We start from the raw sequence: 115,343 nt of genomic DNA on the forward strand, positions 1-115,343 counted from the left end.
GGCGAGGCTCTACAACGCCTCGACAGTCATGACCGTGGGTCTCGGGGTGCTCGTCTGCTACGGCGGTTTGATCGTTATCAACTTGGTGTGGGCTCTGTTCATCATCAACGGCCAAGTGTTCGCTTCCGTGACGCGAACTCCGCTTCATGCCGCGGAATACTGGACGTTGTCCTGGTTCGTCGCTTCGGTCGCCACCGTGGGCGGCGCGCTGGGATCAGGCTTGGAGAGTGACGAGGCGATCCGGGCAGCCGCCTACTCCAAGCGCGAACAGGAACGTCGCCACATGCTCCAGGACGACCATGGTGACTAGCCAGCTGATAACCTGAGTTGGAGATGCGTCGTTTGTTGGTGGTCGTCCGGGTCTGAACGTCGTGTCCGACGAGGACTCGGACGATACGCCGCCGGGGCTCCGCCTGGCGGCCCAGCTGTGGCACCACCGTTCCATCCGAACCGTGTGAACCGCCCACAGAGGCATGCCGGAGCCACGGATCCGTCGCACCAACTCCGGGGAGTCAGGCCCTTTGCGCCGTCTCCGTCCCCACCGTGCTGCGGCTGTGCCGCGGCACCAAAGGAAGCCATCATGAAAGCAGCGGTATATGAAGGCCCGCGAACGGTCACAGTGAAGGACGTGCCGGACGCGAAGATCGAGCACCCCTGCGACATCATCGTCAAGATCACCACTACCAACATCTGCGGTTCGGACTTGCACATGTACGAGGGCCGCACCTCGTTCGAATCTGGCCGCACCCTGGGACACGAGAACATGGGCCAGGTTGTGGAGGTCGGCTCGGCCGTCCGCAAGGTCCAGGTCGGCCAGTATGTGGTCCTGCCCTTCAACATCGCCTGCGGTTTCTGCAAGCAGTGCGAGCGGGGTCTGACCAACTACTGCCTGACCATGCAGCCGGAACCGGCCCTCGCCGGAGCCGCCTACGGATTCGCCGACATGGGCCCCTACCAGGGCGGCCAGGCGGAACTGCTGCGCGTGCCCTACGGCGACTTCAACGCGCTGCGTCTGGGCGAGGACGCCGCCGACCGGCAGACCGACTACGTGATGCTCGCCGACATCTTCCCCACCGGCTATCACGCCACCGAGATGGCCCACGTCAAACCGGGCGACCAGACAATCGTCTTCGGGGCGGGTCCCGTCGGGTTGATGGCGGCCTATTCCGCCCTTCTCAAGGGTGCCGGCCGCGTCTGGGTAGCCGACTACCAGCCCGACCGGCTGCGCAAGGCGGAGGAGATCGGGGCCATCCCGATCAACACCGCCGAGCAGAAACCGGCGGAGGTCGTCAAGGATGCCACCCTCGGTCTGGGCGCCGACAACGGCTGTGAGTGCGTCGGCTACCAGGCACACGACTCCAAGGGACACGAGGACGCCAGCCTCACACTCAACGGACTGATCGACTCGGTCAGGTTCACGGGCGATATCGGCGTGGTCGGCGTGTTCCTGCCCCAGGACCCCGGCGGCGCCGAGGCTCAGGGGGAGCTGGAGGCGCAGGGCAAGGTCCCGATCGACTTCGGCATGATGTGGTTCAAGGGCCAGCACATGGGCACCGGGCAGGCGCCGGTGAAGAGGTACAACCGGGCGCTGCGGGATCTGATCGCCGGCGGGAAGGCAAAGCCGAGCTTCGTCGTCTCCCACGAACTCAGCCTGGATGAGGCCCCCACCGCCTACGAGCACTTCGACGCCCGTGACGAGGGCTGGACCAAGGTGGTGCTGCATCCGAACGGACGCGGCAACGGCCACAAGCGGTAAGAGACCCGAGGGCCGCCGTCCGGCCTGTCCCCTGGATGGGCCCGGCCGACGAGTGGCGATCGCCCCAGGCTCCGGCCGCCTGCGCTCCAGTCGGACGTGAACCAGCGGCGATCGCCCGCGCTCCGGCCCGCTAGGACGGCCGTGGACGCCCAGCAGCGTCCGCAGTGGCAGCGCCCCCTCCCAGCGGCTGCGGCCGCACGCCTGCCCCTGGGCCGTGGGGAGGCTTCCTTGCCTGACGGCTGCCACACCTCAATCAGGCCGACGCGAGCCGGCAGGGCGTTCCGGCTAGGCTCACACCCGTGACGTGGCTGCGGGCGTTCGGGGAGGTCGTGCGCTCCGGGCTCACGATCGAGGAGACGCGGCTGGAGCCCCTGCTCGCGCTGCGCACGGCAGCTGGGGTGGCGATCGTCCTCGGGCTGGCGCTGTGGCTGGTCTCCCCTGCGTACGCCGCGTCCGCCGCCCTCGGTGCCTACTCCGCGGGTGGGGCCACATTCCAGCGCACCTGGCGTCCACGCAAGGTGATCGCGCTCGCCGCGGGCGGGGGTCTGGCGCTCAGCACCTTCGTGGGCTACCTGGCGGCGGGGCGACTCGTGACGTTCCTCCCCCTGCTGGCCGTATGGGCCTTTCTCGCGGGGATGACCTGGGCTGTCGGATCGACCGCTGGGATCGTCGCAGCGACGACCGTCGGCAGCATGCTGGTGACCATCACCCTGCCCACGAGCGTCATGCGAGCCTTGGAGCACGTCGGGATCATCGCGCTCGGAGGCGTGGCGCAGGCCGTGCTGATCTTGTTGTTCCCGATCCGCCGTTGGGGGGCGCATCGTGATGCGCTCGCCGACGCGCTGGCCGCCGTGGCGGACTACGCCCGCCGGCTGCGGCACGACCCGACCGCCCCTTTCGACCCGGAGCCGTTGATGACGGCCCGGGACGCGGCCGCCGTGACGCCATCACAGGCCCGCACCCGTCCCTCCGTCCTCCACGGCCCTCGGGGTCTGGCCGAGCGCATTCGGCCGGTCGTCGCCGCGCTCGCCGACCCGGACGTCGGCGCCCCGGCGGAGGGACCCGGGCGGGACCGTGCGCGGGAGTTGCTCGACGCGGCCGCCGACGTCCTGGACGCCGCCGCCCGTACGATCCGCCGCGGCACTCCCGCTGAGGTGCCGCCCAAGAGCGCGGAGGTCCTGCACGTCGACGAGGAGCACGAGGTGCTGGAGGGGCCCGCCCGGCAGGCCGCCGAGCGGCTCGTGGAACTACTCGGTGAGGCGATGGAGATCGCCAGGAGCGGCGGCGCGCGCGGGAAGACGCCCACGCCGCCCGGCCCCGCGGGCGCCCAACTCCTGGTGCGCCCGACAATGTTCCGGCTGCTCCCGGTCGTCGTCCGGGCTGTCCGCCGTGAACTCCGCCGGGACTCGCCGGTGTTCCGGCACGCCATCCGCCTGGCGACGGTGGCCACGCTCGGCTATCTGATCGCTACCCTGCTACCCCTGGCCCACGGCTACTGGGCGCCCATCGCCTCGGTGATGGTGATGCGGCCGGACTTCCACCGAACGTACGCGCGTGCGGTGGCCCGTCTCGCCGGGACCCTGGCGGGGGTCGCGCTCGCCACCGCGCTGGTGCAGACCCTGGGCCCGGACGCCCACGTGTCCGGCGCGCTGGCCGTGGTCTCGGCGGGCCTGTCGTACACGCTGATCCGTACCGGCTACGCCTACTCCCAGTGCTTCACTGCCGCGTACGTCGTCTTCCTGCTCGGCATGGGCGGCCAGGCATGGGAGCAGACGGTCCCGGAGCGGGTGGTGCTCACCCTGCTCGGCGGGGCCCTGGCCATGCTGGCGTACGTGGTGTTCCCCGCGTGGGAGACGCCCCGGCTGTCGGGCCGGCTTGCGGACTGGCTCGCCGCCACCGGCCGCTACGCGGCCGCGGTGCTCCGCAGCTACGCTGAACCGACCCGGGAGCATCGCGCCGACATGCGCAGGGCACTGCTGGCGAGCAGGGAGGCACGTGCCGCCTGGCAGGAGGCCTACGACAGGGCAAAGCAGGAACCGGTCCGGCCCAGAGGTCTGACGTCGCGCGAGGCGGAAGAGGCGCAGGACGCACTCAAAGGGTTCGGCCGGGCAGCGATGCTCATGGAGAGCCACGTCCCGCGGGCCGACAGCCGTTTCATCCCCGACGCGGAGCGGTTCGCCGAGGCCTTGGAAGCGGACACCGCACAGGCGGCAGACGACGTGCGCGAGCACAGGAATCCGGACTGGGGCCGCGTGGAGAAGGCGCTCCAGGCGTGGGAAAGCGCCGCCGCCGGGGACCGGAGCCCGGTAGTGCGGCGCGGGGCGGAACTGCAGAAGCGGGCCCTGGAGGACCTCACGACGGCCGTCAGCCGCACACCCCTGGAACGGGACGTCGACTCTGCTCGCGAGGACCAGCGGGTGCGGGCGGCCGTGGCGGCGGAAGATGACGGATCAGGACCCGCGCACCGGTGTGGGTGACGGCGTCGGCGATGGGTAGCGCCGCGCCTCCTGAAGCGGGAAGTAGTCTCCCGGCCGCGTCGAGCGCCGCCACACGTACGCCGCAGTCGCCATCACGGCGATCAGCCCCGCCAGGATGAGGATTTCGATCCCCTCGACGTTCCACCGGAAGGACTTCTCCGCCTCGGCCGTCACGATGAGCACCTTGCGGATGCCGGCAATCAGGCCGACGACGAGGAACGGCTCCGCGTCGAGGTTCTGGTTCCTGATGGTGAGGCGCACGGTGTGGAGCAGCTCGGCCACGATGAACAGCACAAGGCCGTTGTCCAGGGCGGAGAGAACGACCGTTTCCTCGCGGTACGGCCCCTGGATCGACCTGATGACGTCATGGACGACCCCGACAGTCAAGAGCCCCGCGAGCAGCACGAGGAGCGCCGCGACGACGAGGTGGATGCCGTCCTCGATGAGCTGCAGGAGGCCCTGTACCCGGCCGCCGCCCTCGATCTTCGGGAGAATGAGTCGCACAGTCAGCATGCTAGGGGTGCCCCGGCCCGCGGGCGCGGAGTGCTGCCGAACGAGTGGACGGGCGGGTGGTCGAGCGGGTCTCTCCCTGTGGTGACAGCCTGGGGGAAGCGGCCAGACGCGACAGCACCGAAACCTACCCGGCGGCGGAATGAGAGTGCATGAGGCAGCCCGACGCGGACACGAACGGCAGGAACCTGCGGTTCGTCATGGTCGCCGAACCGGGCCTGCCTTCCGAGATTGCCGGGGACATCGGCGTCTTCCTCACCCCTTGCCGAGCCGGATGGAGCGCAAGCCGGTCAGCAGCGAGGTCGAACCCGAGCACAGGGTCGCACTGATCGCACTGCCCGTCCTCGGCTCCAGGCATCTGCGGCGCCGAGGGCGGCAGGCAACAGGCTGCGCAGGACCAAGAGTCCTCATCCCGTCGTCAGCCGTCCGGCACCGGATCCCCGCCGACTCCGCGGCCGGCCCGGTCTACTTCGTGCTGTACGAAGTGGAGAGCGGTTCAGTCGTGGACGGGAGCTCAGTGAAGCCGAACGAGAGCAACGCGGTCGCCGTGCATATGGCGATTGTTGGACCGTGGCCAAGAGCGGTCGGTGTGTCGGCGTCTCGCATGTCGAACCCCAAGGCAGCGTCCGGGTGGTAGAGCCTGCACCCCGGCATGCGTCCGGCGTCTGCGGAGCAGGGGAGGGTGGCTTTCGCGGCATCCTCTTCAGGAGGTGGATCAGCCTGCGGTTACAGCTTGAAGCGCCCGGCCCGGGTTGCCGGGGGGCCGCCACGCGCTTGAACTGGTGGAGGAGTGCATTGCGCATGCCGGGGAGTGGATGAACCCGGGGATGAGAGCGGGAGGTGTTTTCGATGCCCGACCGCGACGTGCTCATGATGATCGCTGAGGACGGGCGGGTGATCGAATGGCAGCGTCTTGCGGAGGAGTTGTTCGGATGGTCCGCCGAGGAAGCCGTAGGCCAGTCCGTCGTCGCGCTGATGCGTGAGATCGGCGCTGGGAACCGAGGGCGTCGACGCAGCCTCTCTGATGGGGCCCCGGTGCTGGTCAGACCGGTGCTGCACGGCACTTCCGTTGTTTGGCAGGTACGCGCTGCAGCGGACGCCGTTTCACAGCAGGACGTGGCGGTCTTGAAGGCCATGTTCACCCAGTCCCCGGTGGGAATCTACGTCCTGGACAACCAACTGCGCGTGGTCCGCATGAACACCGGCACCCGTTGGCTGCGCGACACGCCAGTGGCAGACCTGCTCGGCAAGCGGTTCACCGAAGCGTTCGAACTCGAAGACCCTGAGGAAGAGCTCGCGGTGGCTCACAGGGTCATGGAGAGCGGAGTGCCGGTACTGAACCGGCTCGTCCGGGCCGGCGAAGCACCTGGCCTGCACAGACGCCGCATCTACTCCGTCTCCTTCGCCCGCTTGGAGGGCGACCGTGGGGACGTGCTCGGTCTGGTGGCGTCAGCGGTTGACGTTACCGAGCGTGAGAATGCGCTGAAACGCCTGGCCCTCCTGGACACGGTCCGCGCACAGGTGGGGCGGCGGCTGGACGTGCTGGCTGTGTGTCGAGAACTGGTGGACGCAGTAGTGCCTGCCTTCACTGGCATCGCCGTCGTCGAAGTCATCGAAGACGTCGTCCGTGGTGAGGACCCTCCCCTGGTCCCCGTCGACCAGGACGTTCCCCTACACCGAACAGCCTTCCGGGGACCGATCTCGGCATACCAGGTGGGAGACGTGCGCCCGCTGCCATCCGGCACCCCCTACTCGCACGTACTTTCCGACCTCCGCCCACGGCTCGTCCCGATCGACGCTGACAGCGCGTGGCTCGTCGCCGACCCAGCCCGAGCGGACTCCATCAGGCGGTCCGATGTCCATTCTCTGATCGTGGCACCGCTGGCGTTGCGCGGTCATGCTCTGGGGATAGTCAGCTTCTACCGCTACCAGCACGAAGATCCCTTCGAGGAAGAGGACCTCCAGCTTGCGTCCGACGTGTGCGCGCACGCCGCTCTCTGCATCGACAACGCCCGTCGGTACACCCGTGAGCGGACCATCGCAGCGACTCTCCAGCGCAGGCTTCTGCCCCAGCGCCCAGCTACGCCAAGCTCCGTGGAGGTCTGCCAACTGCACTTTCCAGGGCCGGAGGGCGGCGGCGTATGGTTCGACACGATCGCGTTGCCCGGCGCACGGACCGCGCTGGTCGTCGGCGACGTCGCTGGGCGAGGCGTCGCCGCGGCGGTCACGATGGGGCTGCTTCGGACAGCGCTCCACTCAATTGCCGCGCTGGACCTGGGGCCCGACGAGCTACTGGCCCGGTTGAGCGACACCGCGATCCGTCTCGCAGCTGAACGTGCCGCGTTGCCGCCCCGAGATCCCCTGCACCGTGAGTCGCTTACTGCCGGCTGCGCCATCGCGATCTACGACCCGGTCACTCTCACGTGCGCCCTCGCCCGTGCCGGTCTCCCGGAGCCAGTGGCCGTCTTCCCCGACGGCACTTCGTCCACCTTGGCCGTGCCTCCAGGCCCCCTGCTCGCCGGAACGGGCAACGCCCCGTTTCCCGCGACCACCGTCAGCCTCCCCGAAGGCACCACCCTGGCCGTGGCCACCGCGCCACTCGCAGACGAGGTGCTGGCAGGGCCACTGCGCCCGCTCCTGGACCGCGGCGGCAAGCGGAGTCTGCCCGAACTGCGCGACGACATCACGCATGCGCTCACCCACGGCCACCGGACCGACGAGAGACTGATGCTGCTCGCGCGTACGAAAGCGCTGCCCCCAGATCAGGTGCTGGCCGTCTCCCTGCCGCCGGGTCCCGAGGCCGCCCCGATCGCCCGTGCGGCAGCCCGGTGTCAACTTGATGCCTGGGGCGTGGACGAGGAGATTGCGTTCACCAATGAGCTCATCGTCAGCGAACTCGTCGGCAACGCGGTCCGCTACGGCGCTCCGCCCGTGCAGCTACGCCTGATCCTTGACGAGATGCTGACCAGCGAGGTCAGCGACGCCTCGACCTGCGCTCCACACGTGAAACACGCCCGCGCCATCGACGAGACTGGCCGAGGGCTGTTCATCGTCGCCACCCTTGCGGACCAGTGGGGTACCCGCTATTGGGATCAGGGAAAGACCGTCTGGGCAGAGCAGCCAAAGGGGAGGATGCGTCGGTTGGCCATGGCCTGATCTGGACGGAAGTCGTGTTCGGTGCGAGCATCCCTACGGCTGAGCGTGTAGGGCTGGTGCAGCTACTGGACGGGCCGCGACTGAAGTGACCGCGCGGCGCGTCAACTCGGCATCAGCGAGAGGATCAGCCGTCACCCCGACCACCTGAGCACAGACCAAGCCCGGCGGCTCGAGGAGATCGTCACGCGTTGCGCGTTCGCAGCGACGACCCGCCCGCCCTCCTCACCTTCGCCAACGGCCTGAGCCAGGACCGTGACGCCGGCCATGTGATTCTGTCGTCCTGCGGGAGACAAGACGGCGGCAGTGGAGGTTGATGTGCAGGATGACCGGTTCGGACTGGCCGAGGTACTGGCCGCGGCCGAGCACGTCGCACCGGTGGACTCCCTCGACGTCGTGGCGCGTAGTCTGCGTGACCGCTTCGCTGCCCGGTACGTGTCGTTCCTGTTCGTCGATGTCGTCGGCCGACGACTGCTAAGGGTCCACGACACGGCTGCCGCGCAGCAGGAGGACCGTGCCGAACAGGTCCCTCTCGCGGACAGCAGCGTCTACGAGGAGGTGCTGCGCGATCAGCGCCCGGTGGTGGCACCGGCCTGCGCGCAGGGACAGCGGGTACTCGCTCCGGTCACCAACCGCGGCGACGCCATCGGTGTTCTGGAACTTTTCCTCTCCGAAGCCCCGGCGGAGGTAGTGACGCAGGTGGAGGAGGCGGCGCACGCGCTGGCGTACATCATCGTCACCGACCGGCGTTTCACCGACCTCTGCCATTGAGGCAATCGCACCACCACCGTCAGCCTGGCCGCGGAGATCCAGCGCCAGCTCCTGCCCGCGGCCTCAGCGTGCGAAGCCCCGCAGTTCACGCTCGCCGGCGCCTTGGTCCCGGCCTCGGACATCCCCGGCGACACCTACGACTTCAGCCTCGACACCGACACCCTGCACCTGTCGATTACCGACGCCATGGGCCACGACGTCAGCGCCTCCCTTATGGTTACGCTGCTGGTCAACGCCTCCCGCGGTGCCCGGCGTGCTGGGTGCGACCTTGCGGAACAGGCCCGCCTGACCCACCAGGCCATCCTCGCCCACGGCCACCGCACCTTCGCCACCGGCCAGCTCCTGCGCATCGCCTTGGACGGAAGTCGCGCTGAACTCGTCAACGCTGGACATCCCTGGCCGTTCCGGCTGCGCGACGGGGCGGTCACCGAGCTCCGCCTGGCCGTGAACATGGCCTTCGGCGTCCCCCACCAAGGTGCCTACCAGGTCCAAAAATTCGATTTGCAGCGTGGCGACCGCCTGCTGCTGTACACGGACGGCATGCAGGAACGCGATGCCCATGTCGTCGACCTGCCAGGCCTGATGCGCAGGACCGCCGACGAACACCCGCGGGAAGTCGTGCGCGCCCTGGTCGGAGCCGTTGCAGCCGCCTACGGCGGCCGACGGCCCAGGGACGACGCCACTGTCCTATGCCTGGACTGGCACGGCCCCCGCGACGGCATCCGCGCAGCCGTCTGACCTGAGTGCGGGGCGGAGCCGGATCCCGCGCCGCGCTTCCCGGAGGTCTGAGGGCGTACCTGGAATACGGATGGCTGATCGCTCCAGGGCGCGTATTCGAGGCTCGAAGGTGGAGGCCGGCGAGGTAGCTCGCCGGCGTCTTGTCGTAGCGAGTGGCCGATGCCTCGCCATGCCTTCAGCTTGTTGATCAGGCGCTCGACGGTGTTCCGCTCCTTGTAGAGGTCGGTGTCGTGGCTGACGGGCCGACCGCCCTTGTTGCCCTTCTTCTTGCGGTTGGCGGCCTGGTCCCTCTTCTCCGGGATGACGGCCTTGATGTGGGAGCACGCGCTCACAGGCCCACCGGCGACCCGATACGCACGGGCCGGGAAAGCGGACCTCGCAGCGAAACGTCCCGCTGCTGAGCACGCCACACGCCGGCACTATCCCCAAAGCGGCTTGATCGGGACTTACCGTGTCAGAGCGGGTCGGCTCGCTTCCGCGGAGCTGTCTTCGAAGATCCTCGGATCGAAATAGCTAGGCTGCATCTGCAACTGGAGGAGGGTGCGATCTGTATGGGTGACGGGCACGGGCCCGGAGCGTCTGAGCAGCAGGACCCGCTCGGAGGTGAATGGGAGAGGCACCAGCCCGCGGTCTTCGGCGTGGCCTACCGGCTGCTGGGGACGGTGGCCGATGCCGAGGATGTCACCCAGGACGTGTGGCTGCGGGCGGCCGGAGCGGATCTGCAGGACATCGGTGATCTGCGGGCCTGGCTGGTGACGGTGGCCGCGCGACGGTCGTACGACATCCTCAAGAGCGCCCGCTTCCGCCGGGAGACCTATGTCGGGCCGTGGCTGCCGGAGCCGCTGCTGACAGGACCGGACGCGTCGCAGCCGGTACTCGTCGACGAGTCCGTCAGCTCGGCGATGCTCCTGATCATGGAAGAGCTTAGCCCGCCTGAGCGGGTGGCATTCGTCCTGCACGATGTCTTCGGCGTTGAGTTCGGCCGGATTGCCGAAGTGCTGGAGGTCTCCGTGCCAGGTGCCCGGCAGCTCGCCTCGCGGGCACGACGGCGGGTGGCCAAGGCAAAGCAGTCCAAGCCGCAGGCATCGAAGGCGGAGCGCGAACGCGTCCTCACGGTCTTCCGCGCCGCCTACGAGGCCGGGGACCTGGAGGGTCTGGTCAGGCTCCTGCACCCGGACGCCGTCTATGTCACCGACGGCGGCGGCAAGGTCTCCGCGGCACGCAAGCTCATCCACGGCGGCGAGCGCGTCGCCGAAGTCATGGTGCGTACGGGACGCCAGTGGCACCCGGACCGCATCGACTTCGCCGAGGTCGGCGGCGAGCTAGCCCTCATCTTGCACCGGGAAGGCCGGGTCTACTCCGTCGACACCGTACAGATCACAGACGGTCTGATCACCGCGTACCGCAGGGTCCTCAATCCCGACAAACTCGTGCGCGTCTGAGTTGTCACACCCGGAGAGGCTGCCTCGTCTCCCTGGTGAGAACGAACAGCGGGCGACGAAGGAATACGCCCGAGCAGGTGAGATCGATCATGCGGCACGGCATACATCCACCTGCAGCCGCTACGAGCCCTGCGCGCGAGCGTTGTGCGCGCGGGTCGCCCCTCCGCAGTAAAGGACCTATATGCAAGCCATCACTGTCCGAGACCGTGACGCCGGCCTTGCCGGGATGTCCCTGACGGACATCCCCTACCCCCATGCGGCCGAGAACGACGTCATCGTGCGAGTGCACGCCGCCGGCTTCACCTCTGGCGAGCTGGACTGGCCCGCCACGTGGACCGATCGCGCCGGCCGCGACCGGACGCCGAGCGTGCCCGGGCACGAGCTGTCCGGTGTCGTCGTAGAGCTGGGGTACGGCACCACCGGCCTGAGCGTCGGACAGCGGGTGTTCGGTCTGGCCGACTGGACCCGTAACGGCACGCTCGCCGAGTACACCGCGGTGGAGGCCCGCAACCTCGCCCCGCTGCCGGCGGACATCGACCACACCGTGGCCGCCGCGCTGCCGATCTCCGGGCTGACCGCCTGGCAGGGCCTGTTCGACCACGGCCGCCTCACCACAGGCCAGACCGTCCTGATCCATGGTGCCGCAGGCGGCGTCGGCTCGATCGCGGCACAGCTCGCCCGTGAGGCCGGCGCCCGTGTCATCGGCACCGGCCGGGCCTCCGGCCGGGACAGGGCACTGGCACTCGGCGTTGACATCTTCATCGACCTGCAGACCGACAAGCTGGAGGACGCCGGCGACGTCGACGTCGTGTTCGATGTCATCGGCGGCGACATCCTCGACCGCTCGGCCGCCCTGGTCCGCCCCGGTGGCACGCTGGTCAGCATCATCCTGCCGCCCAAGGTCCGGCCCAAGGACGGGCAGGCGGTCTTCTTCGTCGTCGAACCCGACCGCGCCCGGCTCGCCGATCTCGCCACGCGGGTGAGGGACGGCCGCCTCAAGCCGGTCGTCGGTGCTGTACGGCCGCTCGCCGAGGCACCCGCCGCGTTCGCCCCCGGCAAGCGCATCCCAGGCAAGACGATCATCCGCGTTACTGAAGATGAATCAGGAGACCCATCGTGATCGGAATGCGAATCGCCGCCGGCCTCATGGGTGTCGCCACGCTGACTGCGGCCACGGCCTGCTCGACCTCGGACCAGCCCACCCACGCCAAGGGCACGACCGCGGCCGTGGTATCGCCTGCGGCCATGGCATCGACACGCCCCACCGAAACCCTCAAGCCGCTGCTCCAGCAGGCCCTTCCGAATGTGAAGGGCAAGACGTTCACCTCGGTAATCGTCGACTTCCCGCCCAACGCACGTGCGATGCCGCACCGGCACGGCCAGGCGTTCGTCTACGCCTACGTCCTGGAAGGCACCGTGCGCAGCCAGCTCGCCGGCAAGCCCGTGAGTACCTACCACCAGGGCGACAACTGGGTCGAGCCACCGGGTGCCCACCACGTCCTCACCGAGAACACCAGCCCGACCGAACGGGCCAGGCTCCTGGTCGTCTTCGTCTCCAACACCGGAGACAAGCTCAAGGTCGACGACCCGGCGTCGTAGCCCGGGGCACGCAGCGGGCGGCACCGCCCCGCCCACCACTCGGCCCCTGCCAAACACATCCGATCGGCCGCCCCCATGCACGCCAAGTGCGCGGCGCAGGCCACCCGAACGAATCGAAGGAATCATGACCGACCCCCAGCGCGTCGACATCGGCAAGCAGCACCCGGCCGCCTACAAGACGCTCATCGCCCTGTCGTCACAGGTGGAAGAGGCCGCCGCCGCAGCAGGCCTCGACCCGCTCCTGGTCGAACTGCTGAGGATCCGCACCTCCCAGATCAACGGCTGCTCGTTCTGCCTGCGCATGCACACCCGTGACGCCCTTAAGAAGGGCGAAAACCCTGACCGGATCGCCGTGCTGCCCGCGTGGGCAGAGACCGGCTACTTCTCCGAGACGGACCGCGCCGCCCTCCGCCTGACCGAGGCGATCGCAAGCGTGTCGGACGGACATGTCAGCGATGAGGACTACAACGCCGCCGCGGCCGTACTCACCGCAGACCAGGCCTCGGCAATCGCCTGGCTGGCAACCGTGATGAACGCTTTCAACCGCGTCGCGATCACCAGCCGGTACCCCGTCGGCAGCTGACCTCGACGGTGACACTGGCGGTGATACGGGCTGCCGCAGCCTCCACCGTCGTGAAGATGATGGTGGAATCACTCGGGCAGCTTGTGGGAGCTGCCCCGGCCCGCACAAGCGCGGAGGCCTCCGACGGCGTACCTGCGCGGGGAACGGCCAGGGGAGCCGGGTCGAGCCGCTTGTCCATGTCGAGGCGGAAGGTGCCGTACGGGTTTGAGGTGATCCCCGTGGTGTGGACGCACCTGACAATGGATCTTGTCGATCCTGGAAGGTGTAGATCCACGTGGCACGGCCCTCGAAGTACAGTGCGGAGTTCCGGTCCGACGCGATCGCGTTGTGGCGGGCTTCGGCCGGTAGGCGGACGTTCAAGGACGTCGCGGCCGATCTGAACGTCACCCCCGAGACGCTGCGGACCTGGGTGCGTGACGCCGACGGCCGTCCAGCCGCTGCCGGAGCGTCGCAGGACACCGAGGCCGAGCTGACCCGGCTGCGGGCGGAGAACGCGCGACTGGCCAGGGCGGAGAAGGAATGGCAGCTCGAGCGGGAGATCCTGGGCCGGGCAGCGGCGTATTTCGCCCGGGAGATGAAGTGAAGACCGCCGCTTGGGACTTCGTCTCCACCCACGCCGAGATGTTCGGCATCAAGCGGATATGCCGGGTACTGGAGATCTCCCGCTCGGGCTACTACCGGTGGATCGCCGGCGCCAAGGCGCGAGCGGAGCGGCAGGCCGCCGATGTCGTGCCGGTCGCCGAGATCCGTGAGATCCACGCCGAACACCGTGGGAACTGCGGCGCGCTGCGGGTCCATGCCGAACTGCGTGGCTTCGGTCACACGGTCAACCGCAAGCGGGTGGCCAGGCTGATGCGCAAGCACGGCATCGTCGGCCGTCACCTGCGCAAGAAGAAGCGAACCACGGTCCCGGACCGCCTCGCGCCGCCGGTGGCAGACCTGGTCCAGCGGGACTTTACCGCCAGTACGCTGGACGAGAAGTGGTGCGGCGACATCACATACGTGCAGGTCGGAGCCGTCTGGCTCTACCGCGCCTGTGTCATCGACATCCGCTCGCGCCGGGTGCTCGGCTACTCGATGGCCCCGCACATGCGCGCCGAGTGCTCCGTTGAGTTCCCCACCTCCGTCGGCGCGTGTCGAGACGGCGGAAGCGGGGTGGCGACGAGAGCAGCGCAGCAGCCCAGGGCACCGAAGGCATCAAGACCCGTGTCGGCGGACGGTAGCGGCGCCAGCCACCGATCTGACGGGCTCGACGAGAGCCGGGAGGAGCGCCGGCCGGCAGGGGGGAAGATCATTCAGCCAGGTCCGTGGACCCGGATGGTGGCGTTAGCCGGTTGCGTGTGCCGGGAACGAATCCGGGCTGAAACTTGGGGACAACCTGAAACCGGGAGACGGTGAGCTGCATGGGACACGGCGGAAACGTCATCGAGGAACTGGTCGCCGATCATCGCGAGGTAGACAGTCTCCTCGGCAAGATCGCGGCGCTGCCCAAAGGCGACAAGGAGCGCAGGCGTCTGGCCGACGAGGTGACCAGGGAACTCGTCCGTCACTCGGTGGCGGAGGAGATGTACCTCTACCCTGCGGTGCGGGAACACGTGCCCGGCGGCGATGCGCTGGCGGACCAGGAGCTCCAGGACCACGCGGGGATCGAACAGACCCTCAAGGATCTCGAAGGACGAGACAGCGACGACCCGCAGTTCGGCGAGCTGATCCAGCACCTGATCTCCGAAGTCAGCGAGCACGTCAGGGACGAGGAACAGCGCCTGTTCCCGCTGCTTGCCGACGCGTGCTCCGTGGAGCAGCTTGACGACCTCGGCGACAAGATCCGCGCTGCCAAGAAGATGGCGCCCACTCGTCCGCACCCCAGCGCCCCCGACACCCCGCCGGGCAACAAGCTGCTCGCACCCGGTGCGGGCCTGGTGGACCGGGTCCGCGACTTCGTCAGCGGCCGCGGCCGCTCCTGACCCCCCGACTTGGGTACTGGTCAGCCCTGTCGTGACGACTGGGGGTGTGAACGAGTCAAGGAAGGGCCTTGGCATTGGCTGGCACTCCAGGCGGGCGAGTCCCTCCGCCGGGTCAGGAGATATCGATGAAAGCCTCGAAGGTTGCTTACAAGCCGGTTGGCTTGGCCTTGGGCGCCGTGAGTGGCATGGTGGCCGGAGCGATGTTCAAACAGCTCTGGAAGACCCTGGGCCATGACGCGAACGCCCCGGACGCCACTGACGAGGACCGCAGCTGGCCGGAAGTTCTGCTCTCTGCCACCTTGCAAGGCGCGATCTTCGCCGTGGTGAAGGCTGCAGTGGACCGGGGTGGCGCCACCGCCACCCGCCGGCTGACGGGCACCTGGCCCGGCTGACCGCGCTCGCCGCCTTCACGGGCGAGACGCCGGAACCAGTCCGGCCCGATGCCGTCGCAGGCGGCAGGATCCACTGATAAAGCGATCGGCGCGATCCGGGCGGTCCGGGTGAAGGGCTGGGAGCGGCTCCTTCCGACAGGACCTGCGGCTCTCAAAGCTGCCGCACCACAAGACGCTGGACGAGTACTTCCTGGAACACGTGGAGGGGCCCTGGCGCCATACCGGCACCAGGGCCCCGAAGGAACTGCAACACCATCTGCCGGCCCTAATCCTGCGCCGGCCTCATGTTTCCGCAGGCCCGACGGAGGTGCTGTCGGGGATGCGGGGATCGCGGATGCGTGACCGGAGACCACCTCACTATCGATGTCCTGCGGTACCCGGGCTCAGACTTCCGCCCGGGCGATCCTGACGGCGCTCAACTCCTCCGTTCTTCCCTCTGGAATCAATCACTCACTAACAGGGGACTGTGTGATGCCGGTGATGCAACTGCTCGGTGGCCTGCGAGAGCGCCACCCTTCGACAGCCAGCCCCGTCGCCCGTCCTGCGTCCGCTCTGGCTTGGAACCCCACTGCCGAACTTCCCGGTGCGCGCGCCTGCAGCCGACGCCTTCACCGAGGTCCTGCTCACTGATTTCACTGCTTGGTACTGCGAACTGCACTTACGAGCATTGCCACTTCGTCAACTGCGGCACTGCCCACGGCGGCCCCTGATCACTGCGGGCCACCCGGTCCGGCCGTCAGCCCCGTCGCCGTCCTGCAACAACCTGGCTTCGGAACTCCACCACCGCACCGTCCTGCGTACTGCACGTGCGTGTACTGCTGCCCGCCAGTTCGTCTCTGCCGGGCCTACTGTCTCTCTGGGCTACGAGAGAAACCATAACCACGCCACCGCCCAATGTCTACTTCGGCGAACATAGATTTCCGCCCGTTCATGGGTGAGGAACCGACCTCGACCGGCGGCAGGGAGCAAAGCCGCTACCTTCTCCCAGATCAATCTGCTGGCTGCGCGAGCAGCTGCTCGCCCACCGGCCGTCGCCCGCCGGGGTTCGCCTCAGCCGCAGCGGCCTCTTCATGCCCGGTGTGCGCCTGGCTTCGCCGTGGTGCAGAACATCCCGGGCGTGACTGCTCCTACTTCCGGCAGAGCCCCCGTCGCCGGGCAATGGCAGGGGCTCTGTCACTTGCATCCCGTCGCTTGCCGCCGGAGGGGGCCGCACTCTGGTGTGCGGTCCGTCCAGCGAAACTGGAGCCCCCAAGGGCGGCGCCGCCCTCCTCACATCGGCGGCGCCCTGGGCGCGGGCATCCACGAGCGGGGCGGGTACTGTTGGTTTCAGAGGGCTCTGCTCACCCCCCCCGGGCGGAGCCCTCCACCATGAGTCGACCCGCCGCATCGCCGCGCCGGGGCCGAGTTTTTTGCTCAGATCCGAAGCGCCCAATCCGGGCACATGTCACGGCCGCCACCGAGCGGCTGGTGCGGGGGACCAGGCGGCTTCCTCCACGGCCACCGACCCGACCGCACTGAGGCAGGCCGTAACCCCCACGACAAGGACCCGCACGACCTCGTCGGCGAACTCTCCACCCGCAGCGACGCCTTCCGCACTCGCTGGGGCGCCCACAACGTCCGTCACCACGACACCGGCACCAAGCGCTACCACCACCACGCAGTCGGCGACCTCACCCTCGCCTACGAAGGACTGGAGATGGCGGCCGAGCCTCGTCTCACTCTCACCAGCTGCACCGCCGAAGAGAGCCTTCGCCTCCTCGCGTCCTGGGCAGCCACCCAAGAAGAGGACGCCTTTACCCACCGGGCCAACGGCTGACCGCACCGCCACAGAGCCAGCGTCGACTGCCGCCGAAATGCGGGAGCACGGACGGGCCGCACGCTGGTCCGGCACGAGAATCGGACAAGGCGGGGCACGCAGCGGCTTGCGGATGCGGAGTGAAGGGACCGGTGTCACAGTCGGACGACGGTAATCACCGGCCGGTCATGCCTTCCGGAGCCACTGGGAACGTTCGCATCCGTCCTGCGCTGTAGGCGGTTGTCCAACAGGGAGCCGCCATTGCTCCGGCGGGGCGCGGCCGGCTGGCTCCTCGATCGAGAGGCTGACGTGCAGAGCTCAGAAACGGGATCGGACACCGACGTGGTGGTCCAGGTCGAGGCCGAGCTCCGTGCCTGTACGGCCGAGCGGCGTATGGACGTCCTCGATGTCGCGCCGTGCTCCGTTCCTCTGGCTGACGCACTGATGGCGTTCGTGCTGCGGGGAGGTGCCCGGATGCGTGCGCGATGCGTGTGGTGGGGCTGGCTCGCCGGTGGCGGCCCGGACGCGGGGGAAGCAGCCCGGTTTCCGATCGGGCTGGCTGTGGCGCTGGAGCTACTGCAGGCGTCGGCGCTGGTGCACGATGACGTGATGGACGGCTCGCGGACGCGGCGCGGCGGTCCGGCGCTGCACGTTCACTTCCGCACGGCGCATCGCCATGCCGGGTGGGTCGGGGACGCCACTGCCTATGGTGCGGCCCAGGCGGTGCTCGCCGGGGACCTCGCCCTTGTGTGGGCGGAAGACGTGTTCCGATCCGTTCCGCTGGACCCTTCAGCGCGACGGCGTGCCGAGCACGTATGGCGGGTCATGCGCTCCGAGATGGTGGCGGGCCAGCACCTTGACCTGCAGTTGCAGGCGGAAGGCTCGGACTGCCCGGAGGCGGCGCTGCACGCCGCCGAACTGAAGTCCGCCCTGTACAGCGTCGCCCGCCCATTGGAATTGGGCGCTGTCGCGGCCGGCGCCACGGACGAGGCCGCGGGTGTCCTCCACGAATTCGGCCGCCGGATCGGGCTGGCGTTCCAGCTCCGCGACGACCTGCTGGGTGTCTACGGGGATCCTGCGCAGACGGGCAAACCGTCGGGCGACGACATCCGTTCGGGGAAGCGGACCTACCTGACGGCCATGGCGACGCAGTTGGCGCGGGTGTCCGGGTCGTTGCACGCCGAGGAACGGATCCGCGCCACGCTGGGCGACCCTCTGGCGAGCGGCGCGGCACTCGACGCCTTCCGTGAACTGCTGCGTCGACTCGGAGCTGTGCGGGCGGTGGAGGACCGCATCGCCGATCTGGTCGAGGATGCCGTTGCCATGCTCGCGCGCGCCGCCCTCCCCGCGGACAGTGTCCTCGCGTTGCAACGCCTGGCCCGGCGGATCACCGCCGTCGCCATCGTGTGACCCGATACCGCTGCTGCGGCAGCAGCCCACTGCGTGACCGAAGAAGGGTGCATCGCCGATGAGGACCATTCAGGGCCCCACCGACCACGTTGTGGTCGTGGGATCCGGGCTGTCAGGTCTCGCGGCCGCACTGCACCTACTGGGCGCGGGGCGCCGGGTGACCGTGGTCGAACGTGCACCCGGACCCGGCGGGCGGGCCGGTCTGCTCGAGCTCGACGGCTACCGCATCGACACCGGTCCCACGGTGCTGACCATGCCGGATCTGCTCGAGGAGGCGTTTGCGGCCACCGGCGGATCCCTTGCCGCCCGCGTGGAACTGCTGCCTCTGCACCCCGCCTACCGGGCGCAGTTCGCCGGCGGGACCACCCTTGACGTGCATACCGACCCTGCCGTGATGGAGCCCGAGGTCGCTCGGTTCGCCGGCGGGCGAGAGGCCCTGGGGTACCGGCGCCTGCGTTCCTGGCTGAGCGAGCTGTACCGGGTGCAGATGCGCAGTTTCATCGATGTCAACCTGGACTCGCCGCTGTCGCTGCTCACCCCCGACCTGGCCAGGCTCGCCGCACTCGGCGGTTTCGGCCGGCTCCAGCCGCGCATCGCCCGGTTCATCAAGGACGAGCGCCTCCAGCGAGTCTTCTCCTTCCAATCCCTGTACGCCGGAGTACCGCCCGCCCGCGCGCTGGCCGCCTACGCCGTGATCGCCTACATGGACACCGTCGCCGGCGTGTACTTCCCGCGCGGCGGCATGCACGCCGTCGCCCGAGCCCTTGCCGCCGAAGCCATCGACGCCGGGGCCGACGTCCGCTACAACAGCGAGGTCGCAACCCTGGAGCGCGCCTACGGGGGCCGGGTCACGGCGGTTCGGACCGCCGAGGGCGAGCGGATCCGCTGTGATGCAGTCGTCCTCACCCCCGACCTGCCGGTGGCGTACCGGCTGCTGGGCCGCATTCCTCGGCGGCCGGTTCGGATGCGCTGGTCCCCCTCCGCGTTTGTGCTGCACGCCGGGACCCGCCGGACCTGGTCGCACCTCGCCCATCACACCATTTCCTTCGGTGGCGCCTGGAGCCGCACCTTCGACGAACTGACCCGGCACGGATGCCTGATGAGCGATCCCTCCCTGCTCATCACCCGTCCCACCACCACCGACCCCTCGCTCGCCCCGGAAGGGCGCAACCTGCACTACGTCCTCGCGCCCTGCCCGAACCTGGAGACCGGCCCCATCGACTGGCATCAGGTCGCACCCGTGTACCAGGAGCGGCTCATGGTGGAACTGGAGAAGCGCGGCCTGGAGGGCTTTCGGGCATCCGTCGAGACCCGGGTCGCCGTCTCGCCCGCCGACTGGGCGGCTGTGGGGCATGCCGCGGGCACACCCTTCTCCGCCGCGCACACTTTCGCGCAGACCGGTCCCTTCCGAGCGCGCAATCTCGTCCGCGGGGCCGAGAACGTGGTCCTGGCCGGCTGCGGCACCGTACCGGGCATCGGAATCCCCACGGTGCTGATCTCCGGGAAGCTCGCGGCCGCGCGTATCGCCGGGCACCGTGTCGCGGCCCGCCGCGACCTGCGAAGGCGCGTCCTGTGACCGTCCGGGAACTCGACGCCGCCGGCATCACCGAACCCCGGGTGCGCGCCGCCTACACACGTTGCCGCGCCCTCAACGCCCAGCACGGCAGGACCTACTTCCTGGCCACCCGCCTGCTCACGCCGGACCGGCGGCCCTTCGTGCACGCCTTGTACGGCTTCGCCCGGTGGGCCGACGACATCGTCGACGGCGATGGCGTGACCACTGCTGTGCGGCAACGGGCACTGATCGACCTGCAAGAGGTGCTTCTGGCGGGCCTGCGTGACGGCTGCGTCGACCATCCGGTCGTCACCGCGCTCGCCGACACCGTCCGCCGGCATCATCTGGACCACGCCTTGTTCACGGACTTCATGGTGTCCATGCGGATGGACCTGACCGTCACCGCCTATCCCACCTACGACGACCTGGCCCGCTACATGCACGGATCGGCCGCTGTGATCGGTCTTCAGGTCCTGCCCGTGCTCGGTACCGTCGTGCCCCGCGAGGAGGCCGAGCCCGCGGCCGCCGCGCTCGGCGTCGCCTTCCAGCTCACCAACTTTCTGCGCGACGTCGGAGAGGACCTGGACCTGGGTCGTGTGTACATCCCCGGCGACATCCTGACCGCCCACAAAGCCGACCGTGCGCTGCTGACCTGGTGCCGCGAACGCCGCACCACCGACCCCAGGGTCCGCGCGGCCCTGCGCGAGACCGCGGCGCTCACCCGCGGCGTGTACCGGCGGGCTGCCGCCGGCATCCCGCTGCTCGCGCCCGTCTCGCGTCCCTGCGTTCGTACGGCACTCGTGCTCTACCAGGGCATCCTCGATGAGATCGAGGATGCCGACTACCCGGTGCTGCACCGGCGCGTGGCCGTACCGCGCCTGCGCCGTGCCCGTGAGGCCGCGCGCGGCCTGCTCACCGTCGCATCGAGCCGCGTCGTCCACCGGGTGTGTCCGCACGCCGATGCGTACGGCGCCGCATCCGACACACGCGAGGAGTCGACCGTATGAGGCGTTCGAGCCGTCCGCTCACTCCGCTGGCCCGGCTCGACCGGGGCCGTTGGATAGACCAGCGACCCACATGGCGCGAGGCCAAACCGGCGATCATCGCGTCCGCGCTGAAGCGGGCCCAGGGCCGCCCGTCCGGCAACTGGTACGTGGCGGCGGCCGGCTCCGAGGTCAGCAGCCGCCGGATCACCGGTCGTACCGTGGCGGGTCTCGAAGTCGTGCTGTGGCGAGACCCCGGGGGGATGGTGCACGCCGCGCCCGGGATCTGCCCCCATATGGGCGCGCCGCTGTGCGAGAGCTCCCTGCGAAGCGGCACGATCGTGTGCCACTGGCACGGCCTTGCCCTGAAGGCCGCCGGTGTCCCTGGCTGGGAGCCCTACCCGGCCCACGACGACGGGCTGCTGGTGTGGGTCCGCCTGGACGCTGCCGGCGGTGAGACGCCCTCGCCGGCGCCGTTCGTTGCCCAGCGCCCGGCCGCCGACATGTCGCTCGCGACCGTCATGACGGTCGTCGGTCGCTGCGAGCCCGAGGACGTCGTCGCGAACCGGCTGGACCCCTGGCACGGCGCCTGGTTCCATCCGCACTCCTTCGCCGACCTGACGGTACGCCAGGCACCCGCGGCCCACGCCGAGGACATCAGGGACGCCGCTGCGGACTGTTTCCTCGTCGACGTCGCCTTTCGGGTGCGCGGACGCCTCGGCGTCCCCGTGCGAGCGGAGTTCACCGCACCCGGCCCGCGCACCGTGGTGATGCGCATCGTCTCCGGAGAGGGGGTTACCAGCGTCGTCGAGACGCATGCCACCCCCATGGGCGTCGGCTCCGACGGCCTGCCGCGCACCGCCGTGATCGAGGCCGTCGTCGCCCACTCGCAGCGGCAGGGCTTCGCTGTCGCGCGGCGTGCAGCGCCCCTGCTGCGCCCCCTGGTACGGCGCACCGCCACCCGCCTGTGGCGCGACGATCTCGCCTATGCAGAGCGCCGCTACGACCTGCGCAGCAAGGGCCGTTTCCCGGGGTGAGGACGGCCGGAGCGCCCCCCACCACGCCGACTCGGTCGTGATGAGGGCGCCCGGCGGCACATGGCTTCAGCTCAAGCGGGCCAGTGCGCGCAGTAAGCCGTTGCGCCCGCCTGAGGGAACCGACCACAGAGGGTGGCCCCGCACTCCCCAGGTGGACAGCAGAGCGTTGGCCGCCTGGACGCCCGTGGTCGCGGCGCGTTCCATCAAGGCCACCGGCAGCTCGGTGCGCACCAGGTCGCCGGCGAGCACCAGCCGGGAGTGGGCGGTGCGTACTGGGGGCCGGTCCTGGTAGCCGCCGACGTGGAAGAGGGGGCAGTCCTGGCGCCATTCGTGACGTACGTCGACCACGTTCGCGCCGGTGCACTCGGGGTAGATCCGCGACAGTTCGCGGATCATCGCGGCCTCGGTGCCCGTCCGGTCGGCGGCGGGGTCGACGGCGTATGCGTGGAGTTCCACGACGGACCCGGACGCCGCTTGCGCCCAGCGTGCCGCCTCGCCCTCCCACTGGCTCAGGACGCTGACGTTGTCGACAGGGCCGAAGCCGCTGGTGCCGAGGAAGCCCGGGCGGTCGCGGCGCACCGGGCGGTCAAGCCAGTAGCGCGAGACCAGGAACGGCGGCGCCTGCCGCAGGCTTGCGATCCCGGCGCGCCAGCGTTCGTCCCGCAGCCCCGGGGATGCCGTGACCACCGACTGCAGGCCGGCGCTGTCGAGGGCCAGGACCACCGCGTCGTAGCGGTCCTCGACGAGCCCCTGGGAGGAACCGGTGGTGGCGCGGGTCAGCCGGAAGCCGTCCGCGTCCGGCGTCAGGGCCAGGACCGTGGTCCCGGTGCGGACCGTTGCGCCCAGTGCGGTCAGGTGACCGCCGAGCGGGTTCCACAGCGCTTGCGGATAGGGCTCCGTGGGGACGTCGAAAAGCAGCCCTTCGGCGGACCCCAGGAAGTAGATGTGGAACATCAGCACCAGTTCGGCGGCCGACAGTTCGCCCGGATCGGCGAAGAAACTGCGGGAGAACACCTCGAACGCCAGGTCTCGGGCCTCCTTCGGGAAGCGGATGTCGTCCAGGAAGGCCTCCGCGCTGACGGCGTCCAGCCGCTCGTACACGTCCGGGACCCGCACATCCAGCAGCGGGAGGGCCGCCCGCGGGTTCATTCGGGCCAGACTCGACCAGCCGAAGCTGGGGCTGAGCGCGACGAAGCCCAGAACGCTCCATGGCGGTGTCCTGGGTACGTGGCGAAAGCTGTCGCGGGCGCCGGTGGCACGCCGCAACGGGTAGTCGGCCAGCGGCCGCAGCGAGCCGAGGGCGGGGTCGACCCGGCGCAGCAGCCCGCGCAGGTTGTAGTACTGGCGGAAGAAGGCGTGAAAGCCGCGGCTCATGGTTGCCGTCGAACCGTCGGCCAGAGTGGTCCGCCATCCGGCGGCCCGGCCGCCGAGCATCTCCGCCCGCTCGAGCAGGTCGACCCGGACGCCGCGCTCGGCGAGCGCGGTGGCCGCGGCGAGCCCGGCGATGCCCCCGCCCACCACGGCCGTGCGTGGCCCGGGAGGCGCGGCTCGCTCGGCACCACCCCTGGCCGGCCACAGGGCCGCCCGGCGGTCACGGCCGAGACGGACCGGCCGGTACGGGGGAGTCACGGGCATACGCCGGCCTTTCGCCGCGGGATCAAGGGGAGTTCGATCAGGGCGCGCAGCATGGCCGGGACCGGGGTGCTCAGGCCGATCGCCCACTCCTCGCGCAGGCTGGACGTGCCGTCGAGGAAGCGCAGCACCCGGTCCGGGGGATTGCGACGGAACAGCCCTTCGAAGAAGGCCGCCCCCCCGGCTTGACCGGTCGCCAAGGCGCGCAGCATGACGGCGTCCATGAGCCGGTGCCGCGCCGCGTGCGGCTGCGGGGGCTGCGGGACGCGGCCGGCGTGCCAGGCGGCGGCGACGACGGCCGACTGCCGCTGGATCGCGGCGAAGGTGTATCCGGTCGACGGGCGGGTGGCCCCGCCCGCCACACCGATCCGGAACACGCTGTCACCGGCTTGGCGTGGGAAGACGCCGTCCGTCATGGGGATCACTCCCTGCTCGACAGCGGTGACGGAGAGGGCACCCATCGGGCGTGTCGTACGTACGTATTCGGTCAACGCCGCGTCGTACGCGGCATCCGGCAGGGGCGCGGCGGAGAACACTGTGTACTCGACCAATGCCTCGCGGGGAGTGAACGGCAGCACGTAGGCGAAGGACAGTCCGCGTTCGGGCTGCCGGGTGCGGAAGTCCATCAGATCCGCGACGCCGGGCTCGAACCGGTCGTCGCGCGTGGTGACGAACCATCCCCGGAAGTGCTGCAGGAGGGTGGTGCGGGCGGCCGGAAGGTCACGTGGCGGCCGGGAGTCGAAGACCCAGCGTGCCTTCAGTCGTACGGGGTGCCCTGCCGCGTCCCGCCCGATCACCTCGGCGCCACCGGGCACGTCGCGCACCAGGGTCACCGTCGCCTCAACCGTCCGCACGTTGGACCGGTGCGCCAGCACGGCACCGATCTCGCGCAGGAAGTCGGTCGAGCGGATCATTTTGTACGCGCGCGGGGACGCGACCGACGTCGTGCGGCCGTCCCGGGCCGTGATCCGCATCCTGTGCCAACGAACGGAGACCAGGGAGTCGTACTCGCCTGGCTCGTCCTCCCAGAAACACCAGGTCCGGGCGGGGGAGCGCAGCGACGAACCGGCCGGGGGCTCCACGACGACGACCGAGGCGGGCCCGCGGTCGGGGGCCGGAAACGCCGTCAGCCGGTGGGCCAGGGACAGTCCGGCGGCGCCCGCCCCGACGATGACGACGTCGGCGGCACCTTCGAGGTGGGCCTTGGGCACGGATTCTCCCGAAATGGGGGGTGGGTGGACTCCGGTTGTGGCGATCCGATCATCGCCGCTTCCGCCGCCAAGAGTGGGAAGATCGGGTCGGACACGCGGTTCGAGGTCCGCGCCCCCGCAACTGGGTCGCGTGCATCCGGCAGTGACGATGGAATGAGCAGGCGACCGCGGCGCTACCGCCCGGCCGCACCCGTCGCCCGCGGAGGTGTACGCCGATGCCACTGATGCACGACGCAGAACTCGCGTCGGCCTTCGACCACGCCTCCAGCCTGTACGACCGGATGGTCGCCGCCAATCCGGGCTACCACGCCGATCTGCGAAGATCGGCGCGGCGCCTGCGCCTGCCGGCCGGCGGCGCGGGGATGCGGCTGCTCGATCTCGGCTGCGGTACCGGCGCGTCGACTGCCGCACTGCTCGGCGCCGCCCCACGCGCGCAGGTCACCGCGGTCGATGCCTCAGCCGGAATGCTCGAGGTGGCGGGCGTCAAGCGCTGGCCCTTTGGCGTCACGTTCGTCCACGCGCCGGCGGAGCGGCTTGCCGAGGTGGCTGCGAATAAGCGGTTCGATGCGGTCTTCGCCGCCTATCTCCTCCGCAACGTGGTCGACCCCGACATGGTCCTGGCGCGCGTGCGCGAGACCATGGCCCCCGGCGGCCGCATCGCGATCCACGAGTACGCCCTGAGCGGACGCCCTGCGCATCGCGCGGTGTGGACAGCGGTGTGCCGAGGGCTGCTGCTGCCCGTCGCGCGCCGTACCGGGGACGGACCCCTCTACGAGCACCTGTGGCGCAGCGTCCTGGACTTCGACACCGCCGGCCGATTCGCCGAGCGGATGAGCCGCGCAGGCTTCACCCAGGTGCGCGTTCTGCCGCTCCCGGGCTGGCAGACCGGGATCGCCCATACATTTGTCGCGCGGGCGCCCGTCGGTAGGATCGAACCTTCCTCCTGATGGTCCCGCAGGACGGGCTCGTGTCCACGCAGCGCTACGCGCTGGGCAGGGGATCCGGCGGTGGGCAATGCGGGGTCAAGGCGGTGATCGCCGCGAAGCCACGGCTGTACGGAGAGCGGTGCTCGGGCGTTCGATGGCCGAGGCCTCGGCGCCCTCCGCGCCGGCCAGGGGCGCTGTTACCAGGGCTAGCCAGTGTGCCGGGCGGCCGAGGGACCGGAATCCCGCGGCGTCTGGTCGCGGCCCCGCCGCCCGGCGGCTTCCACGGCTCTCCACCGACTTCGCCGAAGGCCGAGCCGCGCGGTGATCCGCCGCTCGGACCGCCGGATCACCGCCGTCACCGAGCACCCTTGGTGACTCAGGCGAGTACGGGACTCAGGAACGTGAGTACGCCCGCATCCGCGTCGAGCCTGGCCCGGGTGCCGATCGGGAACGTCTGCTGCGGTACGCCGTGTCCGATGTCCGCGCGGGCCAGAAGCGGGATACCGAGGTCGCCGAGCCGGTCGTGCAGCAGCTCCTCGACGCGCTCGCGGGAGCCGCAGTCCGTGAAGGTGCCGCAGACGATGCCGGCGGCGCCGTCGAAGTAGCCACTGCGCCGCAGCTGGGTGAGAAACCGGTCGAGCCGGAACGTCTCCTCGTCCACGTCCTCCAGCAGGACGATGCCGCCGCGCGCGGGTAGCGACGTGTCGGTGCCCAGGGAGCAGGCGAGCAGGGTGACCGTGCCGCCGAGCGTGACGCCCTCCGCGGTGCCGCCGACCAAGGGGCGGGAGTCGGGGAAGCTCAGCTGCTTGACGGACGCCGGGTCGGTGAGCAGCGCGGCGAGCCCGTCGAAATCGGCCCGGCCCGGACGGAAACCGCGGATGGCGGGCATCGGCCCGAACAACCCCGTCCAGCCCAGTTTCACCGCCACCGCCTCCAGGAGCGCGGTCACGTCGGAGAAACCGATGACGGTACGCGGCGTGGGTGTGGCGATGGCGTCCCAGTCGACCAGCTCCAGGGTGCGCTGGGCGCCGTAGCCGCCTGCCGCGCAGAAGACGGCCGTGAACGCCGGGTCGGTGAGCGCGTCGGTCAGGTCACGGGCGCGCAGCGCGTCGTCACCGGCGAGGTATTCGCCGCCCGCCCGCGCGGAGGCGAACACCTCGGGCTGAAGGCCGAGCCCGCGCAGCGACTCCAGGCCGACCTCCAGATTCTCCTGGTCGGGGGGCCCGCTGGCGGCGATGACGGCGACACGGTCGCCCGGCTTCGGCGCGGCGGGGCGGACGAGCCCTTCGGGGGGCAGGGTGTGCATGTGGCTCCTTGGACAGAGGGGTGGGGTTCGCGGTTCCGGCCTGGCGACCGGTGCTGGACGTGGCGGGCCGCAGCGGTCTGACGGAGCGGCGGTCAGTGGGTGTCCAGGAACGCGGCGACGAGGGCCGCCCTCTCCAACAGGGAGGCCAGCGAGGCGTATTCGTCCTCGCCGTGGGCGCCGGCGCCCGCAGGGCCCAGGCCGTCGACCGTAGGGATGCCGAGGGCGCCGGTGAGGTTGGTGTCGCCCGCGCCGCCGGAGGATCCGAGGGGCAGGTCCATGCCCAGCGTGGTGGCGAGCGCGACCAGCTCGGCCGCCAGGGGATTGGCGGGGTCCATGGCCCAGGCCGGGCGGTGGGAGAGCTTCTCGGCGGACAGGGAGGCCCGCTCCCGCACTGCGGTCGGTTCCAACAGCGCTCGAAGCAAAGTGTCCTCCGATTCGGGCGTCGCATAGCGCAGGCCGATCTCCGCCTCCGCGTGATCGGCGACCACGTTGGCGCGAGTGCCGCCGCGGATCGTCCCGACGTTCAGCGCGGCGTCGGGCAGGGCAGCGGCCGTCGCCCGCAACCCGGCGAGCTGGTCCACGAGTTCGTCGATCGCCGATACGCCGAGAGCGGCGTCGAGGCCGGCGTGGGCGCTGACCCCGCGCACGGTCAGCCGTACCCGGGCGACCCCGCGTCGACCGATCTTCAACGCGCCGCCGGGCAGCGGAGGTTCGAGGCCGAGGACCGCGTGGGCGCCCTCGGCGTGCCGGGCCACGAGGCGGCTGCCGTCGGGGCTGCCGATCTCCTCGTCGTTGACCACCACGAGGCGTACCGGACGCCGGGGCGTGGCGCCCGTACGGGACAGCAGCTCCATGGCCAGTTCGACGGCCACCAGGGAGCCCTTCATGTCGAAGACCCCCGGGCCGGTCACCGTGTCGCCGTCCTCGGCGAGGGTGAACGGCCGTCGGGTGATCGTCCCGGCCGGGAAGACGGTGTCGCTGTGCGCCACGAGCAGCGTGTGCCCCGCCAACGGGCCGTCTCCCGTGTCGTCCTGCGTCTCGCGACCTTTCCAGTACGCCACCAGGTGGGCGCCGTCCGGTCCCGGTGGCTGCTCGATGCGGTCGGCGCCGGCGGCCAGTCCCGCGGCGAGTTGCTCGCCGAACACGGCCGCACGGCCGGTGTCGCCGGACGGGGTCTCCAAGGTGACCAGGCGCTCCCAGCGTTCCAGGACCTGGTCGGCGGACGTGCGGGCCAGGGCGAGGAGTTCGGCGGGCTCAGCCATAGCAGTTCTCCACGGCCGAGGTGACCACCCGGGTCAGGGCACGGAAGCAGCGGATCGCCTCGTACATCGTCGGCAGCGTGAACCGCACGGTCAGCGGGTCGGTCTGGACGACGCCGGGGATGTAGCTCGCGGCGGGCGCCAGGTGGGCGGCGTCGAAGGAGACCTCGTAGGTGTAGCCCTCGGCGGGCGGGTCCGCCGGGCGGGTGGCGGCGGGCAGCGACGTGAGGCCTTCGCGAGCGGCCTGGTGGATCCGGGCGCCGCTCACCTCGGGCGGCAGGCAGATCGCGGAGTAGCGGTCCACGCAGGTCTTCACGACCGCGTGGGCGGCGTGCGGTGCCCACCCCCGGGCGTCCTCGCAGCACAGGTCGTCACCGGTGACCAGGACCACCGGAACGCCGTACTCGTCGGCGAGCAGCGCGTTCATCCGGCCCTCGGAGGCCGGCTCGCCGTTGATCCGCACCGCGGTGATGGTGTTGGGCAGATAGGTGTGCGCGAGGACGCCCGGCTGCCCGGCACCGGTGTGGTAGCCGACGAAGGCCACCGCGTCGGGGGAGCGGTCGATGCCCTCCATCATGCCGAGCGGCTTGTGTGTGCCGATCAGCAGCGTGGCCCGCTTGTCGAGCCGGTCGAGGAGCAGGTTGCGCTGGTCGGCGTGGGCCTCGTTGACGAGGATCTCGGTGGCGCCGGCGGCGGCGAACCCGGCGATCGCGGCGTTGACGTCGGCGGTGAGGAACTGCCGGTTGTACTCCCAGCGGGCGTGACCGGGCTCGCAGTCGTCAGGGAAGGTGACGCCGGTGACGCCCTCCATGTCGGCGGAGATCAGGACTCTCATGCTGCCTTCTCCTCAGAGGTGGTGAGACCGGGCGCGGGGACGGATGGTCCAGGTGCGCATGGTGTGCCGGCTCAGCTGGTCGAGATCGACGTCGAGGCCGATGCCGGGCCGGGAGCGGGGCACGGCGACCATGCCGTCCACGGCGCGGATCGGCGGCGTGACGATGTCCTGCCGGTAGTACTTGTCGGAGCCGGAGACGTCCGAGGGCAGGGTGAAGCCGGGCAGTCCGGCGAGCGCCAGGTTGGCGGCCCTTCCGATGCCGAACTCGTGCATCCCGCCGCACCACACCGGCACCCCGGCGTCCAGGCACAGGTCGTGCACGGCCTTCGACGGGCCGAGCCCGCCGAGCCGCGACACCTTGATGTTGACGACGTCGGCCGCGCCCAGGTGCAGCGCGGTGCGCAGCACGTCCGGGGTGGTGACCGACTCGTCCAGGCAGACCGGCGTGTCCAGACGGGCGGCGAGCCGGGCGTGGGAGAGCAGGTCGGTGGCGGCGTACGGCTGCTCGATCATCAGCAGCCCGCGCCCGTCCAACCCCGCCAGCACCGCCTCCTGTTCGGGCCGGTAGGCGGTGTTGGCGTCGACCTGGAGGGCGACGCCGGGGAAGGCGTCCTGGACGGCGCGGACCGGTTGGAGGTCCCAGCCGGGGCGGATCTTCAACTTGATGCGGCGGTATCCGTCGGCGACGTGCCGGGAGACCTGCGCGAGCAGCGCGTCGATCGTCGGCTCGATGCCGAGGCTGACCCCGGCGGGCACCGCGTCGGCGCCGGCGCCGAGCAGGTCCGCCAGGGGCTCGCCCCGCCGCTGCCCGTACAGGTCCCAGCAGGCCATGTCGAGGCCGGCGCGGGCGAAGTGGTTGCCGCTCACCTTGGCGGTGAGCCGGGCGGCGTCATCGGGGTGGTCCCAGGGGCGGCCGAGCAGCATGGGGGCGAAGTACTCGCCCAGCACCTGCCAGCAGCTCCAGGTCGACTCGTCGCAGTAGTACGGGTCGGTAGGCGAGGCGCACTCGCCCCAGCCGACACTGCCGTCCTCGGCGGTCGCGCGGACGACGATGTGCTCCAGGTACGACTTGCGGTGGGAACTGGTCTCGAAGGAGTGGACGAGATCGAGCCGGACCAGCGCCAGCTCGATCTCGGCAAGGGTGACGGTCATGTGCGGGGTCGTCCTACCGTGCAGGGCCCAGGTCAGGGGCGAGGGGCTGTGCCGGGTGCGGCGGCACGGGTGTGAAGCGGTATGCGGCGAGTCCGCCCGGCAGCCGTACGCAGGAGACGGCCGTTCGGTCGGCGAGCAGCCGGGCGAACGTGTGGGTGAGGCGGCCGCGCAGCCGGGTGGCGTGCTCCGGGCCGGCCTCGGCCCGCAGCCGGTGCCAGTCGTCCGGCAGGACCACGATCCGGTCGTCACCTTCGTCGTACATCCGGCCGACGCTCCAGCCGCCCGGGGGCGGACCGGGAACGGGCCCGGCGGGCCGTGCCGGGGCGTCCAGGTGCCAGGAGACGATGAAGCGGTCGGTGGACTCGCCGGTGGCTGCGCCGAAGCCCGAGGTGCCGTACATCGCGGGCTTGAACGCGTCCACCACCGCGCCGAGCACGTCGAGGTTGAAGTGGGCGTTGCGGGTCTGCATCGGGTCGTACGCCCAGCGGATCAGCGTCGTCCCCTGTGCGAGGCAGCGGTCGCGCTGGCCGAGCTTGAGCAGCCTTCCGATGCCGAGGCCCTGGCGTTCGTGCGCCACCACGGCCAGCTGCGAGTACTGGTACAGACGCGGGCTCCGCCCGTCGGCGCCCCGGTCCCGGGCGAGGAAGCTGTAGGTGAACCCCACCAGCGCCTCGCCGAGATAGGCGCCGACGACCAGACCGCTGTTGTCCTGGAGGGCGGTCAGCAGGCGCGGGTTGAGGCTGCCGTCGTCGCGGCGCAGCCCCAGGACCCGCTCGTACAGCGCGACGCAGTCGGCCATCTCCAGCGGGCCGTCCACGTCGCGTACCACCAGCGGCGAACCCTGCCGGGCACCGGCCGCGGACCTCGGTGTCGCCGTCGAGTTCACGACAGGCCCGCCAGGTGACACGCTGTCTGGCCGCCATCCGGCACCTCGGCCGGGAGGACCGGCAGCGTCCGCCGGTCGCAGCCGGCCTCCGCGCGACCCGCCGTGTCGAGGCCGGCCCACACCGGGCAGCGCGGGTGGAACCGGCAGCCCTCGGGTACGGCTGTCGGGTCCGGCGGCTCGCCTTGGAGCAGTTGGGGGCGCTCACCGCGCCCGGCCTCCGCGGACACCACCGACAGCAGCGCCTTGGTGTACGGGTGCTTCGGCGCGAGCAGGACCTCCTCGACGGTGCCGACCTCGACGACACGGCCCAGGTACATCACCGCCACCCGGTCGGCGATGTTCCAGGCCAGGCCCAGATCGTGACTGACCACCAGGGAGGACAGGCCGAGATCGCGGCGCAGGTCGAGGACGAGCTTGAGGATTTCGCCGCGTACGGAGGCGTCCAGCGAGGCCACCGGTTCGTCGGCGACGATCACCGACGGCTCCAGCGCCAGCGCGCCCGCGATCACCACGCGCTGCTGCTGACCGCCGGACATCTCGTGCGGGAAGCGCGACAGGAACTGCTCCGGAGGCCGCAGCCCGGCCTTGGACAGGGCGGAGTGCACGCGCTGTTCGAGGCCGTCCTTCATCCGGTGCAGCCGCGGACCCTCGGCGACCGCGTCGAAAACGTTCTGGCGCGGGTTCAGGGCGCCGCCGGGGTCCTGGAGGACGAACTGGACCTTGCGGCGGTGCGCCTTCAGCGCGGCACTCGTGTAGCGCAGCGGCACGCCGTCGCACCGCACCTCGCCGGACGTGGGCCTGACCAGCCCGGTCAGGGCCCGCGCCAGGGTGGACTTGCCGCAGCCGGACTCGCCGATCAGGGCGAGGATCTCGCCGCGGCCCAGCTGCAGGTCGACTCCGTCCACCGCCCGGGCGGGGCCGCGGCCGGCTCGGGGCGGGTAGGCGATGTGCAGGTCGCGGACCTCCAGCGCGGGCACCGCCGGCGCGGCAGGTCCGGTGACCGTGCCGGTGGAGGTGGCGGTCATGAGCGGGCTCCTTCCGCGGACGGTCCGGGTACGTCCGGGGCCGTGGATAGGTCGGGGAATGCGGGCAGCACCCGCAGGCACGCCGACCGCCGTTCGGGACCGGCCGGCCACAGCTCGACGGGCGTGCTGTCGCAGACCTCGTGCACCTCGGGGCAGCGGGCCGCGAAGGGGCAGCCCGAGCCGAGCGCGGCCGGGTCGGGCGGGTCGCCGGGCAGCCCGGCCGGCGCCATACGGGAGGCGGGGTCGCCGATGGTGGGGAAGGCGCGGGACAGCGCCCGGGTGTAGGGGTGCCTCGGGTCGTCCAGGAGCCGGCGGGAGGGTCCGGACTCGACCAGCTCACCGGCGTACATCACCGCCAGCCGGTCGCACATCTGGCCGAGGACGGACAGGTCGTGGCTGATCACGATGACGCCGATGCCCTCGTCGCGCACCAGGTCCGACAGCAGCTCGAGGATCTGGGCCTGCACCATCACGTCCAGAGCCGTGGTCGGCTCGTCCGCGATGATCAGGTTCGGGCGGCAGGCCAGCGCCATGGCGATCATGATGCGCTGGCGCTGCCCGCCGGAGAACTCGTGCGGATAGCTGCGCATCCGCCGCGCGGGGACGCCCACCGACTCCAGCAGCTCGGCCCCGCGGGCGCGAGCCTGCTTCTCGGTGACCCGGCTGCCCTTCTCGCCGGCTCTGCGGCCGTGCAGCAGGATCGGCTCGATCAACTGGTCGCCGATGGTGTGCACCGGGTTGAGGGCGGTCATCGCGCCCTGGAAGACCATGGAGGCCTCCGCCCAGCGCACCGCGCGCATCCGGCTCCACTTGGCGGTGAGCAGGTCCTCGCCCTGGTACAGCACTTGGCCGGTGACCTCGGCGGCGGACGGCAGCAGCCGCAGCAGGCTCATCGCCAGGGTGGACTTGCCCGAGCCGGACTCGCCGGCCAGGCCGAGCGTCTGCCCGGCGTCCAGCGTCAGGTCCACCCCGCGTACGGCGGGCACCGTGCGCCCGCCGCCGCGGTACGTGACCTTGAGGTCCCTGACCTCCAGCATCGCGTTCAACGTGATTTCACCGACCTCGGGTTGAGGATGGTCTCCACGGCGCGGCCGGTCAGGGTGAAGCCGAGGACGACGATCAGGATGGCGACACCCGGCGGGTACATGTACCACCAGGCGCCGGAGGTGACGGCACCGCCGCTCAGCGCCGAGTTCAGCATCGCGCCCCAGGAGATGCCGGTCGGGTCGCCGAGGCCGAGGAAGGTCAGGGTCGCCTCGGACAGGATCGCCGAGGCGACGGTCAGCGTGGAGGAGACCAGGATGAGCGGGGTGACGTTCGGCAGGACGTGTCGCAGCATGACCTGCGGCCCGCCCGCGCCCAGCGCCCTGGCCCGCTCGATGAACGGCTTCGCCTCCACGGCCAGGGTCTGCGCCCGCACCAGCCGAGCCGTGGACGACCAGCTGGTGACCGCGATGGCGATGGTGATGGAGGCGGTTCCCTGCCCGATCACCGCCGACAACGAGATGGCGAGCGGCAGGCTGGGCAGCGCGATGAACCAGTCGGTGAGGTGCATCAGCGCCTTGCCGATCCAGCCGCCGTAGTGCCCGGCGACCAGGCCGACGGCGCTGCCGAGCGCCACCGTCAGCACGGTCGCCATCAGACCGATGGACAGGGAGGAGCGGGCTCCCCAGATGACCAGCAGCAGGATGGAGCGCCCCTCCTGGTCGGTGCCGAGCGGGTAGCCGTCGGTGGGGGAGTGCAGGGAGGGACCGTCCACCTTGATGACGTCGAGGTCGTTGCCGGAGATGAACAGCGGCGCGCACACGGCCAGCAGGCCGAACACGACCAGGATGCCGAGGCCGGCCACGCCGGACCGGATCCGCAGGAAGGACCGTACGAAACCGGCGAATCCGTTGCGGCGCGGCCTCGCCGCGACCGGTGCGACCGGCGGGGCGGGGTCGGCTCCTGCCGGCGGCGGCACGACGACCGGCGCGTCCGCCTCGGTGAGGGGTTCGTGGTTGGTCACTGGGCACGCACCCGGGGGTCGAGGAAGCGGTAGATCACGTCGGCGAGGAGGTTCATGAGGATCACCGATGCGCTGAAGACGATGAACGTGCCCTGCAGCAGCGGCAGGTCGGGCACCTTGAGGGCCTGATAGCTGAGCTGACCCAGGCCCGGCCAGGAGTACACGGTCTCCACGGTGATGGCACCGCCGAGCACCGTGCCCAGATGCATGAAGATCATGGTGACCGAGGGCAGTAGGGCGTTGGGCACGGCGTGCCTGCGCCGTACGTCGTCGTCCCGCAGTCCCTTGGCCCGCGCGGTGAGCAGGTAGGGGCTGCCCAGCTCGTCGATGATCGACGAACGCATGACGGCCACGTACTGGGCGAAGACGACCAGGACCATGGTCAGGCAGGGCAGGACCAGGTGCTGGGCCACGTCGACGACGTGGTCCAGGCCACCGGTGATCGCCGGGTCGCTCATGCCGCCCGCCGGCAGGAAGCCGGGCAACGGGCCGATGCCCACGCTGAAGGTGATCAGCAGGATCATGCCGAGCCAGAAGGTGGGGACCGACCACAGCGTCAGCGAGGCTCCGGTGACGATCCGGTCCAGCCAGCTGCCGTGTCTCCAGCCCGACCTGACGCCCAGCCAGAGGCCGAGAAGTACCGAGATCACGGTGGCGGTGCCCATGAGCAGCAGCGTCGGCCACAGCCGGTCGCCGATGAGCGAGCTGACCGGCTGCTGGAACTCCCAGGAGGTGCCGAGGTGCCCGGTCAGGGTGTCGGCCACGAAATGGAAGAAGCGTTCCGGCACCGACTGGTCGAGGTGCAGTTGGTGGCGCAGCTGGGCCATCTGTGCGTCGCTGGTGGGACGGCCGCGGGTGATGGACTGGACAGGGTCGGCCGGCATCAGGCTGAACAGGACGAAGCCGATGACGAGCGTGGCCAGGAAGCTGACCGCCGCGGCCACCAGCTTCGTGGCCAGGTACCGCGCGAACCCGGAGCCCGTCCGGCGCCCCGCCTCCGGGGCGCCGGCGGGCTTCGCCGCGACATCACTGCCGACGTCGATGGTGTCTGCCACGGTCTACTCGCGGTCGTCGGAGGAGGAGCGGCGACGGGCCAGGAACACGCCGCCGGCGGCCAGCACGACGACCACGGCCGCGGAAACGCCGATCAGCGTGCCGGAGTTGCCGCCGGAGGAGGAGGACGAGGCCTTCGCCGGGGCAGCGCTCAGGTACTGGTCGAAGGCCACCTGAGCGGGAAAGGCCCCGGTGGAGTCCGCCTTGCCGGTCACGATGCCGCTCACCCGGTCGGTGCGGTAGGCGGAGAGGCCGTTGGCGTTGTAGATCATGATGTTCTCATTGGCCTTGTACAGAATCGCCTGCATCTGCCTGAGCAGATCGGCGCGCTCCTTGTCGTCGAAGGCACTCTGCTGGCGCAGGAAGAGGTCGTCGTAGTCCTTGTCGCAGAAGAACGAGTCCGTGCTGCCGCCTTCGCCCTTGCTGTCGGGTAGCGCCGAACAGGTCTGGATGCCCAGCAGGTAGGTCGGGTCCGGCCCGGTGGACCAGGAGTCCATCAGGATGTCCCAGTCGCCCTTGGCCAGGTCGGCGTTGAGCTTGGAGGAGCTCATCGACTGGATGTCGACCTTGACCCCGATCTCCTTGAACCAGCCGGCGAGATAGGTGGACACCTTGGCGTCCGCGTCGTCGTCGGAGTGGATGCCGAGGCGGAACTCCAGCTTGCGCCCGGACTTCGGGTCGACCCGGATCCCGTCGGAGCCCTTCTTGTAGCCCGCCGCGTCGAGCACAGAACCGGCCTTGGCCGGGTCGTAGTCGAACCTCTCCGCGTCGGAGGGCTGCCACGCGTACTGCGGGAGGGACGGCGGCAGGTAGCTGGCGCCGACCTGCGCCAGGCCGTTGCGCACCTTCTTCACGATCGTCGCCCGGTCGATGGCGAGGGCCAGCGCCTCACGGACCTTGACGTCGCCGAGCGCCGGGTGGCCGGTACCGATCTTCTTGCCGTCTCTGGTGCGGGCGCCGCCGTTGAGCTCGATGCCGTTCCAGCGGTTGCCGACCAGCTCGAACGCCTTGATGCCGGACTGGCCCTTGAGTGCCTGGTACTGGGTCGGGTTGAGACCGCTGACGTAGTCGAGCTGACCGGATCGCAGTGCGGCCACGGCGGCGTCCGTGTTCTTGAACGCCTGCTGGATCATGTGGTCGTACTTGGGTGCGCCCAGCAGAAAGTCCTTGTTCGCGTCGAACTTCACGTACTGCTCGGGCTTGTAGTCCGTCAGCGTCCACGGGCCGTAGCCGACGATCGGGAAGCTGTCGTTCTTGTATGTCTTCAGATCCGTGACGTGGGATTCCCATATGTGCTTGGGCACGATCGGGATGCCCGACACCGGGATGCTGACCGACAGCATCGTGGACTGCGGCTTCTTGGTCGTGACGACCAGCGTGGTGTCGTCCGGTGCGGTGACCGAGGCGAAGTTGCCGACCAGCGAGCCGTTGGCGGTGGCCGCGGTGGAGTTCGTCATGATCAGGTTGAACGTCCAGGCGGCGTCCTGGGCCGTGATCGGCTTGCCGTCGCTCCACTTCAGACCCTTGTGGATCTTGAAGGTCCAGGTGAGTTTGTCGCTCGAGGTCGTCCAGGAGTCGGCGAGGTACGGCTTGACGGTGCCGTCCTGCTCCACCGTGTCCAGGGCGGGGTAGATGCCGGAGAACACGTCCAGGCTGCCCGCGAAGTAGGCGAGGAACGGATTCAGGGAGTCGATGCCGATGCCCGTGATCGGCATCCGCAGCGTCTTGCCGCCATCGTCGGCCGAGGCGGCCGGCGCGGCGACGAGCCCCGCGGCGGTACCGAGGAGCAGGGAGGCGGCCAGCGCGGCGGCGGCCCCGCGGCCGCTTCTGCGTGAGGGAGTGGACGTGGTCATCGTGAACTTCTCCAAGAGGTGCCGGCGGCCAGGGCCGGGTGGGGACGGGAGGGGGAGGGAGGGTACGGACCTTGCGAGGCGGGGTGAAGCTTTCCCAAGGGGGAGGACGGTCGTACGGACGTGCCGAGGCCGTCCGGGGGAGGGCGGCGGTCCAGGCGGTACGTGACGCGGTCACAGGTCCGCGGGGACGGCGAGCGGGTCGCTGCGCAGGAAGTCCTCGAGAACCCGCACCCCGAACTCCAGGCTGCTCACCAGGACCTGTTCGTCGACGCCGTGCACGTACCGCCAGGCGTCGAAGCCGGGCGGGGTCAGGCCGGGGCCGAAGCCGTAGCACTGTATGCCGAGCCGGGCGAACGCTTTGGCGTCGGTGCCGCCGGACATGATGAACGGCAGGACCAGCGCCTCGGGATCGGCCCGGCGCAGCGCCGCCGCCATCGCCGCGAACTCGCGGGACTCGTGGTCGGCGAAGACCGGGGCGGCGAAGCTGTGGAAGGAACGGGAGACCTTCTCGCCGAGCAGCGCGTCGACCGTGGCGAAGAAGTCCTCCTCCGCGCCGGGCAGGATCCGGCCGTCCGCACCCGCCGCCGCCTCGCTCGGGATGACGTTGTGTTTGTAACCCGCCTTCAGCATGGTCGGGTTGAGCGTGTTGGCGACCGTGGCCTCCACCAGCTTCGCCGCCTCGCCCAACTGCGCCAGCGACGTGGGATCGGCCGGGTCGACCGTGACGCCCAGGTGGGCGGAGAGCCCCTCCAGCAGGGCGGCGACCGCCGGCACGATCCTGACCGGCCAGCGGTGCGCGACGAGCGCGGCCAGCGTGGTCGCCAGGGTCGCGACAGCGTTGTCCGGACCGGGACGGGAGCCGTGGCCGGCCGCGCCGCGCGCGGTCAGGTCCATCCAGGCGCTGCCGCGCTCGCCGACGGCGACCGGGTAGAGCCGGGAGGCGTCCGGCAGGTGGACCGAGTAGCCGCCGGACTCGCCGATCGCGGTGGCCACCCCCTCGAAGAGGGCCGGATGCCGGTCGACGAGGAAGCCCGCGCCCAGCTCGCCGGTGTCCTCCTCGTCGGCGACGAAGGCCATCACGACGTCACGCGGCGGACGCACGCCCCGGCGTGCCCACGAGCGGGCGACCGCCAGCATCATCGCGTCCATGTCCTTCATGTCCAACGCGCCCCGGCCCAGGATCGCTCCGTCGCGTATCTCCGCGCAGAACGGGTCGAAGCTCCAGTCGGCGGGCTCGGCCGGGACCACGTCCAGATGGCCGTGGACCAGCAGCGCGGGGGCGTCGCGGTCGGCGCCGGGGATACGGACCACCGTGCTCGCCCGGCGCGGGGCCGACTCCAGCACGACAGGCTCGTAACCGGAGTCGGAGAGCAGCTCAGCGGTCCACTCGGCCGCCTCCCGCTCACCACGGGAGTCGCCTGCGCCGTAGTTGCTGGTGTCGAAGCGGATCAAGCGGGCGCACAGCTCGGTGACTTCGGCGGTCAGGGCGGCGTCCTCGGCTGCGGAGAGGGCGGCTCCGTCCGGACAGTTGGAGGGATCGTTCATGCGGAGGGGACCAGGGCCTTCCCGGCGGCAGGAGCCGAGGGCGAACCCTCTGCCGCCGATGGCTCCGCGAGAAGCACTCGCGGAGGCGGGTAAACGGGTGGGACGGGAGACGAGGACGGGGTGGGAGGACGGTCACCGTGCGGGTGGGTGCCCGTGGCCGAAGAGGAAAACGTGGCAGGAATCAGGGGGTACGCGTGCCGGGGGTGTCGGCGGCGAGTTCAGGGCGGCCGGGGGCACCGGAGACGGCCCCTAAGTTTTCCGGAGCCGCGTCGGATGCCGGACGGCCGAGGCCGTAGCTGTCCAAGGAGCGGAAGACCTCCGACCGGCGCCGGCTGCGACGGGCGGCGCCCTTGGCTCCGGCGGCGGCCAGGGCCGCCAGTACATGGGCTGCCGCCACCACCGCCGTCGGCGAGTGGTGCGGCGACTCGCTGCGCGTGTCCACCGCCAGGACGTGCGAGGCGAAGGAGCACACCGGACTGGTGTAGCTGTCGGTCAGCGCGATCACCGAGGCGCCCAGCGCGTGGAACTCCCTGGCCACATCCACCGTCAGCCGGCTGTAGTTGCGGAAGCTGAACACGACCAGGGCGTCGTCCGCGTGCGCGTCGCTGATGGCGTTGACCGCCGCGCCCGTCGCCGGCTGTACCAGGAACACGTCCCGCATACTGCTGGTGAGGTCGCTGGTCAGCAGCGATGCGTACCCGGCCGACTTGAGGTCGCCCAGCACCCACCGCCGCCGTGCCCGCAACAGGCCCGCGGCTGCCACCTCCAGGGCTCCGTTGGCCTGGAGACCCGCCAGCGTACGGCGGAGGTTGTCCTCCTCCGCGGTGATCATCCGGCGAAGCGCCGACCGCTCGCGGGGCTCTGACTGAGGCTCACGGCTGGTGAACCGCAGATCCGGCTCGGACAGCCGCAGACCGACCTCCCGGGCCGCCAGCAGACGGAGATCGTCGGTGGAGGCGACCCCGGCCGCCGCCAGCAGTCCGTCCAGGTCCGCCGCGGTCGCGTGGGCCGCACGCAACAGCTGACCCGGACGGCGCTCCAGTGAGGCCGGGTAGTCCTCCGCCAGCACCGCGAACAAGCGCTGCGCCGTGGGCCCGCAGAGCTCGGCCGCCGCACGCAGCAGCTCGAGGGTCGACGTCGGCGCCAGCGGACCGGTCACTGCTCACCTCTCCCACTCAGGGCAGCCCACACCCGGATGTCCGGGTGCTGAACTGTCCCTCTGCTGACAGTTAAACGGCGGTGTCAGATTGCTTGATCTAAGTGATGCGTGAGTCTTACTGTCGCCGCATGACCTCGTCAAGAGTCACCGGGGCGGAAAACTTTCCGGCCGGTTCCCCCACCCCGGACCCGACTGCGCCTCGCACGCCGGACGATCCCGGACATCAGGACGTCGAACGGGGCAGGGTGACCACCGGATCCGGCCGCACCACGGCTCCCGACGGCGGCGACACCGGAGACGTCCTCGCGGCCTCCGTCGCCCGTGTGCGCCGGGCCGCCGGCCTCACCCTCAGCGCGGTGGCCGCCCGGGCCGGCGTCTCACCGGCGTACGTCTCGCAGATGGAGTCGGGCGCCGCCAATCCCACAGTCCGCACCCTCTGCCAGATAGCCGACGCCCTCGGCGCCACAGCCGCTGAACTCCTCGGCGGCACCCGGCCGGGCACCGTCGCCGCCGCTCCGGGATTCCCGCCGCGGTTCGCCCCCGCCCCGCTGCTCGCCCGCGCCGACGGCCACCACGGCATCTGGGACCTGTCGGCCCCGGGCGCGCGTCGCATCGGCGCCCGGCTGCTCCACGCCGACCTGGGCGACCACGACCACCCGACCACCCACCCCGGCGAGGAGTTCGTGCTCGTCCTCGCCGGCTCCTGCCGGGTGACGGTGGCGGGCACCGTACGGCTGCTGCGCCCCACCGACAGCTGCCACCTCGCCGCCACCGACGAACACCATTTCACCGACGCCAGCGACGACCTGCTGATGCTCGTCGTCCTCACCGAGGAGTAGCCCCGTGTCCACCGCTCCCTCACCGCCCGCGACACACGCGGGGACCCCGCTGCCCGACGGACTGGCCGCGGCCGCCTCACCCGAGACGGCCCCCGAGGTGTGGCCGTTGACCGCCCGCACCGTCGAGGGCCGGCTGCACATCGGCGGCGTGGCCCTGGACGACCTGGCCGACGCCTGCGGTACGGCGCTGTACGTGGTGGACGAGGCCGACTTCCGCCACCGGGCCCGGCTGTGGCGCGAGTCAGGCGCCGACCGGGTGCACTACGCGTCCAAGGCGTTCCTGTGCGCGGAGATGGTCCGCTGGGTCGACTCCGAGGGGCTGCACCTGGACGTGTGCAGCGGCGGCGAACTCCAACTCGCCGCGGACACCGGCTTCGACGCCGCCCGGATCGTCTTCCACGGCAACAACAAGTCCGGCGCCGAACTGGAGGCGGCCGTCGCCCACGGCGTCGGCGTGGTGGTCGTCGACTGCCTGGAGGAGATCGACCGGCTGGCGGACGCGGCGGCCGTGGCCGACCGGGTCCAGGACGTCTACGTCCGCATCGCCCCCGGAGTCGCCGCCGAGACCCACGACTACATGGCCACCGGCGGCGACGACGTCAAGTTCGGCTTCCCGGTGCGCGGCGGCCACGCCGAGCAGGCCGTGCTCGCCGTCGCGGCGCGCCCCTCTCTACGGCTCGCAGGAGTGCATTCGCACATCGGCTCGCAGATCACCGCCACCGAGGGGCTCACTCTCGCCGCCGAACGGGTCGCCGCCTTCGTCGCCCTGCTCGCCGAGCGGCACGACATCGCGGTGGCGGAGATCGACCTCGGCGGCGGCGCCGGCATCCCGTACCTGCCGGGCCAACCCCGCCTGGATCCGGCGGCCTTCACCGCCGCCCTGCGGGCCGGCCTGGAGCGGGTGCTGCCCGGCTCACCGATACGGCTCGCCGTCGAGCCCGGCCGGTCGATGATCGGCACGGCCGGGGTGACGCTCTACCGCGTCGGCGCCGTCAAGGACGGGCTGCGCCGCCGGTTCGTCTCCGTCGACGGCGGCATGAGCGACGCCCTGCGCCCCTCCCTCTACCTCGCCCGCTACACCGCGTGGACCGCCAACCGCCCTGCCGAGGGCGAGCCGGTGCACGCCGCGGTGGTGGGCCGCCACTGCGAGAGCGGTGACGTGGTCGTGCCTGACATCGCCCTGCCGTCCGGCGTGACCGCGGGAGACCTGCTGGCCGTCCCCGCCACCGGCGCCTACCACCACGCCATGGCCAGCAACTACAACGCCCAGCCCCGGCCCGCCGTCGTCGCCGTACGGGACGGCCGAGCCCGCCTCATGGTCCGCCGGGAGACCCCGGCCGACCTGCGCCGCCGCGACGCCCACGGTGAGCCGGTGCAGCTGACCGCCGGGTGACCCCGGCGGGCCCGGTCAGCGGGCGCCCGCCGCTCAGGGCGTGCGTGCGCGATGTCCCGCGAGCGCCCCCGGAGCCGGCACGCCGTCGCGGGGACCGTCCGCCCAAGGGCGGCCGACCCGCGCGCAGAGCCCTCGCCCGTGGCGTCCACAGCTCGCGCAGCAAGCCAACTCCCCTCCCGTACCCGGAGTCACCCCATGCCCACCTCGCCTCACCTGCCCTACGGCACCTGGCCGTCCCCGATCACCGCCGAAGCGGTCGCCGACGCCTCCGGATCCACCTCCTGGCCCTCTGGAGCCGGCGACGAGAACTGGTGGTGCGCCTCCGACCCGGCCACCGCGACCGTTCGGCTGCTGCGCAACGCCCCAGGCCACGAGGAACCCGTAGCGGTGCTCGCCCCCGGCGTCTCCGTGCGCAACCGCTCCCTCGGGTACGGCGGCAAACCGTACTGGGTACGCGCCGCCGACTCGGCTGCCGACAGCCACCTCCTGGTCTTCACCGACCACCGTGACCAGCGGCTGTACCGCGCCGAGGTGCCCCGCCTCGGGGCAGCCGAGGACGACGTGCTCCCGGTGCCCGTCCCTCTCACCCCGGCCGGCCCGCCCGACCGGGAGACCTGCTGGGCCGACCCGGTGAGCGGCCCGGACGGGACCGAGGTGTGGTGCGTGCGGGAGACCACGCGCGCTGCCACCGGACCCCACGACGCCGACCCGGCCGTCCGCACCGTACGCGAGATCGTCGCCGTACCGCTGTCCGGTGCCGCCGCCGACGACCCCGGCGCGCTGCGCGTGGTGGCCCGCTCGCACCACTTCCTCTGCGGGCACCGTGTCTCGCCGGACGGCCGAAGGCTCGCCTGGATCGGCTGGGACCATCCTCATATGCCGTGGGACAGCTCCGAGTTGATGGTCGCCGACCTGCACGACGGTGTCGCGGGCGAGCCCGTCCATCTGCTCGGCGGCAGCCACGACGGCAGCGAGGTCTCCGTCTCTCAGGCCGCATGGGCGGGCCCCGACACTCTCTACGCCATGGCCGACCTGGACGGGTGGTGGAACCTGCACCGCGTCGACCTGGCCACCGACCGGCCCACGGCCACCGCGATCGCCAACGTCCTCCCGCTGCAGCAGGACTGCGCCGGCCCCCTATGGCGGGTGGGCGCGAGCTGGTTCGCCGTCACGCCGTACGGCGTGGTACTGCCGCACGGCAACGGTCCTCAGCAGCTTTCCTGCTGGTCGCCGGAGGACGGCGCACTTACCGAACTCGCGGAGGGCTGGAGCCTCTTCCACGGCGACCTCTGGTCGGACGGCGAACGGATCCTCGTACGGGCCGCCGCCCCGGCCCTCGGCTCGGCCCTGCTGTCGGTGCCCCTGGCACCCGGTTCCGGTCCGGCGCGACGCACCAGGCCCACGTCCGAAAACCCGCTGAGCCCCTACCAACCCCAGCCCGAACGGCGCACCGTCCACGACGCGCAGGGCCGAGCCGTCCACTTCGTGCTGCACCGGCCCACCCATCCCACCGCCATCGCACCCCAGGGCGAACTGCCACCGCTGCTGGTGCAGGTGCACGGCGGCCCGACGAGTTCCGCGGGCGTCACCGCCGACCTGGAGTACTCCTTCTTCACCAGCAGGGGCTTCACCGTCGCGGACGTGGACTACGGCGGCTCCACCGGCTACGGCAGGGCCTACCGCGACCGGCTGCGCGGCCAGTGGGGAGTCGTGGACGTCGACGACTGCGTCACCGTCGCCCGCGCACTGGCCGCCGAGGGGCTGGCCGACCCCGCCCGTACCGCCGTGCGCGGCGGCTCGGCCGGAGGCTGGACCACGCTGGCCTGTCTGACCCACACCGACGTCTTCTGCGCAGGCACCGTCCTCTACCCGATCAGCGAACCGGCACGATGGCGGGCCGATCAGACCCACGACTTCGAGTCGCGCTACGTGGACACCCTGGTCGGCGTCCTCCCACAGGACCGGGCCCGGTTCGACGAGGTCTCACCCGCCGCGAACGCCGACCACATCACCGCGCCGCTGGTGATGCTCCAGGGCGCGGATGACTTCATCTGCCGCCCGGACCAGGCCACTCGCATCGTGGACAACCTGGCCGCACGCGGAGTGTGGCACCGTTTCCTGCTCTTCGAGGGCGAGGGACACGGCTTCCGCCGGGCCGACAGCGTCCGCCGCTCCCTGCTGGCGGAGGTCGCCCTCTATCGCGAAGTGCTCGGCGCCCACATCGCCTCCGACGTCCTCTTGGACGCCGACGCCCTGTGATCGAGGACCTCCAGAGGATCCGGACGAGGGTTCGGGGACGCCCAACGGGCCGCGAGCACTTCTGGGCGTTCGCCCAGCACGTTGGCAGCGCGTCTGGTTCGCGTGCCCTGGGCTTGGGGGTGCGTCGCCCGGGAGGAGCGGACGGTGATTCACGTGCCAACGCCGACCAGGGAACCGGGCCTCCCGGGCTCAGTACAGCTCGTACGAGCGTCGTTGCGCACGATGAACTGAATGCTTCCCGCACAGGATGAGCGAGGCGAGGCCAGTCGCCCGGCCGGATACCGAATCCTGGACGTGCACATCGACACGTGGCACCGCACCGACCTCAGGACCCCGCGAGACATCGCGCCATCACCCCTCGGTCGCCGGAAGCCCCGAAGCAGGATCCGGTGGTACGGCCCATCGTCAGGCAGGGGGCGGCCGCCCGCTCCAGCCCGGCCCCCAGGGTGGCGCCGGGCCGGACGGTTCACCGCGCTCGGGGAGGGCCGTGGGGCCGGGCCGGCGGAGTGGGCCTCGCTGTCGGCTGCTGTCGCGCAGGGCTGCCCAGGCGGGCAGGAGGAGAAGCGCGAGGGCAACCGTCCAGGCCGTGATCGTCGGCGTGATGAATGCCATCCCGGACAGGAGGTCCTCCTGGCATGCCGGGTGGCTGATGCCCCGGCGTACGCAGGCGAAGTGGTCGCGTGAGGTGAACGCGGCCAAGGGAACCAGCAGCCCGGCGCCGAGCACGGCGAGCACTCCGTGGAGGGCGCGCAGGTCGTTGAGTGCGGTGCGTCGTGCCACGAAGAATCCGGCGGCAAGTTGCAGCAGCATAGCGACGGGCACCGTGTAGAGGGTGAAGACCGAACCGAGCCACTGGATCGGCCACGGGAAGACCAGGGCACTGACCACGTGCACCGTCCAGAGCGCGAACCCCGCGCGCGCGCCGAACACGACGCCGCCCACCAACGCGCGGACGGGACGCAGGCGCTGCGGGGCGAGGAGCGCCGCGGAAACCTCCCCGGACGAGGGCCACAGCAGGAACCGTCCGGGTCCCGCGGTGGGCGCGTCGTGCCTGACACGATGGAGAAGCCGTGCCGCGAACGGTGCGGCGAGCGGCAGCGCGGCGGTCGCTGCGACCACGGCGATGACGCCCGGCGGGGTGGCAGGACGACGGCCATGGAGAACAGATAGCCGAGGTAGTCCAGCGGCGTCGGCAGCAGATTCAGTGGACTCGGCATGGTCAGCAGCCCGAAGCCGGGTGCCCCCGCTGGATAGACGCGTGGTCCGTGGACGAGCGTGATGTCGTCGACGTTGTTCATGGCGATGGCCGTGGCAGCCCTGCAGGTGCGGTGGCCGCCTGTGGACGTACACGGGGTGGGGCGGCTCGCCGGGGAGGTTCGCGCTGGTTCCAGGGGCGCGATGCCGGCGAGCCGCCTTCGGTGCGTCTACCCCGAACGGGATGGGGAAGCGCGAAGGGTGGGGTTCGCGGCCCAGTCGGCTGCGCGAACCCCACCCGTCGAGTGGGTTGTGTCAGGTCACCATCGGTACCAGCGGCGGCGTCCGCCGCCTTCGGCCGCGCGGAAGACGAAGCCGAGGAGCCACACCACCAGCACGATGATGGCGATCCACCACAGTGCCTTGAGGGCGAACCCCGCGCCGAACAGGATCAGGGCGAGCAGCAGGACAAGCAGCAAAGGAACCATGTAGTCGACCTCCTGACGTCGCGTCTGCCCCGCAGACCGGCTATCACACGTGAACAGGGCGGCGCCGGCCTCGATGACCGGTTCTGCGTCGTAGGTGGCGTCGTGGTGCGCGGTCAGGACGCCGGGTGCCAGATGGGGGTGACGGGCATGTGGGTGGGCAGTGAAGGGGCGTGCCGGGCGAGGGAGCGGGCGCGCTGCCACATACCGTGGACCTGCTGTGCGGGCCGCTGCTGTTCTCCGTGCAGGGCGTTGAGCACGACGAGGCCGCCGGTCAGCACGGGCACGACCCATTGCATGCACGCCAGATGACGCTGCGCCGTGGAGAGATCGACGGGATGCTCTGTCGCCTTCTGCGCGTCTTCCGGCCGGTCGGAAGACGCGAGCCTGATCTTCCTGCCGAGCACGCCGCTGTATGCGGTGGCGGCCAGAGCGACCCCGGTGAGCACGGTCTTGACCAGGGTGGAAGTTGCCACGCCTTGCTGCACGGCCACCCGGGGGGCGTTCACTGTGAGCAGGCCGCTGCTGCCGATCAGGTGGCAGCCGACTGCTGCGGCATTGACCGGGCTCCACCTCTCCCAGCCCGAAGCGGCCATTCGCGCGGTCCTTCTCTCGCTCCCGCCTTCGGCCCGGGCAGCGCCGTTCAGGCCGACCGCACCCATCAGGGATCCGCCGAACCACGCGGCCAGTCCCACATCGTGCAAGCTCCGCAAGACCGTATGACGTTCGGACATGCACCCGACTCCTCGAATAGCGTCTCTCGGACGGCGGCGGCCCGCCGGCGTCTTCACCGTGGCCCACCGCGGCCGTCGCCGCCATCGAGGCTGGTACAAATGAGCCCGCGCATCCCCGGCGACAGCCCCTGCGTCTGCCGGGCGCCGCCCCGGCGTGCAGCCTGCGTACCGGGTTCTCGCGGACCTCCACGACCCACGCGGGACCTGCAGGGATAGGTGTATCGAGCATAGGGTTCGCATGGTGCTGCGACCTGCGGAGAAAGGGAATGCGCGGCGTCGACGAATTCGTCGAGGTGCGGCGGGCACACGCCTAGGGAAGCCAGGTGACGGGTGTTGCCACCACGTTCGCCCGCAGGGTGAGGAGCGTCATCGGCGCGATCGGCACCGTACCGAATCTGGTGGTACACGCAATGTCTGGTTCCGCTGTATCCGACCCGCTTGCCGCTCTGTCCGCCGCGGGGGTGTCGGTGTGGCTCGACGACCTGTCCCGCGAGCTTCTCGCCGGCGGTGAGCTCGAGGAGCTGATCGCGGACAAGCGCGTGGTGGGCGTGACGACGAACCCCACGATCTTCGCCTCCGCGCTGTCCAAGGGAGACCGCTACAACGAGCAGTTGCGCCGCCTGGGCAGCGCGGGCACCAGCGTCGACGACGCGGTCTTCGCCTTGACCACCGACGACGTGCGCGACGGCTGCGATGTCCTTCGCCCCGTCTACGAGCGCACCGGCGGTACCGACGGGCGGGTGTCGCTCGAGGTCGACCCCCGGCTGGCGCAGGACGCCGACGCCACCGCCGCCCTGGCCCGCAGGCTGTGGGAGGCGGTCGACCGCCCCAACCTGTTCATCAAGATCCCGGCCACCCGCAAGGGGCTGAAGGCGATCACCGCCGTCGTCGCGGAGGGCATCAGCGTCAACGTCACGCTGATCTTCTCCCTGGAGCGCTACCGCGCCGCCATGGACGCGTACCAGGCAGGACTGGAGCAGGCCCAGGCTGCGGGACACGACCTGGCGGACATTCACTCGGTCGCCTCGTTCTTCGTTTCCCGCGTCGACACCGAAGTCGACCGACGCCTCGACTCGATCCGCACTGCCCAGGCCCGGGCCCTCAAAGGCAAGGCCGCGGTCGCCAACGTACGACTGGCGTACCAGGCGTACGAGCAGATGATCGCAGGCCCCGCTGGCAGAGTCTTGCCGCAGCCGGTGGACGCCCGCAGCGGCCGCTGTGGGCGTCCACCGGCGTAAAGGATCCGTCCTACGCGGACACGATGTACGTGAGCGAACTCGTCATCGCGGGCACCGTCATGGGCGCCACCCTGACCGCGTTCGCCGACCACGGCACTCTCCCCGAAACCCAGTCCCGGCCCACCCTGGGCGACTACGGGGCCGCCGTCGGCCACCTTGAAGCGCTCGCACACGTCGGCGTCGACTTCCCCGGCGTCACCGACACCCTCGAGCGCGAAGGACTGACCAAGTTCGAGGGAAATGCACTCCAAAATCGACGTCGAAGCGGCCGGCCACGGTGGTGACTCCGAGGAGACCGACCTGCTGGCGATCTACCTCAACGATCACTACTCCGGCGCCACCGGGTGGCTCCCGGACGGCTCCGTCACTTCGGGCCTGTCGTTGTCCGGGGTACGGACCGGTCAGGCGGCGGGTGTGAGTTCGGCGCGTCCGAAGAGCAGCGCGTGGCCCTGAGGCAGCTGGTGCAGGATGCGGGTGACGAGGTCGTCGTCGGCGAACTGGGCGATGACGGTGAAGACGGTGCTGGTGTCCCAGCGTGCGGTGGCGGGGGTGCCGCCGGTGCCGGTGGCCAGGTCGCTGACGAACTCCGCCCCGGTGCGGGGGGTGGTGGGGATCTGGGTGGTGAGCTCGAGGGCGGCCTCGACGGGAAGGAGGGCGGCCAGGGCGACGCGTTCTTCACCGGTCAGTTGGCGGCCAAGGGCGGCGAGGACGACCCGTACGGCCTGTTCGGCTCGTTCGCTTGTGGCGTAGGCGCCCTCGTAGCGTACGCGTTCGACCAGTTCTCCGAACGCCATCGCGGCTGAAGGGTGGGTGGCCTGGGGCTGCGGGGACATCGGCGGGTGTCCTTTCTCTTCTGGGTGCTGGATGCCATGGGTAGGCGCGCGGCTCGTGTTCTCAGCCGGCTTTGAGGTGGCCGAACAGCAGGTCGTAGGACGGGGGCAGTTGCAGTAGCAGCCGTCGCAGCAGGTCCGGCCCGGCCTCCTCGGCGGCCACGCTGAGGACGGCGCCCACGTCCCAGCGCGCGGTCTGATCGGTGGCCCCCTCGATCCAGGCGGCGGTGGCCCGCACGAACCTTTCCGCGTCCAGTGGTTCGGTGGCCCGCATGGGATTGAGGAGGATGAGCGCGTAGGTCTCCGGGAGTCGAGCGGCGAGCTCGGCGCGTTCCTGGCCGACCACGTGTGCGCCCAGCAGGGCGAGTACGACGCGGGCCGCTCGGTCCGCCTCCTGCGGTGTGGAGTATTCACCGCGTTCCTGCACGCACTCCAGGAACGCCTCGGATCGCATGACCACGATGTCCCCCTTGCCTTGGGCGCGGAGGACGGGCCGAAGAGGGGGGAAGAAGTGGCCCGTCCTCCGCTGCTTGTGGATCCTCGAGGCTGCGCCCGTGAAGGGTCAGCCGCTGATCTGCTTGCGGTCTGCGGACGACGTGATGGAGATCTTGCGCGGCTTGGCCCGCTCCGCGACAGGAATGCGCAGCGTGAGTACTCCGGCCTCGAAGTCGGCCTGGATGTGCTCGGTGTCGAGGGTGTCGGCCAGCACGAGCTGCCTGGAGAAGACGCCCAGCGGTCGCTCAGAGAGCTCCATCTGCACGTCATCGGCCTTGGCCACCGGCCGTCGCTCGGCCTTGACGGTGAGCCTGTTCCGCTCGACGTCGATTTCGATCGCCTCAGGCGAGACTCCGGGCAGGTCGAAGACGATCACGTAGCGGTCGCCCTCGCGGTAGGCGTCCATGGGCATGGCCGTCGGCCTGGACCAGGTGCCGGTCGCTCCCAGCATCTGCTGCGCCAGACGGTCCAGCTCACGGAAGGGGTCGGTGCGCATCAACATCGTGAAACACCTCCAAGCGTTCGGGCAGTAGCTGCCAATGCGCTTCACCTGTCTTCCGTTGTAGCATGTCGTCCAAGCGATGACAAACTCAGATGTCGTCGAAAGGGTGACATGCAGGAGTGCTCCCATGACGACCGACCCGCCCGGCCGGACCCGCGATGAAAATCCCGTCCCGTTCCTGGCCGCCGCAACCGCCCTGGCCGCCATTGAGGAGGCCCTTCGAGCAGCCCGCGCTGCCGACGACACCAGGCCTCAGCCCAGCCGTGACAGCGGGCCGCGGGAGGCGCTGGCCGCATTGCTCCTGCTGCGCGAGGTCCGGGAGCAACTCGCGCGCTGGGAGAGCGGCCTGATCGAGACGGCCCGCGCAGCTGGAGCGAGCTGGGCCGATCTGGCCGACCCGCTCGGCCTCGCGAGCCGACAGGCTGCCGAACGCCGCTATCTGCGCCTACGGCCAGGAGCGGCCGGCGCCACAGGGGAGCAGCGGGTGAAGGCCACCCGCGACCGCCGGGCCGCCGACCGCTCGGTCACCGTCTGGGCACGTGACCATGCCTCCGACCTGCGTCGGCTCGCCGCACAGGTCACGGCCCTTCGCGACCTCCCCCAGTCGGCCCGCTCCGCCGTCGCAGCCGTCGACCAGGCCCTGGCCCGCGATGACGCAGCAGGACTGGTGGCCCCGCTCGCCGCCGCACATCCTCACCTGGAGTCCGCTGACCCCGAACTTGCCGCCAGCGTCGCAAGCCTCACCCGGCACACCGACAGGCTGCGCCGAAGCAGCCACGAGCGGCGCCGGGATGACGAGCCCGAACGTCGGTGAACGCGTCGGCGGCGGCGTCGGGGTACGCCTTCCAACCGCTGCCGGGCCCGGCGAGCATGGCAGAGGACGCCGAGCCGTCCTCCATCGCAGCCCGGCAGGGCCGGGACGATCCTGACGCCGTCGCTTTGGCGGCCTTCAGGGCGTTCGGCGCCTCGACGTCCTGGCCTCGGGCCAGTCGGAGGCGAGTGCCGACCGGGCTTCGCCAACCGGGTGCGGACGCGGTCGGCTCGATCTGGGCGGCGGCCAGGACGGCGAAGAACTTCGCGCCGATGCCGTTCGGGTTGCCGGCCCCGGTGAGCGGGGCCGTGAGGACGGTGCCGGGGCAACAGACCAGACAGCCGACGCGCGGTGCTGAAGCCGGGCGAAGGCAGTGCCCCGCTACGACACTTGGGCACGGCGAAGTTGGTCACCCTCGAGGCGGTATCGCGATGGTGCCTGACCGTTCGGCATTCTGGGAGCGATGGAGACGATCGTGATGGACAGACTGAGGCTGTGGGCTTCCGCCCTGGACGCGCGTCTTGGAGACCGCGTCCAGTCCGCCGCACCGGCATCCGCCCACTTCGGACCGTCCAGGAGAAGCACCACATGAGTATCGAGAAGACCCTTGTCACAGCCTTGGCCCTGGAGGATGACGGCGGCCTGGTGCAGGCGGGGGAGCGCAAACAGCGTCTGCGCCGGCGTCTGGAACGGCTGATCGGAGTTGCCGCGACCGAAGGCAACGAGCTTGTTCCACTGCGCAACGGGGACGAGATCTTCCCCGCGATGCTGGCGGCGATCCGCGGGGCCGAGCACATCATCGACATGATGACGTTCGTGTACTGGCGCGGCCAGATCGCCCGCGACTTCGCCGCTGCTCTGGCCGACCGCGCCCGCGCCGGTGTGCGGGTGCGACTGTTGCTCGACGGCTTCGGGGCCAAGGAGATCGAACAGGACCTCCTCGATGACATGGACGCAGCCGGAGTACAGGTCGCCTGGTTCCGTAAACCTGCGTGGATCTCCCCGCTCAAGCAGAACCACCGATGCCATCGCAAGGCCCTCATCGTGGATGAGCACACCGCGTTCACCGGCGGGGTCGGCATCGCCGAGGAATGGTGCGGCAACGCCCGCACGCCTCAGGAGTGGCGTGACACCCACGTCAAGGTTCGTGGGCCGGCGGTTGACGGGATCGCGGCTGCGTTTGCCCAGAACTGGGCCGAGTGCCACGACGAACTGTTCGATGACCGCGACCGCTTCACCGAACATACCCAGCCGGGCTCCTCGACCGTGCAGGTGGTGCGGGGCTCGGCCAGCGTCGGCTGGCAGGACATGCAGACCCTCATCCGCGTCATGCTCACCTCCGCCCAGGAACGCTTTCGACTGTCCACCGCCTATTTCGCCCCCGACACCTGCTTCATCGACCTGCTGTGCGCCACCGCCCGCCGCGGCGTCCAAGTCCAGATCCTGCTGCCCGGCCCGCACACGGACCAGCGTGCCTGCCAACTCGCGGGCCAGCACCACTACGCCGCGCTGCTCGCAGCCGGTGTCGACATCCGCCAGTACCAGCCGACGATGCTCCATACGAAAATCATGACGGTGGACCGGGTCGCCGCGCTGATCGGCTCCAGCAACTTCAACCGACGCTCGATGGAACATGACGAGGAAGTCATGCTTGCCGTCCTCGACGAGACCTTCACGGGCATCTTGGACGACGACTTCGATCACGACCTGACACGCAGCGCGGCGATCGAGGCAGCCCGGTGGAAGCGCCGGCCCCTGCCACAGCGTCTGAAGGAAGCCGCCGTCATCCCCGTGCGGCGCTTCCTGTGACCCTGCGGGCTCTGCGCGCGCTCTTCGCGCACAAGACTAGACGGGCGGCTCCGTGTCCGGCGGAGGCGGGACGGAGCCGCCGATGCGCATCAGGAGGTCGTTCTCGCAGAATGCCGGTGAATCACTTTCGGGTTCGGTGAGTCTGACAGGCGCAGCAGGGGAGCTGTACGCCCGAGGGATGGGGTGAGTTTCCGGCGGCGAGAGGAGTTCTGGGCGCACACCCCGATATGGGCCTCGAAGGAACTCCCCTGAATCCGGCGCTCGAGCGGATGGAGGGCAAAGTCCGACAGTCCCGGCCGCGTCGAACCGTCGTCAAATGAGGGGCCCCGCGTCGCCGGCGGGGCCCCGGGCCCTGTCCGTGAAAGACACAGACAGCGATGGAAGCCTATCGGCGCGCTCGCGAGGAAACACGGCCTCGCAGGCCGACGCGCTGAGATGTGAGCGCACCGTCGGTCCGGCCCCACGCGCAAGGCCTCGTTCCGGGTTCGTTAGCGAAGATCATGCGGGCGAAGGCGTGGACGTGGGTGCGCAGTGCGGCCAGTTCCGGGCAGCGGGCGCGGGTGCGGACCAAGAAAACAGACCTGCTCGGCCTCCTCTCCTCGGCCTGCCCGGAGATGAACGCGCTCGGGACTCACCGCCGAGTTCGCCGCGCTCCTGACCCTGGCCCAAGCCGACAACGACACGCTCCACCCGGTGGATCACGACCGTCCGCACTGTCGACTTGCCCCGCTGCAAAGCTTCTGCACCGGCTTCGAACTCGACCGCGCGGCGGTGAACGCCAGCCTCACCCTGCCCCACCACAACGGCCGGACCGAGGGCGCCAATACCCGAAAGGTCATGCGACAGATGCACGGCCGGGCAGAACAGTCACTACACCTGCTTCGACGAGCCGAAGTCAGCAAATGGACAAACCTGACGGACAGACCCTGCGCGGTCCCATGATCGTTCTTGTGGGCCGCGCCGATGTGACGCGTGCGCGGCCTGGTGGGTCTTGCTCGTGACGAGAAAGCAACAGTAGTGGGGAGGCAGGCCGCCTACCGAAGGTCACGCAGGTGTCCTGACGATCCGGGTGATGGTGACGGTCACGGTGAGGGCTGCCTCGGTTCCGCGGGCCGTGATGAGCGGAATGAGTGACGCTCGGGTCCGATCATGAATTGTGCGTGCGACGTCCACGACTCGGTGCCCGTCTGCCAAGACGCAGCGTATCTCTACCTGCCAGCCGGAGCCGTCCGGTTCGCGGGCGACGCGAACGCCTGACACAGGCGGGCCGATCCTGTGGTCCGCCGCTTCCGGAACGGGACGTGATGCTGCTCGGGCGAGGCGGCTGGCGAGAGTGGGCTGCAGGCCAAGCACCCCGCTGACCGCGAGGGCGGCCTCCGCGGCGCTCTTGCGTATGTCGGCAGGGTCGCAGTCCGTCATAGCGGGCTCTCCGGTCCCCCCTGGGCGCACTCTGCAATGCTCGGCGACCAGCCGGCATGGTTCACGTCGATCACCGTGACGTCTACTGCGGCCGCCACTAGGCCCAGTGCGCGGTCGGCGGCGTCTCGTACCGCCCGCCGCACCAGCTCGGCTGTCTCGGGCAGGGGACGGTTCAAAGCGGCGGTCAAAGTGATGCGTACGTGTATGCAGGCTGGCAAGTCGGCTTGAGTGAGGCGGCAACTGGCGCCCGTCACGCCGAGTATCGAGTCGGCAGCGCTCCGCAGCACGCCGGCGGCGGTGTGTTCGGCGATCCGCAGAGCACACATGGGGTCACCAAGCGGCAGCATCGGCCCCAGTAGCACTTCGTTCCGAACGATTTCCATGACGCGGGAGATGATCTTCTGCGGGCTGGGCGGTTCCTGGTCCCGCAGCGCCTGCGTCGCCCTGTCCAGTGCGCTCAGGCCGTCTGCGGCATCGCGACAGTAAGGGCATCCGGTGACATGGGGGTCCGCGGGCAGGCCGGTGTCGCGAGTTTGTTCCCAGGCCTGCCTCAGGGTGCGTCCGCAAGTGAGCACTTCGTCGCCGGGGTAACGGCGGACCTCGTCGCCGAGGCAACCGTCTGCCGGAGGCTGGGGAGAGCGGTCGTTCAGCGCCATGGGCCCAATGCCTCCTTCAGGGTTCGTCGTGCTCGGTACAGTCGTCCGCGGACCGTTTGCTGGGTGGTACCGGTGACGTGAGCGATCTGCGCGTAAGGGAGTCCATGCAGTTCCCGCAGGATCCAACAGATGCGCTGTTGCGGTTCAAGCGCGCTGAGCGCACCGGTCAGGGCGTCAGTGAGGGCGTCCTGTTCGGCTGCGCGCGCCGGCGAACTCCGCATACCGGGGGCGGCGGGTTCGGCCACCGAAGTCAACGGTACCGGGGCCGGCCGGTTGCGTAGCGAGTTCAAGCAGCGGTTGACGGTAATGCGGTACATCCACGTCCCGAACGCCGAGCCGTGACGGAATTCGGGCAGACGCCGCCACGCGCTGATAAACGCGTCTTGGACGGCATCCTCGGCGTCCTGCCGGTTGCCCAGGGTGTGGAGGGCCAGGGTGAGCAGGGGGCGGCTGTGGCGCCGCACCAGAATCGCAAAGGCTTCCTCGTCACCTTCGCCGGCGCGCGTCACCAGCAAGCCGTCCGGCGCGGACGGCAGGCCGTCGACCAGCCGCCGGGGAACGGGGCCCGGGAGCATGCTGGCGTCGGCCGCTCGATGTGGGGAAGTGCCGGCGCTGCGGGGCATGACCGCACCTCCTCCCTGCGGTGCTATACGTGCCCGATTCCAGCCATGTGATGTCGGTTCGCGAATATGCGTGACGAATCGCGCGACGGATGTGTCCAACGTTGTGACGGGCTCCGTACCGGTGCCCGCAGCAACCGATCGAGGCGACTGCGATGACGGACACCACAGACCGTCCCCTCACCGGACAGAAAGGCTCCGCCGGGACCGGTGCGACACTGAAGGGACCGACCGGCCCGGGAACCTCCCCCGAAACACGGGGCAAGACCACCATCGCCGACGACGTCGTGGCCAAGATTGCGGGAACTGCCGCCCGTGATGTACCCGGGATCCACAACCTTGGTGCGGGCATGGCTCGTGCCATGGGCGCAATGCGCGAACGCGTCCCCGGCGGGGGAACCGGCAGCGTCAGCCGCGGAGTGAAGTGCGAGGTGGGCGAGAGCCAGGCCGCGCTGGATCTCGATGTCGTCGTCGAATACGGCTATGCCATTCCTGACGTTGCAGCGGAGGCCCGCGTCAGCGTCATCTCTGCCGTGGAACGCATGACCGGCCTTGAGGTCGTCGAGGTGAACCTCGTCGTCGACGACGTAAAGCTGCCCGACGAAGAAGATGAAACCGATCCGGCCGAAGGCCGGGTTCAATGAATCCGTCGGTGGGCGTCCCATCGGGCACGAATCGCGCCCGAAGCGCGGCACACGCCGGTGCGGGGAAGGTGAGTGAATCATGAATGCAGCGACAGTGGGTCTGGCAGCCGGAGTCGCCCTGGGTTTCGCCGGCTTCTTCGGCGGGTTCTGGGCTTTCCTCCTGGTTGCGGTCCTGGGCGCGGTGGGTTTGGTCGTCGGACTCGTTCTGCAGGGCGACGCGGACGTGTTCAGCCGGTTGCAGCGGGATACGTCCGGTCGGCGGCCCCGGTGAGCGCGAACACTCATGCCGTCGGATCAGCCGGCCTTCCCGCTGGTGAGCATGCGCATGACGCCGCCCCCGGTTGGGTGCCGCCTGCCGAGCGCGGCACGACGGTGATCCCTGACCGGGTGGTGGCCCGCATCGCCGCCCGGGTCGCGAGCACTGCGCTGCGTCAGATCACCGACCCGCGAAATCGACGCACGGAGCTGGCCGCACCTAAGGCGCGAGTGACCACGTACGGCAAGGGGGCACAGCTGGCGCTGTCGGTGGACCTTCCCTACCCCGCTGACATCACCGATACCTGTCAACAACTGCAGCGCGAGGTCGCCGACGGGGTGGCGCGACTGACGGGTCTGGACGTCCGCGACGTCACGCTGACCATTCGGCGCCTGGCCACCGCCGACGGATCGGGCCGCGTTATGTGATCTCCGCTGACACCGGCCGATGATCACGCACCGACGAAGGAGCCCCGATGACTCTCCCATCAGGCCCTGCACCGCCGCGTCGCCATGAGCAGCCGTCCGAAACCGAAAAGGCCGCCGGCGCGGGCCGGCCCCGCACCCGCAGTGATACGACGTGGTCGCCCGCGCACGGCCGCCGGGGGGCGAGATCGCCGCGCCTGTGGTCGGCACGCCGCATCCCCGCCGCGGTGGTGGCTCTGCTGGCCTTTTGCGCCTTCGGGGTGCTGCTGTACGACGTGATCGCGGTGCGAGCCGGGCACCGCGCCGGAGCATGGCGCACCCGCCTCGCCGACGAGCTGGCCAACCGTCCGGTCGACGATCTGTGGATGCTGGTGGGCGCCGCTGTCGCCGCCGTCGTCGGCCTGTGGCTGCTCTTCCTCGCGCTCACCCCCGGCCTGCGCCGATGGCTGCCACTCCGGGCACCTGAGGGTTTTACCGGACTGCGGGCCTGGCTGGACCGCCGGGGAGCCGAACTCTTGTTGCGTGACGCGGCGATGCGGGTCCCCGGCATCGGCCGCGCGTGGGTCCGGGTCGGGCGCCGCCGCGTCGTCGTCCGCGCCGATGTCCGCTTCCGCGACACGGCAACCGTCCGCGACGACCTTCGTGCGGCCGTGCAGGACCAGTGCCGCCAGCTCGCCCTGGCACTTGCCCCACGACTCACCATCCGAGTACGACAGCACGTCCGTTGACCCGCCCCGGGAGCCTGCCATGAACGGCCGATCCACGCTCAACCGTCTCCTCCTGGCCATCAGCGGCCTGGTGCTGCTGAGCGGCGGGCTGCTGATCTTCACCGCCGGCATCGACTTCTACCGTCTGCTGCACGTCGCTCCACCAGCCGGATGGCCACTGACCACGCACAACGACGTACTGCTCAGCAACGCCGACCGGGTCCGCTGGACCGACCAAGGCTGGTGGTGGTGGCCCGCTGTCATCGCCGCCCTCACCGTGACAACCGCCTTGGCCCTCCTCTGGCTGCTCGTCCAACTTCGTCGCCGCCGCCCCGGTGCAGTGCGCCTGGGCGGAACGCCTCCGCCCACTGGTGTCGAACTGCGAGGCCGCGCCCTCAGCGACGCCGTCGCAGACGAAGCGCGTGCCTTGCCCGGCGTCGGACGGGTCAGGGCCCACATGACCGGACGGCCCGCGCACCCGCAACTCGAGGCGGCGCTCACGCTGACAGAGCACGGCGCACCCGCCCCTGTCCTTCAGGCGTTCTGTCGCGGACCCGTGGCGCAAGCACGCGACTGCACCGGCTTGACCGACCTGCCCACCCGTGCGCACTTTGAGGTCGGCAAACACAAAGCGCGCCGCGTCGAATAGAGCGCTATCACGCCCGCGGACAGAGCGCCGGATCTCGGCTCTCGGCAGCCAGTCCGTTCCACCCGCGCGTCGGAGATCGGGACCGTTCCCGGCTCGGCCGGGACCATTCCGGTTCCGAAGGTAGAGGTCAGCAGATCTCGCAGCGTGATCGGGCGTATTGCCGCAACGGTGTGGTCCAGCGGTCCGTGGGGATTGGCGAGCACGGTCATGTCCGCCAGTTCTGGGAGGGGTCGTCGACCGCGTCATCGAGTCGGAGGGTGCGGTCCTCGACGAGCGTCATCGCACAGGCGGCGACGATTGGCTTGCTCATCGAGCCCATACGACAGATCGCGTCGCCTGCCATCGGCGTCGTCGCCCCAGCGCCCTCGAACGCGAGAGTGCCCGTTGCGTGGATGTGCACCTCGCCGTGACGGGCCAGAACAGCCACCACCCCCGGGACGAAGCCGGACGCTACGTGACGCTCGAGCAGCGCACGCGCCCGAGTCAGCCGTTTCGACGAGAACCCACCAGCAGTCACCCGTCTCCTCCTCATCCCTCCGTAGGCAAGTTACAGCTTCGGTCGCCCCGTTGGACGTTCGCCGCCAGATCCGCATGGTCGCCATGTCCGCCGAAGGACGACCAGGTACAGCGAGAACAAGCTGTGGCACTTCCACTCGGCGATCCGCGCGTCTGTGGCGGATCTCATCGGTCACCGGCCTCACGAATGCTGGCTTCCCACGGCCGCCATCAAGTCCACCGCCGACACCGGCTCCGGAGGCTCCTCCACCATGCCGCCCGACATCTTCGCTACGACCAGCTGCTCCAGCGCCCCCGCATACTCGTCGTGCAGGTTCGCAATGTCCATTCCGGCCAGTTGCTCCATCAGTATCTCGGCGAGCTCCACTTCCCGGTCGGTGACCGGAGCCGACGAAGACCGGTCGCCGGGCTCGCGGATCTCCTCCGGCCACAGCAGCGTGTGGAGGACGAGCATCCCGTGCCGGGGCCTCAGGACCGCCAGGCGCTCCCGGGTGCGCAAGGTGACCTTGGCGACCGCGACTGTCCCGTGCCGGGCCAGCGCCTCCACAAGGAGCGCGTACGGCCGCTGTCCCTGGTCGCCGGCGGCGCCGACCCAGTAGGGGCGGCTCTGGAACGCTTGCGCCACCATTCACGGCCTCACTGCGGTTCGCCTCCAAGCGCGACCGTCCCAAACTGGTGCCGCGGCACTGAAGACGATCTACACCGCGCCGACCGAACAGGCAGCCTCGCTCCGCCGGTCACGACGACCTGAGCGATGTGCGAGCCGGAACCGCCGAGGGATCTTTCCAAGAGCGTCACAGGTTTTGCGCACCGCCTTCGGGAGGTGCCGTTAGCGTTGCTGGCCCCGCCGATCCCGCACGCGAACGGGAACAGGCGGCCGACGTTCACGGCGGCGCCGTCAGCACAGAGAGACCACAGATGGACTACTGCACCTCATGCCGGCGGCACCTCAACGGGGCCCTGGCATGTCCAGGGTGCGGCGCATACGCGCCGGACATCGCGCCGCCCTCCCATGGCCCAAATGGGGCTGGGACGACCGCCATGGCGCGGGAGCACCCCCTGGAGGGGTTCCCCGCCTCAGAGCTGTATCCCGGCGCTCCTCGCTTCGATGCCGACCCGAACGGGTCCGGCGCGTTTGAGGACGTAGTGGCGGAAGCACCGGGCGCCGGTTCGGCGTCAGCAACCGCCGACCCCGCCATGCAGGGACGCGCGGCCCGGCGTCGACAGATGGCGCGTTGGAAGAAGCACCGGCGCCGGGCCGCGGCCGCGACGGCCTTCGCGCTCGTCGGCGGCGGACTGACCATCGCCGCGCTGCCGAACGGGGCTTCCAAGGGCCCATCCAACGCGACCTCCGCACCGGAGTCGGTGACCGTAGCCACTACCCGGACGAGGCTGGTTGCCACGGCATCGGCGCAGCCGAACACCCAGGCGCGGCATCCCGGTAACCGCCCGCCCACAACCAGCCCGCACCAGAGGACCACAGCTCTCGCGGTACCGGGTCCTGCGACGACGTACGCGTCACCTGACCCCGCACCCGCGCCGAACAGCGGGACGAACGTTCACCAGGCCGGCACCACAGCCACGCTGACGCACACGACCGCCACGGCCACACCAGCGCCCGCGTCCACCGAGGGCAATGACACGGCCACGTCGCACGCGAGCCCGGCGCCCACGGCACCGGCAACCCCAACCCCCACCCCAAGGCAAACGGCGCCCCCGAAGCACCTGTGCCTGCTCGTTCTGTGCCTCGGCTGACTAAGAAGCCGTCCTCTTTCCGAATCTGATGTGCGAGTTTTCGCAGGTCAGGCGTGCTGTCCGCGTTGCTGGGACAGGCTGGGTGTGTCTTGTTCGTCCTGGCGGATGTGGAGGTCGTGGATGCCGTCGATGCGGGCTGTGCTGGAGGGCCGCGAAAGGCTGCGCTGGTGCGGGTGGAGGAACTACGGGCCGAACTTGAGCGGGTGACGGAAGCCCTCGCCGTGGCGGAGGATGTGTTGCGGTGCCGGGCGATCGGGCTGGAGCAGTATCTCGAGGCGGTGGCCGAGCAGGAGGCTCCCGCCCTGGCCGGCGGGTCGGCTGCGGTGGAGGAGCCGGCGCCGGGGCTGGGGCGGGAGCCGCGCAGGGCTGTGGTTCGGATGGAGAGCGGGGTGTCGGTGGAGGCCCTGGGTCTGGATTACCGGCGGATCATGGCCGCTTTCGACAGCTCGGGCGGGATGGGGCTGACGGCGAGGCAGGTGGCCGCTCACCTGGGATGGGACACGGCCCTCGCCTCGCGGGTCGAGGGCGCGCGGGGCAGGCTGAAGCGGCTGGCGGAACGGGGCTGGCTCCGTGAGGAGCGGCCTGGTCTGTTCACGCTGCCGTCCGCGTCAGGGCTGGTTGCCGCTGCGGCGTAGTGGCGGTGCGGCGGGCCAGGCGGCGGCTCATGAGCATGGTCATGGACCACAGGATCATCGCCTCGCTGCTGGCGGTGTGCGCTTCGTAGTCGCGGGCCAGGCGGCGGGAACGCATCAGCCACGCAATGCTCCTTTCCACGACCCACCTGCGTGGGAGGACGGTGAACCCGCTGATGGTGTCGCTGCGTTTGATCACCTTGAGGGTGAGGCCGAGCGTGCGGGCGGCCCAGTCGACGAGGTGGCCGGTGTAGCCGCTGTCGGCCCAGATCAGCCGCAGCTTCGGGAAGCTGTTGCGCAGGGCGGGCAGCATTGTGGCGGCGGCGTCGCGGTCGGTGGTGGACGCCGGGGTGACCAGCACGGTCAGCAGCAGTCCGAGGCAGTCCACGATCAGGTGCCGTTTACGCCCGTTGATCTTCTTGCCGCCATCGAAGCCACGTGAGTCGTTCCTGACGGTGGCGTCGGCCTTCACCGACTGTGAGTCGATCACGGCCGCGGTCGGCTCGGTGTTCCGGCCCTCGGCCGTCCTCACCCGCTCCCGCAGCCGGTCGTGGAGTTCGCGGATCAGCTGGTTGTCCCGCCAGCGGCGGAAGAACGCGTACACGCGTTTCCAGGGCGGGAAGTCCGCGGGCGGGTTCCGCCACTTCACGCCGTTGTCGACCAGGTACCGGATTAGGGCGAGGACGTGAACAGGCCTCTCTCGGACCCCGGTGGCAATGGTCCCGTCCAGCTACTGAATTTGAATGCGTGATGTCGCGGCCTGCCGCTCTCTCGTGACGGGCCCAGCATGCAGCGACGAAGGGTCCATGCCCGGCGGATGTGCGTTAGTTTGCCCGCCATGATTGAACTTGGACCAATCCCCTGGCCACCTGCCCCGATCAGGACCGAGCGGCTCGTGCTCCGCGAGTCCGAGGCCCGCGACCGCGCAGGGCTGATCGAGCTGTTCGCCTCGCCAGAGGTGGGTACCTACATCGGTGGTCCTCGACCGCGTGATGAGCTGGAGCGCTCGGTGCCTGAGTTGCCTGGGCAACGCCCTGGCTTTTTTGTGGTCGAGCTCGACGGAGCGTTGATCGGCATGGTCACGCTTGACCGGCTTGCCCCAGAGCATCCGGGTCATGCCCGCCCGGAAGGCGGCGAGGCCGCGCTCGGCTACATGTTCCTCCCGCAGGCGTGGGGATACGGGTACGCCACCGAGGCGTGCGCAGCGGTACTCGACTGGTTCGCCGACACGCTTCCCGGCGAGCCAGTCGTGCTCACCTCCCAGACCGCCAACGCCCGCTCGACGCGCCTCGCGACGAAGCTGGGTTTCACCGAGGTGGCGCGGTTCGAGGACTACGGCGCTGAGCAGTGGCTTGGCGTCCGGTCCCCGGTCACGCCGTCCGTTTGAGCTCGTGCTCTTTACCGCGAGGCGGCCTCACCACCGAGCGGCAGGCCCGACATCACGCATTCAAGTTCAGTAGTGCTCTGACCGCATAGTTTCACGGGTTTGGGTATCTCCGGTCCTGCCAGCGCTCACGAGGGGGGCGTTGTTGCCCAGGTTCGGAACAGGGTGAGGGCCTCGGTGAGATTTCCGGGACCGCACGCGGCGTGGAAGGTCTTCTCAGCGGTCCAGGTGCGGACCCAGTCCTGCGTGCTGCGCTTGGCCTCTTGGATGGTGTAGTCGCGTCCTTCCAGGTCCGTCTCCTCCAAATCAATCTCGATGGTCCAGCCGGGATTGTCGAGCGTGGCGATCTTCACGCCCCACGAGTGCTCCCAGTCGCCGTCGCACTGCTGCGCGTACCAGTTCTGCAGCCAGTCGAGAAGGGGCTCCGAATCGCTCATGGCAGGAGATGCTAAGCGAGTCGCGCGCCGGGTTCGGGCCTGACTGGTCCGGCCTGCAAGGGAGAAGCGATGGCGGAACCGGTGCGAGTACGCAGACTGACCGATCAGGAGGGGCAACGACTGCAGCAGATCGTGCGCCGAGGCAGCACCAGCTCGGTGCGCTACCGCCGCGCGATGATGCTGCTGGCGTCGGCCGGCGGAACCGGGTGCCCGTCATCGCCCAGCTCACGGCGGCCGGCGAGGACACCGTGCGTGACCTCAACCACCGCTTCAACGAGATCGGCTTGGCCTGCTTGGACCCTCAGTGGGCGGGAGGCCGTCCCCGCCTGCTCAGCGCTGACGACGAGGACTTCGTCGTCGCGATGGCCACCACCTGCTGCGCGCCGACGATCGCCCCGCCTGCCACCTTGCGCCGGCGCGCGAACCTTCCATAGCAGCGACATCATCAGCGGGCCGAGCACTGCACCGACCCATGCGGCAACCACGGTCGCCCCATCGTTCGGGCCTTCCCGCCCGCACACAACCGCACCCACTGAAAAGACACCATGCTCGACGCCGCTTACCCCCTTCCCGACGCTGCTCGCGGGACCATGGACGCCACGACCCAGAACACCACCCCCGACGACGAGGGCCGCGTCCGCGTCCACGTCGTCCTCCTCTTCGGCGACCAGGCCGAGATCACCGCCGACGCCGCCGATGCTGACACCCCCGAGCGGTACCCGGCCGCCGAGGTCGCGGCCGCCGTCGGCCTCGGCCTCAAGGAGCTCCCGGGCAAGCGGCTGACGGCCCGCGTGGGCGCCGGCAACCGGCTCGAGGACTTCCGCCTCGCCTGACCCGCACCCCCAGCGTGGCGCAGCGGCCCGGAACCCCACCGTGGGGATCCGGGCCGCTGTACGTGCAGTCGAGGTTCGCTGTCGTCGGGGTCACTCGGTCGGCTACTGAATGTGCATTATTCGGCACGCAGGGCGATTCTTGCTGTGGGTTCGGTGCTGTCCCCCGACAGCTTCTTCTCTCCTGGTGAGCGGCGTCCGCCGCGCGTTGTGGGCCTCTTGCTGGAGGTGACGTGTTGTCCCGAATAGCCATACCTCGGGCGTGGTGGGCAGTGGCCGCGAGCGTGGCCCTGGTGTCCAGTGCTCTGACGGGTGCTGCGTATGCGGAGGGCGCCGGTGGCGCTCCGGCCGGCGCTGTGAAGCCCGGCGCGGAGACCGGTCTCGCGGACCCGTGCTCGCTGTTCCCGGCCTTCCCCGGGTACTGCCCCGGCCGTCCTGGGCATCACGGGCACCCGGGGCGTCCCGGGATTCCCGGTCCGCCAGGACCGCCCGGACCGCAGGGCCCTGCCGGTCCTCAGGGCGAGACCGGCCCGCAGGGGCCTAGCGGACCTGTCGGTCCTCAGGGGCCTCCTGGTGTCGCCCCGGCTCACGGCCTGTTGGACTACGACGATCCCGGTACCTTCGCATTCGTCCCGCCCGCGAATGTCACCACAGTCTTCGTCCAGGCGTGGGGCGGCGGCGGAGGTGGTGCGAGTGGTGCCGACCCCCTCAGTGGATCCGGTGGTGGCGCCGGGGGCTTCGCCTGGTGCGTCCTGCCCGTCCAGCCCAGTACACCGGTCACGGTGTTCGTAGCCGCAGGAGGCGTGGGCCAGTCCGGAGAAAGGGACGGCCTTGTCGGCGGAAATAGCGGGGCGATCAACAGCCTCGGCAATTTCGTGGCCGGCTTCGGCGGCCTCGGTGGGAAATTCCTGCCCCCAGCTGGTGGTGCGGGCGGCATGGGCGAATGCAACGGCATCCAGGGCACGGTCCGTCAAGGCGCCACCGGCGGCGCTGGATCGTTCTCGAATGCTGCGCCCGGCGGCCTGGGAGGCCTTCCGGCAGTGGACGGCGTCATCGAGCCGGCGCCGGCGGGTGCTGGCACCGGCGGCACCGGCGGCGCTGGCGGCGCCGACAACACCGGTGACAACGGCGGCATCGGATATGTCGTTATCTGGTGGTAGCGGACTTCCGCCTCGCCTGACCCGCGCCATGGCGCAGCACAGCGGCCCGGAACCGGGGTCCCGGTAGGAACGGAACGGAACGCAACGGACAGCCGGTGTTGCTGTCAAATTTTTTTGACGACCGGTGATCCGGGATGGGCTTCTGGCATGGCAAGCGTCATGCTCGATCGAACACGCGAGGCCATTGCGGGGGCGCCGATCCGACGATAGAGGCTCTGTCGCGGTAAATCAGGTATTCACCGCGGCAGGGCTCCCGGCTGTCGTTCGGCGGCGGCGGCAAGTTGACCCGCCAACTCCTTGAGGGCTTGGCGGAGTTCGTCGGGGCTGTGGATGGTGAAGGGCCACTCGAGCGAGGCGAGCAGGTGCGCCATGCCGTCGAGGCGTTCCGCCCGGGCCCGCATTAGCACGCCGATGGGTTGGGCGGTGAGCGTGACAGCCGTGCGCGGCAGCCTGCGGGCGATCTCGTCGAGGGGGCCGTGGATCATCACCTCGACCTGCCAGCGGTAGGGCCCCTGAGCGAGGGTCGCAGTGAGGTGGGCGACGGGGTCGAAGCCGTCGGGGGTGGCGAAGTTCTGCGGGCGGGGGGTGACGGAGGCGATGCGGTCGATGCGGAAGGTCCGCAGGTCGGCGCGGAGGCGGTCGTGGCCGACGACGTACCAGCGGCCGGTGTGGAAGACCACGCCGTAGGGGTCGATGTCGCGCTCGGTCTGGTCCTGCCGCCAGGACTGGTACGTGATGCCGACGGTCACCATCATTCGTGAACTTGCCTACCTACGCCGCCGTGCGCGCGTGCACCCCGAGGGGAAACCCTGAAATCTTCCACGCCCGCAGCACGACCTCGGCCCCCGTCGCTTCGCCGTGACGGGGGCCGATCCAATGGCGCGAGGACCTGGCGGATTCCGGACCGTAGCCCTCGCACTCGCTCCCTCAGCCTGCTCGGTCTCGATCACAGGCGCACGTGGAGAGGGATTGATGGGTGATGTCGGCGTCCGACGCGTGAGGAGCCCTCGGCCCGACGCAGTGGTCGATCAGTCCTTGCCGGCCGGTACAGGTTCGGCGGCGACGGCAGCCGCTGGTTCGTCTGTGGTGCGCGGGGGCAGGGAGTCGCCCTCGATGTCCACGTTCGGCACGGCGCGGTCCAGCCACGTGGGCAGGGCCCAGGCGTGGCGGCCGAGCAGGCTCAGTACCGCGGGGACGATGGTGAGGCGGACCACGAAGGCGTCGATGAGGACGCCGACGGTCAGCGCGAAGCCGATCGTCTTGACGGTCGGGTCGTGGTTGAAGATGAAGCCGCCGAACACGGCCGCCATGATGAGGGCCGCCGCCGTGACGACCCGCCCGCTGCGCTCCACGCCGTACTCGACGGCGGCCCGCGCGTCCCGGTGGTGGTGGAAGTGCTCCCGCATCCGGCTGACCAGGAACACCTCGTAGTCCATGGCGAGGCCGAACAGGACGCCGATCAGCAGGACCGGCACGAAGCAGGCGATCGGGGCCGCCGCTGCGACCTGGAACAGTCCGGTGAGGTGGCCGTCCTGGAAGACCCATACGACCGCGCCGATGCCGGCCGCGATGGACAGCAGAAAGCCGAGAACAGCCTTGAGAGGCACCAGGATCGAGCGGAAGGCCAGCATCAGCAGGAGCAGCGCGAGCACCACGATGATCGTGACGAACAGCGGCAGGGCCGAGGACAGCTTCGCCGACACGTCGATTCCGGCGGCGGTCGCACCGGCGACGTAGGCCGCGCCGCCCGCGTCGGTCACCGGGGTCACCGCATGGTCGCGCAGCCGGTGCACCAGGTCGGTGGTCTTCTGGTCGTCGGGGCCGGTCTTGGGTACGACGCCGAGCACGGTGATCGCGCCGTCCTCGGTGGCCCGGGGCGGGGCGACGGTCGCGATGTCCGGATCCTGGCCGACGGTGTCGGCGACCTGCCCGACGACCGTCTCGCGCTGCGCGGTGGGTATGCGGGTGCCGTCGACGACGACCACGAGGGTCGCGTTGAAGCCGGGACCGAAGCCCTTGGTGAGGAGTTGGTAGCTCTTGTGCTGGGTGCTCGCGGTGGGCTGGGTCTCGTTGCTCGGCAGTCCGAGGCGCAGTCCGGTGGCGGGCAGGGCCAGGGCGAGCAGCCCGAGGACGCTCACGACCAGCACCGGGATGGGGAAGCGTGTCATGAGGCGGCCCCAGGCCAGACCCCAGGCCCCGGGCTTGCGCTGGCGGCCAGGTGCCTGAGTCCGCGGAGAACTCGCCCCCGGCCGTGCGCTCTTGGGTCGCAGGCGTTCGCCGAGGAAGCCCAGCAGGGCCGGTACGAGGGTGAGGGCCACCAGGACCGCGAGGAGTACGGTTCCGGCCGCGGCAAGGCCCATCACGGTGAGGAAGGGGATGCCGGTCGTGGCGAGCGCGGCGAGCGCGATGACGACCGTCACGCCCGCGAAGGTCACGGCGCTGCCCGCCGTCGCGGTGGCGCGGGCGATCGAGTCGGGCACGTCCTGCTCGGGATCGGCGAGTTGTTCGCGATGGCGGGAGACGATGAACAGGGCGTAGTCGATCCCGACCGCCAGGCCGATCATCAGCGCGAGGACGGTCGCGGTGCTCGTCATCTCGATGAAGCGGGACAGGAACTGGACGGTCATCACACCGACCCCGACGCCGACGAGGGCCGTCACCAGGGGCAGCCCGGCCGCCACGAGCGAGCTGAGCGCGAGCGCGAGCACCACGAAGGCCACGACCACGCCGATGACCTCGGCGGGGCCGCCGACCTCGGCCGGCGGGGTGGACACGGTGCCGCCCAGTTCGACCTCGAGGCCGGCCTTCCTCGCCGGGTCCAGGGCGTCGTCGAGCCGGTCCTTGGCGGACTGGGGCACGCTGTTGGCCGGCTTGCCGAACAGTGCGTCGGCGTAGCCGATGGTGCCGTCCTTCGACACGGCGCCGGTCTTCGCGGGGTCGGAGACGTTGATGACCCCCGGCACCGCGGCGACCTGCTTGAGGGTCGCGACGATCGCGCGTTGCTCCTTCTCACCGGAGAGTTGCGCGCCTTCGGGCGCGGCGAACACGATCCGGGCCGTGCCTCCCGCGGCTTGCGGGAACTTCTCCTTCAGCAGGTCCTGGGCCTGCTGGGACTCGACGCCCGGTACCGAGAACTCCGTCGACGCCTTTCCGCCCAGGGTGGTGCCCAGGCCGGCGGCCACCGCGAGGAGCAGTACCCACATCGTGAGTACCCGGTACCGGCGGCGCGCCGCCCAACGTCCCAGCGCGTACAAGCGTTTCGCCACGGCAGATCTCTTTCGTCTCAAGGGTCGCCGGCTGTCGGTCCAGCAGGATTTTTTGCAGCGTAGTGCATTTTTACTGCACGATGTAAAAATGCAGGCCCGCGGCTATGCTGGACGGCATGGACAGGGTTACGACGGGGGACGGCCTGCGTGAACGCGGCAAAGCCAAGCGGCGGGCCGCGATCACACGCGCGGCCTTCGAACTCTTCGCCGCGCAGGGCTACGACGCCACGACGATCGCGGAGATCGCCGCGGCGGCCGAGGTGTCCCCACGGACGGTGACGCTGTACTTCCGCTCCAAACAGGACATCGCCTTCGCGTCCTTCGACGCCACGGTGCTGCACCTGACGGAGGTGCTGCGCGGCCGCGCCGCGGGGGAAAGCGTCATGCACGCCCTGGAGCGCTGGTTGCGCAAGGAGGCAGCCTGCTACGACGAGACCGACGAGCTCGAACAGCGCATGTTCGAGGCCAACCCGGAACTGCGGGCGGTGCGCACCGCGCGGATGGCGGCGGCCATCGAGGAGGGCGCCCGCATCATCGCCGAGGACACCGGCCAGGCCCCGGACGGGATCGCCCCCCGCCTCGCCGCCGCCGCGGCCGCGGCTGTGGTCGCCGAGATCTTCCAGCACCCCGAGGGAAGCGACCGCGACCAGGCCATCAGCGCGGCCATGGACTTCCTGACCGCCGGCATCGAGGCCGTGACCGTGAGCGCACGGCGCTGACTTCCGCGTCCGGAGGGGTGCTCCCGGTGGTGCCCCCGGTGTGGGTCGGGCGAATGGGCCGCTCCGGGTGTGGGCCCGCAGGACACGTCCGCCCAGGATTGTCGATTTCAGCTCCGCGTAGGCGGTCTCGTTCTCCCCGCGTTCGTGGCAGAACCGGACCAGTTCGCCCGCCGGGTGTGCGCAGGGGTCGGTCGTGGTGGTCGGCAGCCGGTAATGCCCGGTACGGGTGCCCGCGGCGGTGCGGACGGTGATCTCGGCGTCGATGACAGGGACGGTCAGGGCACCGATCCGAGCCAGTGCCGACCCGTCGCGGCAACGGGCCACCGCGGGCAGGTTCCGGCCGGACTCGCAGCGCACCAGAGAGCAGGGCCTGGTCGGCGAACTGGCCCAGGGGCGGGACCATGTGTACGAGGCGGAGAGGAAAGCGGCCCGGCGCACACGCCACCACCCGCACCATGCGCCCGAGGGATGACACCGCCGCGGGTCGCCGGCGGGCCCCGCTTCACAGCCCGGGGGAGGCCCTCGGAAAATAAATCGGTTGCGCGGTGCGCGGTGCTCGCTAGGATCCTGTCGATCCTGGAGTGCCGGGCGCGGAATGCGGCCCGGTCGTGACGAGAGAGGAGGTGCGTCCTCGTGGTTGCCGCCGTGATGCGGCGCGCCTGCGTGCGCGCGCCAGACGCCCTTTCCCGTTACCTTCCCACCGGCTGACGAAGCGCGTTCGCCTCGCGCCCTCCGGTGGGTCCTTCCCGCAGGAGATCACCACAGTGCGTGAGCGCTTTGCCGACGGCGAGTCCTTCGCCCGCATCCGCCCCAAGGGCAAGATCCGACGCAACGGCCGTGACAACGAGGACGCCTTCGAGGGGGCCTTCGAGGGCGCCTTCTCCGTGTACGCGGATCGTTGGCCCCTGGCATCCGAGGCTGCCGACAGCAGCCCTGACGTCGACTCCGAAGTCGACGAGGACACCTACGAGTACGACTTCACCGCTGCGCCCGGCCGTGCGACCGACGGGCCTCCCCAGGGAGACCGCTGGTCCACTTGGGACCAGTCGACCCCGACCGAGAAGGGACCCGAGCCGCGCCCCGCGTGGGTGGTGACGGACCTGGCCGCCGTCGACACCGAGCTCGGCATCGTCAAGACGGGCAAGGAGGCGGACGTCTTCCTGCTCGAACGGTCCGTGCCCGGAACCGGCCGCCGCACCCTGATGGCGGCCAAACGCTACCGCGACGGGCAGCACCGGATGTTCCACCGCGACTCCGGATACCTGGAGGGGCGCAGCCACAAGGAGTCCCGGGTCAGCCGGGCCATGGCCAAGCGCACGGCCTTCGGCAAGGAGGCCATCGCCGGCCAGTGGGCCGGCGCGGAGTTCGCGGCGCTGTCCCGGTTGTGGTCGGCAGGGGTGGCCGTGCCCTACCCCGTGCAGATCCTCGGGACCGAGATCCTGATGGAGTTCATCGGGGACGGCTCGGGGACGGCCGCGCCGCGCCTGGCGCAACTGCGCGCGCAGGAGGCCGATCTGGACGACCTGTGGGAGCAGCTGGGCCGCAGCCTGTCCCTGCTCGCGCGCGACGGCTACGCGCACGGCGACCTCTCCGCCTACAACATCCTGGTCCACGAGGGCCGTCTGGTCGTCATCGACGTCCCCCAGATCGTCGACGTCATCGCCAACCCGCGGGGGCGCTCCTTCCTCGAACGCGATGTCCGCAACGTCGGTGCCTGGTTCGTCTCCAGGGGACTGGCGGAACGACGTGTCGAGGAACTGGCGCAGGCGCTCACCTTTGACGCGCGGCTCGACTGAACGCCCGCGCCGCACGGCGGTCTCCCCGTCCGCCGTGCACGCCGATCCGGAACCCGGGCGGGTTCCGGATCGGCGCGGGGCGGTCGCCCCGGTTCAGGCCTGGAACTCGGTGAGGTCGATGGCGTGGACGCGCAGCGAGAAGCCGTACTCGGGGTGTGTGGTGTCCTGCTGCGGCGTCATGCCGAGCTTGCTCATCACGTTCTCCGAGGCGGTGTCGCCGATCCGGGCGATGCCGAGAAGGCGTTCCAGGCCGCGGTCCTGGAGCGCGAACTCGACCGCGGCATGGGCCGCCTCCGAGGCGTAGCCCTGGCCCCAGAACTGCTGACCCAGTCGCCAGCAGATGGACACGTCGGGCATCACCTGCGGCAGGAACTCCGGCAGGGTCAGGCCGGTGAAGCCGGCCAGCTCGCCCGAGGCCAGCAACTCGACGGCGAAGAGGCCGAAGCCCTCCTCGTCCCACTCCTCCTCCCACCGCTCGATGGCCTCCGCCGTGTGTTCCAGGTCGCGTACGGAGCCGTCGCCGACCCAGTGCATCACGCGCGGGTCGGCGTTGATCTCGGCCATGGGGACCAGGTCGTCGTCCTGCCAGCGGCGCAGGAGCAGGCGGGGGGTCTGGATCTCGGTCATGGGCTCATTCTGTCGAACGGCGAAGAGGCGACGGTAACCGGCACGGCGGCCGGCGCCGTCCGGGGCGGAACTCCCGGCCCCCGGGGCGGTCACCGGCGGTCACCGCCTTGGACGGCGGCCGCCTCCCGCACGGCGGGCCCGGCGGCGAGGCCGCCCGGACCCCGCCGCCGCGGGCTGAAGAACTCGGTCAGTCACCGATGCTCTGGGCGGCCTGCTCGATGAGGCGGGCGACCGCGCCCGGCTGGGAGACCGAGACCGCGTGGGAGGCGTCGAGTTCCACGGTGTGGGCCTTGGCGCGCTCGGACATGAAGCGCTGGGACGCCGGCGGGATGTTGTGGTCCGCGGTGGCGACCAGGCTCCAGGAGGGGATCGAGTGCCATGCGGGCGCGGTGGCGGCTTCCTCCAGGGCTGATGCGGCGATCGGGCGCTGGGTGGCGGCCATGAGGTCGGTGACGGACTGCGGCACGTCCGCGGCGAACTGGTCGTGGAACGTGTCTGCCCTGATGTACAGGTCGGTCCCGGTCCCGCCGTCGGCCAGGGGGAAGGGCACCGCGTTCAGGGCCTCACCGAGGGTGCTGCCCGGGAACTTGTTCGACAGCTCCAGGGCGCTTTCGCCCTTCTCGGGTATGAAGGCCGCGATGTACACCAGCGCCTTGACGTTCGGCTCTCCGGCGGCGGCCTCGCTGATCACGGCGCCGCCGTAGGAGTGCCCGGCGAGTACGACGGGTCCTTCCACGCTCTGCACCACACTGGCGACGTACGCGGCGTCACTGGCGAGCCCGCGCAGGGGGTTGGCCGGCGCGATGACCGGATATCCGGCCCGGCGCAGGTGCTCGATCACGCCGTTCCAGCTGGAGGAGTCCGCGAACGCGCCGTGCACCAGTACGACGGTGGGCTTGTGGGGGGCGGGGCGCGTGGTCGTGTCGTTCATGGCGTTCTCCCTCGGTGTCGCGGGTTGCGTCCTCGGCCGGTGCGCCGCGTGCGCTTCCGACAAGGAGAAACATAGCGCCACATTGACTTGTGCACAAGTTAGTTGTGCATCACTGAAAAGATGTCACGGTTCGGGCGATATAGGCGGCACTGCGTCCTGACTACCCGCGGAGGGAAACCGTCCGCCACGACCACGACCACGACCACGGCCACGGCCGTTGACGGCGGCCGCTGCACCGGGAGCCGGGCCGCAAGGGCGCGATGACCAGTGAGGTGCCGTCGCCGGGAGGCCGGGGCAGCGGCCGTCCGGTGCGCCGTCCTCAGGGGCATCGCGCCCGCCCCGGTCAGGCGCCGGCGGCAGGTCCTAGCAGCCCGCGGGCGGTGGCCAGGCCCCAGGCGGCCAGGGTGAATCCGTCGTGGATGTGTCCCTCGGCGAGCATGGCGCGCATCTCGTCGGGGGACAGGGCCCGGAACGCGTCGATGCCCTCCTCGTGCGCGCCGGGGCCGGGGGTCCCGGAGAACGAGGACGAGGCGAGCCGCGCCAGGTACAGCTGGTCGCGTCCACTGTGCATTCCCGTGTCGGGGCTGAGCTCGCCGAGACGGATCATCTCCGTGACCTCGCCGCCGAGTTCCTCCAGCAGTTCGCGGCGCGCGGTCGCGGCACCGCCCTCACCCGGCTCGCCGAAACCGCGGGGGATCTCCCAGTGCCAGTCCCGGTCGGCGTGCCGGAAGTGGTGGAGCAGGACGATCCGGCCGTCGTCCAGGACCGGCAGTACCGCGGCACCTCCTCCCGCCGACTCGGACACGAAGCGGATGTAGGTGTTGATGCGTCCGGAGCGGAAGCGCACGGCGTCGCGGACCAGGCGGACGTAGGGGTCGCGGTAGACGACGCCGATGTCCGCGCACTCCTCGGGGAAGCCGAACGCGACTGCCAGTTCCCCCACTTCCCGTGCCACGCGGTCCTGGTCGGCGCGGTCCAGCAGAATCTCGTACGCGGCTCCCGGAGGGTTCACGAAGAGCTCGGGCCGCTGTTCGCGCAGGGCGGCGTAAGCGCTCAGCCGTGCTTCCTTGCGCTCCTGGGCCCGCTTGTCCTCGCCATCGGCTTCTGCCATGTGTCCGCCTCGTCTCTGGTGTGTCGTGCCGGAACGGGCGGTGTCCCCGCCCGGGTTGCCGCGGGGCCTCACAGGTAGAGGGCCAGGGGCATGTGCTGGATACGGCCGGCCAGGTCCGGATAGTCGTGCGCGACGGAGAGGTAGTGCTCGTGGAGGGCCCGGACGACGTCGAAGGGCGCCGCATCCGCGTCGCCCAGGGCCTGTCTGCTCCTGGCAAGCAGCGCGCGGACGGTCTCGACCATCGCGATGTCCAGGACGTACCACAGGGGCAGGCAGACGGCTCCGGCGCCGCTGATGATCAGCGAGCGCAGGAATCCCAGCACGTCGCCCCCGTCGGAGCGCATGCCCTGCCCCGCCACGCAGGCACCGAGGACGGTCAGCTTGTTGCGGGGCAGGTTCAGGTGCAGGGCGAGGTCGAACTGGGTGAGCACGTCCTGGCTGCCGAGGTGGAGCAGGGGACCGTCGGCTGCCGGACCGTCCAGGTAGGTGCCGTGGCCGGCGTACACGAAGAACTCCGGCTCCGTGGCCACGAGCGCGCCGAGACCGTCCCAGTCGGCGGCGTGCGCCGGCTCCGCGAAGGCCAGGCCCTGCGGCGGGGATCCGGCCACGACGACGTGCTCGCTGCGCCAGCCGGTGCCGACGATTTCGCGGCCCGATGCGTCGGCGTCCGTGGACAGCAGGGCCGCCAGGTCGTCGTCGTGTTCCATGAGCTGACGCTTGAGCAGGTGCCTGCCCTGGGTGACGAAGGCGGCCACGCTGACGGAGTGGGAGAGCGGGACGCGTGCCGCGAGCGGCCGCGTGTCGCCGGGGCCGACCGCGACGTGGAGCGGCACGGCGAAGATGTGGTCGGTGGGGATCAGGGTGAGGTGGGTCGTGGTGCCGCCGGTGTCGACGCGGTCCCACACGGGTGCGATCAGGAGATCCCACATCCGGCGGCACGTCTCCTCGGACGGCCACGGCGATTCGGGGCGGGAGATGTCGGCCCACACCTGCTCGGCCAGACGCGCCACGTTCTCGTAAGAGATGCCCGGCACGGTGGTCAGGCGCCCGTCCCGGCAGACGACGACGCCGAGCGAGTCGGGCACCGGTACGGCGCCGGGCCCCGCCCCGTCGGGCGCGGCGTAGCGGAAGTAGCGCACCACGCAGGAGCCCGGATGATTCAGGCTGTACTGGACGAGGCGGTGCGCGATGTCCTCGTCATGGGCGACGGAGGCCAACGGGGCGTCCAGGAAGCGTTCCTCGTACTCCCGCTCACGTTCGGCCAGCACCTCGCGCAGGGCCCGCACCAGCTCGGGCGAGGCGGGCTGGAGCGCGGCGCGCAGCCGCGGACCGCTGCCGGAGGGAGCGGGCGGGGCCGCTCCGGCGATGCGGTGGGCGGGCGGCCCGAGGGGCGAGGGCCGCGAGGAGCCGAGCAGGTCCAGCAGTTCACGGCCGGAGGACTCCTCGACCAGCGAGAGGATCTTCTCCTGGGCCGCCCGGGAACCGTCCCCGCGGACGACCGCGTCGGCGATCGCGTCGAGGAACGCCGGCCTCATGTGGCGTGCGTACGCCCGCTTGTAGGCGGGCAGGGCGATGGCCGACCGGACCGAACGTGCCAGGCGCAGCCGCCGTGCGAGAACGTCGCCCGGGCGGCTGCCGGGCGGAAGGGCCGCGGCGGTCCGCTGGTAACCGCGCACGGTGTAGGCGTAGAAGTCGACGTCCAGCCCGGCGTGGTGCCCGTCCGCGGATTCCTCCCGCTCTGTCTCGTCGAGCAGCCGTCCCAGTTCCGCCAGGCCCGGGGCGCCGCCGTCGCGCAGGGCGAGATTCTGCCGGGCGATGGCCTTTCCGCGTGCCCACGGCAGGGTCAGCAGCTCCTCGAAGTGCCGCCGGGCGTTGTCCGGGTCGCACAGCGCCTGGTTGGTGCGCGACTGCGCGATCCGGTAGGCGTCCCCGAGGCTTTGGGAGATCGCCAGGGATCGCGCAGTGACGTCCAGCGACCGCGTGGGCCGCCCGGCCTCCCGCAGCGCCGTGGCCAGATTGTGGAGCGCGTTGGAGTAGCCCCGGAGGAACTCCCGGTGGCGGACAAGAGTGCCGGACACGGGGGAGACGGTCACGTCGACCCCGTGCTGCCGCGCGATCTCCTCGATCTCCTCGACGGCCGACTCGAGTTGCGTGACCAACCCGGCCGCAGCGGACCCCCTCCCGCTGTCCCGCGCCGGCTGTCCCTGCTCCTCGAACCGGGCGCGCTCGTGATTGCTGCGCAGATCCGGCAGAGCCCACCACAGACCGGCCTGCTGCGCGATGCCCACGGCGGTGCCGAAGGAGATGCGGGCGGAGGTGAAGCTGCCCAGCCGGTACCGGATCCGGCCTTCCCCGTCGAACCACCGGGCGACCGCGTAGGCGGCGAAGGGGTCGTCGGCCGGCAGTTCGCCGCGGCGGTGGAGGTCGTGGAGCAACCGGGCGTCGGCCCGTGAGGCCTTGATCAGTTGCAGGCCGGTGAACAGCCGGTACGCCACGTCGGCGCGGACGATCTCGCACCAGTGGGCGCCCACTCGGCGCGCGGTGTCCCCGACGTCGCCCTGCCGGGCCGGGTCGAAGGCCCCGGTCAGCCGCAGGAGACGCAGCGCGTCCTCCTGCCGCATCGGGACGTCGAAGTCCGCGTCGAAACGGAGGACGAGATCCTCGACGTCCAGTTCGCCGATCAGGGCGAGGATCGCGGAAACGGAATCTTCCGGCCGTGGGCTCGTCGGCTGGGTCATGGCTTGTTCGGCTCCCGCTTCTTCGAAGGACGGGCAGTGGTCAGTGCTCAGGGGCCGCGCCGGTCCGTCCGGTGGTACGCGAGGGCGGCGGCCAGCCCGACGGCGAGGCAGGTGGGCGCCGTCACGACACCCGGCAGCAGGGCGTCCCCGCGATGGAGGCTCCAGGCCGTCAGGGCCAGCCAGCACAAGGAGGAGCCGAGCAGGCCCGCCGCCAATGTGTCGATCCAGCGGTAGGGGAGGGTGACCGCGGAGATCGCGGCCTGCCGGAGTACGGCCAGCGGCAGGAAGAGCGCCACAGCCGTGAGGACGAGGATCGTCGGTGACTGGGCGGCGCGGGGGAGCGGGAGGTGATAGTCGAGGGTCTGCACCACGGTCAGCGCGGTGAGCACGGATCCCAGTACCGAGGTCTGCACCAGGCTCAGGCGGTTCCGGTACTCGTTGAGCGCGCGGTCGGTGACCGCGGTGGCCGCCGCGCGCGCCGCCTCGGCCCGTTCACGGGCGGCCGACAGGTACTCCTGATCGTTCTCGATCTGGGCGATGAGGCTCTCGGCCGCGGCCAGGTCGCGTCCCGGCCAGGTGGTCCCGTCGCCCACGCGGCGCAGCCGGGGCGCGTGAAGGCGCATGTTGGCGATGGCGATGGCCACCGTACGGGCCAGCTCGCGGTGCCGGGTGATCGTCCACAGGGCGCCCTGCGGACCGAGCTGGGTCCGGTCGAGTTCGGCGGCGGCGTCCAGGACCGCCTTCAGACTCACGGGTTCGCCGGACGCACTGGGTTCCAGTGCCCGCAGCAGCGCGAGGGCTTCCCGGTCGCTGCCCGCGCGGCGCGCTTGGAGGGGATCCCGGGAGACGAACTCGTCGTACCGGCGGGCCTCGTAACCGGCTTTCGCGGCGTGCATCAGATAGTGGGTCAGCGGTCGCAGACCGCTCTCGCCCTCCGCCGCCCAGGCCCATTCGTCCAGTGCGCGCTCGGCCCGCAGCGGGGCCAGCACGCAGAAGTGCGTCAGCACGTCCCCGGGATCTCCCCGGCCGGTACGCCACACCGAGAACCCGTGCTCGGTCACGTCGTGCCCGCGCCACCAGGTGCCGTCGGCCTCGCCGGACGACGGCGCGTGGCGCCTGACCAGTTCCGCCGTCGACTGGCGGGACCGGGGCGACTCGTTCCGGTACAGGGCGGTGAACACCCGGAACTCGCCCAGGATCCCGTCAGGTGCGGGACCGGTGACGCCTGCCCCGGTCGTCGCCGCCATCCAGTCGTCGAGCAAGGTGTTCCACTGCTGTGGTCCGGCGTCCAGGTCATTGGGCGCGAGGAGGGCCACCAGACCCAGCACGTCGTGCTCGGCGAACAGGAACGCGGCGTGGAGGCCGGGGCCCGCTTCCCGCGTCGCCGCGGCCAGGACGGTGAAGTCCGCGGCAGGGACGGCCGGACCGGAGAAGGGCTCGGCGGGTAACGGCAGCCCGCCGAAGGCCGCCGTCATGCCGAGCCGGCCGCACGCGTCCCACAAGCGGGCGAGGTGGTCGAGGGGCGAGGTCTCTCCCGGCTCCGCGACGACCGGCACGAAGCATGTGATGATCAGCGACGGTTTGACGATCCCGTGCACCAGGCGTTACCTGCTTCCAGGCGTGGGCGAGGACGCTCAATCGGAGGAGGGCGTCGTGCCCCTCGCGTCGCCCCGGTCAGCGGGGCCGTCCAGATCGAGGGTGAGTCGGCCGACCAGGACGTTGCGTTGCTCGCGCCGGTCCGGCGGGATGAGGGTCTTGCGCGCACCGGGCAGGGCCTGGGCGCGGTAGGCGGACTCCAGTGCCTGCAACCTCGTCAGGGTCTCGTCGACCGCGCCGGCGGAGTCCGCGGCGACCGCCGCGTCCAGTTCCCCGAGCACTCTTCCCACGTCGAGCCATCCCTCAGCCGACAGGAACCAGTCGTCAAGCGCCCGCAACCGGTTGACGAGGCGCCGCCTCACGTCAGCGTTCATCGATAGCCCCCGTCGCCGCCCCGCGCCCGCTCCCCGAACGAGAGCCCAAGCCTAGCGTTCTGTGGTCGTTCCGCGGCCGGAATTCTCCGGAACCAGCGGCGGTCCCTTCGACGGTCACACGCCGGGGAAAAGGGGGGGGAGGGACGAAACCCGGCCTGCTAGTGTTCCGTTGACCGTGACACCGCCCGAGGAGGTGAGACCCGTGAACGCTGTATCGACGTGGGTGCTCCCCCTTTGCGTCATGGCCGGCGACTGACGAAGGTGTCGCCGGGAGCGCCTCGCCAACAAGGCACTCCCGAAAGGCAACACCTGTGCACTCTGTTCAGTTCAGCGCCGAGTCGTCGTCGAACGGCATGGTCGAGCGCGACTTCACCGTGGGCGGCGTCCCCGGAGTCCTCTGGTCCCCGGCCTCCCTCAACGATCGCGCACCGCTGGTCCTGATGGGCCACGGCGGCGGCAACCACAAGAAGTCACCCGCCATGGTGGGCCGCGCCCGCCTGCTCGTGACCGGCTGCGGCTTCCACGTCGCCGTCATCGACGCGCCCGGTCACGGCGACCGGCCGCGCACGGCACACGACGAAGCAGAAATCGCCGAGCTCTACCGGGCGAGGGCGGCGGGCGAGCCGGAAGGCCCGATCGTCGTCCGTTACAACGCCCACCTGGCAGAACTCGCCGTGCCCGAGTACCGGGCGACCCTCGACGCCCTCCAGGAACGTCCCGAGATCGGCGCCGACGGGCCGGTCGGCTACTTCGGCATCAACATGGGCACGGCCATCGGCGTGCCGCTGGTGGCGGCCGAACCAAGGATCACGGCCGCGGTCTTCGGCCAGCACTGGCCCGAAGCCCTGGCCGAGGCGGCGAAGCAGATCACCGTCCCGATCGAGTTCGCCATGCAGTGGGACGACGAGCACATCCCGCGCGAGGCCGGTCTCGCGCTGTTCGACGCCTTCGCCTCGAAGGAGAAGACGTTGCACGCCAACGCCGGCGGACACAAGGAACTGCCCAGGTTCGAGGCCGACAGCGCGGTCCGGTTCTTCGCCCGGCACTTCGGCAGGGCGGTCACGTTGCCGTCCTGATGTGCGCGGTCGCGGCGCCCGGCCAGCCGGCCGGGCGCCGCGATGGTGGGGGACGGCGCGCTCCGGCCGCGCGGCGCGACAATGGGTTCATGAGCGATGAGCCGTGGCGCCAGGGTGGGGAACCGGCCTGCATGCTGCATCTGGTGTGTCCGGAGTGCGGCAAGGTCCGGGAGCGGCCGGGCAGCGCCGTCTGCGAGCACTGCGGGGCGCGACTCGCGGAAGAGGGGGACGAGGCCGACACGGGCCCGAACGCGGCCGGGCGGGCCCGGGACCGCGACACCGCCGGCCGGGCACGCAATGCCCGGCCGCGGGACGGCCTGGGCAGGCCGCTGCCCTACGGCGCAGAAGGGGTCGCCCGGCAGCCGGAGGGGGTGCCCCGCTCCCCGGAGGAAACCCTCACGGAGGCGCAGCGGCTGCTCGACGCCGGCAGGCCGTTCCACGCCCACGAGGTGCTGGAGGACATGTGGAAGGCCGCGCCGGACGAGGAACGGGCGCTGTGGCGCGCACTCGCCCAGGTCGCGGTGGGCCTGACGCACGCCGCGCGGGGGAATGCGAAGGGCGCGTCCGCCCTGCTGTCCAGAGCGGCCGACGGGCTCACCCCCTACGCCGACACGTCGCCCTACGGGGTCGACGTCGCCGCGCTGGTCACGTGGGCCCGAGCGCAGACCGCCGGCCCGCACGGCATGCCGCCACCCCCGCGGTGGAGCCGGGGGTGAGGGGAAAGCGGGCCGGATCCACTTCTCACGCGTCCCCGACAGGTCGATACTTTGCCCAACGCCGGGTGAGGAGTGGAGGCCGAGATGCCGTTCGACGGGCTGACGCAAGGATTCGTGCCCAAGCTGGAGCGCCCCGGGCCCTTGCGTGAGCAGGTGTACCAGGCGCTGCTGGAGCTGGTCAGCTCACGGTCGCTGCAGCCGGGACAGCATCTGGTGGAGAGCGAGCTCGCGGCCCGTCTCGGGGTTTCCCGGCAGCCCGTGCACGAGGCACTGCAACGGCTGAACTCCGAAGGGTGGGTGGACCTTCGCCCCGCGCAGGGTGCGTTCGTCCACGAGCCGACCGGGGAGGAGACCGACCAGCTCTTCGTCGTCCGCGCCCTGCTGGAGACCGAGGGGGCACGCCTGGCCGCGGTCGGCCCGTCCGCCGAGGGACTCGAGCGGCTCGACGACCTGTGCGCGACGGGCGAGGCGGCGGTCGCCGCCGACGACGTGGAGGGGGCAGTCGCCGCGAACGCCACCTTCCACGCCTGCGTCATGGAACTGGCGGGCAACGCGGTCCTCGCGGACCTGGCAGCCCGTGTCGAGAACCGGGTTCGCCGCTACTACACACCCATCGTCGATCAGGCCTGGGTGGAGCATCGCGAACTGATCGCGGCCATCGCCGCGCGCGACGACACACGCGCCCAGCAGGTCATGCGCGCCCACACCGAGCACGCCAGGACCCGCTTCCCCCCGCGACCGTCCGCCTGACGCGGAGGGGCCGGCCCGGACTCGGTCCCACCGGGCGATCGCAGCGGCGCCGGATGCGGCACCCCTGCCGCGCGCATAGGCTCGTGCAGGACGTACCCCTCTTCCCGAGGTGAGGGACTGTGCCGACCTACATCACGCTGCTGAACTGGACCGACCAGGGCATCCGCGCCTGCGCGGACACGGCGGAGCGCGCCGACGCCTTCGCCGTCGCACTGCAGGGGGCCGGGGCGAGGCTCGTCAGCATCTACTGGACGGTGGGTCCGTACGACCTCGTGGCCATCGTCGAGGCACCCGACGACGAGACCGCCGCCGCCGCGCTCCTGCGCCTCGGGGCGGTGGGCAACATCCGCAGCACGACCCTGCGGGCCTTCGGGCGGGACGAGGTCGAGGGCATCATCGCCAAGGCCTCCGCCTGAGACCCCCGCACCCCGGCCGGGGCCCCGCGGACGCCGAAGCCGATCGTCAGCCTCGGCGTCCGGGGCGCTTCATTTCCGCTTACCCGGTGACCAGCGCTGTCAGTTGAACTCCTCGCCCTGCCCCAGACCGATTCCGGTCGTCCAGGACGTGATCACCACGCCGCCCTGACTGATGTCGGTCTCCCCAGGGACGGAGAAGTACGTGGAGAGCGAGCTGTGGTCCGGCATCGACAGATGGAGAGCGGTGACCTCGAGCGTGTGCTCCGGCAGGTCCGGCTTGCTGTAGCGGACGGTGGCGTGCAGAGGGGAGTCCGGTCGCAGCACGAGCTTGCCGCCCCGTCCGTTGACGGACAGCGGTATGGGCGCGGTCTGGCTGGGGGGTCCGCTCAGGGTCACCTGGGGGGTGTCGCTCAGTGTGCAGGCGATGCCGTCGTGCGCCAGCAGGGTGATGTCGAAGGCGCGACGGCTGAGGCCCGAGGTGAGGCCGCCGAAGTAGAAGGAGACGTCACTGGCGCGGCAGGGCCGCGGTGTCGTCGTACCGCTGACTTTGGCGCTCGCGATGCCGGGAGCGGTCAGCACTGCCGCGGCGATCGTTGCCGCGCCCGCTGCGACCAGGGTCATTCGACGCATGGGAGTTCCTAGGGGTGGGAGAGGGGTGTTCAGAAGGCGCCGAGGCCGTGCGGCATGCCCAGGCCGGTCGGCCCGTCCCAGCCGGCGCGCGCGTTGCAGACCGAGGCGCTGAGCCCGGGGTAGTCGCCGCACACGTGGTACGCCTCGTTGTTGCCGGCGGTGATGTCGGTGAAGGCGGCGGCCGGGGCACGGTAGAGGGTCCGGGGTCCGTCGACCGAGGCCAGGTGGCCCACCCGGGAGAACAGGCCCGCGATGTACGGCGCGGAGGCACTGGTCCCGCCGGCGATCACCCAGTTGTAGGGCTCTCCGGTGCTGGGGGCGTAGGTGTCGTAGACCGCCACGCCCGTGGCGGCGTCGGCGTCCGCCGACACGTCCGCTGCGGCACGGTGCCCGCCGCACGCCGCGGTCACCGAGGACGGCTGTCCGTCGGCGGCGGGGAAGCGTGTCTCGCACCCGCTGCCGCCGGCCCACCAGGCCGTCGCGGGGCCGGAAGCCGGCAGGGTGACGCCCCCGACGCTGATCACCGAGGGGAGGTTGGACGGCCACGACTGGTGGATGCCACCGTTGAAGCCGGAGTCCCCGGTGGACGCGGTGATCGCCACCCCCTTGTGGCGGAGGGCGGCCAGGGTGCGGCCGCTGGTGTTCGTCACGTCCGCGGAGTAGCCGTAGCTGATGCTGATCGCCGAAGCGTGGTGGGCCACCGCGGTGTTCACCGCCCGGGCGAAGTCACCGGTGGAGACGTCGTTGTCGTCCTCGGCGTCCTGCCACGGGACCGATATCTCCATCAGCCGGCAGGACGGACAGGCTGCCGAGGCCATGTCGAGGTCGAGCGAGGTCTCCAGCGACACCTCCTCCTCGACGAACGCGCCGTGGGGATCCGTCTGGGGGGCGGGCTGCGCACCGCCGGTGTAGTCCAGCAGTTGAAGGCAGCCGGATTTCGTCGTGCAGGCCGGCAGGCCGTACGTCCGCCGGTAGGTGGCCAGGTCGCTCTCCAGCGCGGGATCGACGCCGGCGTTGATGACGGCGATGATGCCCTTACCGGTCGAGGTGCGAGGCAGCCCGTACGCCTTGCCCAGGTCCGCGGGACCGTAGCCGGCGGGCTGCGGGGAACGCAGCGGCGAGGTGCTGCCCTTGCGTTCCGTGACCACCTCGGCGTGGCACCGCGGGCACACCGAGCGCACACCGTGGGAGTCCAGCAGCCGTCCGCTGCCCACCGCCTGGCGCAGGGTGGCCACGCTCTCACCGCTGTTGGCGCGGGCGTTGGAAGGCGCACCCGGCACGGCCGTCGGCACCGGAGACGGCGACGGCGACGAGGCCGCGGCGAGTCCGGGGTGCAGGGTCGCTGCGGTCAGCGCCGCGGCGGCCACGGCCACCAGCGAGACCTTGGTGACGCGATCCGACATCATGCGCCGTATACGCGCGATTCGGTCTCGCGACATGAATCTGCTCACGCGTCCATGAATCCTCTCCGCTCGAAGCCGGGCCGAGCGGCCCGGTGTGACACGGCTGTCCGGCCCGGGGCAGTGGGCGCGTTCGTCTGCGGAAACCGCCGGCACGCCACGCTCCATGCCCCTCGCCGTACAAGCCGCCAGGCGCCGTTGCCCACCGTCGTACGGCGGCGCGGTCGTGTCACCGCACGTCGGAGGTGCACCTGTTGATCCGTTCAGATGCACCTGCGACACCAAAAGTTCTTGGTCGTGTGGAATCCGCGGAAGTTCGCAAGCGGATGAGGGCGCAGACGACGCTTGGTGACGGCTGATACTCCCGGTCGGCTGTGACCCGACCGTTCGGCCGGCCGGTCTCAGTGGCTTGTCGGCCGCTGGGCGTAGGACCAATACCTCATGCGCGCCTCCGCATCGCCGATGAGGGGCGGCGTTCATGCAGACCACGGAAACGGCTCGTCGTGATGTCCCGGAGCGCAGGCGCGACACCCTTGAACGGCTCGCTGGGGAAAGGGATATATGGGTGTCGACGGCTCATCCGGACCACGGCCCGCATCAACTGCCGCTGTGGTTCTACTGGGACGGGCGAGCCGTGTGGATGTGCACCGGCGGGACCTCCGCGACTGCGCGCAATGTGCGAGAGGAGCCCCGTGTGCGCCTGGCATTGCCCGACACCTTCGATGTGGTGCTCCTGCAAGGGGAGGCGGAGCACTGTTCGGACCGCGGCGTGCCGGAGGAGGCCGCAGACGCGTTCGCCGAAAAGTTCGGGTGGGACCCGCGGGCGGAGGAAGGCTCCTTTCTGTACATACGCGTGACGCCGAAGGCCGTACTCGCCTGGCGTGGCGAGCCGGAACTGCGCGACAGGGTCCTCATGCGCGAGGGAGCGTGGCTCGAGTAGCCGCGGTCCTCGGTAGGGCGTGAGCGTGACCGGTGCGGCGGCTCGGACTGAGCGGAGAGCGCAAGGCCGGGGCAGGGAAGCGGCGTTGAACGGTGCCGTCCGGGTAGCCGAGTCCTGTGGGATCAATGAACGAGGTTCAGCTCGCTGTCGCGCACGACCTCATGGTCGGCATCGTGCCGCTCATCGTGGGCGTGATCGTCGTGGGGATCCTCGTCGGCGCCGTCGTTCTCGGCCGCCGTCACCGCGCGCGACAGCCGGCACCCACGCGAGCGCCGCAACCCCGTGCCGGGGCGTGGCACACGCGCGAAGAGCACGAAGCGGGCCAGGCGACCGATCATGGTCCCGGGCACCAGGACGGCGTCCGCCACGCCAACCGTCAGCGACGCGAGCCGGACGAGTGGCCCGAGCAGGGGGCTCGGCTTCGTCCGCACTCATTGAAGGGCTTCGGCAACTTCGGTTCGCACGACGCCGACGCCCCGCAGGACACGTCGCCGCGGGACCCGCGCGACGACCGGCCGTAAGCCCGAACGCCGCGGTGGTCGCACGGAGCGGGGGCATGGCCGCATGGGAGCGGGACGGGCAGGGACCCGCCTCCGCCGTCGGCCCCGTCCACTCCGGATGAGAAATGTGACGAAGGTGGCCATAGTGGCATCAGTGGCGAGGTGTCTGTCCAGCGGCGGCGAGTGCTGCGCACCCGCCCGTGAGGGAGAAGGCATATGGCTGTCAGGCACCGGCTGGTGGCCGGCACGCCGGAGGACGTGTGGGCCGTTCTGGGCGACGCCGACCGCTACGGGGAATGGGTCGTCGGGCCGTCGGGATCCGAACAGGGCGACGGCGACTGGCCCCAGGTCGGCTCCAGCATCCGGTACACCGTGGAACTCGGGCCGGTGAAGCTCAAGGGAACCACGGTCGTGCGGGTCTGCAGGCCTGGGCGGCAACTCGAGCTCGAGGCCCTGAGCGGCTGGCTCGGCAGTGCCCGCATCGCCATTGAGCTGCGGCCCTGGGCCGAGGACACACTCGTCATCGTCGACGAGCATCCATTGCGGGGTCCGGGCGGCATGCTGCACAACTCCCTGCTCGACGCGTTCCTGCAAGTGCGCCATCGCAGCATGCTCAGCAGGCTGGCGCAGCAGGTCGAGGAAGGCGCGGGCCGGGCCACGCCTCGTACGTGAGAGGTGTCCACGCGGGAGGTGATCTCATGCCGGACGCGGTGGTGATCGGCGCGGGCCCGAACGGCCTCGTCGCCGCGAATCTCCTGGCCGACGCGGGATGGGCCGTGGAGGTCCTGGAGGCTCAGGACGAGCCGGGCGGCGGGGTCCGTTCCGACCGTGCCGTCGACCCCGCATTCGTCCACGATCTGTTCAGCTCCTTCTATCCGCTGGCCGCCGCCTCACCGGTCATCCGCCGGCTCGAGCTGGAACGAGAAGGCCTGCGCTGGAGCCACGCCCCGGCCGTGGTCGCACACCCGCTGCTGGACGGCCGTTGCGCCGTGCTCCACCGGAACCCCGGCGACACCGCCGCGCTCCTCGACGGGGACACCCCCGGCGACGGAGAGGCCTGGCTGCGGCTGTGCGACCTGTGGGACCGCCTCGGTGACGACATCCTCGATGCGCTGTTCACCCCTTTCCCGCCGGTGCGGGCCGGGCTTCGCCTGGCCGCCCGGTTGCGCGCCGCAGGGGGACTCCGCCTGGCCCGCACCATGATCCTGCCAGTGCGCAGACTGGGGGAGGAGGAGTTCCGCGGCGCCCTGGGCCCCCTGCTTCTGGCCGGCAACGCACTGCACGCCGACCTGGCTCCGGAGGCCGCGGGCAGCGGGGGATTCGGCTGGCTCATGGCGATGCTCGGGCAGGCGTACGGGTTTCCGGTCCCCGTGGGGGGCGCGCAGTCCTTGGTCACCGCCCTGGTGGAGCGATTGCGGCGCAACGGTGGGACGGTGCGCTGTGGGGCCCGTGCCACGTCGGTGGTGGTCCGCTCAGGACGGGCCGTCGGCGTCCGTGTGGCGGACGGCCAGTTCGTTCCCGCCGCCCGCGCCGTCCTGGCCGACGTGTCCGCGCCCGCGCTCTACAGGCAACTGCTGGATCCGGCCGACCTTCCCGGGCGCGTCCAGGAGGACCTGCGACGGTTCCAGTGGGACTTCGCCACCTTCAAGGTCGACTGGGCGCTCGACGGTCCGGTGCCGTGGTCCGCCGAGGCCGCGCGGTCCGCGGGCACGGTCCACCTGGCGGAAGGTGTCGACGGGCTGACGCGGTTCGCCGCGCACATCGCCATGGGCCAGGTGCCCGAGCGGCCCTTCCTTCTGTTCGGGCAGATGACCACGGCCGACAGCACACGTTCGCCGTCCGGCACGGAGTCGGCCTGGGCCTACACCCACCTCCCGCACCACATCCGCGGTGACGCGGGCGAGGGAGGGATCACGGGGGCGTGGCACACCGGCGACCGGGAGCGGATGTCCGACCGCGTCGAGGAACAGGTCGAGCGGTACGCACCCGGATTCCGCGCGCTGATCCGCGCCCGTCGTGCCATGGCCCCGCCCGACATCGAATCGGCCGATGCGAACCTGCACCACGGCGCGATCAACGGCGGTACCGCCGCGTTGCACCAGCAACTGGTGTTCAGGCCCGTTCCGGGCACCGGACGCCCGGAAACACCGGTCGCCGGGCTCTTCCTGGCCTCCGCGGCGGCCCATCCCGGTGGTGGCGTCCACGGGGCCCCGGGCGCCAACGCCGCCCACGCCGCGCTGCGCTCCCGGTCCCCGAGCCGGCTCCTCAGCGGTGCGCAGCGGGCCCTCACCCGTCGCAACCGCTTCGGGCGACGCACCTGACTTGGGCGGGTGCGGTGCCGCGCCGTCCGCCGGCCGGGAGTTTCGTGTCGGCGTGGACGCCGGTGCCGTGCCAGCATGGGCCGTAGGCGGTGTACCGAGACCAGAACGCCGGGTCGGGTGGCCGGAGCCCTGGCAGCAAAAGGCGGGCCGGCCGACAGCAGGGAGACCGTTGTGGCCCACGAGCAGCTCCGACTCGGCGAGGTCCTCGCGGCGGCCGAGGCGGCTGCGCCGGTGGAGTCCGTCGAGGTCATCGCCCGCCATCTGCGGGACCGGTTCGGAGCGCGGTCCGTGTCCTTCCTCCTCGCCGACGTCATCGGCCGGAAAATGGTGCGGATCGCTGAACACGGCGCGTCGCAGCGTGGCCAGGGCGCGGAACAGATCGCGTTGTCCGGCACCGTGTACGAGGAGGCGCTGCGCGGCCAGCGGCTCGTGCAGCGCTCAGATGCCGGGCAGGGCCTGCGGGTGGTCGTGCCGGTCAGCCACCGGGGCGAGGCCATCGGGCTGCTGGAGGTGACGCTCCCCGATGCCACGCCGAACGTCCTGGAGCAGGTCGGGGAGGCCGCCCACGCGCTCGCGTACCTCATCGTCACGGACCGCCGTTTCACCGACCTCTACCTGTGGGCCGAGCGCACCACGTCCGTCAGCCTGGCCGCCGAGATCCAGCGCGGACTGCTGCCGTCGGCCGCCAGCTGCGACGACGAGCGCTTCGCCCTGGCAGGCGCCCTCGTACCCGCGGACTCCATCGGGGGAGACACGTACGACTACGCGGTCGACCACGACACCTTGCACGTGTCCATCACCGACGCGATGGGACACGACGTGGAGTCCGCGCTGCTGGCCACCCTCCTGGTCAACGCCTCCCGCGGCGCCCGCAGGGCCGGCTGCGATCTGGCCGAGCAGGCGTACCGGGTGCACCGGACGCTCCTGGACCACAGCCATAGCGGCTTCGCCACCGGTCAGCTCATCCGTATCGGCATGGACGGGACCGGCATCGAGTTGATCAACGCCGGTCACCCGTGGCCGCTGCGCCTGCGCGGCGGCGTGGCCGAAGAGGTCCGCGTCGACGTCCACCTGCCCTTCGGGGTACCTTCACCCACCCCTTTCCGCGTCCAGTCCCTCGACCTGCGGGCCGGCGACCGGCTGGTCCTCTACACCGACGGCATGCAGGAGCGCTGCGCCAGCGCGGTGGACCTGGCGGCGCTGCTCCGAGAGACCGCCACCGAGCACCCCCGGGAAGTGGTCACCGCGGCCACCGCCGCCGTGCTGGAGGCGTGCGTCGGACATCTGCGGGACGACGCCACGATTCTCTGCCTGGACTGGCGGGGACCGCGCGGTGACGAGTAGCGAGGCGGATCAGCACCGGGCGGCCCGTGGCGCCTGGTGGGCAACCCCGCCGCGAAGGGCATCGAGACCCGGCAAGCGCGAGCGGGGTTGCACTTCCAGCATGCACCTTTGCCGGGCTGCGCTCATTCTGTCCGGCCCGACGACGCTGTGGTCCGAGCCGGCCAGGCCTTGCTGATGTGCTGTGACCGCGCCCGCATGCGGGGGCCACGGGCCTGCCGGCCGAAGCGAATCCTGCGGAGCCTCCCGTCTCCCTCATCGGACGGGGCCCGGCACGCCGCAACGCCGCACCGCGGGTGACCTGGCGTCCCCTCCACCCGATTGGCTGTGCCCGGAGCGGCCGACTCGTTGGCTGCACGTGCGTAAGCACCTGTCGTCCCGGCCGTGCGGTCTGCCGATCGAGGCCGCGTCCGAACTAGCAGGACAGCAGGACAGCAGGACAGCGGGACAGGGCTCCCGGCGTTACGGTCCGCCTGTGCGGGGACATCCAGGTATGGCCTTTCTCGGTGTCGACATCGGCACATCCAGCAGCAAGGGCGTCCTGGTCGACGCCTCCGGCTCGGTGCTCGCGACCGCGGTGCGCGAGCACACCGTCTCCCGCCCGAGGCCAGGACACGTCGAAATGGACGCCGGGTTGTGGTGGGAGGAGTTCCAGGGCATCACCCGCGAACTCCTGTCCGGCGGCGCGCGGGTGGAGGCGGTCGGTGTCAGCGGCATGGGCCCGTGCGTGTGCCTGGCCGACGCGGCGAACCGGCCGCTGCGCCCGGCCGTCCTCTACGGCGTGGACACGAGGGCCGTGGCGCAGATCGCCCGGCTCGACGCCGAGTTCGGCCGGCAGGCCGTTCTCGACCGGTGCGGCAGCGTGCTGTCGACCCAGGCGGTGGGGCCCAAGGTGGCCTGGGTGGCCGAGCACGAGCCGGAGGTGTTCGCGGCCGCACGGCGGCTGTTCATGCCGGCCTCCTTTCTCGCCCACCGGCTCACCGGCGCCTATGTGCTCGACCACCACTCGGCCAGCCAGTCCGTCCCGTTCTACGACGCCCGGGCGCAGGACTGGTACCGTCCGTGGGCGGAGGCGGTGTGGCCGCACGCGGAGCTGCCCGAGCTGCGCTGGCCCGGTGACCAGGCGGGAACGGTGACGGCCGAGGCGGCGGCGGCGACCGGTCTCGTGCCGGGCACCCCCGTCCTCACCGGAACCATCGATGCCTGGACCGAGGCCGTCAGTGTCGACGCGACACGGCCGGGCGACCTGATGCTCATGTACGGCACGACGATGTTCCTGATCGCCACCGTCACCGGGCAGCTGCGCGTGCCCGAGCTGTGGAGTACCGTCGGCGCCTTCCCCGGTACCCGCTCGCTGGCCGGTGGCATGGCCACGTCCGGAGCGGCAACCGAGTGGCTGCGGGGCCTGTTCGGGTCACCCGGCCGCGCCGCGCTGCTGGCGGAGGCCACCGACAGCGGTGCCGGCGCACGCGGTCTCGTGATGCTCCCGTACCTCGCCGGCGAGCGCACCCCGATCGCCGACCCCGACGCCCGTGGGGTGATCGCCGGGCTCACCGTCGAGCACACCCGCGGCGACCTCTACCGGGCGGCGCTGGAGGCCACCGCACACGGCGTGCGCCACAACATCGAGGCCATGCGGCAGGCGGGCGCCGAAGTCCGGCGGGTTGTCGCGGTCGGCGGGGGCACGCAGGGCGGGTTGTGGACCCAGATCGTCTCCGACGTCACCGGGCTGCCCCAGGACATCCCCACCATCACGGTCGGCGCCGGCTACGGGGCCGCGCGGCTGGCCGCCCGCCTGTCCGGCGAAGCGGCAACCGCGACGTGGAATCCGGTACGCGAGCGCCGCGTACCGGACCCGGACGCCGGGGCCCTGTACGACGGGCTGCACCGCCTGTACCGGGGCCTGTATCCGGCGACACGCGACACGGTCCACGCACTGGCCCGGCTCCAGCGCGAGGCCGCAGGGGGTCCGGACATCCCGTCAGGCCACTGAGTACTGCGGGCCGGCCGGTGTCACCGGCCGATCAGCGGCAGCGCGGGGAAGCTGTGGTCCTGCCAGATCAGGCGGGAGGCCTCTTCCGGGTACGCGGCGACGGCCGGCTGGGTGTCGAAGACCTGGACGAGGCGCTGATCGGCGTCGTACGCGGGCCAGCCCGGGTCCCCGTGGGCGGCGAACGACGTCCACGCGCCACGCATCCTGGTGGACAGGGCCTCCGCCTCCGGTGAGGGCGTCTCACCGATCAGCATGGCGGGCTGACCGCGGTCCAGATTGCCGAACACGAGCGGTACGTCCAGGCCGTGGCAGGCACCGAGGATGCCGCCCATGCCGGGGGCGGCCCACACCAGCTCGTAGACGTGCGCGCGGCCGCCGGCAGCCGACTGGGCCTCGGCGAGGTGGAGCGACGGCATCCTGAACAGCCAGTCGGAGTGGACCAGTTCGTACAGCTCGTCCGGGCCCGCTGCCGGGAAGGCGTCACGGTAGCGCCGCGCACCGTCAGGGCCGGGTGCGAAGACGCGGAGCGCGTCGGCGGCCTGCTCCTCGCCCACCTCGCCGAGCAGGCCGCCGACGACGGTGAACAGGCGCTGTTCGTCGCGGGTGTGGCCGACGAGGAGTTCGATGTCGCGGCCGGCGCCGTCGGCGAGTGCCTGCCACGGGGTGACGGCCAGGACGTCGCCGTCGACGACGGGGGAGAAGGGGATCGCTCTGTGCGCGGGCCGACCCCACCGCTGCGCCCACTGGTCCAATGTGGCGCCGACGGCGTCACCCGCGGCGGACAGCCGCTGCGGTGCGACGCCGGCCAGATCGGCCACCGTGGGCCGCAGCCCGAGTTCGGCGGCGCAGGCGGCGGTGATGTCCGCGGCGAGCTCCGGCGAGAAGAACGTGCCGGGCACGCTCTGCGCGACGGCCCGGTGGAAGAGCCCGGCCGCACGGTCCATGGCCAGCAGCGCCGCGACGGATCCACCGCCCGCCGACTCGCCGAAGATCGTGACCCGGCCGGGGTCGCCGCCGAAGGCCCGGATGTTGTCGCGCACCCACTCGAGAGCGGCGACCTGATCGAGCAGACCCCGGTTGGGAGGTGCCCCCTCGATCTGCGCGAAGCCCTCGATCCCCACGCGGTAGTTGAACGTCACCACGACGACGCCGCCGTCGCGCGCGAGCCGGCCGCCGTCGTACTCGGGGAGGCCGGACATGCCGAACACGTAACCGCCGCCCTGGATCCACACCATCACCGGCAGGCCCGCGCCGGGGTCGGGAGCCGGTGACCAGACGTTGACCGTCAGCCAATCGCCGTCCGCCGCGTCCCCCGAGAGCACGTCCATGCCGAAATGGCCGCCCTGCGGGGGCGGCGGCCCGTACGAGAGGGCCTCCCGCACCCCGCTCCAGCCCCGCACCGGCCGCGGCGCGGCCAAGCGCAACGCGCCGACCGGGGGCTCGGCGAACGGGATGCCGCGGAAGACCGCCACACCCGCCTCCCGGCTGCCGCGCAGCCTCCCGGCCGCCGCGAGAACCTCGGGCCGGGACCCGGACGGCGCGGCCTCGGCAACGGTCATCACAACGTCCTCTCAGACAGGCGGAGGGGGTTTCGTGGCGGTGGCCCCCGGCCCTGCGGATCATCCACCGGGACGGGATGCCGCGCCAGCGATTTTCAGGAGGGCCGGGCGCGCCAGGGATCGGCGCCCGCTACGACGAGTCGGTGCTGCCCTTGCGGCCGGATGACGCACCAAGACTCGTGGGCGAGCCGCGGTTCGACGCAGGCGCCCGTGATCGGGTCGAGGGTCCGGACTGCCGGTTCCGGTGGCGTCCGAACGGGTGAGATGCCTCAGCGACCGCCACGGCGGCGCTCAGGCCGATCCTTGATCGTGGACTCGTTCCAGTGCCGGTTGCCGAAGGCGAGCCGGTCCGCCTCGCGCCAGGTCGGATGACATCCGCATGCGCGATCTTCCAGGCGGAGGCTCCCGTAGTCTCTGCGGATGTCGCAGGAGACTCATGGGGACGGTGGGGGATTTGACGGGATTGAGGCGCGGCAGACGGGTGTTGCACGACCTCGGATTCGGCTTGGCCGCCCTCGCGATGGCGGCCGGCTGTTCAGCGAACGGCGACAGCCCGGGCGACAAGCCCAACGGTATCGAGGGGCAGTCGGTGGACCGCATCTTCGCCCGCGTGGACAAGGCGCTGGATGCGGCGTCGGTGCACACCGTGCAGGTGTCGGGCGGACGCCGGATCGGCGACGTCCATGCGATGCACGGCGGCGACAACTGCACGGGCCTGTTCACCGATGACCAGGGCTTCGCCTGGCACTTCACCACCCTCGGCGAACAGACCTGGATCACCCCTCAGCGGCGCAGCGCGAAACTGACCGACCGCACAGGCGCCCCGGTGGAGCCGGGTCGGTACCTGCCAGTGGAGACCGACTCGCCCGGACTTGCCGGAAAGCTGGCGCAGTACACCATCGGTGCATGTCACTTGCGCTTCTCCATGGTGAAGCAGCAGCACTTCACCGTCACCAAGGGTGGCGAGACCCGCGTCGACGGGCGGCCGGCCCTTGCGGTGAAAACCGAGAAGGGCAGTGTGGAGAGCACCGCGTACTTCGCCACCACCGGTGAGCCGGTGCCGCTGCGGATCGAAGGCCATGACGGGAAGTACCTCTTCACTACGACGTGGGAGGACTACGGCGCCGGTCCGAGGATCGCCGAGCCTCCCAAGTCGAAGACCCTTCGCCCTTTGTCCTGAGCCCGACCATCGCTCCGCATCCTGGACGGGGATGCCCGTGCCGATGCCCAGTGACTGACCAGTTCTGGGCGACCCGAGCGGGATGCGGATGCTCTGCGGCTGCGGACGGCAGTGGATGAGGGCAACAGAGCCGTACAGATGGGGAGTTCGGAAGCGGCAGGCGGACTGCCCTGAGCCCCCGCTTCGACAAAGCGCAGCGCGCGTGGCCACCAACGGACTTGGCCGCCAACCCGCTGGGCCGGGCCCTGTACGCGGAGATGTTCGCCGACCCGGCGTGCGGGGGGAACGTCGCGCGGTTCGCGTTCCTCAACGCCGCGGCCAGGAGGTTCTACACCGACTGGGAGCGCATGGCCCGCTTCGCCGTCGGCGCACTGCGCGTCGAGGCGGCGAGGAACTCCCACGACCGGGAACTGTCGAACCTGATCGGTGAACTGTCCACCCGCAGCGATGCCTTCCGCGTGATGTGGGGATCCCACAACGTCCATGTCTTCCGCGACACCACGAAACGCCTCAACCATCGGCTCGTCGGTGACCTCGAACTCGATCAGGAGACCATGAGCCTGCCCGACGAGAGCGGCCTGAGCGTGGTCGTCTACAGCGCGCCCCCCGGAACACCGGCCGAGGACGGCCTGAAGCTGCTCGCCGGCTGGTCCGCAACAACCGCACAGGAGCGGGACGCCGGGGCAACGGGCACGCCCTCGATCCCGCGCGTCTGACGGGGCACGGGAACCGGGCCCTTCCGGCGCTCGTACGAGGTCAGGGTCTGAAGCGGTATCCCATGCCCGGTTCGGTGAGCAGGTGGCGGGGGTTGGCCGGGTCGGGCTCCAGCTTCCTCCGCAGGTTCGCGAAGTAGATGCGCAGGTAGTTGGTGTGCTTCTCGTGTTCCGGCCCCCAGACGTGCCGCAGGATCTGACGGCTGGTCACCAACTGTCCCGGTGGGTGGCGGAGCAGGATGTTGAGGATGCTCCATTCGGTCGGCGTCAGGCGCGGCTGATCGTCGTCACCGTCCGCGCCGTGCACGACGGAGCTGTCGAGATCGATCCTCCACGCCCCGATGTGTGCGACCGCGGGGGACGAGTGCTCCCCGGACGGCCGGCGCAGCACCGCCCGCAAGCGGGCGAGGAGTTCGTTCATCGCGAAGGGCTTGGTGACGTAGTCGTCGGCACCCGCGTCGAGGGCGGCCACCTTCTCGTCGGCGTCGGACCGCCCGGACAGGACGATGATCGGCATCCGGCTCCAGGCGCGCAGGGCCTGCATCACCTGGTGGCCGTCGATCTGCGGAAGCCCGAGATCGAGGATCACGGCGTCGGGCGGATTGCTGATGGCCTCCACCAGCGCCTGGCGGCCGTCGACCGCGGTGTCCACCGTGTAGCGGTCGGCCTGGAGGCGGATCTGCAGGGCCTTGAGTATGAGCGGTTCGTCGTCGACGACCAGGATGCGGGTCATGGTGGCGCCCTTTCGTGTGGGAGCTCTCTCCGGGGTCCCCACACATGAGCGTTCCGCTCACGGCCCCGGTGAGGCCGCGGGCGTGGGGGTGACGAGGGGTCTCACCCGGCCGTGGGCGCGGGGACGCTGAGCCGGTAGCCGACGGAAGGGTCGTTCTGGAGGAACTGGCCGGCTTCGTCGTGCAGTTTCTTGCGGATGCGGTAGGCGTACACCTTGAGGTAGTGCTGCTCGTTGGCGTAGGCGGGGCCCCAGACGTTCTCCAGGATCATGCGCCGGGTGCAGACCTTGCCGACGTGGCGGGCGAGGTAGGCCAGGACGTCGAACTCCTTGGGGGTGAGATCGAGCGGCTCGTCGTGGCAGGTGGCCTGGTAGTGGACCAGGTCGAGGGTGAGCGGGCCGACGGTGAGCTCGGTCGTCGCGTCGGCGTCGGAGGCGGAGGCGTGGTGACGCAGCGCGACCCGCAGGCGCGCGTCGAGTTCACGCATGCCGAACGGCTTGGTCATGTAGTCGTCGGCGCCGTTGTCGAGGGCGTCCACTTTGCGGTCCTCGGAGCTGTCGGCGGACAGGATGATGATGGGCCGGTCGGTCCATGCGCGGATGCGGGTGCAGACGTCGAGTCCGTCGAGGTCGGGCAGGCCCAGGTCGAGCACGATCACGTCGGGGGCGTGGACGGCGGCCTCGGCGAGTCCCCCGTGGCCGGTCTCGGCGGTGCGGACCTGGTGCCCCAGGGCTTCGAGGCCGACTCGGCAGGCGGCGAGCAGCGCGATGTCGTCATCGACGATGAGGACGGTGGCCACGGTGTGTTCTCCTCGGACAGGCCGGCCACGGCCGGCAGGGTGAAGGTGAAGCGCGCCCCGCCACCGGGGTTCTGGTCGGCCCAGATGTGCTGGTCGTGCGCTTCGATGAAGATCTTGGCGATGGCCAGTCCGAGTCCGGTTCCGGAGTCGGCCTCGCGGCGGAAGAAGAAACCGAAGACATCGTCCCGTCGGTTCGGCGGGATGCCGGGGCCGTGGTCGGCGACCGAGACGGTCACCGTGGCCGGGTCGCTCCGGTACGCGCGGATGGTGATGGCGGTGGCCGGTGGGGCGTAGCGGGCGGCGTTGTCGAGCAGATTGGTGAGGACCCGGCCGATCAGCACGGTGTCGACGTCGAGCAGCGGCAGATCCGCGTCGATGTCGGTGATGATCTGCCGTGGCGGGGGGCCGGGCAGGTCCCGCAGGACGGTGGCGACGAGATCGCCCGCGGTGGTCAGGCCGGTGCGTGGCCGGAGCACTCCGGCCTGGACCCGGCTCATGTCGAGAAGGCTGGTGACCAGGGCCGCGAGTCGATCGGTCTGGGTGTCGATGAGCCGGGCCAGCTCCTCGCGTGCGGTGCCGGTCAGAGCCGGGGCGAGCTCGGCGTCGGCGAGCACGGAGGAGGATGCCTTGATCGAGGCCAGGGGGCTGCGCAGGTCGTGGGAGACGGCGGCGACCAGAGTGCGTGCGAGGTGTTCGACCTCATGGGTCAGCTGTGCGCGCATCGCCTGTTCGCGCAGCTGGGCTCGCTCGACGGCGAGGGCCATCTGGTTGGCGAACAGCAGCAGCGGCTCGCGCTGCTGCTCGGTGATCGCGACGCCGGTGATCGCCAGCACCCCGATGGGGCGTCCGGCGGCCACCAACGCGAGCTGGACGGGCTCGCCCCTGCGGCCCTGGCCGGTGGGTGCGGCGAGCAGGTCGAGATTGGTGACCTGTCCGGGCTGGGGGTGAAGCCGCCGCAACTCGGTGGGGTCGAGGTCCCCGCCGGCCGTGGCGGCGACGTGCAGCCGGCCGTCCTGGGGCAGCAGCAGCGCGACGTGGCCGGCGTCCAGGACATCGGCCAGCGCGGTCACGATGACGTCGAGCAGCTCGGGCAGCGGGCGGTCCTGGACGAGCTGGGTGGACAGGTCGAACAGCCGGCGCACCAGCAGACCGCGTTGCCGGGCCGCCGCTCTGGCGGCGTTCATACCGGCCACCACCCGGGCGACGGGCAGCATGACGAGTACGTAGATGACCAGCGCGGTCCAGTTCTCGTTCGCGCCGACATCCAGCGTCAGGTAGGGCGGTATGAAGAAGAAGTCGTAGATCAGGAAGCCGCTGAGGGTGCTGAGCACGCCGGCGAAGAAACCGCCGATGGTGACACCGACGACGACCGGGACGACCAGCACCAGGGCCGTGGTGGCGATGCTGAGGTGGGTCCGCAGCGGCAGCATGGCGACGGTGAGTACGGCCGTGCAGGCCAGGGCAGCCAGCGACCCGGCCAGATTACGGCGCACAGTGTCGGTCGTGGGGGTTCCCCTCCTATGCCGGGTCCAGCGGCCGGTCATCACACTTTTCCACCAGCAATCCTGCCACCGGATCGCCACCGCTGATGTGCCCGGCTCGGGCGGTGGCGTCCGGAAGCCGCTGCCCGTGGACCACGCCGGGACCACCGCCGGAGCGCCCGGCGTGGCCGTCGTGACCGGGTGGCCGTGGCTCTCCACGGTCCCGGTCACGACGCCACGTCCGTCGCCGGAGACCGTCGGCCCACTGCGTTGCAGCGGCCCGCGGCTGTGCCGCGGTGTCGATGCGTCGGTCAGGTGGGACATACGGTCTCCGGACGGTACGGCCCGCGCGGGGCCATCGGCGTTCATCGGCGGTCGGCTCTGCTACAGCCCCGCCAGCGCCTCGTTGAGTTCGAGGACGTTGACGTGGGACGCGCCGAGGAATCCCCACTGGGGCCCGCGCACGTGGGCCGCGACCAGCGCGTGCACCTGGTCGCCGGTCAGGTGGCGGGCTTCCGCGACCTTGCCGACCTGGGCGTAGGCGGCCTCAGGGCTGATGTCGGGGTCGATTCCGCTGCCGGAGGCGGTGACCAGGTGCGGAGTGGGCGTGACGCCCTGCTTCCGCAGGGCGGCGGCCCGCTCCTTGTAGGTGTCGACCAGTTCCTTCGAGCGGGGACCGAGGTTGGATCCTCCGGTCGCGGTCGGGTCGTCACCGTCGGGGCGGCCCTGGAACCACTGCGAGCCCTTCCACTGCTGACCGACCAGGGCGGATCCGTTCGTGCCGAGCGATCCGTTGGCCTGGTGCTGGAACAGGGCCTGTCCGATGCCGGTCTCCGCCAGCGGGTAGGCCAGTCCGAGCAGGACGAAGAAGATGGCCGAGACGATCAGGCCTTGCCGCAAGTTCACCCACAGCATGACAACTCCATGACGATTCCCATCCGACGCCGCGGTGCGGGTCTGAGGCGGTGCAGTTCTGACAGGGGACGGTTGGTGGCCGGTCCGCGGACCTCAGTAGGCATGCAGAGCGGTGAGGATCAGATCGATGAGCTTGATCCCGATGAACGGGACGACCAGCCCGCCGACGCCGTAGACCAGGACGTTGCGGCGAAGGATCGCCGTCGCGCCGGCCGCCCGGAACCGCACGCCGCGCAGGGCCAGCGGGATCAGCGCGACGATGACCAGCGCGTTGAAGATCACCGCGGACAGCACCGCCGAGGTCGGGCTGTGCAGGCCCATGATGTTGAAGGCGTGCAGTTGCGGGAACGTCGTCAGGAACAGGGCCGGGATGATCGCGAAGTACTTGGCGACGTCATTGGCGATCGAGAACGTCGTCAGGGCACCGCGGGTGATCAGCAACTGCTTGCCGATCTCGACGATCTCGATGAGCTTGGTCGGGTTGGAGTCGAGGTCGACCATATTGCCGGCCTCCTTCGCGGCGGTGGTGCCCGTGTTCATCGCCACGCCGACGTCGGCCTGCGCGAGGGCGGGGGCGTCGTTGGTGCCGTCGCCGGTCATCGCGACCAGCTTCCCGCCGTCCTGCTCGGCCTTGATCAGCTCCATCTTCCTGTCCGGGGTGGCCTCGGCCAGGTAGTCGTCCACGCCCGCCTCCTGGGCGATCGCGGCGGCGGTGAGCGGGTTGTCACCCGTGATCATCACGGTGCGGATACCGATGGCGCGGAGCTCCGCGAACCGCTCGGCGATCCCCTGCTTGACCACGTCCTTGAGCTCGATGACGCCCAGTACCCGCGGCCCGTCGGCGACGGCCAAGGGGGTGGCGCCGGCCTTGGCGACCTGTTCGACGATCGAGTCCAGTCCCGCGGGCAGCGTTCCGCCCTGCTCGATGACCCAGCGCTTGACGGATTCCGCGGCGCCCTTGCGGATCTGCCGGCCGGCGATGTCCAGCCCGGACATGCGGGTGGTCGCGGTGAACGGGACAAAGGTGTGGGACGGGCCCAGGTCACGCTCGCGCAGCCCGTAGCGCTCCTTCGCGAGGACGACGATCGAGCGGCCTTCCGGGGTCTCGTCGGCCAGCGACGCCAACTGGGCGGCCGCGGCCAGGTCGGCCTCGCTGTGGTCACCGACCGGGTGGAAGGCGGAGGCCATCCGATTGCCGAGAGTGATGGTGCCGGTCTTGTCCAGCAGCAGGGTCTGCACGTCACCGGCGGCCTCGACGGCACGGCCGCTCATCGCGAGCACGTTGCGCTGCACCAACCGGTCCATGCCGGCGATGCCGATGGCGGACAGCAGCGCGCCGATGGTGGTCGGAATCAGGCAGACCAGCAGGGCGATGAGGACGACCACGGACACGTGCGTGCCGGAGAAACTGGCCAGCGGCTGCACCGTGACCACCACCGGGACGAAGATGATCGTCAGCGCGGCGAGCAGGATCGCGAGCGCGATCTCGTTCGGGGTCTTCTGCCGTTTGGCTCCCTCGACCAGGCGGATCATCCGGTCCAGGAACGTCTGTCCCGGCTCGGCGGTGATGCGCACGACGATCCGGTCCGAGAGCACCCGGGTCCCGCCGGTGACCGCGGAGCGGTCGCCGCCGGACTCGCGGATGGTCGGTGCGGACTCACCGGTGATCGCGGACTCGTCGACCGACGCCGCGCCCTCGACGATCTCGCCGTCGGAGGGGATCACGTCCCCCGCCTCGCACACCACGACATCCCCGGTGCTCAGCTCTCCTGCCGCGACCCGCCGCTCCGTGCCGTCCGCTGCCAGCCGGCGGGCGTCGGTCTCGGTGCGGGTGCGCCGCAGGGTGTCGGCCTGGGCCTTGCCACGGCCCTCGGCCATCGCCTCGGCGAAGTTGGCGAACAGCACCGTCAGCGCCAGCCACACGGTCACCAGCCAGGTGAACACGCTGGGGTGCGCGATCGCCTCGGCCAGGGTGACCAGGGTGCCGATCAGCACCACGAACATGACCGGGTTCTTGACCTGCACGCGTGGGTCGAGCTTGCGGACCGAGTCCACCGTCGCCTGCCGCAGGATCTGCCGGTCGAACAGACCGCGCTGGTTCACCACTCCACGCGGCCCGGGGGGTGCACCGGACCCCGCGTCCGGTTTGTCAAGGACATGAGCGTCCTGCATCACAGCATTCCTTTCCACACGCGCATCGACCGCGGTGACAGAGGGGGGGGTACAGCTTCGGCACGCACCGGATTCACGGACCTCAGAACAGTCCGTGGCTGACCTGTTCGACCAGCGGCCCCAGAGCCAGGGCGGGGAAGAACGTCAGCGCGCCCACGATGAGGATCACGGCGGTGAGCAGGACGACGAACATCGGCTTGTCGGTGCGGAAGGTGCCGGGTCCCGCGGCGACGGGCTTCTTCGCCGCCATGCTGCCTGCAAGCGCCAGGACCGGGATGATCATCCCGAAACGGCCCAGCAGCAGCCCGATCGTGCCGGTGATGTTGTAGAACGGGGTGTTCGCGCTGAGCCCGCCGAACCCGGACCCGTTGTTGTTGGTCTGCGACGTGTAGGCGTAGAGGATCTCGGAGAACCCGTGCGGCCCGGCATTGAGCGGCCCGGCTCTGCCGACGTGGGTCGCGGCCGCGACGGCGGTCAGCACCAGGACCGTGATCGGCATGACCAGCACCCCGAGCGCGGCGAGTTTCACCTCTCTCGCCTGGATCTTCTTGCCCAGGTATTCCGGTGTGCGTCCGACCATCAGCCCGCCGATGAACACCGTGAGCACCGCGAACAGCAGAATCCCGTACAGGCCGGTCCCGACGCCGCCGGGGCTGACCTCGCCGAGCATCATGCCGGTCAGCATCGCGAACCCGCCGATCGGCGTGTACGAGTCCGCCGCCGAGTCCACGGATCCCGTCGAGGTCTGTGTCGAGGTCACGTTGTACAGCGACGACGACAACACCCCGAACCGGGTCTCCTTGCCCTCCATGTTCCCGACGCCGGCGTCACTGAGACCGGCGGCCACCATGGCCGGACTGCCCTGGTGCTCCGCCACCGCCGACATCGTCAGCCAGCCGGCGAACAGCACCGTCATGACCGCGAGGATCGCCAGGCCCTGGCGCGTGCTGAACACCATCTTGCCGAACACGTAGGTGAACGCGACCGGGATGGACAAGATCAGCAGGATGGACAGCAGGTTCGTCAGTCCGGTCGGGTTCTCCAGCGGGTTCGCGCCATTGGCGTTGAAGAACCCGCCCCCGTTCGTGCCGAGTTGCTTGATGGCCTCCTGCGAGGCCATCGGGCCGCGGCCCAGCAACTGCCCGGCTCCGTTCAGCTCGTTGTGGACCGGCACCGCGCCGGCCATCGTCTCCACCGCGCCCTGCCCGATGAACACGATCGCCGCGACGAACGCGATCGGCAGCAGCACGTAGATCGTGCCGCGGACGAGGTCCACCCAGAAGTTGCCGATCGTCGGCGACCCCTTGCGGGCGAAACCGCGCACCAGCGCGACCGCCACCGCCATCCCGACCGCGGCGGACAGGAAGTTCTGCACCGCCAGTGAGCCCATCTGCGAGAGATAGGACATCGTCGTCTCACCCGAGTACGACTGCCAGTTCGTATTCGTGACGAACGACACCGACGTGTTCCACGCCGTGTCCGCCCGCACCGCGCCGAAATGCTGCGGGTTGAACGGCAAGGACCCCTGCAGCCGGAAGATGCCGTAGGTGATCAGCAGCGCCACGGCGGTGAAGCCCACCACCGACGCGGCATACCGCTGCCACGTCTGCTCCGACTCCGGCGACACGCGCAGAGCACGGTAGATCGGCCGTTCCAGCCACGACAGCCAACGGGAGCGGCCCTCGTACACCGCGACCATGTACGAACCCAGGAACCGCCAGCACAGCCCCAGGACGATGACCATCACGACGATGGTCAATGCGAACGCCATCAGAACCGCTCCGCCTTGAACAGTGCCACGCCCAAATAGATGAACGTGACGATCGACAACACCAACAGCAACGCGTCAGTCGCGCTCACACTCGCTCCAAGCACCAAATCAGGCCCAGCATCGCGGCCAGGAACCCGACGACTCCGATCACAACCCAGATATCTGCCACGCCTGCAGCCTGGCTCTGCGGCCGGTAGCGGGGAGGTGGAAGCACCCGCCTGTGCGGTGGAAAAAGGGTGAACGCCCACGGGGCACCCGGGGACGACAGACCGGCCCGGTACGGCGTATGCGCCGTACCGTGCTCAGCGTGACCGAGTGGTAGGTGTCGGAGTTCTCCCAGTTGCAGCCGCTCTCGCCCACACCGGCATCAGGCCGGCCGCCGTCGTTCTTGCCGATACCGCGCCACGGACCCGGAAGACGTCACACCGCGTGGGACGGGTTGCGGATACCTGTCACAGGGCGGCAACCGAGTGTCACCGATGGGTGGCAGGCGTCACACCACGTGTTCAACTCCGGAGGAGCTCACGCGGCCGCGCGTCCCCGCAACAGGCGGATCCGGCACATGCGCCCTTCGCCTACCCGCGACGCGGGCGGTTGTCACGTTTGACCGGTGTCTCCGGTCGTGCCTGAAGACGGCGAAGCGTTCCCGGAAAGGTTTCTCATGGCAGGCCCTGGTGCGCCCGAAACCGGTGGCGACGGACCGCTCCGATGGTCGGCCACCGCCTGGGAGCAGGCTTTCGGCTTCGACACCCTTCACACGACCGTGGACCGGTACGGCGTGCTGGTGGGGTACAGCGGCTCCGCGTCCAGCAGACGGGCGCTGTCCTACGCGGCCGGGATGGCGCGGCGTTCCGGATCCGCGCTCGTCATCGTCCACGTCGCGAAGCAGAACGCGGTCGCGTCGTTTTTCGGTTTCGAGGCGCCGGTCGTCGAGCAGGGCCGGCACGACGGCACGCACTCGCTGGTGCACCGGCTCGCTCGCGAGGAACACCTGTCAGGCCTGTCCTGGACCCTTGTCCGGCGCACTGGCGTCATCGCGGACGAGCTGGAGAAGGCCGGCCGCAAATACCGGGCGAACGCCATCATCGTCGGTCAGTCGCGGGGGGCCGGCGGCGGGCTCTTCGGGTCGATATCCCACACGCTGGCGCGCCGTGCTCAGCAGCCGGTCATCGTCGTCCCCTGACCGGCGGCACAACAGGAGCACGGCGGGCCACCGCGGTCATGGGCGGAACGACCGATGGCCGCCCGTTCCGTACCCTGGCGGCATGCGTATGCGCCCCACATTGAGCTGGACCCCCACCGAGGACCTGCCTCCGGCCACCACGGATCTGGAGCCGGTCGCCGACGCGCTGGCCGCCGGCGGTGTGCTGGTGCTCAGCGGGGCCGGCATCTCCACGGAGTCGGGTATCCCGGACTACCGGGGCGAGGGCGGCAGCCTCAGCCGGCACACCCCGATGACCTACCAGGACTTCACCGGGGACGCCCAGGCGCGGCGCCGGTACTGGGCGCGCAGCCATCTCGGGTGGCGCACCTTCGGCCGGGCACGGCCCAACGCGGGTCACCGGGCGGTGGCCGCGTTCGGGCGGCGCGGCCTGCTGTCCGGTGTGATCACCCAGAACGTCGACGGCCTGCACCAGGCCGCCGGCAGTGAGGGGGTCGTCGAGCTCCACGGAAACCTGGCCCGGGTGGTCTGCCTCTCCTGCGGCGCGTCGAGTCCGCGCGGCGAGCTCGCCCGGCGGCTGGAGGAGGCAAACGAGGGCTTCGAGCCGGTGGCCGCGGCGATCAACCCGGACGGCGACGCAGACCTCACCGACGAGCAGGTGGGGGAGTTCGCCGTGGTGCCCTGCACGATCTGCGGCGGCGTCCTCAAACCCGACGTGGTCTTCTTCGGCGAGGCCGTCCCTCAGCCGCGGGTCGAGCACTGCCGCGAGCTGGTGGCCGAGGCGGCCTCGCTGCTGGTCCTGGGCTCCTCACTGACGGTGATGTCCGGGCTGCGGTTCGTCCGCCAGGCGGCCCAGGCAGGGAAGCCGGTGCTCATCGTCAACCGGGACGCAACCCGCGGCGACCGCTACGCGCTCACCCGGGTCGCGCTTCCGCTGGGAGCGGCGCTCACCACCGTGGCCGGGCGCCTGGACGTCCCCGTCGAGCCCGCTCACTCCGCGGCCGGGTCCGGCACTCCGGCGGCGGACGCGGGCGCGGCGACGGCGTAGTCCTCCCAGGCGCGCAGGTACCTCTGGAGTCCGTCGACGCACTGATCAACAACGCGGGCCTTTCCATGGTCGGGCACGGTGTCACGGCGCACGGCGCGGAGCGCCATTTCGCGGGGAACCCCTTCGGCCACTTCGCGCTCACGACGCTGCTGCCACCCGTGCTGCGACGCTCGCCGTCGCCGCGGGTGCTCACGGTGACCTCCTGCCTGCACGAGGAGGGTGAACCCTCGATCTGGACGACATCGCGTGGTCCTGGAGGTACACGCCCCTCGCGGCCTGCGCGGCCTCAAAGCGGGCGAACGCGCGACTCGATACGCGCCCTAGGACGCCGCCTGTGGGAGCGTTCGCAGCAGCTGACCGGCATCCACTGGGACACTCCCCGCACCATGAACACGGCCACGGGGACCGGCGCCTGACCCACGGAAACGCGAAGGCCCCCAAGAATCCGCCTGCGCGTCCAAGGGGGCCTTCTGCCGCCGAGCCGCCCTCATCGGGGCCGCCGCGAGCTCAGATCGTGGGGATGTCGTCGATGGTCTCCTTGTGCGGTTCGAGGACGAACCTCCAGCCGGCACTGGGCTCCATGAACCGCACTCGGGTGGGGTAGATGTCCAGGGCGCGGCGGTCACGGTTCTGGTTGCTCGTGCTCTTCCGCCCGCGCGCCGGCTCTTCGAACAGGTCGACCTTGACGTCCGGCACCGCGACGACTTCCTCGCTCCAGCGCTGGACGATCCCCGCGCCGAATGCCTCACGCGCGGCGTTGTAGAGCGCCTCCAGGGATTCCTTGGTCCCGTCGGGCACAAAGAGGGCGAGGTTCAGCAGGACACCGGCACTCTGGAGAACCTCTATTTCCTCGCCGGCCTCGTCGGCAACCCAGATACCGCGCTCTTCGGCATCGTCCGGAAGAACGTGTATTTCCTCACCGAAGATCGTCCTTGCGGTGAAGGATCCCCCCTCGAAGCTCTTGCCCGGCTTCACAAGGAGAGCCGGGGCGTAGCAGTCGAGCGCGAGGTCTTCCGTTGACGCCGAGACGAATATCGCGTCCTGGTGGCTCAGCTCGGCAACCTCTTCCGAGGTGAGACGCCGGGCGACAACTTTCTCGGTATTCACGCTGTTTCCCTTCTCCGTACGGCCAAGGACATGTCGGCGGGCCGCTCTTCGCGGCTTGGCCACGACCCACCCGCCGGTCCGGCGGTGACCCCGGGCACCGGGCGCCGGACGGGGGGTGCGTCGTTCGACGTCGCCGCCCCGGACAAGATCCCAGACGCGGACCCGGGCAGCAAATCCGCCCAGGGAAAGGCTTACTGACACCTTCGGCGGCGGGATTACGTGCCCGTTGACGCGGTGAGCGCGGGCCGGTGGAAAGGCGTCGGGCGCGCCGAATAACCCTGGCGGCGCTCAGAGCCTGGGAATCGGCCGAACCGCCGGAACCGCCGGAACCGCCGGAACCGCCGGAACCGCCGGAACCGCCGGAACCGCCGGAACCGCCGGACCATGCCGGCCGGCGGACCCGGCGCCGTCATCGCGCCCGAATCCGGTGGACGAGCACTCCGGAAGGCACGGCGACCGCCGGCACCCCGTCGCCGGCGTGAGCGCTGCGGAGCACCTCGTGGTGGACGGGGATCGTCGGGACGCGCTCACCGGTGCCGGGGTACCAGAGCCGCACGGTCCGGTCCGCCCGCCCGAAGTGACCGGCAGCGCCCCGCCGGCGACGGTGGCCTCGGAGACATCGGCGATGCCGGACAGGGAGCCGCGCATCCTGGCGATCGGCTCCCCGGTGGCCGGGTCCCAGGTCCGTACCGCCCCGTCGTCGGCGGTGATCCGGACGCCGGCGGCGAAGAGCACCGCCGACACCTCGCCGGTGTGCCCGAGCAGAGTCCGCGGCAGGGTGCCGGTGGCGGGATCCCGGATGCGGACCGCCGCTTCCCGGCCGCCGCCGGCCAGCAGTGTCCGGCCCGCGGCCTTGAAGGAACACGCGCTCCGCACCGGATCGGTGTGCCCCTCCAGGACCGCCACCTCGATGCGCGGTACGAGGTCCACGCCGTCTCGCCAAGCATGGGCTCACGTGAGGACGTGTCAGGCCGAACGGGTAATTGCCCGGCGAGGCCGGCATGCGGCTCGGCGTCAGTCAGACCGGTGGGAGTCGGCTCGCCCCGCCGCGTGCTGGAACCGCAACTCGCGGGGGCTCACACCGTACGCGGCCTTGAAAACGCGGCTGAAGTGGGCCGCGCTGGCGAATCCCCACCGGTGGGCGATGGCCTCGATCGTCGTGAACCGATGCACTGGGGAGGCCAGTTCTCTCCTGCACTCCTCGAGGCGCTGCGTCCTAATCCATTCACCGAGGGTGATGCCCGCTCGGGACAGGGTCAGGTAGAGCCAGCGTACGGAAACGTCGTGCTCGGCAGCGATACGCTCGGGAGTCAGGTCGGGGTCAGCCAGGTGGAGACGGACGTATTCCTGAACGCGCACAAGAAGTGTGCTGTTCAGGGGCGCTCTGGCCTGGTCGTCCAGGTCCAGGGCCACGGTGACCACCGCCCTGATCAGGTCGACACTGGGCTCAGCGAACAGGGCACCCTCAGCTTCGCCGGCTGCGGCTTGGTGGCGGGCCAGTCGTGTGAAGAACGCCGCAGTGGCACCCACGACCGGGCGCTCCGAACTGAGCGGCACGGCAGTGATCTGGTCGAGCAAGGACGGCCGCAGCCCCAGGGCATGCGTGGGAACGCTCACGAGAACCGAATGTGTCGAGCCGTGGAAAAGGATCTCGTAGGGCTTCGCGTCGTCCATGACGGTGAGATCCCCGGCCCTTCTCAATGCGTGCCTGCCCCCCTGGCGGACGTCGGAGACCCCCGCCTCCTGGAGATTGACGAGAACATGCGGCACCGTGTCCTCGTCCACCGGGGCGGCCTTGGACAGGAGGCGGGTCACGTTCCAGCCGATCTCCGAGACTTTCACCGACCCCAGCGCGTTGGTGGTCACGTAGGCCCGCTGACGATGCGGATTCGGCGGCAGGTCCACCTCGACGCGGCCATTGACGGAGCACGAGAACTCACGGATCGCGTCCGCACGATCACCGGGATCCAGCGACGCGGCGTCGAGTCGAACGGTCATGCGAGCTTCCTCCTGAACGGTCGCGGGGCCTGCGCAGCACGCACCTTTCTCAGGCTACTGCGGTCAAATGGCCCACTTTGCGATCTTTGCTGCATTTTTCATCTCTATTTCCGCCCTGTGTTTTACGGTGCACCGGCGGAGGCCGCCGCTGAGGGCCCGGCCCGGGACCGTCGCAGGACCGGGTATGCGAACCTCCGCCCTGCCCGGGGGCGGTTCGCCCACGCGAAAGGCCGGCCCCCTCGGGGGCCGGCCCTCCTGCCTGTCGTGCTGCGCGCCCGGGGTGCGCCGGCGGGCCCGTTCCCGGTGCCGCCGGCGCGGTCCCTAACGCTTCCTCCGGCTACTTGCGCTTCAGCGTGAAGTTGCCGGTGACCGTCTCCCCCTTCTTCAGCTTGATCGTCGTGACGGTCGGCTGGTAGCCGTCCTTGGCGACGATGACGGTGAGCGGGTTGTTGCGGACGTCGAGCCACAGCCCGTACGTGCCGTCCGCGGCCGTGGTGAGCGTGTAGGACGAGGCCCAGCTGTCGATCTGGACGGTCGCCCCGGCCAGCGGCGCGGTGCCGCCGGTGGCCGTGTTGCCCAGGACGAGACCGGCGATCTTCCCCCAGGTCTTGGGCGGCGCGACGTGCAGGGTGACCGGGATGCGCGGCACGGAGTACGGCGTGTCGGTGCCCACGCTCAGGCCGGCGGTCAGGTCACCGGGCTGGGTGATCGAGGCAGCCGTGGCGTCCAGCGAGACGGTGACGACCGCACTGGCGCCGGGCTCCAGGGTGAGCTGCTGGACGCTCTCGCCGAGCCAGTCGACGTCGCTCGCCCCACCCTGGTCGTAGCCGGGCAGCACCTCGACCTTGCTGATCGGCGCGCCGGGGGCGTTGCCGCCACCGGCCTTGTAGAAGCCCGGTGCGCCGCCGCCGCGGTAGGTGGCGACATTGGCGTTGGGCAGGGTGCCCCAGGTGCCGGACTTCGGGTCGAAGGCCTGGCTCCGGTTGGTGAGGGCGTTGTTGCCGACACCGCCGACCAGGATCAGACGGCCGTTGGCGGCGGCGTACGAGGAACCCCACTGGGCGGCCGGGACGTCGGCGAGCTGCGTCCAGCTGTTGGCGCCCGGGTCGTAGGCGTAGGTGTGGACGATGTCGTTCTCGTTGGGGCCCAGACCACCGGCGCAGTAGATCTGGCCGTCGATGGCGCCGCACGCCTCCCACGAGATGGGCTCGGGGTAGGCGGCGATCTGGGACCAGCTGTCGGTGCTCGCGTCGTAGACGCTGGCGTCGGTGGTGGCGCAGAAGTCGCCGCCGCAGCCGCCGATCATGTACAGCTTGCCGTCGAGGACGGCCGTGCCGGAGCCGGCGTACGGCTTGGGCGCGGACGCACCGGTGGTCCAGCTGTTGGACTGCGGGTCGTAGATCTCCAGCTTCGCGTCCGGGGCGCCGCTCGGGCCCCAGCCGCCGACGGCGTAGAGCTTGCCGCCGATGAAGCCGTGCGCGGGGTCCTCACGGGTGTCGGACGCGCTCGCCAGCTTCGTCCAGCTGCCGGCGACCGGGTCGAGGACGTACAGGTCCTTGACGTCGGTCGAACCGTCAAAGCCGAAGGCCGAGTAGACCTTGCCGTCCAGCGTGTCGACGGCGTTGTCCATGAGGGCGGTCGGGAGGTCCGGGCCTGTCTGCCATGCGTCGTCGGCCGGGGTCGCGGCGGCCGGCGTGGCCTTGGCCGACGATGCGTGGGCCTTGCTGGACAGTGCGGTGTAGTCACCCTTGACGGTCCGCAGTGCGGCGCCCTTGTCCTGCTGCGTGAAGCCGCCGGACTGCTCGCCGAGCTTGACCGTGGCGGCCGCGCCACCGGTGTTCTTGACGGTCAGCTTCTGCGACGCCGAGCCGCCCCAGGCGACGGACGCCGAGACGGAGGCCGGAGTGATCGTGACCTTGCCGGCCTTGAGCTTGAAGTTCGCCTGGACGGCGCTGTCGGCTCCGGGCTTGGCGTTCTTGGTCAGCGAGGTGTACTTGGCCTTGGCCGCCGTGAAGGGGTGGCTGCCGAAGGCGGTGGAGACGAACGAGTAGAAGCCGTCGGGCAGGTTCGGGTCGTCGGGCGTGGCGACCGTGGTGGCCTTCTCGGACGGCTTGTCCTGGCTGGTGACGGTGGCTCCGACGATGCCGTCACCGGTGTTGGCGTCGGTCACGTTGCCCACGACCAGGCCGGCGGGGACGGGAGTGAGCTGCCGGTTGCCGACGAAAACGTTGTCGACCGACCACCACCATCCGAAGCTGCTGGTGAAGTGGAAGCGCAGTTGCACCGCCGGCTTGCCGGCGAAGTCGGACAGCGAGGCCTCGATCCGGTCACCGGTGACGTCCGGGCCGGCCGACCAGATCTTGGTCCAGGTGTCGCCGCCGTCGGCCGTCGCCTCGACGGTCGCCGACTGGCCGTTGTACGACTTGTACTCGGTGTTGAAGGCCACCTCGGGGTCGTTCTTCCCCGTGAGGTCGTAGACCGGGCTGAGCAGCGAGGAGTCCTGCGTGGCCCCGCCGCCGAAGTGGTCGCTGTCGACGACGGCGAACGCGCCGTCACCGCCGGTGCCGTTGCCGCGGTTGCCCGGGTCGTCGAACTCCCAGCCGCCGGTGGTGCCCTCGGCGTTCTCCACCTTCCAGCCGGCCGGCGGGGCGTCGGTGGCGTCGAACGGCTCGTTGGTGCCGGTCACGTCGATCCGGTAGCCGGGCGGGGTGCCCGTCCAGGAGTCGACCGGGACCGAGATGCTCACCGTCTGCCCGGAGTTGCCGACGGTGACCTTCTTGCTGACGGCCTGGTAGCCGGGCGTGGCCGAGGCGACGTGCAGGGTGTAGGAGTGCCCCTGGGGCAGGTCCAGGCTGTAGGAGCCGGTCGCGGGGTCGGTCCACACGGCGCCGGGGACGCCGTCCGCGGTGATCTTGGCGTACAGCGGCCAGCCGTGGCCGGAGCCGTCGGTGACCTTGCCGGCGACCGTCTGGCTGGGTACCGCGGAGAGGGTGAAGTTCTTGGTCACCGTGGCGTCGTCGTCGACGACGACACCGTCGGCCGAGCTGTCGGAGTAGCCGAACGCCTCGACGGAGACGTCGTAGGTGCCGGTGGGCACGGTCAGGGAGTACGCGCCGGTGGCGTCGGTGCGGGCGACGCTCTCGCCCGCGGTGACGGTCGCGCCGGCCAGGGCCTTGCCGGTGGCGCCGTCGGTCACGCTGCCGGTGATGACGCCGTGCGGGCCGCTGCGGAACGCGGACAGGCCGGCGGGGGTGCCCAGACCGGTCGGGCCGTCGTAGCCGCCGGCTCCGTTGCACAGGTACGACGGGGAGCAACTGCCGTTGCTGCCGGTGGTGATGTCGTTGATCCCGGTGCCCGCCGCGTACGGGTAGGCGTTCGGGTACGAGCCGGCGACGGGGGTGCCGGCGGCGGCGTACACAGAGGCGATGATGGGCGACGAGACGCTGGTGCCGCCGTAGACCGCCCAGCCGTTGTGGCCGTAGGTCTGGTAGACCGCCACGTTCTCCGCGATGGCGGAGACGTCGGCCAGCGCCCGGTTGTCGCAGCCGGTGTCGTGCTGGAAGGCGGGCTTGGGCTCGTACAGCGAGCAGCCCGAACCGGCGTCGGCCCAGGCGGACTCGGTCCAGCCGCGGGTGGTGGACGGGGCGCGGGTCAGCGTGGTGCCGCCGACCGCGGTCACGTACTGCGAGGCGGCCGGGTAGCTCACGCCGTAGCCGTAGTCACCGGTGGACGCGGTGATCGCGACGCCGGGGTGGTTGTAGTGGGCGTCCAGCGTCGTGGTCTCGGACGGGTCCTCGCCGCCCCCGCCCCGGTAGTCGGTTCCGTAGGAGTTCGAGACGTACTTCGCACCGAGCGCGACCGCCTGGTCGACGGCGGCGGACAGGCTCTCGAAGCTGTTGTCGTCGGCCTCGACCAGCAGGATGTGCGCGTTGGGCGCGGTCGCGGACACCATGTCGAGGTCGAGCGAGATCTCACCGGCCCAGCCGGGATCCGGTGTGGGGTAGTTGGTGCCGCCGCGCTGATCGACCTTGCGGAAGCAGCCGTTGTCCGTGGTGCAGGCGGGCAGGCCGTACTGCGCACGGTAGACGGCGAGATCCGCCTCGGCGGTCGGGTCGTCGAAGGCGTCCACGATGGCGACGGTCTGACCGCCGCCGCCGTCGGTGGGCAGGTCGTAGGCGCTCTGCAGATCGGCGGCACCGTAGCCGGCCGGCGTGTCCGCGGCCGGCAACAGGCCCTTGACCGCCTTCACATCGGTGCGGCGCAGGGCGAAGCAGCTGAACTGGCCGGGCTTGGGCGTGTCACACGTCGGTTCGAAGGACGCGCGGGTGGCGGCGGCCGGGGCGGCGGAGTGTGTGTCCGCGACACCCGTGGCCAATGCCGGTGCCTGCACTCCGAGCACCGCCATGGCGGCGGCGCCGAGGACGGCCAGGCCCCTGGTCACCGTCCGGCGGACAGGGTTTCTGGTTCTCGCTGGTCTGCGCAACGTGACTCCCATGCGTGCTTGCTGGGATCGAGCCGTGTAGGGCTCGCGGGCGGCGGTGAACATGTGGGCGTTCACCGGGGCCCATTAGCGAGATCAGTTCTGTGCATGTCAATGGGGTAGTTGGGAGCCGGTGGTGACCGAACGTCATCGAGTGACTGCTGCAACGGAGCGCGAGTGCCGAGGTTTCCGGGGGTTCGGGCGGAATGCGAGTCCCCGTGTGTTCGCTGCGTGAACGCTGGATTTCCGTGGCCTGTGAATGTTCACTGAAAGTATTGTGGGCGTGAATACGACACACGACGGGAAGCCGTCAGGATCAACATGGCCGTACAAGGCCTTGCCGACCGGGTTCACGTCTGGAACGAAGTCGCCTGCGGCGACGCCTGGTTCATTCCACGTACTCCAGAACTCCACCACGACGCCGTACGCCTGGACACCTTGGCCTGGACCGGTACTCGGGACACAGTGGGCGTGTGGGACGATCCGCCGTCGTTTGATGGCAGCCACACCAGGTTCGACCGGGTTCGGGCGGCTGGACGTGGGCCAGGGTCAGCGATCTTGGGCGGACGTTGAGGTCATTGACGAGGCGACTGTCCCGGTGTCGTCAACCCGCCACAAAAAACCCTGCGTGAGCAGGTCCTGATACGGCTTGGACTGGAACTGCACTGGCGGAGCCATGTCGCCGAAGGACTCGCTGAACGCCCTTGGCGACTGCGCCAGTTCCAGCAGCACCTGGGCCGCTGTGGCGTCGTGGGAAAGTTCGGGCGCCAGGGCTGCGCAGCCCCGAACGCCCACGCGCGCATCCCTGAGCCAGGGACGCGTGTCTCCGCGGAGTTGGCCGATTGCGATCAGGATCGTTGCCGCATCGTACGGGGAATCGGCCGCCCGAGTCATCGAAGTCAACCGTTCCACAAGTGCCGGACGCTGCGCCGATGCCGATGGATGCCGAGCCAGCCCCCCGACGGCCGCGGCTGCGTTTGTCCCGCGCCTGGCGCGTCCCGATGCCAGGTGCGGCAGCACGTGCCTCAGGATCCTGGGAACCACGTCGAAGCAGGCGACCCTCGCCTGGTCGAGGACAAGCTCGCCCAGCCCCGTGCCGTCCTCCCACATCCGGGCCCGACCATCGACATCAGCCGACAGGTAGATCGCAGTCCAGTCCCGTAGATCCGGTGCGCGGTCCTCCACCCGCGCCCGAATCTCCGCCGCTTGGTCGCCGAGGTCGGCGACCCGGTACAGCTACGCGGAGCGCTCGCGGCAACCGCCTTACTCGGTGCACGGACACGGCACGATCTCAGGCGGCCGCGGATCGCGGGCAGGGTGTGCGGGGGAGGTCCTGGTCGGCCCAGACGACCTTTCCGCCGGGGACCGAACGGGAGCCCCACCTGCGGGACAGGCTGGTGACGAGCAGGAGGCCGCGTCCGTGCTCGTCCGTGGTGCGTGCGCGGCGCATGCGCGGGATGCAGGGGCCGGCGTCGGACACTTCACAGGTCAGGACCTTGTGTCGGATGAGCCGCAGTTCGATGTGCCCGGTGCTGTGGCGGATGGCGTTGGTGACGAGTTCGCTGACGATCAGCTTCGTGGCGTCCTCGAGATCCTCCAGGCCCCATTCCGCCAGCTGTCGTGTCGCCATCTTGCGGGCGCTGCGCACGGCGGACCGGTCACTGGGCAGCGTGGTGGAGACCATCCGGCTCGGGCTGAGAGAACCCGTGCGGACGAGGAGGAGCGTGACGTCGTCGCACGGCGCCTGGTCGGGAATGGTCTGTGTGGCGCTGTCGCAGAGTTCCTCGAGCGTTCGGCCCGGTCGTGCGAGGGCGGTGCCGAGCCGGTGCATTCCCTCGTCGATGTCGTGGTCGCGGGCTTCGATCAGGCCGTCGGTGTAGAGGGCGAGGACGCTGTCCTCGGACAGCTCCAGCTCCACCGACTCGAAGGGGTCGCCCAGACCGACACCCAGAGGGGCACCGGCGGGGAGGTCGGGGTAGGTGAAGCGCCCCTGCGGGTCGATGATCACGGGCGGGGGATGTCCGGCCGATGCCATGGTGCAGCGGCGGGTGGCGGGGTCGTAGACGGCGTACAGGCAGGTGGCGAGGCCTGCCACCGTTGTGGTCGGGTCCCGGAGATCGCCGTCCTCCTCGGCCAGTCGGTGAACGGTGTCGTCGAGGTGGACCAGCAGTTCCTCGGGGGGCAGGTCCAAACCGGCGAGGGTGCGGACGGCGCTGCGGAGCCTGTCCATGGCCGCGGCGGCGTGAAGGCCGTGCCCGACCACGTCGCCGACGACGAGCGCGACGCGCGCGCCGGACAGCGGGATCACGTCGAACCAGTCGCCGCCGACACCGTGGTCCACGTCCGCGGGCAGGTAGCGCGACGCCACTTCGACCGCCGCGCCACCCGTCAAGTGCTGGGGCAGCAGGTGGCGTTGCAGCGTGAGGGCGAGGGTGTGCTTGTGAGCGTACCGACGGGCGTTGTCCAACGTCTGGGCGGTGCGGGCGACGAGCTCCTCGGCCAGGAGCAGATCGACCTCGTCGAACGGCGCGGGATCCGTTGTGCGGACGAACACCGCCACGCCCAGCAGGGCGCGCCGGGCACGGATGGGCACGACCATGACGGAGTGCATGCCGTTGTCGCGGACCCTGTGTGCCAGGTCCGGCACCTCGTCGACCCATGTGCCCGAAGCCGTGCGCAGAACCGGCCCCATGCGGGACCTCCCGGCGCGCAGCGCGGCGGTGAACGGTGAGGCCGGAGGCGGGTCGACCAGCTCGCCGCGCACCCACGGTGATTCGGGCACGCCGTGGTGCATGGAGGCCAGACCCGCCCGCCGGAACGTGGGGAGCTGGTCCGTCGCGCTGACGCCGACCGCGGGCTCCTCCCCGGACGAGACCGACTGCTCCAGGTCCACGGCGACGTAGTCGGCAAGAAGAGGCACGGAGAGGTCGGCCAGTTCCTGGGCGGCCTGCATCACGTCGAGGGTGCTGCCAAGACGCGCACTGGCCCGGCTGAGGACGGCGAGCCGCTCACGGACCCGCCGGCTCGCGGTGACGTCGGCACTGATGACACACAGCCCCTGCGGCTTGCCGTCGGCGCCCAGGAGGCACTGGAACGAAGCCACGAACTGACGGTCGGGGCCCTGGCTCGTCTCCAGCCACGTCCGGTACCCGTGGATCTTGGCCAGACTGCCCTGGAGGACCTGCCGCATCACCGCCTCGATCGTCTCGGCGTTGGCACCGAAGCACACCTCGCTGAATCGATTTCCGAGGCGTCGGTCCTGGGGAAGGCCGTCGTGGATCTCGGCAACGTCGTTCACGTGGGTGCACCGCAGTTGCCGGTCACGAATGCCGACTCCGATCGGCGCGCGGGCCAGGATCGGCCCCCGCACCGATCCGTCCACGGCGTCCCCGGACAGCGGCACGGTGTCGGTCACGGACGCGAGCCAGCGCGCTCTCCCCTCCTCGCTGCGCACCATGGTGATCCGCACGCTGACCTCGAGCACCCGGCCGTCCCGGTGGCGCACCGCTGCCGCCCCTGACCAGCCGTTTTCGGTCCAGCACTGCTCGACGAACGCCGCGGTCGTCGTCGCTTCCGTGAAAGACGGCAGTACGAGTGCGGCGGACCGGCCCACGATGTACCCGGCGGAGTACCCGACGAGCTGTTCGGCAGGGTGTGTCCATGCGACGACTGTTCCTTGCTCGTCGAGCAGTGCGATTGCCGTGTCGAAGTCATCGGACGCGTCCAACTGTTTACCGAGTGTCGCTGCGTCGCGGCTGCTCATCATGGTCATCGAGTGCTGTCCTCGGGAGTCTGGGGAGGTCGGCGGTATGAATCTGGACTGATATGCGGCTTTTCAGTCAAATATGCGGCTTTTCAGTCAAAGACCGGAAAGTGGCTGATTTTGTGACAGCGCCGCAGCCGGGGCCGATGCCGCTCGGACGTGGGGGAGGGGCCCCCGGAGGCCACCCGGTGGCGTCAACCATGTCAGGCGCTGGTGCGGCCGATGCTCGCACCGCCGTCGACGCGCAGGACCTGGCCGGTGATGAACCCCGCCTTCTCGGAGAGCAGGAAGGCGATGGCGGCCGCGAGCTCGTCCGGCTGCCCGAACCTTCCCATGGGAACGGTCGCCAGATAGCGGGCGGCCGCGGTCGACCCGGGCGGATTGGTCTCCTGGAACAGCTCGGTCTCGATGGGCCCCGGGGCGACGGCATTGACGGTGATCCCGCTCGTGGCGAGCTCGCCGGCCCAGCCGCGCGTCAGGAACTCCAGGGCGGCCTTGCCCGCACCATAGGACGTCCGGTCGGGCAACC

Annotated in this window: 99 protein-coding genes and 6 pseudogenes (2 of these 105 cut by a window edge); 53 read left to right on the plus strand and 52 right to left on the minus strand. The window is 70.6% G+C overall.

All coding sequences use genetic code 11. The annotated features are described in order from the left end of the window. The 3 genes from RV983_RS36095 to RV983_RS36105 form a co-directional block, all read left to right on the plus strand. Nucleotides 1-310 carry the end of a hypothetical protein gene (locus RV983_RS36095; protein ID WP_475989925.1) on the plus strand. It extends 812 nt beyond the left edge of the window, so 310 of the gene's 1,122 nt are visible here — the last part of the coding sequence; its start codon lies off the left edge, out of view; its stop codon occupies nt 308-310. Nucleotides 311-580: 270 nt separating this feature from the next. Further along, a complete protein-coding gene (locus tag RV983_RS36100) occupies nt 581-1,756 on the plus strand; it encodes a glutathione-independent formaldehyde dehydrogenase (RefSeq protein WP_475989926.1) in 1,176 nt (391 codons plus the stop codon). Nucleotides 1,757-2,055: 299 nt separating this feature from the next. Continuing rightward, nucleotides 2,056-4,233, plus strand: coding sequence for an FUSC family protein (locus RV983_RS36105; RefSeq protein ID WP_475989927.1), 2,178 nt, complete (start codon nt 2,056-2,058; stop codon nt 4,231-4,233). Here RV983_RS36105 and RV983_RS36110 read toward each other — a convergent pair. After that, entirely contained in the window at nt 4,207-4,746 is a 540-nt protein-coding gene (locus RV983_RS36110; RefSeq protein WP_475989928.1) for a phosphate-starvation-inducible PsiE family protein, read from the minus strand. The two genes, RV983_RS36105 and RV983_RS36110, sit on opposite strands and share 27 nt — an antisense overlap. 846 nt (nt 4,747-5,592) lie before the next feature. On the opposite strand from RV983_RS36110, the gene RV983_RS36115 reads away from it, so the two are divergent. Together RV983_RS36115 and RV983_RS36120 are read left to right on the plus strand one after the other, a co-directional pair. After that, a complete protein-coding gene (locus RV983_RS36115) occupies nt 5,593-7,899 on the plus strand; it encodes a SpoIIE family protein phosphatase (RefSeq protein ID WP_475989929.1) in 2,307 nt (768 codons plus the stop codon). A gap of 315 nt (nt 7,900-8,214) precedes the next feature. Further along, nucleotides 8,215-9,405: pseudogene (locus RV983_RS36120) on the plus strand (PP2C family protein-serine/threonine phosphatase). Between the two features lie 97 nt (nt 9,406-9,502). Here RV983_RS36120 and RV983_RS36125 read toward each other — a convergent pair. Continuing rightward, nucleotides 9,503-9,719, minus strand: a pseudogene (locus tag RV983_RS36125) (IS5/IS1182 family transposase); the annotation flags it as partial. A 237-nt stretch (nt 9,720-9,956) separates the two neighbouring features. On the opposite strand from RV983_RS36125, the gene sigJ reads away from it, so the two are divergent. From sigJ to RV983_RS36185, 12 genes and pseudogenes are all read left to right on the plus strand, one after another. After that, nucleotides 9,957-10,847: an RNA polymerase sigma factor SigJ gene (gene sigJ, locus RV983_RS36130; RefSeq protein ID WP_475989930.1), complete on the plus strand. Its 891-nt coding sequence runs from the start codon at nt 9,957-9,959 to the stop codon at nt 10,845-10,847. Between the two features lie 181 nt (nt 10,848-11,028). Next, on the plus strand, nt 11,029-11,967 hold the full coding sequence (locus tag RV983_RS36135; RefSeq protein WP_475989931.1) for an NADP-dependent oxidoreductase: 939 nt from the start codon (nt 11,029-11,031) through the stop codon (nt 11,965-11,967). Nucleotides 11,968-11,972: 5 nt separating this feature from the next. Then, complete coding sequence (locus RV983_RS36140) at nt 11,973-12,446, plus strand: cupin domain-containing protein (protein ID WP_475990558.1); 474 nt, start codon at nt 11,973-11,975, stop codon at nt 12,444-12,446. 124 nt (nt 12,447-12,570) lie between these two features. Continuing rightward, nucleotides 12,571-13,029, plus strand: a complete 459-nt coding sequence (locus RV983_RS36145) for a carboxymuconolactone decarboxylase family protein (RefSeq protein ID WP_475989932.1) — start codon at nt 12,571-12,573, stop codon at nt 13,027-13,029. Between the two features lie 274 nt (nt 13,030-13,303). Beyond that, a pseudogene (locus RV983_RS36150) lies at nt 13,304-14,130 on the plus strand (IS3 family transposase); the annotation flags it as partial. A 302-nt stretch (nt 14,131-14,432) separates the two neighbouring features. After that, nucleotides 14,433-14,993, plus strand: coding sequence for a hemerythrin domain-containing protein (locus tag RV983_RS36155; RefSeq protein WP_475989933.1), 561 nt, complete (start codon nt 14,433-14,435; stop codon nt 14,991-14,993). 125 nt (nt 14,994-15,118) lie between these two features. Then, nucleotides 15,119-15,385: a DUF4235 domain-containing protein gene (locus RV983_RS36160; RefSeq protein WP_475989934.1), complete on the plus strand. Its 267-nt coding sequence runs from the start codon at nt 15,119-15,121 to the stop codon at nt 15,383-15,385. Nucleotides 15,386-16,895: 1,510 nt separating this feature from the next. Beyond that, a pseudogene (locus tag RV983_RS36165) lies at nt 16,896-17,201 on the plus strand (MmyB family transcriptional regulator); the annotation flags it as partial. 321 nt (nt 17,202-17,522) lie between these two features. Further along, nucleotides 17,523-18,590: a polyprenyl synthetase family protein gene (locus tag RV983_RS36170; RefSeq protein ID WP_475989935.1), complete on the plus strand. Its 1,068-nt coding sequence runs from the start codon at nt 17,523-17,525 to the stop codon at nt 18,588-18,590. 58 nt (nt 18,591-18,648) lie between these two features. Then, on the plus strand, nt 18,649-20,166 hold the full coding sequence (gene crtI / locus RV983_RS36175) for a phytoene desaturase family protein (RefSeq protein WP_475989936.1): 1,518 nt from the start codon (nt 18,649-18,651) through the stop codon (nt 20,164-20,166). After that, complete coding sequence (locus tag RV983_RS36180) at nt 20,163-21,152, plus strand: phytoene/squalene synthase family protein (protein ID WP_475989937.1); 990 nt, start codon at nt 20,163-20,165, stop codon at nt 21,150-21,152. The genes crtI and RV983_RS36180 overlap by 4 nt, the downstream gene beginning before the upstream one ends. Then, a complete protein-coding gene (locus RV983_RS36185; RefSeq protein ID WP_475989938.1) occupies nt 21,149-22,165 on the plus strand; it encodes a DUF5914 domain-containing protein in 1,017 nt (338 codons plus the stop codon). The genes RV983_RS36180 and RV983_RS36185 overlap by 4 nt, the downstream gene beginning before the upstream one ends. Nucleotides 22,166-22,231: 66 nt before the next feature. On the opposite strand, the gene RV983_RS36190 is transcribed toward RV983_RS36185, so the two are convergent. Together RV983_RS36190 and RV983_RS36195 are read right to left on the minus strand one after the other, a co-directional pair. Further along, entirely contained in the window at nt 22,232-23,800 is a 1,569-nt protein-coding gene (locus RV983_RS36190; RefSeq protein WP_475989939.1) for an FAD-dependent oxidoreductase, read from the minus strand. Then, the gene (locus RV983_RS36195; protein WP_475989940.1) at nt 23,791-25,008 is read right to left on the minus strand and encodes a lycopene cyclase family protein; all 1,218 of its coding nucleotides are present in this window, start codon (nt 25,006-25,008) and stop codon (nt 23,791-23,793) included. The genes RV983_RS36190 and RV983_RS36195 overlap by 10 nt, the downstream gene beginning before the upstream one ends. A gap of 215 nt (nt 25,009-25,223) precedes the next feature. On the opposite strand from RV983_RS36195, the gene RV983_RS36200 reads away from it, so the two are divergent. Further along, entirely contained in the window at nt 25,224-25,955 is a 732-nt protein-coding gene (locus tag RV983_RS36200; protein ID WP_475989941.1) for a class I SAM-dependent methyltransferase, read from the plus strand. A gap of 355 nt (nt 25,956-26,310) precedes the next feature. Here RV983_RS36200 and RV983_RS36205 read toward each other — a convergent pair whose 3' ends face one another. From RV983_RS36205 to RV983_RS36260, 12 genes are all read right to left on the minus strand, one after another. Continuing rightward, the gene (locus RV983_RS36205) at nt 26,311-27,240 is read right to left on the minus strand and encodes a S66 peptidase family protein (RefSeq protein WP_475989942.1); all 930 of its coding nucleotides are present in this window, start codon (nt 27,238-27,240) and stop codon (nt 26,311-26,313) included. A gap of 92 nt (nt 27,241-27,332) precedes the next feature. Continuing rightward, nucleotides 27,333-28,502 (minus strand): M20/M25/M40 family metallo-hydrolase, encoded by a 1,170-nt coding sequence (locus tag RV983_RS36210; protein WP_475989943.1) that lies wholly within the window; start codon nt 28,500-28,502, stop codon nt 27,333-27,335. After that, nucleotides 28,495-29,334, minus strand: coding sequence for a M55 family metallopeptidase (locus tag RV983_RS36215; protein ID WP_475989944.1), 840 nt, complete (start codon nt 29,332-29,334; stop codon nt 28,495-28,497). Before RV983_RS36215 ends, RV983_RS36210 begins: the two co-directional genes overlap by 8 nt. Nucleotides 29,335-29,346: 12 nt before the next feature. Continuing rightward, nucleotides 29,347-30,486, minus strand: a complete 1,140-nt coding sequence (gene menC, locus RV983_RS36220) for an o-succinylbenzoate synthase (protein WP_475989945.1) — start codon at nt 30,484-30,486, stop codon at nt 29,347-29,349. A gap of 13 nt (nt 30,487-30,499) precedes the next feature. Then, nucleotides 30,500-31,372 (minus strand): hypothetical protein, encoded by an 873-nt coding sequence (locus RV983_RS36225; protein ID WP_475989946.1) that lies wholly within the window; start codon nt 31,370-31,372, stop codon nt 30,500-30,502. Next, on the minus strand, nt 31,369-32,397 hold the full coding sequence (locus RV983_RS36230; protein ID WP_475989947.1) for an ABC transporter ATP-binding protein: 1,029 nt from the start codon (nt 32,395-32,397) through the stop codon (nt 31,369-31,371). The genes RV983_RS36225 and RV983_RS36230 overlap by 4 nt, the downstream gene beginning before the upstream one ends. Continuing rightward, nucleotides 32,394-33,434, minus strand: a complete 1,041-nt coding sequence (locus RV983_RS36235; RefSeq protein ID WP_475989948.1) for an ABC transporter ATP-binding protein — start codon at nt 33,432-33,434, stop codon at nt 32,394-32,396. The genes RV983_RS36230 and RV983_RS36235 overlap by 4 nt, the downstream gene beginning before the upstream one ends. Nucleotides 33,435-33,439: 5 nt before the next feature. Beyond that, nucleotides 33,440-34,405: an ABC transporter permease gene (locus RV983_RS36240; protein WP_475989949.1), complete on the minus strand. Its 966-nt coding sequence runs from the start codon at nt 34,403-34,405 to the stop codon at nt 33,440-33,442. Then, the gene (locus RV983_RS36245; RefSeq protein WP_475989950.1) at nt 34,402-35,460 is read right to left on the minus strand and encodes an ABC transporter permease; all 1,059 of its coding nucleotides are present in this window, start codon (nt 35,458-35,460) and stop codon (nt 34,402-34,404) included. Before RV983_RS36245 ends, RV983_RS36240 begins: the two co-directional genes overlap by 4 nt. 3 nt (nt 35,461-35,463) lie before the next feature. Next, nucleotides 35,464-37,311 carry an ABC transporter substrate-binding protein gene (locus RV983_RS36250; RefSeq protein WP_475989951.1) on the minus strand — a complete coding sequence of 616 codons (1,848 nt, stop codon included), beginning with the start codon at nt 37,309-37,311 and terminating at the stop codon, nt 35,464-35,466. Nucleotides 37,312-37,482: 171 nt separating this feature from the next. Further along, nucleotides 37,483-38,856, minus strand: coding sequence for a M20/M25/M40 family metallo-hydrolase (locus RV983_RS36255; RefSeq protein WP_475989952.1), 1,374 nt, complete (start codon nt 38,854-38,856; stop codon nt 37,483-37,485). Nucleotides 38,857-39,037: 181 nt separating this feature from the next. Then, nucleotides 39,038-40,015 (minus strand): MurR/RpiR family transcriptional regulator, encoded by a 978-nt coding sequence (locus RV983_RS36260; RefSeq protein WP_475989953.1) that lies wholly within the window; start codon nt 40,013-40,015, stop codon nt 39,038-39,040. A 245-nt stretch (nt 40,016-40,260) separates the two neighbouring features. Between RV983_RS36260 and RV983_RS36265 the strand changes: the two genes are divergently transcribed. The 3 genes from RV983_RS36265 (at nt 40,261) to RV983_RS36275 (ending at nt 44,506) form a co-directional block, all read left to right on the plus strand. Next, complete coding sequence (locus RV983_RS36265) at nt 40,261-40,854, plus strand: helix-turn-helix domain-containing protein (RefSeq protein WP_475989954.1); 594 nt, start codon at nt 40,261-40,263, stop codon at nt 40,852-40,854. 4 nt (nt 40,855-40,858) lie between these two features. After that, entirely contained in the window at nt 40,859-42,247 is a 1,389-nt protein-coding gene (gene lysA, locus RV983_RS36270; protein ID WP_475989955.1) for a diaminopimelate decarboxylase, read from the plus strand. Nucleotides 42,248-42,442: 195 nt separating this feature from the next. After that, the gene (locus tag RV983_RS36275) at nt 42,443-44,506 is read left to right on the plus strand and encodes a prolyl oligopeptidase family serine peptidase (RefSeq protein ID WP_475989956.1); all 2,064 of its coding nucleotides are present in this window, start codon (nt 42,443-42,445) and stop codon (nt 44,504-44,506) included. Between the two features lie 405 nt (nt 44,507-44,911). Here RV983_RS36275 and RV983_RS36280 read toward each other — a convergent pair whose 3' ends face one another. The 3 genes from RV983_RS36280 to RV983_RS36290 all read right to left on the minus strand — a co-directional run bounded on the left by RV983_RS36280 (nt 44,912) and on the right by RV983_RS36290 (nt 46,919). Next, nucleotides 44,912-45,625, minus strand: a complete 714-nt coding sequence (locus tag RV983_RS36280; RefSeq protein ID WP_475989957.1) for a hypothetical protein — start codon at nt 45,623-45,625, stop codon at nt 44,912-44,914. A gap of 395 nt (nt 45,626-46,020) precedes the next feature. Beyond that, nucleotides 46,021-46,188 (minus strand): DUF5670 family protein, encoded by a 168-nt coding sequence (locus tag RV983_RS36285; RefSeq protein ID WP_018561957.1) that lies wholly within the window; start codon nt 46,186-46,188, stop codon nt 46,021-46,023. Nucleotides 46,189-46,301: 113 nt separating this feature from the next. Continuing rightward, entirely contained in the window at nt 46,302-46,919 is a 618-nt protein-coding gene (locus RV983_RS36290; protein WP_475989958.1) for a hypothetical protein, read from the minus strand. A 410-nt stretch (nt 46,920-47,329) separates the two neighbouring features. On the opposite strand from RV983_RS36290, the gene tal reads away from it, so the two are divergent. Both tal and RV983_RS36300 read left to right on the plus strand, forming a co-directional pair. Then, nucleotides 47,330-48,157 carry a transaldolase gene (tal, locus tag RV983_RS36295; RefSeq protein ID WP_475989959.1) on the plus strand — a complete coding sequence of 276 codons (828 nt, stop codon included), beginning with the start codon at nt 47,330-47,332 and terminating at the stop codon, nt 48,155-48,157. A gap of 29 nt (nt 48,158-48,186) precedes the next feature. Then, nucleotides 48,187-48,441 carry a hypothetical protein gene (locus RV983_RS36300; protein WP_475989960.1) on the plus strand — a complete coding sequence of 85 codons (255 nt, stop codon included), beginning with the start codon at nt 48,187-48,189 and terminating at the stop codon, nt 48,439-48,441. A 117-nt stretch (nt 48,442-48,558) separates the two neighbouring features. On the opposite strand, the gene RV983_RS36305 is transcribed toward RV983_RS36300, so the two are convergent. The 3 genes from RV983_RS36305 to RV983_RS36315 all read right to left on the minus strand — a co-directional run bounded on the left by RV983_RS36305 (nt 48,559) and on the right by RV983_RS36315 (nt 49,984). After that, complete coding sequence (locus tag RV983_RS36305; protein ID WP_475989961.1) at nt 48,559-48,990, minus strand: DUF2267 domain-containing protein; 432 nt, start codon at nt 48,988-48,990, stop codon at nt 48,559-48,561. A 61-nt stretch (nt 48,991-49,051) separates the two neighbouring features. Beyond that, the gene (locus tag RV983_RS36310; protein WP_475990559.1) at nt 49,052-49,441 is read right to left on the minus strand and encodes a DUF2267 domain-containing protein; all 390 of its coding nucleotides are present in this window, start codon (nt 49,439-49,441) and stop codon (nt 49,052-49,054) included. Between the two features lie 108 nt (nt 49,442-49,549). Beyond that, a complete protein-coding gene (locus RV983_RS36315) occupies nt 49,550-49,984 on the minus strand; it encodes an Hsp20/alpha crystallin family protein (protein WP_475989962.1) in 435 nt (144 codons plus the stop codon). 127 nt (nt 49,985-50,111) lie between these two features. On the opposite strand from RV983_RS36315, the gene RV983_RS36320 reads away from it, so the two are divergent. From RV983_RS36320 to RV983_RS36330, 3 genes and pseudogenes are all read left to right on the plus strand, one after another. Then, entirely contained in the window at nt 50,112-50,798 is a 687-nt protein-coding gene (locus tag RV983_RS36320) for an HSP18 transcriptional regulator (RefSeq protein ID WP_475989963.1), read from the plus strand. A gap of 585 nt (nt 50,799-51,383) precedes the next feature. Continuing rightward, entirely contained in the window at nt 51,384-52,604 is a 1,221-nt protein-coding gene (locus tag RV983_RS36325) for a phospholipase D-like domain-containing protein (protein WP_475989964.1), read from the plus strand. Between the two features lie 566 nt (nt 52,605-53,170). Continuing rightward, nucleotides 53,171-53,546, plus strand: a pseudogene (locus tag RV983_RS36330) (hypothetical protein); the annotation flags it as partial. 473 nt (nt 53,547-54,019) lie between these two features. Here RV983_RS36330 and RV983_RS36335 read toward each other — a convergent pair. Together RV983_RS36335 and RV983_RS36340 are read right to left on the minus strand one after the other, a co-directional pair. Beyond that, nucleotides 54,020-54,679: an Asp23/Gls24 family envelope stress response protein gene (locus RV983_RS36335; RefSeq protein WP_475989965.1), complete on the minus strand. Its 660-nt coding sequence runs from the start codon at nt 54,677-54,679 to the stop codon at nt 54,020-54,022. Further along, nucleotides 54,670-55,302, minus strand: coding sequence for an RNA polymerase sigma factor (locus RV983_RS36340; protein WP_475989966.1), 633 nt, complete (start codon nt 55,300-55,302; stop codon nt 54,670-54,672). Before RV983_RS36340 ends, RV983_RS36335 begins: the two co-directional genes overlap by 10 nt. 152 nt (nt 55,303-55,454) lie before the next feature. On the opposite strand from RV983_RS36340, the gene RV983_RS36345 reads away from it, so the two are divergent. The 5 genes from RV983_RS36345 to RV983_RS36365 all read left to right on the plus strand — a co-directional run bounded on the left by RV983_RS36345 (nt 55,455) and on the right by RV983_RS36365 (nt 57,980). Further along, nucleotides 55,455-55,943, plus strand: coding sequence for an Asp23/Gls24 family envelope stress response protein (locus RV983_RS36345; RefSeq protein ID WP_475989967.1), 489 nt, complete (start codon nt 55,455-55,457; stop codon nt 55,941-55,943). A gap of 79 nt (nt 55,944-56,022) precedes the next feature. Beyond that, complete coding sequence (locus tag RV983_RS36350; protein ID WP_475989968.1) at nt 56,023-56,214, plus strand: hypothetical protein; 192 nt, start codon at nt 56,023-56,025, stop codon at nt 56,212-56,214. Then, nucleotides 56,211-56,627: an Asp23/Gls24 family envelope stress response protein gene (locus RV983_RS36355; protein ID WP_475989969.1), complete on the plus strand. Its 417-nt coding sequence runs from the start codon at nt 56,211-56,213 to the stop codon at nt 56,625-56,627. The genes RV983_RS36350 and RV983_RS36355 overlap by 4 nt, the downstream gene beginning before the upstream one ends. 224 nt (nt 56,628-56,851) lie before the next feature. Continuing rightward, nucleotides 56,852-57,352, plus strand: a complete 501-nt coding sequence (locus RV983_RS36360) for a DUF6286 domain-containing protein (protein ID WP_475989970.1) — start codon at nt 56,852-56,854, stop codon at nt 57,350-57,352. 19 nt (nt 57,353-57,371) lie between these two features. Then, nucleotides 57,372-57,980, plus strand: a complete 609-nt coding sequence (locus RV983_RS36365) for an alkaline shock response membrane anchor protein AmaP (RefSeq protein ID WP_475989971.1) — start codon at nt 57,372-57,374, stop codon at nt 57,978-57,980. A gap of 205 nt (nt 57,981-58,185) precedes the next feature. On the opposite strand, the gene RV983_RS36370 is transcribed toward RV983_RS36365, so the two are convergent. Together RV983_RS36370 and RV983_RS36375 are read right to left on the minus strand one after the other, a co-directional pair. Beyond that, the gene (locus RV983_RS36370) at nt 58,186-58,512 is read right to left on the minus strand and encodes a serine hydrolase (protein WP_475989972.1); all 327 of its coding nucleotides are present in this window, start codon (nt 58,510-58,512) and stop codon (nt 58,186-58,188) included. Between the two features lie 165 nt (nt 58,513-58,677). After that, nucleotides 58,678-59,124 (minus strand): Ku protein, encoded by a 447-nt coding sequence (locus RV983_RS36375; RefSeq protein WP_475989973.1) that lies wholly within the window; start codon nt 59,122-59,124, stop codon nt 58,678-58,680. A gap of 290 nt (nt 59,125-59,414) precedes the next feature. Between RV983_RS36375 and RV983_RS36380 the strand changes: the two genes are divergently transcribed. Both RV983_RS36380 and RV983_RS36385 read left to right on the plus strand, forming a co-directional pair. Beyond that, complete coding sequence (locus RV983_RS36380) at nt 59,415-60,251, plus strand: SCO2400 family protein (RefSeq protein WP_475989974.1); 837 nt, start codon at nt 59,415-59,417, stop codon at nt 60,249-60,251. An 89-nt stretch (nt 60,252-60,340) separates the two neighbouring features. Next, entirely contained in the window at nt 60,341-60,886 is a 546-nt protein-coding gene (locus RV983_RS36385; protein WP_475989975.1) for a hypothetical protein, read from the plus strand. On the opposite strand, the gene RV983_RS36390 is transcribed toward RV983_RS36385, so the two are convergent. After that, nucleotides 60,843-61,532 (minus strand): IS5 family transposase, encoded by a 690-nt coding sequence (locus RV983_RS36390; RefSeq protein WP_475989976.1) that lies wholly within the window; start codon nt 61,530-61,532, stop codon nt 60,843-60,845. The genes RV983_RS36385 and RV983_RS36390 overlap by 44 nt on opposite strands. Nucleotides 61,533-61,721: 189 nt before the next feature. Between RV983_RS36390 and RV983_RS36395 the strand changes: the two genes are divergently transcribed. Next, a complete protein-coding gene (locus RV983_RS36395) occupies nt 61,722-62,270 on the plus strand; it encodes a GNAT family N-acetyltransferase (protein ID WP_475989977.1) in 549 nt (182 codons plus the stop codon). 125 nt (nt 62,271-62,395) lie between these two features. Here RV983_RS36395 and RV983_RS36400 read toward each other — a convergent pair whose 3' ends face one another. Then, nucleotides 62,396-62,704 carry an immunity 53 family protein gene (locus RV983_RS36400; RefSeq protein ID WP_475989978.1) on the minus strand — a complete coding sequence of 103 codons (309 nt, stop codon included), beginning with the start codon at nt 62,702-62,704 and terminating at the stop codon, nt 62,396-62,398. Nucleotides 62,705-62,773: 69 nt separating this feature from the next. Between RV983_RS36400 and RV983_RS36405 the strand changes: the two are divergent. The 3 genes and pseudogenes from RV983_RS36405 to RV983_RS36415 all read left to right on the plus strand — a co-directional run. After that, a pseudogene (locus tag RV983_RS36405) lies at nt 62,774-63,078 on the plus strand (helix-turn-helix domain-containing protein); the annotation flags it as partial. Nucleotides 63,079-63,294: 216 nt separating this feature from the next. Continuing rightward, entirely contained in the window at nt 63,295-63,537 is a 243-nt protein-coding gene (locus tag RV983_RS36410) for a hypothetical protein (protein WP_475989979.1), read from the plus strand. Between the two features lie 353 nt (nt 63,538-63,890). Then, nucleotides 63,891-64,694 carry a glycine-rich domain-containing protein gene (locus tag RV983_RS36415; protein WP_475990560.1) on the plus strand — a complete coding sequence of 268 codons (804 nt, stop codon included), beginning with the start codon at nt 63,891-63,893 and terminating at the stop codon, nt 64,692-64,694. A 236-nt stretch (nt 64,695-64,930) separates the two neighbouring features. On the opposite strand, the gene RV983_RS36420 is transcribed toward RV983_RS36415, so the two are convergent. Both RV983_RS36420 and RV983_RS36425 read right to left on the minus strand, forming a co-directional pair. Then, nucleotides 64,931-65,449: a WYL domain-containing protein gene (locus RV983_RS36420; protein ID WP_475989980.1), complete on the minus strand. Its 519-nt coding sequence runs from the start codon at nt 65,447-65,449 to the stop codon at nt 64,931-64,933. Nucleotides 65,450-65,722: 273 nt separating this feature from the next. Continuing rightward, entirely contained in the window at nt 65,723-67,960 is a 2,238-nt protein-coding gene (locus RV983_RS36425; protein WP_475989981.1) for an MMPL family transporter, read from the minus strand. A gap of 116 nt (nt 67,961-68,076) precedes the next feature. Here RV983_RS36425 and RV983_RS36430 point away from each other — a divergent pair, with 116 nt between their 5' ends. Together RV983_RS36430 and RV983_RS36435 are read left to right on the plus strand one after the other, a co-directional pair. Further along, nucleotides 68,077-68,679, plus strand: a complete 603-nt coding sequence (locus RV983_RS36430; protein ID WP_475989982.1) for a TetR/AcrR family transcriptional regulator — start codon at nt 68,077-68,079, stop codon at nt 68,677-68,679. A 764-nt stretch (nt 68,680-69,443) separates the two neighbouring features. Further along, the gene (locus RV983_RS36435) at nt 69,444-70,475 is read left to right on the plus strand and encodes a serine protein kinase RIO (protein ID WP_475989983.1); all 1,032 of its coding nucleotides are present in this window, start codon (nt 69,444-69,446) and stop codon (nt 70,473-70,475) included. Between the two features lie 93 nt (nt 70,476-70,568). Here the strand turns inward: RV983_RS36435 and RV983_RS36440 are convergent, their stop codons facing one another. The 6 genes from RV983_RS36440 to RV983_RS36465 form a co-directional block, all read right to left on the minus strand. Further along, nucleotides 70,569-71,102: a GNAT family N-acetyltransferase gene (locus RV983_RS36440; protein ID WP_475989984.1), complete on the minus strand. Its 534-nt coding sequence runs from the start codon at nt 71,100-71,102 to the stop codon at nt 70,569-70,571. Nucleotides 71,103-71,289: 187 nt separating this feature from the next. Beyond that, nucleotides 71,290-72,033 carry an alpha/beta fold hydrolase gene (locus RV983_RS36445; RefSeq protein ID WP_475989985.1) on the minus strand — a complete coding sequence of 248 codons (744 nt, stop codon included), beginning with the start codon at nt 72,031-72,033 and terminating at the stop codon, nt 71,290-71,292. A gap of 343 nt (nt 72,034-72,376) precedes the next feature. Next, nucleotides 72,377-73,144, minus strand: coding sequence for an NUDIX hydrolase (locus RV983_RS36450; protein WP_475989986.1), 768 nt, complete (start codon nt 73,142-73,144; stop codon nt 72,377-72,379). A 68-nt stretch (nt 73,145-73,212) separates the two neighbouring features. Further along, complete coding sequence (locus RV983_RS36455; RefSeq protein ID WP_475989987.1) at nt 73,213-75,882, minus strand: CHAT domain-containing protein; 2,670 nt, start codon at nt 75,880-75,882, stop codon at nt 73,213-73,215. A gap of 47 nt (nt 75,883-75,929) precedes the next feature. Continuing rightward, entirely contained in the window at nt 75,930-77,480 is a 1,551-nt protein-coding gene (locus tag RV983_RS36460) for a CATRA conflict system CASPASE/TPR repeat-associated protein (RefSeq protein ID WP_475989988.1), read from the minus strand. 36 nt (nt 77,481-77,516) lie between these two features. Next, nucleotides 77,517-77,852: a CATRA system-associated protein gene (locus RV983_RS36465; RefSeq protein ID WP_475989989.1), complete on the minus strand. Its 336-nt coding sequence runs from the start codon at nt 77,850-77,852 to the stop codon at nt 77,517-77,519. Between the two features lie 311 nt (nt 77,853-78,163). On the opposite strand from RV983_RS36465, the gene RV983_RS36470 reads away from it, so the two are divergent. The 4 genes from RV983_RS36470 to RV983_RS36485 all read left to right on the plus strand — a co-directional run bounded on the left by RV983_RS36470 (nt 78,164) and on the right by RV983_RS36485 (nt 80,810). Continuing rightward, nucleotides 78,164-78,928, plus strand: a complete 765-nt coding sequence (locus RV983_RS36470) for an alpha/beta hydrolase family protein (protein ID WP_475989990.1) — start codon at nt 78,164-78,166, stop codon at nt 78,926-78,928. A gap of 131 nt (nt 78,929-79,059) precedes the next feature. Continuing rightward, on the plus strand, nt 79,060-79,644 hold the full coding sequence (locus RV983_RS36475; RefSeq protein WP_475990561.1) for a DUF309 domain-containing protein: 585 nt from the start codon (nt 79,060-79,062) through the stop codon (nt 79,642-79,644). A gap of 84 nt (nt 79,645-79,728) precedes the next feature. Next, the gene (locus tag RV983_RS36480) at nt 79,729-80,394 is read left to right on the plus strand and encodes a GntR family transcriptional regulator (protein WP_475989991.1); all 666 of its coding nucleotides are present in this window, start codon (nt 79,729-79,731) and stop codon (nt 80,392-80,394) included. Between the two features lie 119 nt (nt 80,395-80,513). Continuing rightward, nucleotides 80,514-80,810, plus strand: coding sequence for a GYD domain-containing protein (locus RV983_RS36485; RefSeq protein ID WP_475989992.1), 297 nt, complete (start codon nt 80,514-80,516; stop codon nt 80,808-80,810). A gap of 99 nt (nt 80,811-80,909) precedes the next feature. On the opposite strand, the gene RV983_RS36490 is transcribed toward RV983_RS36485, so the two are convergent. Further along, a complete protein-coding gene (locus RV983_RS36490) occupies nt 80,910-81,440 on the minus strand; it encodes a DUF4232 domain-containing protein (RefSeq protein WP_475989993.1) in 531 nt (176 codons plus the stop codon). A gap of 29 nt (nt 81,441-81,469) precedes the next feature. Then, nucleotides 81,470-82,846 (minus strand): S8/S53 family peptidase, encoded by a 1,377-nt coding sequence (locus tag RV983_RS36495; protein ID WP_475989994.1) that lies wholly within the window; start codon nt 82,844-82,846, stop codon nt 81,470-81,472. 472 nt (nt 82,847-83,318) lie between these two features. Here RV983_RS36495 and RV983_RS36500 point away from each other — a divergent pair, with 472 nt between their 5' ends. The 6 genes from RV983_RS36500 (at nt 83,319) to RV983_RS36525 (ending at nt 89,935) form a co-directional block, all read left to right on the plus strand. Beyond that, nucleotides 83,319-83,780 (plus strand): pyridoxamine 5'-phosphate oxidase family protein, encoded by a 462-nt coding sequence (locus RV983_RS36500; RefSeq protein WP_475989995.1) that lies wholly within the window; start codon nt 83,319-83,321, stop codon nt 83,778-83,780. A gap of 161 nt (nt 83,781-83,941) precedes the next feature. Then, a complete protein-coding gene (locus RV983_RS36505; RefSeq protein ID WP_475990562.1) occupies nt 83,942-84,301 on the plus strand; it encodes a DUF6479 family protein in 360 nt (119 codons plus the stop codon). Between the two features lie 195 nt (nt 84,302-84,496). Beyond that, entirely contained in the window at nt 84,497-84,952 is a 456-nt protein-coding gene (locus tag RV983_RS36510) for an SRPBCC family protein (protein ID WP_475989996.1), read from the plus strand. A 26-nt stretch (nt 84,953-84,978) separates the two neighbouring features. Beyond that, entirely contained in the window at nt 84,979-86,601 is a 1,623-nt protein-coding gene (locus RV983_RS36515) for a phytoene desaturase family protein (RefSeq protein ID WP_475989997.1), read from the plus strand. Between the two features lie 171 nt (nt 86,602-86,772). Continuing rightward, nucleotides 86,773-87,945, plus strand: a complete 1,173-nt coding sequence (locus RV983_RS36520; RefSeq protein WP_475989998.1) for a PP2C family protein-serine/threonine phosphatase — start codon at nt 86,773-86,775, stop codon at nt 87,943-87,945. Nucleotides 87,946-88,435: 490 nt separating this feature from the next. Beyond that, entirely contained in the window at nt 88,436-89,935 is a 1,500-nt protein-coding gene (locus RV983_RS36525) for an FGGY-family carbohydrate kinase (RefSeq protein WP_475989999.1), read from the plus strand. A 20-nt stretch (nt 89,936-89,955) separates the two neighbouring features. Here the strand turns inward: RV983_RS36525 and RV983_RS36530 are convergent, their stop codons facing one another. Continuing rightward, complete coding sequence (locus RV983_RS36530; protein WP_475990000.1) at nt 89,956-91,494, minus strand: carboxylesterase/lipase family protein; 1,539 nt, start codon at nt 91,492-91,494, stop codon at nt 89,956-89,958. 436 nt (nt 91,495-91,930) lie between these two features. On the opposite strand from RV983_RS36530, the gene RV983_RS36535 reads away from it, so the two are divergent. Next, nucleotides 91,931-92,674 carry a hypothetical protein gene (locus RV983_RS36535; RefSeq protein ID WP_475990001.1) on the plus strand — a complete coding sequence of 248 codons (744 nt, stop codon included), beginning with the start codon at nt 91,931-91,933 and terminating at the stop codon, nt 92,672-92,674. A 218-nt stretch (nt 92,675-92,892) separates the two neighbouring features. Next, nucleotides 92,893-93,390: an MmyB family transcriptional regulator gene (locus RV983_RS36540; RefSeq protein WP_475990002.1), complete on the plus strand. Its 498-nt coding sequence runs from the start codon at nt 92,893-92,895 to the stop codon at nt 93,388-93,390. A gap of 40 nt (nt 93,391-93,430) precedes the next feature. On the opposite strand, the gene RV983_RS36545 is transcribed toward RV983_RS36540, so the two are convergent. The 7 genes from RV983_RS36545 to RV983_RS36575 all read right to left on the minus strand — a co-directional run bounded on the left by RV983_RS36545 (nt 93,431) and on the right by RV983_RS36575 (nt 101,345). Beyond that, on the minus strand, nt 93,431-94,120 hold the full coding sequence (locus RV983_RS36545) for a response regulator (RefSeq protein WP_475990003.1): 690 nt from the start codon (nt 94,118-94,120) through the stop codon (nt 93,431-93,433). Between the two features lie 101 nt (nt 94,121-94,221). Further along, entirely contained in the window at nt 94,222-94,887 is a 666-nt protein-coding gene (locus RV983_RS36550) for a response regulator transcription factor (RefSeq protein ID WP_475990563.1), read from the minus strand. Beyond that, nucleotides 94,773-96,410, minus strand: coding sequence for an ATP-binding protein (locus RV983_RS36555; RefSeq protein ID WP_475990004.1), 1,638 nt, complete (start codon nt 96,408-96,410; stop codon nt 94,773-94,775). Before RV983_RS36555 ends, RV983_RS36550 begins: the two co-directional genes overlap by 115 nt. 372 nt (nt 96,411-96,782) lie before the next feature. Next, nucleotides 96,783-97,313 (minus strand): potassium-transporting ATPase subunit C, encoded by a 531-nt coding sequence (locus tag RV983_RS36560; protein WP_475990005.1) that lies wholly within the window; start codon nt 97,311-97,313, stop codon nt 96,783-96,785. Nucleotides 97,314-97,406: 93 nt separating this feature from the next. Beyond that, nucleotides 97,407-99,485, minus strand: coding sequence for a potassium-transporting ATPase subunit KdpB (kdpB, locus tag RV983_RS36565; protein WP_475990006.1), 2,079 nt, complete (start codon nt 99,483-99,485; stop codon nt 97,407-97,409). An 82-nt stretch (nt 99,486-99,567) separates the two neighbouring features. Beyond that, nucleotides 99,568-101,256, minus strand: a complete 1,689-nt coding sequence (gene kdpA / locus RV983_RS36570; protein ID WP_475990007.1) for a potassium-transporting ATPase subunit KdpA — start codon at nt 101,254-101,256, stop codon at nt 99,568-99,570. Continuing rightward, nucleotides 101,256-101,345, minus strand: a complete 90-nt coding sequence (locus RV983_RS36575) for a potassium-transporting ATPase subunit F (protein WP_475990008.1) — start codon at nt 101,343-101,345, stop codon at nt 101,256-101,258. Before RV983_RS36575 ends, kdpA begins: the two co-directional genes overlap by 1 nt. Before the next feature lie 572 nt (nt 101,346-101,917). Between RV983_RS36575 and RV983_RS36580 the strand changes: the two genes are divergently transcribed. Next, on the plus strand, nt 101,918-102,439 hold the full coding sequence (locus RV983_RS36580) for a universal stress protein (RefSeq protein WP_475990009.1): 522 nt from the start codon (nt 101,918-101,920) through the stop codon (nt 102,437-102,439). Between the two features lie 82 nt (nt 102,440-102,521). Next, the gene (locus RV983_RS36585) at nt 102,522-103,466 is read left to right on the plus strand and encodes an NAD-dependent protein deacetylase (protein ID WP_475990010.1); all 945 of its coding nucleotides are present in this window, start codon (nt 102,522-102,524) and stop codon (nt 103,464-103,466) included. A gap of 507 nt (nt 103,467-103,973) precedes the next feature. On the opposite strand, the gene RV983_RS36590 is transcribed toward RV983_RS36585, so the two are convergent. The 6 genes from RV983_RS36590 to RV983_RS36615 all read right to left on the minus strand — a co-directional run. Beyond that, nucleotides 103,974-104,573 (minus strand): hypothetical protein, encoded by a 600-nt coding sequence (locus tag RV983_RS36590; protein WP_475990011.1) that lies wholly within the window; start codon nt 104,571-104,573, stop codon nt 103,974-103,976. A gap of 1,014 nt (nt 104,574-105,587) precedes the next feature. Continuing rightward, a complete protein-coding gene (locus tag RV983_RS36595; protein ID WP_475990012.1) occupies nt 105,588-106,571 on the minus strand; it encodes a helix-turn-helix domain-containing protein in 984 nt (327 codons plus the stop codon). A gap of 337 nt (nt 106,572-106,908) precedes the next feature. Beyond that, nucleotides 106,909-110,976: a carboxypeptidase regulatory-like domain-containing protein gene (locus RV983_RS36600; protein WP_475990564.1), complete on the minus strand. Its 4,068-nt coding sequence runs from the start codon at nt 110,974-110,976 to the stop codon at nt 106,909-106,911. Nucleotides 110,977-111,600: 624 nt separating this feature from the next. Continuing rightward, nucleotides 111,601-112,236, minus strand: coding sequence for a hypothetical protein (locus RV983_RS36605; protein ID WP_475990013.1), 636 nt, complete (start codon nt 112,234-112,236; stop codon nt 111,601-111,603). Between the two features lie 106 nt (nt 112,237-112,342). Further along, the gene (locus tag RV983_RS36610; protein WP_475990014.1) at nt 112,343-114,823 is read right to left on the minus strand and encodes a SpoIIE family protein phosphatase; all 2,481 of its coding nucleotides are present in this window, start codon (nt 114,821-114,823) and stop codon (nt 112,343-112,345) included. Between the two features lie 194 nt (nt 114,824-115,017). After that, nucleotides 115,018-115,343, minus strand: partial view of an SDR family oxidoreductase gene (locus tag RV983_RS36615; protein ID WP_475990015.1) — the 3' portion only. The gene runs 394 nt beyond the window's last position; 326 of the gene's 720 nt are visible here — the last part of the coding sequence; the start codon falls outside the window, past its right edge; the stop codon is at nt 115,018-115,020.

This window comes from Streptomyces sp. RLA123 (assembly GCF_056270165.1).

Excerpts from the sequence above, each read along its gene's own strand:
- RV983_RS36100 (WP_475989926.1), top strand. The coding sequence starts at position 581 with ATGAAAGCAGCGGTATATGAAGGCCCGCGAACGGTCACAGTGAAGGAC.
- RV983_RS36110 (WP_475989928.1), bottom strand. The coding sequence starts at position 4,746 with ATGCTGACTGTGCGACTCATTCTCCCGAAGATCGAGGGCGGCGGCCGG.
- RV983_RS36115 (WP_475989929.1), top strand. The coding sequence starts at position 5,593 with ATGCCCGACCGCGACGTGCTCATGATGATCGCTGAGGACGGGCGGGTG.
- sigJ (WP_475989930.1), top strand. The coding sequence starts at position 9,957 with ATGGGTGACGGGCACGGGCCCGGAGCGTCTGAGCAGCAGGACCCGCTC.
- RV983_RS36135 (WP_475989931.1), top strand. The coding sequence starts at position 11,029 with ATGCAAGCCATCACTGTCCGAGACCGTGACGCCGGCCTTGCCGGGATG.
- RV983_RS36140 (WP_475990558.1), top strand. The coding sequence starts at position 11,973 with ATGCGAATCGCCGCCGGCCTCATGGGTGTCGCCACGCTGACTGCGGCC.
- RV983_RS36145 (WP_475989932.1), top strand. The coding sequence starts at position 12,571 with ATGACCGACCCCCAGCGCGTCGACATCGGCAAGCAGCACCCGGCCGCC.
- RV983_RS36155 (WP_475989933.1), top strand. The coding sequence starts at position 14,433 with ATGGGACACGGCGGAAACGTCATCGAGGAACTGGTCGCCGATCATCGC.
- RV983_RS36160 (WP_475989934.1), top strand. The coding sequence starts at position 15,119 with ATGAAAGCCTCGAAGGTTGCTTACAAGCCGGTTGGCTTGGCCTTGGGC.
- crtI (WP_475989936.1), top strand. The coding sequence starts at position 18,649 with ATGAGGACCATTCAGGGCCCCACCGACCACGTTGTGGTCGTGGGATCC.
- RV983_RS36185 (WP_475989938.1), top strand. The coding sequence starts at position 21,149 with ATGAGGCGTTCGAGCCGTCCGCTCACTCCGCTGGCCCGGCTCGACCGG.
- RV983_RS36190 (WP_475989939.1), bottom strand. The coding sequence starts at position 23,800 with ATGCCCGTGACTCCCCCGTACCGGCCGGTCCGTCTCGGCCGTGACCGC.
- RV983_RS36200 (WP_475989941.1), top strand. The coding sequence starts at position 25,224 with ATGCCACTGATGCACGACGCAGAACTCGCGTCGGCCTTCGACCACGCC.
- RV983_RS36205 (WP_475989942.1), bottom strand. The coding sequence starts at position 27,240 with ATGCACACCCTGCCCCCCGAAGGGCTCGTCCGCCCCGCCGCGCCGAAG.
- RV983_RS36210 (WP_475989943.1), bottom strand. The coding sequence starts at position 28,502 with ATGGCTGAGCCCGCCGAACTCCTCGCCCTGGCCCGCACGTCCGCCGAC.
- RV983_RS36215 (WP_475989944.1), bottom strand. The coding sequence starts at position 29,334 with ATGAGAGTCCTGATCTCCGCCGACATGGAGGGCGTCACCGGCGTCACC.
- menC (WP_475989945.1), bottom strand. The coding sequence starts at position 30,486 with ATGACCGTCACCCTTGCCGAGATCGAGCTGGCGCTGGTCCGGCTCGAT.
- RV983_RS36230 (WP_475989947.1), bottom strand. The coding sequence starts at position 32,397 with ATGACCGCCACCTCCACCGGCACGGTCACCGGACCTGCCGCGCCGGCG.
- RV983_RS36235 (WP_475989948.1), bottom strand. The coding sequence starts at position 33,434 with ATGCTGGAGGTCAGGGACCTCAAGGTCACGTACCGCGGCGGCGGGCGC.
- RV983_RS36250 (WP_475989951.1), bottom strand. The coding sequence starts at position 37,311 with ATGACCACGTCCACTCCCTCACGCAGAAGCGGCCGCGGGGCCGCCGCC.
- RV983_RS36255 (WP_475989952.1), bottom strand. The coding sequence starts at position 38,856 with ATGAACGATCCCTCCAACTGTCCGGACGGAGCCGCCCTCTCCGCAGCC.
- RV983_RS36275 (WP_475989956.1), top strand. The coding sequence starts at position 42,443 with ATGCCCACCTCGCCTCACCTGCCCTACGGCACCTGGCCGTCCCCGATC.
- RV983_RS36285 (WP_018561957.1), bottom strand. The coding sequence starts at position 46,188 with ATGGTTCCTTTGCTGCTTGTCCTGCTGCTCGCCCTGATCCTGTTCGGC.
- RV983_RS36290 (WP_475989958.1), bottom strand. The coding sequence starts at position 46,919 with ATGTCCGAACGTCATACGGTCTTGCGGAGCTTGCACGATGTGGGACTG.
- tal (WP_475989959.1), top strand. The coding sequence starts at position 47,330 with ATGTCTGGTTCCGCTGTATCCGACCCGCTTGCCGCTCTGTCCGCCGCG.
- RV983_RS36305 (WP_475989961.1), bottom strand. The coding sequence starts at position 48,990 with ATGTCCCCGCAGCCCCAGGCCACCCACCCTTCAGCCGCGATGGCGTTC.
- RV983_RS36310 (WP_475990559.1), bottom strand. The coding sequence starts at position 49,441 with ATGCGATCCGAGGCGTTCCTGGAGTGCGTGCAGGAACGCGGTGAATAC.
- RV983_RS36315 (WP_475989962.1), bottom strand. The coding sequence starts at position 49,984 with ATGTTGATGCGCACCGACCCCTTCCGTGAGCTGGACCGTCTGGCGCAG.
- RV983_RS36320 (WP_475989963.1), top strand. The coding sequence starts at position 50,112 with ATGACGACCGACCCGCCCGGCCGGACCCGCGATGAAAATCCCGTCCCG.
- RV983_RS36325 (WP_475989964.1), top strand. The coding sequence starts at position 51,384 with ATGAGTATCGAGAAGACCCTTGTCACAGCCTTGGCCCTGGAGGATGAC.
- RV983_RS36335 (WP_475989965.1), bottom strand. The coding sequence starts at position 54,679 with ATGGCGCTGAACGACCGCTCTCCCCAGCCTCCGGCAGACGGTTGCCTC.
- RV983_RS36340 (WP_475989966.1), bottom strand. The coding sequence starts at position 55,302 with ATGCCCCGCAGCGCCGGCACTTCCCCACATCGAGCGGCCGACGCCAGC.
- RV983_RS36345 (WP_475989967.1), top strand. The coding sequence starts at position 55,455 with ATGACGGACACCACAGACCGTCCCCTCACCGGACAGAAAGGCTCCGCC.
- RV983_RS36350 (WP_475989968.1), top strand. The coding sequence starts at position 56,023 with ATGAATGCAGCGACAGTGGGTCTGGCAGCCGGAGTCGCCCTGGGTTTC.
- RV983_RS36365 (WP_475989971.1), top strand. The coding sequence starts at position 57,372 with ATGAACGGCCGATCCACGCTCAACCGTCTCCTCCTGGCCATCAGCGGC.
- RV983_RS36370 (WP_475989972.1), bottom strand. The coding sequence starts at position 58,512 with ATGAGGAGGAGACGGGTGACTGCTGGTGGGTTCTCGTCGAAACGGCTG.
- RV983_RS36375 (WP_475989973.1), bottom strand. The coding sequence starts at position 59,124 with ATGGTGGCGCAAGCGTTCCAGAGCCGCCCCTACTGGGTCGGCGCCGCC.
- RV983_RS36380 (WP_475989974.1), top strand. The coding sequence starts at position 59,415 with ATGGACTACTGCACCTCATGCCGGCGGCACCTCAACGGGGCCCTGGCA.
- RV983_RS36395 (WP_475989977.1), top strand. The coding sequence starts at position 61,722 with ATGATTGAACTTGGACCAATCCCCTGGCCACCTGCCCCGATCAGGACC.
- RV983_RS36400 (WP_475989978.1), bottom strand. The coding sequence starts at position 62,704 with ATGAGCGATTCGGAGCCCCTTCTCGACTGGCTGCAGAACTGGTACGCG.
- RV983_RS36410 (WP_475989979.1), top strand. The coding sequence starts at position 63,295 with ATGGACGCCACGACCCAGAACACCACCCCCGACGACGAGGGCCGCGTC.
- RV983_RS36420 (WP_475989980.1), bottom strand. The coding sequence starts at position 65,449 with ATGATGGTGACCGTCGGCATCACGTACCAGTCCTGGCGGCAGGACCAG.
- RV983_RS36430 (WP_475989982.1), top strand. The coding sequence starts at position 68,077 with ATGGACAGGGTTACGACGGGGGACGGCCTGCGTGAACGCGGCAAAGCC.
- RV983_RS36440 (WP_475989984.1), bottom strand. The coding sequence starts at position 71,102 with ATGACCGAGATCCAGACCCCCCGCCTGCTCCTGCGCCGCTGGCAGGAC.
- RV983_RS36445 (WP_475989985.1), bottom strand. The coding sequence starts at position 72,033 with ATGAACGACACGACCACGCGCCCCGCCCCCCACAAGCCCACCGTCGTA.
- RV983_RS36450 (WP_475989986.1), bottom strand. The coding sequence starts at position 73,144 with ATGGCAGAAGCCGATGGCGAGGACAAGCGGGCCCAGGAGCGCAAGGAA.
- RV983_RS36455 (WP_475989987.1), bottom strand. The coding sequence starts at position 75,882 with ATGACCCAGCCGACGAGCCCACGGCCGGAAGATTCCGTTTCCGCGATC.
- RV983_RS36465 (WP_475989989.1), bottom strand. The coding sequence starts at position 77,852 with ATGAACGCTGACGTGAGGCGGCGCCTCGTCAACCGGTTGCGGGCGCTT.
- RV983_RS36475 (WP_475990561.1), top strand. The coding sequence starts at position 79,060 with ATGCTGCATCTGGTGTGTCCGGAGTGCGGCAAGGTCCGGGAGCGGCCG.
- RV983_RS36480 (WP_475989991.1), top strand. The coding sequence starts at position 79,729 with ATGCCGTTCGACGGGCTGACGCAAGGATTCGTGCCCAAGCTGGAGCGC.
- RV983_RS36490 (WP_475989993.1), bottom strand. The coding sequence starts at position 81,440 with ATGCGTCGAATGACCCTGGTCGCAGCGGGCGCGGCAACGATCGCCGCG.
- RV983_RS36495 (WP_475989994.1), bottom strand. The coding sequence starts at position 82,846 with ATGATGTCGGATCGCGTCACCAAGGTCTCGCTGGTGGCCGTGGCCGCC.
- RV983_RS36500 (WP_475989995.1), top strand. The coding sequence starts at position 83,319 with ATGCAGACCACGGAAACGGCTCGTCGTGATGTCCCGGAGCGCAGGCGC.
- RV983_RS36505 (WP_475990562.1), top strand. The coding sequence starts at position 83,942 with ATGGTCGGCATCGTGCCGCTCATCGTGGGCGTGATCGTCGTGGGGATC.
- RV983_RS36510 (WP_475989996.1), top strand. The coding sequence starts at position 84,497 with ATGGCTGTCAGGCACCGGCTGGTGGCCGGCACGCCGGAGGACGTGTGG.
- RV983_RS36515 (WP_475989997.1), top strand. The coding sequence starts at position 84,979 with ATGCCGGACGCGGTGGTGATCGGCGCGGGCCCGAACGGCCTCGTCGCC.
- RV983_RS36525 (WP_475989999.1), top strand. The coding sequence starts at position 88,436 with ATGGCCTTTCTCGGTGTCGACATCGGCACATCCAGCAGCAAGGGCGTC.
- RV983_RS36530 (WP_475990000.1), bottom strand. The coding sequence starts at position 91,494 with ATGACCGTTGCCGAGGCCGCGCCGTCCGGGTCCCGGCCCGAGGTTCTC.
- RV983_RS36535 (WP_475990001.1), top strand. The coding sequence starts at position 91,931 with ATGGGGACGGTGGGGGATTTGACGGGATTGAGGCGCGGCAGACGGGTG.
- RV983_RS36545 (WP_475990003.1), bottom strand. The coding sequence starts at position 94,120 with ATGACCCGCATCCTGGTCGTCGACGACGAACCGCTCATACTCAAGGCC.
- RV983_RS36560 (WP_475990005.1), bottom strand. The coding sequence starts at position 97,313 with ATGCTGTGGGTGAACTTGCGGCAAGGCCTGATCGTCTCGGCCATCTTC.
- kdpB (WP_475990006.1), bottom strand. The coding sequence starts at position 99,485 with ATGCAGGACGCTCATGTCCTTGACAAACCGGACGCGGGGTCCGGTGCA.
- kdpA (WP_475990007.1), bottom strand. The coding sequence starts at position 101,256 with ATGGCGTTCGCATTGACCATCGTCGTGATGGTCATCGTCCTGGGGCTG.
- RV983_RS36580 (WP_475990009.1), top strand. The coding sequence starts at position 101,918 with ATGGCAGGCCCTGGTGCGCCCGAAACCGGTGGCGACGGACCGCTCCGA.
- RV983_RS36585 (WP_475990010.1), top strand. The coding sequence starts at position 102,522 with ATGCGTATGCGCCCCACATTGAGCTGGACCCCCACCGAGGACCTGCCT.
- RV983_RS36595 (WP_475990012.1), bottom strand. The coding sequence starts at position 106,571 with ATGACCGTTCGACTCGACGCCGCGTCGCTGGATCCCGGTGATCGTGCG.
- RV983_RS36600 (WP_475990564.1), bottom strand. The coding sequence starts at position 110,976 with ATGGCGGTGCTCGGAGTGCAGGCACCGGCATTGGCCACGGGTGTCGCG.
- RV983_RS36610 (WP_475990014.1), bottom strand. The coding sequence starts at position 114,823 with ATGACCATGATGAGCAGCCGCGACGCAGCGACACTCGGTAAACAGTTG.